At 63.6% G+C, this 100,552-nt stretch carries 104 protein-coding genes, 2 tRNA genes and 3 pseudogenes (1 of these 109 cut by a window edge); 66 read left to right on the forward strand and 43 right to left on the reverse strand.

Annotated elements, in window-relative coordinates; genetic code table 11:
- The 11 genes from C469_RS00290 to C469_RS17410 all read left to right on the forward strand — a co-directional run.
- Positions 1-39: the end of a CHY zinc finger protein gene (locus C469_RS00290; RefSeq protein ID WP_008002774.1), read on the forward strand. Its footprint begins 474 nt before the window's first position; only the last 39 of its 513 coding nucleotides appear in the window; its start codon lies beyond the left edge, outside the window; its stop codon occupies positions 37-39.
- A 93-nt stretch (positions 40-132) separates the two neighbouring features.
- A tRNA-Pro gene (locus C469_RS00295) sits at positions 133-205 on the forward strand.
- A gap of 166 nt (positions 206-371) precedes the next feature.
- Complete coding sequence (locus C469_RS00300; protein WP_008002775.1) at positions 372-713, forward strand: hypothetical protein; 342 nt, start codon at positions 372-374, stop codon at positions 711-713.
- Complete coding sequence (locus C469_RS00305; RefSeq protein ID WP_241429956.1) at positions 710-1,174, forward strand: hypothetical protein; 465 nt, start codon at positions 710-712, stop codon at positions 1,172-1,174. The genes C469_RS00300 and C469_RS00305 overlap by 4 nt, the downstream gene beginning before the upstream one ends.
- Positions 1,175-1,442: 268 nt before the next feature.
- On the forward strand, positions 1,443-2,039 hold the full coding sequence (locus C469_RS00310; RefSeq protein WP_008002777.1) for a J domain-containing protein: 597 nt from the start codon (positions 1,443-1,445) through the stop codon (positions 2,037-2,039).
- Positions 2,032-2,571 carry a hypothetical protein gene (locus tag C469_RS00315; RefSeq protein ID WP_008002778.1) on the forward strand — a complete coding sequence of 180 codons (540 nt, stop codon included), beginning with the start codon at positions 2,032-2,034 and terminating at the stop codon, positions 2,569-2,571. Before C469_RS00310 ends, C469_RS00315 begins: the two co-directional genes overlap by 8 nt.
- The gene (locus C469_RS00320; protein WP_008002779.1) at positions 2,561-2,788 is read left to right on the forward strand and encodes a hypothetical protein; all 228 of its coding nucleotides are present in this window, start codon (positions 2,561-2,563) and stop codon (positions 2,786-2,788) included. The genes C469_RS00315 and C469_RS00320 overlap by 11 nt, the downstream gene beginning before the upstream one ends.
- Positions 2,785-3,087 carry a hypothetical protein gene (locus C469_RS17405; RefSeq protein WP_008002780.1) on the forward strand — a complete coding sequence of 101 codons (303 nt, stop codon included), beginning with the start codon at positions 2,785-2,787 and terminating at the stop codon, positions 3,085-3,087. The genes C469_RS00320 and C469_RS17405 overlap by 4 nt, the downstream gene beginning before the upstream one ends.
- Positions 3,087-3,938: a hypothetical protein gene (locus C469_RS00330; protein WP_008002781.1), complete on the forward strand. Its 852-nt coding sequence runs from the start codon at positions 3,087-3,089 to the stop codon at positions 3,936-3,938. The genes C469_RS17405 and C469_RS00330 overlap by 1 nt, the downstream gene beginning before the upstream one ends.
- A gap of 7 nt (positions 3,939-3,945) precedes the next feature.
- Positions 3,946-4,467, forward strand: coding sequence for an HNH endonuclease (locus C469_RS00335; RefSeq protein WP_008002782.1), 522 nt, complete (start codon positions 3,946-3,948; stop codon positions 4,465-4,467).
- Positions 4,468-4,479: 12 nt separating this feature from the next.
- The gene (locus C469_RS17410; protein ID WP_008002783.1) at positions 4,480-5,034 is read left to right on the forward strand and encodes a hypothetical protein; all 555 of its coding nucleotides are present in this window, start codon (positions 4,480-4,482) and stop codon (positions 5,032-5,034) included.
- A gap of 245 nt (positions 5,035-5,279) precedes the next feature.
- Here the strand turns inward: C469_RS17410 and C469_RS16550 are convergent, their stop codons facing one another.
- The gene (locus tag C469_RS16550; RefSeq protein ID WP_160163052.1) at positions 5,280-6,674 is read right to left on the reverse strand and encodes a hypothetical protein; all 1,395 of its coding nucleotides are present in this window, start codon (positions 6,672-6,674) and stop codon (positions 5,280-5,282) included.
- Positions 6,675-6,989: 315 nt separating this feature from the next.
- On the opposite strand from C469_RS16550, the gene C469_RS17085 reads away from it, so the two are divergent.
- Together C469_RS17085 and C469_RS00345 are read left to right on the forward strand one after the other, a co-directional pair.
- Complete coding sequence (locus C469_RS17085; protein ID WP_008002786.1) at positions 6,990-7,142, forward strand: hypothetical protein; 153 nt, start codon at positions 6,990-6,992, stop codon at positions 7,140-7,142.
- A 103-nt stretch (positions 7,143-7,245) separates the two neighbouring features.
- On the forward strand, positions 7,246-7,839 hold the full coding sequence (locus C469_RS00345; RefSeq protein WP_241429958.1) for a resolvase: 594 nt from the start codon (positions 7,246-7,248) through the stop codon (positions 7,837-7,839).
- A gap of 275 nt (positions 7,840-8,114) precedes the next feature.
- On the opposite strand, the gene C469_RS16555 is transcribed toward C469_RS00345, so the two are convergent.
- Together C469_RS16555 and C469_RS17090 are read right to left on the reverse strand one after the other, a co-directional pair.
- Positions 8,115-8,927 carry a hypothetical protein gene (locus C469_RS16555; protein WP_147587209.1) on the reverse strand — a complete coding sequence of 271 codons (813 nt, stop codon included), beginning with the start codon at positions 8,925-8,927 and terminating at the stop codon, positions 8,115-8,117.
- Positions 8,928-9,573: 646 nt separating this feature from the next.
- Complete coding sequence (locus C469_RS17090) at positions 9,574-9,744, reverse strand: hypothetical protein (RefSeq protein ID WP_169330824.1); 171 nt, start codon at positions 9,742-9,744, stop codon at positions 9,574-9,576.
- A 415-nt stretch (positions 9,745-10,159) separates the two neighbouring features.
- Between C469_RS17090 and C469_RS00350 the strand changes: the two genes are divergently transcribed.
- The 14 genes from C469_RS00350 to C469_RS00415 all read left to right on the forward strand — a co-directional run bounded on the left by C469_RS00350 (position 10,160) and on the right by C469_RS00415 (position 21,781).
- Positions 10,160-10,687 carry a hypothetical protein gene (locus C469_RS00350; RefSeq protein ID WP_008002790.1) on the forward strand — a complete coding sequence of 176 codons (528 nt, stop codon included), beginning with the start codon at positions 10,160-10,162 and terminating at the stop codon, positions 10,685-10,687.
- A 1-nt stretch (position 10,688) separates the two neighbouring features.
- Positions 10,689-11,159: a hypothetical protein gene (locus C469_RS00355; RefSeq protein ID WP_008002792.1), complete on the forward strand. Its 471-nt coding sequence runs from the start codon at positions 10,689-10,691 to the stop codon at positions 11,157-11,159.
- Positions 11,160-11,206: 47 nt separating this feature from the next.
- Entirely contained in the window at positions 11,207-11,656 is a 450-nt protein-coding gene (locus C469_RS00360; protein ID WP_008002798.1) for a hypothetical protein, read from the forward strand.
- A 2-nt stretch (positions 11,657-11,658) separates the two neighbouring features.
- Positions 11,659-12,147, forward strand: a complete 489-nt coding sequence (locus C469_RS00365) for a hypothetical protein (protein ID WP_008002801.1) — start codon at positions 11,659-11,661, stop codon at positions 12,145-12,147.
- 2 nt (positions 12,148-12,149) lie between these two features.
- Positions 12,150-12,428: a hypothetical protein gene (locus C469_RS00370; RefSeq protein WP_008002803.1), complete on the forward strand. Its 279-nt coding sequence runs from the start codon at positions 12,150-12,152 to the stop codon at positions 12,426-12,428.
- 53 nt (positions 12,429-12,481) lie between these two features.
- Complete coding sequence (locus C469_RS00375; RefSeq protein WP_241429960.1) at positions 12,482-12,859, forward strand: hypothetical protein; 378 nt, start codon at positions 12,482-12,484, stop codon at positions 12,857-12,859.
- Positions 12,859-13,122 carry a hypothetical protein gene (locus C469_RS00380; protein ID WP_008002807.1) on the forward strand — a complete coding sequence of 88 codons (264 nt, stop codon included), beginning with the start codon at positions 12,859-12,861 and terminating at the stop codon, positions 13,120-13,122. The genes C469_RS00375 and C469_RS00380 overlap by 1 nt, the downstream gene beginning before the upstream one ends.
- The gene (locus C469_RS17095) at positions 13,119-13,538 is read left to right on the forward strand and encodes a hypothetical protein (protein WP_049910851.1); all 420 of its coding nucleotides are present in this window, start codon (positions 13,119-13,121) and stop codon (positions 13,536-13,538) included. The genes C469_RS00380 and C469_RS17095 overlap by 4 nt, the downstream gene beginning before the upstream one ends.
- Positions 13,535-15,373: a hypothetical protein gene (locus tag C469_RS00390; RefSeq protein ID WP_008002810.1), complete on the forward strand. Its 1,839-nt coding sequence runs from the start codon at positions 13,535-13,537 to the stop codon at positions 15,371-15,373. Before C469_RS17095 ends, C469_RS00390 begins: the two co-directional genes overlap by 4 nt.
- A 40-nt stretch (positions 15,374-15,413) precedes the next feature.
- The gene (locus C469_RS00395) at positions 15,414-16,181 is read left to right on the forward strand and encodes a hypothetical protein (RefSeq protein ID WP_008002812.1); all 768 of its coding nucleotides are present in this window, start codon (positions 15,414-15,416) and stop codon (positions 16,179-16,181) included.
- A complete protein-coding gene (locus tag C469_RS00400; RefSeq protein ID WP_008002814.1) occupies positions 16,178-17,587 on the forward strand; it encodes a hypothetical protein in 1,410 nt (469 codons plus the stop codon). The genes C469_RS00395 and C469_RS00400 overlap by 4 nt, the downstream gene beginning before the upstream one ends.
- A gap of 1,636 nt (positions 17,588-19,223) precedes the next feature.
- On the forward strand, positions 19,224-20,888 hold the full coding sequence (locus C469_RS00405; RefSeq protein ID WP_008002816.1) for a hypothetical protein: 1,665 nt from the start codon (positions 19,224-19,226) through the stop codon (positions 20,886-20,888).
- Complete coding sequence (locus tag C469_RS00410; RefSeq protein WP_008002818.1) at positions 20,888-21,211, forward strand: hypothetical protein; 324 nt, start codon at positions 20,888-20,890, stop codon at positions 21,209-21,211. Before C469_RS00405 ends, C469_RS00410 begins: the two co-directional genes overlap by 1 nt.
- A gap of 42 nt (positions 21,212-21,253) precedes the next feature.
- The gene (locus C469_RS00415) at positions 21,254-21,781 is read left to right on the forward strand and encodes a hypothetical protein (protein ID WP_008002820.1); all 528 of its coding nucleotides are present in this window, start codon (positions 21,254-21,256) and stop codon (positions 21,779-21,781) included.
- A 38-nt stretch (positions 21,782-21,819) separates the two neighbouring features.
- On the opposite strand, the gene C469_RS00420 is transcribed toward C469_RS00415, so the two are convergent.
- Positions 21,820-22,701: an HNH endonuclease gene (locus tag C469_RS00420; protein ID WP_008002822.1), complete on the reverse strand. Its 882-nt coding sequence runs from the start codon at positions 22,699-22,701 to the stop codon at positions 21,820-21,822.
- Positions 22,702-22,856: 155 nt separating this feature from the next.
- On the opposite strand from C469_RS00420, the gene C469_RS00425 reads away from it, so the two are divergent.
- Positions 22,857-23,465, forward strand: coding sequence for a hypothetical protein (locus C469_RS00425; protein WP_008002824.1), 609 nt, complete (start codon positions 22,857-22,859; stop codon positions 23,463-23,465).
- 11 nt (positions 23,466-23,476) lie between these two features.
- Here the strand turns inward: C469_RS00425 and C469_RS00430 are convergent, their stop codons facing one another.
- Complete coding sequence (locus C469_RS00430) at positions 23,477-25,807, reverse strand: HsdM family class I SAM-dependent methyltransferase (RefSeq protein ID WP_082230075.1); 2,331 nt, start codon at positions 25,805-25,807, stop codon at positions 23,477-23,479.
- Between the two features lie 259 nt (positions 25,808-26,066).
- Positions 26,067-28,544, reverse strand: a complete 2,478-nt coding sequence (locus tag C469_RS16130; RefSeq protein ID WP_147587210.1) for an ATP-binding protein — start codon at positions 28,542-28,544, stop codon at positions 26,067-26,069.
- Between the two features lie 98 nt (positions 28,545-28,642).
- On the opposite strand from C469_RS16130, the gene C469_RS16135 reads away from it, so the two are divergent.
- Positions 28,643-30,679 carry a KAP family P-loop NTPase fold protein gene (locus C469_RS16135; protein ID WP_008002830.1) on the forward strand — a complete coding sequence of 679 codons (2,037 nt, stop codon included), beginning with the start codon at positions 28,643-28,645 and terminating at the stop codon, positions 30,677-30,679.
- 39 nt (positions 30,680-30,718) lie between these two features.
- Here the strand turns inward: C469_RS16135 and C469_RS00435 are convergent, their stop codons facing one another.
- Positions 30,719-31,033, reverse strand: coding sequence for a repressor phrH2 (locus tag C469_RS00435; protein ID WP_147587211.1), 315 nt, complete (start codon positions 31,031-31,033; stop codon positions 30,719-30,721).
- 21 nt (positions 31,034-31,054) lie between these two features.
- Complete coding sequence (locus C469_RS00440) at positions 31,055-31,387, reverse strand: hypothetical protein (protein WP_008002833.1); 333 nt, start codon at positions 31,385-31,387, stop codon at positions 31,055-31,057.
- A gap of 375 nt (positions 31,388-31,762) precedes the next feature.
- Between C469_RS00440 and C469_RS00445 the strand changes: the two genes are divergently transcribed.
- The 9 genes from C469_RS00445 to C469_RS16565 all read left to right on the forward strand — a co-directional run bounded on the left by C469_RS00445 (position 31,763) and on the right by C469_RS16565 (position 36,723).
- The gene (locus tag C469_RS00445) at positions 31,763-32,002 is read left to right on the forward strand and encodes a hypothetical protein (RefSeq protein ID WP_008002834.1); all 240 of its coding nucleotides are present in this window, start codon (positions 31,763-31,765) and stop codon (positions 32,000-32,002) included.
- Complete coding sequence (locus C469_RS00450) at positions 31,999-32,304, forward strand: helix-turn-helix transcriptional regulator (RefSeq protein WP_008002835.1); 306 nt, start codon at positions 31,999-32,001, stop codon at positions 32,302-32,304. Before C469_RS00445 ends, C469_RS00450 begins: the two co-directional genes overlap by 4 nt.
- Positions 32,301-32,567 carry a hypothetical protein gene (locus tag C469_RS00455; RefSeq protein ID WP_008002836.1) on the forward strand — a complete coding sequence of 89 codons (267 nt, stop codon included), beginning with the start codon at positions 32,301-32,303 and terminating at the stop codon, positions 32,565-32,567. Before C469_RS00450 ends, C469_RS00455 begins: the two co-directional genes overlap by 4 nt.
- Entirely contained in the window at positions 32,564-32,725 is a 162-nt protein-coding gene (locus tag C469_RS16980; protein WP_160163053.1) for a hypothetical protein, read from the forward strand. The genes C469_RS00455 and C469_RS16980 overlap by 4 nt, the downstream gene beginning before the upstream one ends.
- A complete protein-coding gene (locus tag C469_RS17595) occupies positions 32,722-32,850 on the forward strand; it encodes a hypothetical protein (RefSeq protein WP_261797445.1) in 129 nt (42 codons plus the stop codon). The genes C469_RS16980 and C469_RS17595 overlap by 4 nt, the downstream gene beginning before the upstream one ends.
- Positions 32,847-33,935, forward strand: coding sequence for a tyrosine-type recombinase/integrase (locus C469_RS00460; protein ID WP_008002837.1), 1,089 nt, complete (start codon positions 32,847-32,849; stop codon positions 33,933-33,935). Before C469_RS17595 ends, C469_RS00460 begins: the two co-directional genes overlap by 4 nt.
- A gap of 310 nt (positions 33,936-34,245) precedes the next feature.
- On the forward strand, positions 34,246-35,703 hold the full coding sequence (locus C469_RS00465) for a lamin tail domain-containing protein (protein ID WP_187127434.1): 1,458 nt from the start codon (positions 34,246-34,248) through the stop codon (positions 35,701-35,703).
- Positions 35,700-35,996: a DUF3006 family protein gene (locus C469_RS00470; RefSeq protein WP_008002843.1), complete on the forward strand. Its 297-nt coding sequence runs from the start codon at positions 35,700-35,702 to the stop codon at positions 35,994-35,996. The genes C469_RS00465 and C469_RS00470 overlap by 4 nt, the downstream gene beginning before the upstream one ends.
- Positions 35,997-36,354: 358 nt before the next feature.
- A complete protein-coding gene (locus C469_RS16565; protein WP_147587212.1) occupies positions 36,355-36,723 on the forward strand; it encodes a hypothetical protein in 369 nt (122 codons plus the stop codon).
- A 262-nt stretch (positions 36,724-36,985) separates the two neighbouring features.
- Here C469_RS16565 and C469_RS00475 read toward each other — a convergent pair whose 3' ends face one another.
- Positions 36,986-37,978 (reverse strand): phosphoribosyltransferase family protein, encoded by a 993-nt coding sequence (locus tag C469_RS00475; RefSeq protein WP_008002844.1) that lies wholly within the window; start codon positions 37,976-37,978, stop codon positions 36,986-36,988.
- Positions 37,979-38,280: 302 nt separating this feature from the next.
- On the opposite strand from C469_RS00475, the gene C469_RS00480 reads away from it, so the two are divergent.
- Positions 38,281-38,982 (forward strand): TVP38/TMEM64 family protein, encoded by a 702-nt coding sequence (locus C469_RS00480; protein ID WP_008002846.1) that lies wholly within the window; start codon positions 38,281-38,283, stop codon positions 38,980-38,982.
- 42 nt (positions 38,983-39,024) lie between these two features.
- Here the strand turns inward: C469_RS00480 and C469_RS00485 are convergent, their stop codons facing one another.
- On the reverse strand, positions 39,025-39,447 hold the full coding sequence (locus C469_RS00485; protein WP_008002847.1) for a GtrA family protein: 423 nt from the start codon (positions 39,445-39,447) through the stop codon (positions 39,025-39,027).
- On the reverse strand, positions 39,447-40,937 hold the full coding sequence (locus C469_RS00490; RefSeq protein WP_008002849.1) for a sulfatase: 1,491 nt from the start codon (positions 40,935-40,937) through the stop codon (positions 39,447-39,449). The genes C469_RS00485 and C469_RS00490 overlap by 1 nt, the downstream gene beginning before the upstream one ends.
- Positions 40,938-41,212: 275 nt before the next feature.
- Here C469_RS00490 and C469_RS00495 point away from each other — a divergent pair, with 275 nt between their 5' ends.
- Genes C469_RS00495 through C469_RS00505 form a run of 3 tightly spaced genes read left to right on the forward strand, consistent with a single transcriptional unit; the run spans position 41,213 to position 42,995 of the window.
- The gene (locus C469_RS00495; protein WP_008002851.1) at positions 41,213-42,199 is read left to right on the forward strand and encodes an alpha/beta fold hydrolase; all 987 of its coding nucleotides are present in this window, start codon (positions 41,213-41,215) and stop codon (positions 42,197-42,199) included.
- Positions 42,200-42,240: 41 nt separating this feature from the next.
- Positions 42,241-42,567, forward strand: a complete 327-nt coding sequence (locus C469_RS00500) for a cupin domain-containing protein (RefSeq protein ID WP_008002854.1) — start codon at positions 42,241-42,243, stop codon at positions 42,565-42,567.
- Positions 42,567-42,995 (forward strand): rhodanese-like domain-containing protein, encoded by a 429-nt coding sequence (locus tag C469_RS00505; protein WP_008002856.1) that lies wholly within the window; start codon positions 42,567-42,569, stop codon positions 42,993-42,995. The genes C469_RS00500 and C469_RS00505 overlap by 1 nt, the downstream gene beginning before the upstream one ends.
- Positions 42,996-43,015: 20 nt before the next feature.
- Here C469_RS00505 and C469_RS00510 read toward each other — a convergent pair whose 3' ends face one another.
- The 5 genes from C469_RS00510 to C469_RS00530 form a co-directional block, all read right to left on the reverse strand.
- A complete protein-coding gene (locus C469_RS00510) occupies positions 43,016-45,157 on the reverse strand; it encodes a hypothetical protein (RefSeq protein WP_008002858.1) in 2,142 nt (713 codons plus the stop codon).
- A 221-nt stretch (positions 45,158-45,378) separates the two neighbouring features.
- Positions 45,379-46,290, reverse strand: coding sequence for a Vms1/Ankzf1 family peptidyl-tRNA hydrolase (locus C469_RS00515; protein ID WP_008002859.1), 912 nt, complete (start codon positions 46,288-46,290; stop codon positions 45,379-45,381).
- Between the two features lie 416 nt (positions 46,291-46,706).
- Positions 46,707-47,051, reverse strand: coding sequence for a DUF5802 family protein (locus C469_RS00520; protein ID WP_008002861.1), 345 nt, complete (start codon positions 47,049-47,051; stop codon positions 46,707-46,709).
- A gap of 97 nt (positions 47,052-47,148) precedes the next feature.
- Positions 47,149-48,069, reverse strand: a complete 921-nt coding sequence (locus C469_RS00525; RefSeq protein WP_008002863.1) for a decarboxylating 6-phosphogluconate dehydrogenase — start codon at positions 48,067-48,069, stop codon at positions 47,149-47,151.
- Positions 48,070-48,150: 81 nt separating this feature from the next.
- Positions 48,151-49,425, reverse strand: a complete 1,275-nt coding sequence (locus C469_RS00530) for a threonine synthase (RefSeq protein WP_008002865.1) — start codon at positions 49,423-49,425, stop codon at positions 48,151-48,153.
- Positions 49,426-49,641: 216 nt separating this feature from the next.
- Between C469_RS00530 and C469_RS00535 the strand changes: the two genes are divergently transcribed.
- Together C469_RS00535 and C469_RS00540 are read left to right on the forward strand one after the other, a co-directional pair.
- The gene (locus C469_RS00535; protein WP_008002866.1) at positions 49,642-50,367 is read left to right on the forward strand and encodes a helix-turn-helix domain-containing protein; all 726 of its coding nucleotides are present in this window, start codon (positions 49,642-49,644) and stop codon (positions 50,365-50,367) included.
- Positions 50,368-50,571: 204 nt separating this feature from the next.
- Positions 50,572-50,874 (forward strand): hypothetical protein, encoded by a 303-nt coding sequence (locus C469_RS00540; RefSeq protein ID WP_008002868.1) that lies wholly within the window; start codon positions 50,572-50,574, stop codon positions 50,872-50,874.
- 40 nt (positions 50,875-50,914) lie between these two features.
- Here the strand turns inward: C469_RS00540 and gcvPB are convergent, their stop codons facing one another.
- The 4 genes from gcvPB to fen all read right to left on the reverse strand — a co-directional run bounded on the left by gcvPB (position 50,915) and on the right by fen (position 55,219).
- Positions 50,915-52,345: an aminomethyl-transferring glycine dehydrogenase subunit GcvPB gene (gene gcvPB, locus C469_RS00545; RefSeq protein ID WP_008002870.1), complete on the reverse strand. Its 1,431-nt coding sequence runs from the start codon at positions 52,343-52,345 to the stop codon at positions 50,915-50,917.
- Positions 52,346-53,536 carry an aminomethyl-transferring glycine dehydrogenase subunit GcvPA gene (gene gcvPA / locus C469_RS00550; RefSeq protein ID WP_008002871.1) on the reverse strand — a complete coding sequence of 397 codons (1,191 nt, stop codon included), beginning with the start codon at positions 53,534-53,536 and terminating at the stop codon, positions 52,346-52,348.
- A gap of 109 nt (positions 53,537-53,645) precedes the next feature.
- On the reverse strand, positions 53,646-54,029 hold the full coding sequence (gene gcvH / locus C469_RS00555) for a glycine cleavage system protein GcvH (protein WP_008002873.1): 384 nt from the start codon (positions 54,027-54,029) through the stop codon (positions 53,646-53,648).
- A gap of 212 nt (positions 54,030-54,241) precedes the next feature.
- A complete protein-coding gene (gene fen, locus C469_RS00560) occupies positions 54,242-55,219 on the reverse strand; it encodes a flap endonuclease-1 (protein WP_008002875.1) in 978 nt (325 codons plus the stop codon).
- A gap of 148 nt (positions 55,220-55,367) precedes the next feature.
- Between fen and fer the strand changes: the two genes are divergently transcribed.
- Entirely contained in the window at positions 55,368-56,024 is a 657-nt protein-coding gene (gene fer, locus C469_RS00565; RefSeq protein WP_008002877.1) for a ferredoxin Fer, read from the forward strand.
- A gap of 44 nt (positions 56,025-56,068) precedes the next feature.
- Here the strand turns inward: fer and C469_RS00570 are convergent, their stop codons facing one another.
- Positions 56,069-58,276, reverse strand: coding sequence for a DHH family phosphoesterase (locus C469_RS00570; RefSeq protein WP_008002879.1), 2,208 nt, complete (start codon positions 58,274-58,276; stop codon positions 56,069-56,071).
- A gap of 82 nt (positions 58,277-58,358) precedes the next feature.
- Positions 58,359-58,973, reverse strand: coding sequence for a YIP1 family protein (locus C469_RS00575; protein WP_008002881.1), 615 nt, complete (start codon positions 58,971-58,973; stop codon positions 58,359-58,361).
- A 138-nt stretch (positions 58,974-59,111) separates the two neighbouring features.
- Between C469_RS00575 and C469_RS00580 the strand changes: the two genes are divergently transcribed.
- A complete protein-coding gene (locus C469_RS00580; RefSeq protein ID WP_008002883.1) occupies positions 59,112-59,567 on the forward strand; it encodes a type IV pilin in 456 nt (151 codons plus the stop codon).
- Positions 59,568-59,588: 21 nt separating this feature from the next.
- Here C469_RS00580 and C469_RS00585 read toward each other — a convergent pair whose 3' ends face one another.
- Positions 59,589-60,713 carry a Gfo/Idh/MocA family protein gene (locus C469_RS00585; protein ID WP_008002885.1) on the reverse strand — a complete coding sequence of 375 codons (1,125 nt, stop codon included), beginning with the start codon at positions 60,711-60,713 and terminating at the stop codon, positions 59,589-59,591.
- An 89-nt stretch (positions 60,714-60,802) separates the two neighbouring features.
- Here C469_RS00585 and C469_RS00590 point away from each other — a divergent pair, with 89 nt between their 5' ends.
- Positions 60,803-61,252: an NUDIX domain-containing protein gene (locus C469_RS00590; RefSeq protein ID WP_241429962.1), complete on the forward strand. Its 450-nt coding sequence runs from the start codon at positions 60,803-60,805 to the stop codon at positions 61,250-61,252.
- Here C469_RS00590 and C469_RS00595 read toward each other — a convergent pair.
- Entirely contained in the window at positions 61,237-62,208 is a 972-nt protein-coding gene (locus C469_RS00595) for a sugar phosphate isomerase/epimerase family protein (protein ID WP_008002889.1), read from the reverse strand. The genes C469_RS00590 and C469_RS00595 overlap by 16 nt on opposite strands.
- 176 nt (positions 62,209-62,384) lie before the next feature.
- Between C469_RS00595 and C469_RS00600 the strand changes: the two genes are divergently transcribed.
- Complete coding sequence (locus C469_RS00600) at positions 62,385-63,269, forward strand: PspA/IM30 family protein (RefSeq protein WP_008002890.1); 885 nt, start codon at positions 62,385-62,387, stop codon at positions 63,267-63,269.
- 49 nt (positions 63,270-63,318) lie between these two features.
- Here C469_RS00600 and C469_RS00605 read toward each other — a convergent pair whose 3' ends face one another.
- The 4 genes from C469_RS00605 to C469_RS00620 form a co-directional block, all read right to left on the reverse strand.
- Entirely contained in the window at positions 63,319-64,365 is a 1,047-nt protein-coding gene (locus tag C469_RS00605; RefSeq protein ID WP_008002891.1) for a dipeptide epimerase, read from the reverse strand.
- On the reverse strand, positions 64,362-65,420 hold the full coding sequence (locus C469_RS00610) for a DUF1611 domain-containing protein (protein ID WP_008002892.1): 1,059 nt from the start codon (positions 65,418-65,420) through the stop codon (positions 64,362-64,364). Before C469_RS00610 ends, C469_RS00605 begins: the two co-directional genes overlap by 4 nt.
- Before the next feature lie 164 nt (positions 65,421-65,584).
- A complete protein-coding gene (locus C469_RS00615; protein ID WP_008002893.1) occupies positions 65,585-66,511 on the reverse strand; it encodes a bifunctional methylenetetrahydrofolate dehydrogenase/methenyltetrahydrofolate cyclohydrolase in 927 nt (308 codons plus the stop codon).
- A 102-nt stretch (positions 66,512-66,613) separates the two neighbouring features.
- Positions 66,614-67,378, reverse strand: coding sequence for an aldo/keto reductase (locus C469_RS00620; RefSeq protein ID WP_008002894.1), 765 nt, complete (start codon positions 67,376-67,378; stop codon positions 66,614-66,616).
- 145 nt (positions 67,379-67,523) lie between these two features.
- On the opposite strand from C469_RS00620, the gene C469_RS00625 reads away from it, so the two are divergent.
- Positions 67,524-68,087, forward strand: a complete 564-nt coding sequence (locus tag C469_RS00625; RefSeq protein ID WP_008002895.1) for a hypothetical protein — start codon at positions 67,524-67,526, stop codon at positions 68,085-68,087.
- 59 nt (positions 68,088-68,146) lie between these two features.
- Here C469_RS00625 and C469_RS00630 read toward each other — a convergent pair whose 3' ends face one another.
- The 3 genes from C469_RS00630 to C469_RS17100 all read right to left on the reverse strand — a co-directional run bounded on the left by C469_RS00630 (position 68,147) and on the right by C469_RS17100 (position 71,168).
- Positions 68,147-68,836, reverse strand: a complete 690-nt coding sequence (locus C469_RS00630; protein WP_008002897.1) for an HAD family hydrolase — start codon at positions 68,834-68,836, stop codon at positions 68,147-68,149.
- Between the two features lie 142 nt (positions 68,837-68,978).
- Positions 68,979-70,916, reverse strand: coding sequence for an ABC transporter ATP-binding protein (locus C469_RS00635; RefSeq protein ID WP_008002898.1), 1,938 nt, complete (start codon positions 70,914-70,916; stop codon positions 68,979-68,981).
- 111 nt (positions 70,917-71,027) lie between these two features.
- Entirely contained in the window at positions 71,028-71,168 is a 141-nt protein-coding gene (locus C469_RS17100; RefSeq protein WP_169330825.1) for a hypothetical protein, read from the reverse strand.
- A gap of 124 nt (positions 71,169-71,292) precedes the next feature.
- Here C469_RS17100 and C469_RS00640 point away from each other — a divergent pair, with 124 nt between their 5' ends.
- Positions 71,293-72,432: a CBS domain-containing protein gene (locus C469_RS00640; RefSeq protein ID WP_049910861.1), complete on the forward strand. Its 1,140-nt coding sequence runs from the start codon at positions 71,293-71,295 to the stop codon at positions 72,430-72,432.
- Between the two features lie 134 nt (positions 72,433-72,566).
- On the opposite strand, the gene radB is transcribed toward C469_RS00640, so the two are convergent.
- The gene (radB, locus tag C469_RS00645) at positions 72,567-73,262 is read right to left on the reverse strand and encodes a DNA repair and recombination protein RadB (protein WP_008002902.1); all 696 of its coding nucleotides are present in this window, start codon (positions 73,260-73,262) and stop codon (positions 72,567-72,569) included.
- A gap of 223 nt (positions 73,263-73,485) precedes the next feature.
- Positions 73,486-73,692: a cold-shock protein gene (locus C469_RS00650; protein ID WP_004595330.1), complete on the reverse strand. Its 207-nt coding sequence runs from the start codon at positions 73,690-73,692 to the stop codon at positions 73,486-73,488.
- Between the two features lie 197 nt (positions 73,693-73,889).
- Between C469_RS00650 and C469_RS00655 the strand changes: the two genes are divergently transcribed.
- From C469_RS00655 to C469_RS00680, 6 genes are all read left to right on the forward strand, one after another.
- Positions 73,890-74,585 (forward strand): SCO family protein, encoded by a 696-nt coding sequence (locus tag C469_RS00655; RefSeq protein ID WP_008002904.1) that lies wholly within the window; start codon positions 73,890-73,892, stop codon positions 74,583-74,585.
- Positions 74,582-75,109, forward strand: a complete 528-nt coding sequence (locus tag C469_RS00660; protein WP_008002906.1) for a TlpA family protein disulfide reductase — start codon at positions 74,582-74,584, stop codon at positions 75,107-75,109. The genes C469_RS00655 and C469_RS00660 overlap by 4 nt, the downstream gene beginning before the upstream one ends.
- A gap of 16 nt (positions 75,110-75,125) precedes the next feature.
- Positions 75,126-75,791, forward strand: coding sequence for a cytochrome c biogenesis protein CcdA (locus C469_RS00665; RefSeq protein WP_008002908.1), 666 nt, complete (start codon positions 75,126-75,128; stop codon positions 75,789-75,791).
- Between the two features lie 113 nt (positions 75,792-75,904).
- Positions 75,905-76,507, forward strand: a complete 603-nt coding sequence (locus C469_RS00670; protein WP_008002910.1) for a hypothetical protein — start codon at positions 75,905-75,907, stop codon at positions 76,505-76,507.
- Positions 76,508-76,616: 109 nt separating this feature from the next.
- A complete protein-coding gene (locus C469_RS00675) occupies positions 76,617-77,273 on the forward strand; it encodes an AIM24 family protein (RefSeq protein WP_008002912.1) in 657 nt (218 codons plus the stop codon).
- Positions 77,274-77,381: 108 nt separating this feature from the next.
- Positions 77,382-78,770, forward strand: a complete 1,389-nt coding sequence (locus tag C469_RS00680) for an NAD(P)/FAD-dependent oxidoreductase (RefSeq protein ID WP_008002914.1) — start codon at positions 77,382-77,384, stop codon at positions 78,768-78,770.
- A 35-nt stretch (positions 78,771-78,805) separates the two neighbouring features.
- Here C469_RS00680 and C469_RS00685 read toward each other — a convergent pair whose 3' ends face one another.
- Entirely contained in the window at positions 78,806-79,927 is a 1,122-nt protein-coding gene (locus tag C469_RS00685; RefSeq protein WP_008002916.1) for a M24 family metallopeptidase, read from the reverse strand.
- A 169-nt stretch (positions 79,928-80,096) separates the two neighbouring features.
- Between C469_RS00685 and C469_RS00690 the strand changes: the two genes are divergently transcribed.
- Together C469_RS00690 and C469_RS17415 are read left to right on the forward strand one after the other, a co-directional pair.
- Positions 80,097-80,171: transfer RNA gene (locus C469_RS00690), tRNA-Val, on the forward strand.
- A gap of 191 nt (positions 80,172-80,362) precedes the next feature.
- On the forward strand, positions 80,363-83,923 hold the full coding sequence (locus tag C469_RS17415) for an HTH domain-containing protein (protein ID WP_241429964.1): 3,561 nt from the start codon (positions 80,363-80,365) through the stop codon (positions 83,921-83,923).
- A 243-nt stretch (positions 83,924-84,166) separates the two neighbouring features.
- Here the strand turns inward: C469_RS17415 and C469_RS16570 are convergent, their stop codons facing one another.
- A complete protein-coding gene (locus tag C469_RS16570; protein WP_147587213.1) occupies positions 84,167-84,544 on the reverse strand; it encodes a hypothetical protein in 378 nt (125 codons plus the stop codon).
- A 495-nt stretch (positions 84,545-85,039) separates the two neighbouring features.
- Here C469_RS16570 and C469_RS16575 point away from each other — a divergent pair, with 495 nt between their 5' ends.
- Positions 85,040-86,062: a hypothetical protein gene (locus C469_RS16575; protein WP_147587214.1), complete on the forward strand. Its 1,023-nt coding sequence runs from the start codon at positions 85,040-85,042 to the stop codon at positions 86,060-86,062.
- A 62-nt stretch (positions 86,063-86,124) separates the two neighbouring features.
- The gene (locus tag C469_RS17335; protein WP_008002924.1) at positions 86,125-87,372 is read left to right on the forward strand and encodes a YgjP-like metallopeptidase domain-containing protein; all 1,248 of its coding nucleotides are present in this window, start codon (positions 86,125-86,127) and stop codon (positions 87,370-87,372) included.
- 136 nt (positions 87,373-87,508) lie between these two features.
- On the opposite strand, the gene C469_RS16150 is transcribed toward C469_RS17335, so the two are convergent.
- Complete coding sequence (locus C469_RS16150; RefSeq protein ID WP_082230079.1) at positions 87,509-88,702, reverse strand: HNH endonuclease; 1,194 nt, start codon at positions 88,700-88,702, stop codon at positions 87,509-87,511.
- Between the two features lie 156 nt (positions 88,703-88,858).
- Between C469_RS16150 and C469_RS00715 the strand changes: the two genes are divergently transcribed.
- Entirely contained in the window at positions 88,859-89,476 is a 618-nt protein-coding gene (locus tag C469_RS00715; RefSeq protein ID WP_049910864.1) for a tyrosine-type recombinase/integrase, read from the forward strand.
- A 40-nt stretch (positions 89,477-89,516) separates the two neighbouring features.
- Here the strand turns inward: C469_RS00715 and C469_RS00720 are convergent, their stop codons facing one another.
- Positions 89,517-90,941, reverse strand: coding sequence for a hypothetical protein (locus tag C469_RS00720; protein ID WP_008002930.1), 1,425 nt, complete (start codon positions 90,939-90,941; stop codon positions 89,517-89,519).
- On the reverse strand, positions 90,941-93,766 hold the full coding sequence (locus tag C469_RS00725) for an AAA family ATPase (RefSeq protein WP_008002933.1): 2,826 nt from the start codon (positions 93,764-93,766) through the stop codon (positions 90,941-90,943). The genes C469_RS00720 and C469_RS00725 overlap by 1 nt, the downstream gene beginning before the upstream one ends.
- Before the next feature lie 230 nt (positions 93,767-93,996).
- On the opposite strand from C469_RS00725, the pseudogene C469_RS17710 reads away from it, so the two are divergent.
- Positions 93,997-94,116: pseudogene (locus C469_RS17710) on the forward strand (ribbon-helix-helix protein, CopG family); the annotation flags it as partial.
- 117 nt (positions 94,117-94,233) lie between these two features.
- On the forward strand, positions 94,234-94,677 hold the full coding sequence (locus C469_RS16155; RefSeq protein WP_241429966.1) for a hypothetical protein: 444 nt from the start codon (positions 94,234-94,236) through the stop codon (positions 94,675-94,677).
- A gap of 60 nt (positions 94,678-94,737) precedes the next feature.
- Here the strand turns inward: C469_RS16155 and C469_RS16580 are convergent, their stop codons facing one another.
- Positions 94,738-95,901, reverse strand: coding sequence for a hypothetical protein (locus C469_RS16580; RefSeq protein WP_147587215.1), 1,164 nt, complete (start codon positions 95,899-95,901; stop codon positions 94,738-94,740).
- A 764-nt stretch (positions 95,902-96,665) separates the two neighbouring features.
- On the opposite strand from C469_RS16580, the gene C469_RS00735 reads away from it, so the two are divergent.
- From C469_RS00735 to C469_RS00745, 3 genes are all read left to right on the forward strand, one after another.
- Positions 96,666-97,772 carry a tyrosine-type recombinase/integrase gene (locus C469_RS00735; protein WP_082230082.1) on the forward strand — a complete coding sequence of 369 codons (1,107 nt, stop codon included), beginning with the start codon at positions 96,666-96,668 and terminating at the stop codon, positions 97,770-97,772.
- Positions 97,773-97,918: 146 nt separating this feature from the next.
- Positions 97,919-98,266 carry a 4a-hydroxytetrahydrobiopterin dehydratase gene (locus C469_RS00740; RefSeq protein ID WP_008002939.1) on the forward strand — a complete coding sequence of 116 codons (348 nt, stop codon included), beginning with the start codon at positions 97,919-97,921 and terminating at the stop codon, positions 98,264-98,266.
- Between the two features lie 73 nt (positions 98,267-98,339).
- Positions 98,340-98,822 carry a hypothetical protein gene (locus tag C469_RS00745; protein WP_008002940.1) on the forward strand — a complete coding sequence of 161 codons (483 nt, stop codon included), beginning with the start codon at positions 98,340-98,342 and terminating at the stop codon, positions 98,820-98,822.
- 35 nt (positions 98,823-98,857) lie between these two features.
- On the opposite strand, the gene C469_RS00750 is transcribed toward C469_RS00745, so the two are convergent.
- The 4 genes and pseudogenes from C469_RS00750 to sod all read right to left on the reverse strand — a co-directional run.
- Positions 98,858-99,763, reverse strand: a complete 906-nt coding sequence (locus C469_RS00750) for a hypothetical protein (protein WP_008002942.1) — start codon at positions 99,761-99,763, stop codon at positions 98,858-98,860.
- Positions 99,760-100,089: a DUF5827 family protein gene (locus tag C469_RS00755; protein ID WP_008002943.1), complete on the reverse strand. Its 330-nt coding sequence runs from the start codon at positions 100,087-100,089 to the stop codon at positions 99,760-99,762. The genes C469_RS00750 and C469_RS00755 overlap by 4 nt, the downstream gene beginning before the upstream one ends.
- Positions 100,090-100,240: 151 nt before the next feature.
- Positions 100,241-100,327: pseudogene (locus C469_RS17800) on the reverse strand (superoxide dismutase); the annotation flags it as partial.
- Between the two features lie 3 nt (positions 100,328-100,330).
- Positions 100,331-100,552 (reverse strand): annotated as a pseudogene (sod, locus tag C469_RS00760) (superoxide dismutase [Mn]); the annotation flags it as partial.

Raw genomic sequence — 100,552 nt, forward strand, 5'->3', positions numbered from 1 at the left:
GGCTGCCGGGCGCACCGCGACCGGTACTTCGAGGTGTGAGGCGGGCGCGTCGGGCGGTCCGTCACGGAGCGGGACCCGACCGCCCCCGATTTTCGGAAAGGTTAAAAGAACGAGCGGCCTTCCTGTGAATGCGGGCCGGTGGGGTAGCTTGGTATCCTTCGGCCTTCGGGTGGCCGTAACCACGATTCAAATTCGTGCCGGCCCATAGGATACATATACCTTTTCCACCTTTTTCTTACACTTAGAGGCACTCTCGCGTCGGTTCACGAGGTGGGGTTATGAGCNTCGTGCCGGCCCATAGGATACATATACCTTTTCCACCTTTTTCTTACACTTAGAGGCACTCTCGCGTCGGTTCACGAGGTGGGGTTATGAGCAGTGTCGAGCGGCAGATCGATGTCGATCTCGACGCTGACGGAAACGCGGCGCGCGCCGTCGTCGAAGAGCGGCGCGAGCTAGAGATCGCGGAGCTGTTCAACGATAACGGAGAGCTGCGGCTCTGGCAGGACGGTGCCGGCTGGAACGGCTACGTCCGTGAGGTCGTCGACGGTGAGACCCGCTACTACGCGGTGAACACGCGGTTCGACGAGGACGAGTGGATATCGAAGATCCGCTGTGGCGAGAGAGCGGTCCACGACGCGATCCGGAAGCACATCAAGGACAGGCACGCGGGTGGCGTCGGAAACTTCGTCAAGAGGTGTTCGCCGCCATGAGCGCCGAGACCTCCGTCGAGGCTCACCGCGAGCAGATCGCGAACCGACTGGGCGAGCCGGATCGGCTTCGCTTCCCGACCGGATGGACGATGTCCTCCAGCTGGCAGCGCGCTCAGGCGGCGCCGTCGAAGGTCGGCGCCGCGAATCCGGCCGAGTTCGACGTGCTACTCGGCTACGTCGACGACGACGGCCTCGCGAAACACCGCGTGCTGTTCGCGCTCTACGAGGGCAACCTCGTCGCTGAGTGCGAGTGCGACGGCTACCGCTTCCGCGGGTGGTGCGCTCACGTCGCGCTGCTCTGGTGGAAGTGGAGCCGCGAGGATCTCGCTGTGACCGACCTCGATGCGGGTCGGACCCACCTGTCGCCGCCGTGGTGGCTCTCGGTCGACGACGCCGAGCGAGATCGCGTCGGCGCCGAGCCCGACCACCCGGTCGCAGCTGACGGAGGTGTCGAGCAGTGACCTCCGTTTCGACTGTTTCACGTGGAACAACTGGAACGTACGAGTCGTACGGATCTACGACCCCGTCGTACGACACCGATTCGCCGTCTATCGAAGCCTTCGACAGCTCTACCTCTGAATCTCCGAAGTCGTACGAAGGTACGGGGGTGTGTGAGAAACGGCGCCCTCGTAGCGCACACGAGTGTGTGAGCGCGAACTTAGCGCGGCGCGCGCGCTGCCGCGCATTATGCGGCCGTGGCCGTGCTCGCAGGCGTAGCGGGGTGGCGGCATGAGCCGTCTCGACTGGCCGGCGGGCTTCGAGCGGACGCCGGAGTCGGAGCGCGAGCGGAACCGGAGCTTCGAGGCGACGCTCGGATCGACGACGTCGGAGCTCGAGACCGAGATGGACCGGATGGGCGTCGACCACTGGCGAGCGTCGATCGGGAACGCTCACACGAAGTCGAACGGGCTCCCGCTCCACAACGCGAACCCGGACGACCCCGGCTTCGTGCTGCGGTGGACCGACGACGAGGAGCAGTTCGCGGTGGCGTGCGACGCGTCGCCGAAGCTGCGAGACAACGTCCGATACGTGCTCAAGTGGGTCAACGAGACGCGGATGCGGAGCCAACGGCCGGTGAAGACGGGCGACTCGGAGTTCGCTGCAGCGCGGCTCCCGCCGGGAGACGAACCCCACGGAGACGCCGTCGCGACGAGCAGCGTGGCAGAACCAGCCTACAAGGTGCTCGGCGTCACGTCCGACGCCTCGGAAGGAGAGATCCGAGTCGCGTACCGCGAGCGGTTGATGGAGGTCCACCCCGACCACGGCGGTTCGGAGGAGGAGTTGAGCCGCGTTCGCGAGGCGAAGGAGGTGATGCTCGATGAGTGACTCGCGAGTCGCAAAGGCGGAGATCAGCGACGCGGAGCTGCTCGCGGCGCTCGAAGAGGCGGAGGAGGAGTACGGGTCGATGGCGGAAGCGCTCCGGAACGCGGTCAAGACGGCCTATGCCGGCGATGACGACGACGTCGACGGCGAGCGACTCAACGACGAGAACGACCTGCCGGTGAAAGCCCGCGAAGGGTACCACAAGCTGGTCGAGTGGGCCGAGGTCGGCGGTCGGCTCGAACTCGACACGGCGACTTCGATCCTCGCGAACCACCTGAACATCCCAAAGAAGGGCGTGGAAGGGCGGATCATCAAGCCGCTGGTGGGCGCGAACGTGCTCTGGAAGGACTGGTCGTATGAGAACGTGTGGGTCGTCGTCGGAACGCTCGACGGCGAGCCGCTCGGGACGGAGACAGCGCCCGATCCGTCCGAAACGGAACCGACCGAGGCCGAGATCGCGACGGACGGTGGCGGGGTTCGCGAGCGGCTCGACGAGCTGGCCGCGGCCGGCGCGGAGGTGGCCGATGGCGAGTAGAGAGCGCGTTGTCGGCGCCGCCGAGAACGTCGACAAGCGCGGTCCGTCCGACCTGGATCCCTACGAGGTCGACACAGACGAGCGGCGGGTCGTGTCGGCGTACTGCTGTACGTGCGAGGAGACGGCGACGCTGCTGCTTGAGGTGGGCGACGACTCGCCGTGGGAGCACGACAAGAAGCACGCGAGCCACACGGTCGAGTACTGGAGGGAAGCATGAGCGTCGACGAGACGCCGACGGAGGCGGCGCAGGAGCAGCCGACCGTCCTCGATGTCGACGTGGTCGGCGACCGAGCGCTGGCGACAGCAGAGCGCGGCGACGTCTCGGTCGTCGTGGAGGCGCCGGCGGGGATCTCCGCCGAGGAGTTGGAGCAGACGTTGTCGGGGGTGCCGGAGAGTATCGAGCGGACGACTGAGCGGTTTGCGAAGACGACGACCATGAGTGCCAACACCACCGAAATCGATGGGGGTACCGACGCCGAGGACGCGACTGACGACGACCTCGGAGGTGGTGCCTGATGGCAGCTGCTGACGCGGAAGCGACAGACGACGAGAGCGCTGAGGAGCCGGAATCTGGAACGGAATCGGCCGAGGGGATGACGGTGATCGTTCGGGCGGAAGTGCTGCAGCAGGTGGTTGACCAGCTACTGACGGTCGTCGACGAGGCGATCTTCCGGATCGGCTACGACGGGCTCGCGGTCGCGGCGGTCGATCCGGCGAACGTGGGTATGGTCGATCTCGACGTGGAGTCCGGAGCGTTCGAGTCGGTCGGCGACGGGATGTTCCCGATCGGGCTGAATCTGCAGCGGCTCGATGACTACATCGACGGTGCGAGCGGGGCGGACCCGGTGACGCTGTCGTACCGGCCGGAGATGCGGTCGATCTGCATCGAGCACACGAACGTCGAGGTGGAGATGGCCGGGATCGATCCGGACGCGATCCGCGGTGAGCCCGACATCCCGGACCTCGATCCCAGCGTGGAGTTCACGACCGACGCGGGAGTGTTCAGGGACGCGGTCGAGAGCGCGGAACTCGTCAGCGACTACGTCGAGCTCGAGGCGGTCGTCGACGACCAGGAGCTGGTCGTGAGCGGTATCGGCGACACCGACAAGATCGAGACGGTTCTCGGCCCCGACGAGCTCCCGGAAGCGAGCTTCGAGTCGGACGCGGTGTCGATGTACTCGGTCGCCTATCTGGTCGGCGGATCCACAGGGGGGAGCAAGTACAAGGGCCTCCTGAAACCGCTAGACAAGGGAACGGACCTCCGTGTCGAGTTCTCCCAAGAACATCCCGTGAAGATGCACTACGACTTCGCGGACGGCTTCGGGCACGTGACCGTGATGCTGGCGCCGCGGATTCAGAACAGGTGATGACGGTGTGGAGACCTATCACCTCAGAGAGAACCGCGTGCAGCCGTTCGCGCGGTTCGAACACGCGAAGCCCGGTCACGGGAGCGGCGCCGGCTACGAGCGCTGGCGGTCGACCGAACACCGCCCGCACACGGCGAGCACCGGTCGCGAAGACGTCTACGTCGCGCACCACCGGCTGCTCGCTGTCGTCGAGTGCTACTCGCTCGACGAGCCGATCGAGTCGGTGCTCGACGATCTCGCAAAGAAGGACGTGCACCACCGGAACGGCGTCAAGTGGGACAACCGTCCGGAGAACATCGAGCCGGTCGAGCACGCTCGGCACGCGTCGATCACGCAGGAGCAGGTTCGAGCGTGGGCGGAAGACGAGAAGCGAGAGCAGCGCCAGCGTGCAGCTGGCGTCTCGGACGGCGATCTCTGCGACGGGTGCGGCGAGCCGGCGGAACCGCTCGCGACATCGCCAGGATTCGCCGGTGAGCGGTGTCTGGAGTGCGCGAAACAGGAGTCGGATGGTGAGCCGATCGAAGTCTAACGGAGGTCACCAATGAGCGAATCCAGACTACACAGCGACGGAGATGACGAACCGCACCCGGAAGAGCGAGACGAGACGCGGGCGGCGCTGCTCGAGGCCGTCGAAGAGCACGAGACCGACGAAATACCGGGGGGTGCTCAAGTCGGCGCAGTGCTCACGACGGCGACCGAGAACGTGGAGTACAGGCTGACGTTCGTGATCGAGACGCTCCTGCAGCTGATGGCTGAGGGCGCGCTCTACGAGTCTGCCGACGGTCAGCTGAGGCCAACTACCCCGGAGCTCGTCACGGACGGCGGGGACCGGGACGAAGACCTGGAGCGGATGTCGAAGTCGATGGAGCGGGTCGCAGAGGCGATGGAGCTACAGAACGCGTTGCTTCTGCAGCTGGTGCAGGACCAGCGGCGCGAAGCAGACCGGGATCACCACGAGGAGCGGTCGAGGTCGGACCGTGCGACGGCGACGGCGGTTGCTGACTCGTACGGGGACCTGTACGGCGGGTCGATCGGCTCGTGGGAGTTCAAGCCGGTCGCTGAGCAGGTGGAGCAGATGGGTGATTACGATGGGTAACTCCGAGATCGTCCTTCGGAACATGGACCGGGAGGAGGAGAAGCGACTGATCGCGGATCTGACCGAGATCGGCTACAAGCGCGAGGTGATCCGCGTGGAGCGCTGAGCGCAAATAGCGTGAGTGCGAAACGTCGTTACGATTCTGACCCAATTATGTCTGCCCCGTTTCGTGATGTCGTCTTGTTGATTGAGGCTGTTACTTCGAAATACAGAGTCACAGGGATTGCTTTTTGTGACGATTGTACCTAGGCAGCACCGGAGCCATAGCTTCCAGTCCGAGTGGTAACATCATCTTCCAGTAACCGTTCAACATGTGCCCAGTCGTTGTGACCGCTCCCCGATGAATACGTATAGCATTCCGGATTATAATCGGCGCATTCAAAATTGTAATTCATAACGCTTGGATATTCATCCTTTGATATCGACCTGGAATCAACGCCATCATAGATGGCAGATGATAACCCGAGTGCATGGCCAAGTTCATGCATTGTAGCGTGTCCAGATGACCATATCCCGGAGCCTTGGATCACATATCCTCCACGAGTAGCTGTTCCACCAACGTCAGATCCAGTCACATCCTCTATATATAATGAATTGTGAGTTCCATCATCGACATCAGCAGTGTGTTGGTAATAGTCACTCTCTATGTACTCTCTGCGGGACATTTTATTTGGGACGTCCACAGAACCATCGATATAGAAGTGCAGACGGATTCCGGTGCCGTCGTCAACAGGGCTCTCTGCGAACGCATCTTGAACATAGAGCATCGCCGCAGTATCTGGTGCGTATCCTTCTAGCCAGTTAACCCTCACAATTATATCCTTAGTGTCGGCAGACAGATTCTCATTGTTGCTTTCCATTCTATCGGGAAATCCATCTCCATCAGAGTCTTTCCCCTGGAAATTCGTTGAGTCAAGTGGATTAGAGAGATGGAGACGGTCACCCGGCTCGGAAAGTCCTTCCATTGTGTCTGATGAGAGATTTGAAACAGGAGTCACAGCATAATAATCCGAATATTGGTCACTATATGTGTTGTAATCCATCGGATCAGATCGTATCTCTATCTCTTTAGAATCAATTAATCCGTCTTCATCAGTATCTGCAGAGTTCGGATCGGTATCGTATTCGCTTATTTCCTCAGAATCGGAAAGTCCGTCTCCATCAGTATCTTTGTCAGTTGGGTCGGTGTTATGGAAGTTGATCTCTGCAAAATCAGCTACTCCATCTCCATCGGTATCCGAAGAAAGTGGGTCAGTATCGTGCTCGTTGATTTCTTCGTAATCATATAGTCCGTCTCCATCACTGTCTGCCTCCTTCGGATAGATCTCTGCATAATCAGAGAACCCGTCCCCATCACTATCCTTAGTTAACGGGTCCGTGTCATACTCATTGATCTCTTCAGAATCGGAGAGTCCATCGCCGTCTGTGTCCCTGTCAGACGGATCAGTACCATACTCATTCATCTCCTCAGAATCGGAGAGACCGTCTCCGTCCGTATCTTCATCAAACGGGTCGGTATCGTAAATAAAGTATTCGTCGTAGTCAGAGACACCGTCGTTATCGGTGTCAACTAGATCGTTAGACAAAACCTGGGGACTTTGGGTAACAACGTAGGCTGTAGAAGAAACAGCGACGATCATCAAGACAACAAAAAAGATCAGCATTTGTGAGCTAAGTATACCGCGTTGATCGGAACCTATTGAATCGGATGACATTATTGAGTGAGAGTATTATAAAATAAGTCAACTTAAAGATTCTTAGAGCCTATCAGAAGTGGTAGTTAGCTGTTATTGAAATCGGATATCTGGGTTCCCAGAGTGTACCTTCGGTATCTGGTTTTTGCACGCCTCTGTTCCCATTCTGCTACCTCGAGATATTTGGCGTACAGAATACGGGGGTTATCTGAACACCTACATTAGAACTAAGTTTAGGCCTAACTATAGGCCTATACAGACATGGCGAAAACGAGAGTCAGTCAGGGGGCGAACGGGCAGTACAAAGTGACGGTTCCGAAGGGGCTCGCCGAGGCGATGGACCTCGATGGAAAGAGGCTCGAGTGGAAGGTCAAATCGGGAAGCTCTCTAGAGGTGACAGTCGTCGATGAGTAAAGCACTCGCGTGGATCCGGAAGTCGAAGGGTGACGATGACGACGTCGGGCTCGAAGACCAGCGTGAACTGGTCCGAAGTCTCGCAGAGGAGGTCGCCGACGAGGTGGAGGTTCTCGATATCGGTATCCATACCGGCTTCTCGTCGATGACCCGAGACGATCCGGCGGGCCTCCTCGACCAGAACGAGCGCGTTCAGGAATGCGTCGGCGAGCTCGAAGCCGGCGAGTATTCGCACCTCGTGGCGTGGGACGATCGCCGGATCTGCCGCGACGAGTACTTTTCTGTGGTTCAGTATGCAGCCACGCAGGGCGACGCCGAGATCGTCTACGTCGGCGACGTGAACGAGGACGATCTCACCTTCGATCTGAAGCGACGTATCGAGCGGGACACCAAAGAAGAGGAGATCGAGAAGTCCCGGCGAGCGATCGATCGACGGAAAGAGCAAGGCTACGACCACGGGCGACCGCGGTTCGGGATGACCTACGACGACGCCGGGCACTACCAGGTGCCTGGCGAAGACTTCGACACAGTCCTCGAGATATTTCGCCACGATCGAAACGGGAAGAGTCGACGGGAGATCGCGGAAGAGGTCGAGATCCCGCTCGGGACAGTACAGAATGTACTCGACTGCCGTGACTGGTACGTTGAGCGCGAAAAGATAGCCGAAAATGGTTCTGTTAGTATCCCTAGTAAGTGATACGTTCTCACGACCGTGCTGAATACACAGCGCGAGTCTCGTACTGAGCCCCTCGCGGATTCGGTCACGCCGGATCGCTCAGTACAGGCAGCTCACATACTGACACACAGTACGGATCTACCTACATTGTGTCAGGAACCCTGTGCGAGATACAGAGATTGTCGTCAGCAGATGACCGTTGTTCGCTTCGGATCGTCAGCGACAAAATTGTCGTTGGGCGCGTCTATGAGTCTTGTTGGAACAGGTATTCCAATCGAATATCTAATCGTTATCCCTCAATCATACCAAACTATCCGTTCTCCGTCAACTCTGCCTAAATGCGGAATCGGCACGTACCAATCATACGGCCCAGAGGAAGGAAAGTCTGATCGTGAGTACGCCACCATCCACACAGCACCGGTGTCAAAATCACCTTTATATTGGGCCCGCATCTGTGTTTCTTGATCATCCACTTCAGCATTTATTACACAACGACCACTATCCGGTAAAATAACATTTAATTCTGATACATTTTGGTCAGTATATATTGTTGATGCGTTGCGATTTTCAGGTGATTCTTGATTTAAATAATCTTCATACCACTCAATAGAAACGGAGTCAACAGTTATTAATGGAAGTTCACCACGAGAAATTATTTCAGAAAAGTTTCTTGGTGGGGCAGCAAGTTCACCGTACTTACCATGAGAATCATCAGCATCAATAATATCTGACCACATTTCATCTTCACCATCAAAAAAGAAAACATTAAACTTCGTACCTGCAAATTTTGTCTGTTTGGCTAAATCTAAATGATTTTTATCATCACGCTTTCCAGACCCTATACTTTGCTTCGCTTTATTATATGTAATATCGATGAAACTTACTACACGATCTGCAATGAATGCCTCAGCAGTCCATTTTCCAATATTTCGGGGAGTTAGGTAATCTGATGGAGACGACGCGGATTGATCCGGAGTTTTGTTTGGTTCGTCTTCCTCTTGATCCGGAGTTTTGTTTGGTTCGTCTTCCTCTTGATCCGGTTGTGAGTCCGCGTCAGAACCGACTGTTTTTTCGCTTTTGTTATTCGTATTTTGATTTTTCTTAACCATATATCTAGATATTGGAGTAGTGTTGGATATTCAATTACTTAAAACGATTCCACCCAGAACTTGATCCTCGGAGATCAGTGACCGATACGCGCTTTGTATCTCGCACGACTATCGGGACACCTCTTTGAGCTGGTAGCAACCTCGACGCTCAATACGCACGCTCGTTCTATCAGCTGATTCAGGATCTATTTGAAGAAAATAACGCAGTTCCCGTGCTGACTACACCCTCTGTATCTTGCACGCCGTTTCTATCAGATTTGGACGATTTCATCAAATCTACTACGGTGTAGCCAATGTTCGCCGCGGCTACAACAGATTATGAAGAACTCCGTATTTGGTAACTGAGAATCGGCTTCTCAAACGAATGTTGTAGCCGAATACCGGATTCGCGTGCATCTCTATCGAAGCTGAAACGAGCCGGAGAGATGGATTTAACAGAATCCGTAGAAGACACCGCTTTAGGATGAAGGTCGACAGTGCCAATGACTGCCTCCGGAAGGCATTGAATACGGACGACCCAACCGAGAAGAACTACTATATGCGGCAAGCGATGCAGCATCTCACAACAGAGTAGTTGGACCCGTAGCGCACAGCTACGACGCGTTCTGGTTCTACTTCGCTACTAAAAACTCCAGATCGAGCCGAACTACTGAACGGGCTCGACCGTCACCGCATCGTCTGTATCATCGACGCGGAGGTACGCGTCGGCCAACTCGTCGTCGTCATCAATGAGACCCCACTCGCGGAGTGTGTCTTTTGGGATCGCAACACCTCCACTCCCGCCGAGGTCTCGCAGCTTCCGAATCTCGCTAGACATCACCTAAGACTCACGCTGAAGCGACTTGAAACCTTGTACTTAATGTGTGTATTGGGTTTATTACCCCACATTCTCGGGGTTATAGAACTCCGACACTCCGATTTCTAGGCGCACCATGCACCTGGTGTTTAACGCTGGAGGTGACGCCTGCGCGTGAGCGGCGTCTCTGACAGTACCGACGGCGCGGAGGATCAGTGGCGGAAGGGCTGGCGAACGGTTTTTCAGAGGGCTGACTCGTGAGCGACGGACCGCGAGGTCTCGTCGTCAGCGATCGGTTCAAATCGTATCTCCAGAGCTTTCGCGAGCGGTACCCGCTAGACAGAGATCTGGCGGAGAAGTACGGTCTGCCCACCGACACCGGGCGTTTTCGAAATCCAATGACACAGAACCGTAACAGCGGCTTCGGAGGCAGTGCATGAACATCAAAAAGACGGGACTCGCGGCGCTACTCGCGCTCGCAGTCCTTACGTCGATGGCGGTGCCGGCGGTCGCACAGTCTGGCGACGAGCTCGCGGACAAGTCGGTGACGGTCGACGGTGACACCGAGAGCGTCTACCTCGAGGTCACCAACACCTCGGGAGACAACCTCAACTACACCGTCTACGGTATCTCGGACGGTCTCTCGGACGAGGTCGACTCCGGGACGATCTCTTCAGCGGACGAGAACGACACCACTCGTCAGGAGTTCGTCGCGAACAGCGAGGAGTACGACGAGTACCGAGTCGTCGTCACCGAGGACGCGAGCGACTCCGACGAGGAGTCAGCTGACAACATCGAGATCGGGACGACGATCAACCAGTCGGGCGGGGGCGGAGGCGTCTTCGCCGGAGTCGGCGGCGGTGGCCTGTTCACGCTGACGAACGGGATCATCGCGTTCGCCGTGTTCGGCGTGGCGTACGTCGCCGGGTTCCTCGACCCGATCAAGAACGCGCTGGGGCAGTAACATGCCCACCTTATCGCTCGGGGACGGCGGCGGTGTGGACACCCTCAACGGCATCGCGACCTACCTCTCAGATGGGGGTAAGGCGACGACGGTGCTCACCTCGTCGATCGTCGGCCTGCTGGCGTCGCCGGTGGTTGCGACGATCGACATCATCAACGCGATCGCGGACTTCACCACGGCGCCGTTCGAAGGGGCCGGCGAGTCTATCGCGACGCTGTTCGACGGACTCCTCACTGGCCCGGCAGCGCTGATTCAGGCCGGCTCGGACATCTCTGAGACGGCGATACGCTCCGTGTTCGGAGAGACGCTCGCGGGGATCCTCGCGCTGCCGCTGACGGTCGCGCTCGCACTGGCGAGTCTCTACCTTCTCGCCACGTTCCTGAACGAGGAAGAGACGGGTAACCTGTTCCCTGGACTCCCGTTCGACGTCCCGTACATCGGCGCCGACGAGGAGCCTGTGGATGACATGTAGGTCAGCATGAGACGACACTCGCCGCAGTCCCTCGGAGGTGAACGCCGGTGAGTAGCAGCGGTGACGGCCTCACGACGTTCATCAACGGCGACACATCCGGCGACATCCCGATTCTGAGCGTCGCGAATCCGGTGAATTGGGGCCGACTAGGCCAGACGATCGGTACGTCGATCATCGCGACTCTCGTAGTGGGGGTAACAAATGTCATCGACACTATGGGAGACGTGTATTCCCGCATATTCGGCGGGTTAGAGGCCTTCATCGAGGGGAGTACAGAACCCCTCGGTGCCGGCGGATACCCGACAAGAGAGGGGCCGGGGTTAATCGACGTGACGCTCGGGACCGTTGCATCGGCGTACGGTGATGCGTTCAGCTACAGTGCGGCGAATTACGGCGTGCTCTCGCTTCCGATCAACGTCGCGATCGTCCTCGTGACAGTGTATATCACCTCGGTCGGCCTGCAAGCAGCGGCCTCGAGGTTTTTCGGAGGTGGATAGACGTGCCAACATCTCCTACCGACCGGCAAGACAACCCCGACGGCGGATACACGCTCCCCGAGACGCTGACACGGTTCGCGAAGTCGCCGCAGGGGTTCATTCTCGGTGCGATCCTCTCGCCGCTACTGGAGGGCCTCAACGACGCAGTCGTCCAGTTGCTGGACCTCATTACGTTCGTCTTCGTCGGCGACGGACCGGGACTCGTCGGCACGCTCGGGATAGCGGATATCCCGCTGTTTATGGGCGGCCTGGTGATCGACATCGGGTCGAGGATCGGCGGGTCCGCGGTCGAGGGGACCGGCCTCCTCGGCATCGTCGATCGACTCGTCCAGGCGGGTGTCGACGTCGCAACGATCGGTGGGCCGCTCGCGCCGATCATCCTCGCTGGAGAGACCGTCTTCGTCGTGTGGGTCCTCGCAGTGTTAGCGCGGCGGACAATCCTCGTCATCGCTGACGCGGTGCCGGGGCTCGCAGGGGTGATCGGAACCTAACCATGTCACTACTCAAGAATCCAGCAACGATAGTTAGCGGCCTGTTCGCGGCGGTTGCGGCGCTGTTCAACATACCGTTCGTCGACGGGATCGCGCTCTGGCTGTGGAGCAACGCCAACCAGTTGTTCCTCATGTCATCCATCGGGGTGACGGTCAGCGAACAGCTCCCGTTCCCGGAGAAGTACGCGATTCAGGCGCTCATCGCGACGGGCGTCATCCTACTCGCGAAGCTTCTCCTGGACGCCGGAAACGACCTCGAAGACTCAATCGACGACTCATGACTCACACAACCACGATCGACAGTCGACCAGTGCGGAAAACGGAGGGCGCGTAGATGCCTGCTGCAATGTCCACCGAGGCGATTCTCGGATGGGTCATCATCGCCGGCTTCGGGTACATCGTCGGCGAGTACACCGACCTGTTCGCCTACCTCATCATGTACCCGAAGAAGGCAGCCAGAAAGATATTCGGTGCAGCGACGACCGACCGGCTACTCGGCGCCGGCGGGCTCGTCGGGGGTCTCTGGTTCGGCCCGGTCCTTTGGGAGATCGGGGCGACCGCGCTCGCCGGCTTCGCCGGCGGCGCCGCCGGAGTGATCGCGATCGACAGCCTCGGCTTCGAGCTCACCAGCGGCGAGCTCCTGGCTGTCGGAGCCGTCGCGGTCGTCGCATGGGTGTTCGCCTCGGCGTCGGCAACGGAGGACGACGACTGATGTCGACCGTCATGCCCTTCGAACTGCCAAGAGCGGAGAACTCTCGGACGCGTCTCACCGCCATGTGGGCCGCAAACATCGCCGGTGCTCTACTCGGAACGGGCGCCGCTGGTGTACTGTTCCCGATCGGCGACAGTGTTTTTCAGGGTGCTCTAGTCGGCGCCGCGCTCGGCCTCGCGATGATCGGGTTCGTCGTCGCGTACGTCGTCAGTGACCGCATGGACTCGCTCGATGAGCGGGAAGCCAGCGAGGTGAGCGGATGAAGCTCACAACCCGTCGAACGGTCCGACAGTGGTTCCTCGATACACCGCGAGGTACGGTCTACGCGTTCTACGCCGCGGCTATCGGACTCACAGCGCTCGGTATCTCCGCAGATACTGACAGCGTGGTCCTTGCTGGCGTCGTCGCTGGCGCGGGTTTGTACGCCGTCCGCGAAATCGTCCAGTTCGACGCCTGTCCGACCTGTAACTCCAAGGTCGCAGCGACGTCTGAACGATTCTGTTCGACGTGCGGCGCGCGGCTCGACGCGCTCGAGGCGGCGCCGCCGATCGACGATCGCGTCGACGAGCGGTTCCGGCCGGTCGGGCTCGAGGAGTTAGAGCGGCGAGAGCCGCCCGAGCGTGAGCCGAACCCGGTCGCGGACGGTGGTGAGCGCGAGGAGCACAAGGAGGATCGATGAGACACGCGTGGGTCGTCGCGACCGCCGCGTTTCTCGTCGCGAGTGCACTCGTGCCGGTGGGCGCTGCCGCCGTGGGTACTCAGACGGACGCCACGGCGGCCGTGGAGGCCCACGGACTCGCACAGACGGAGGCAAACGCGACGTGGAACGAACCGGGGCCGTTCAGCCTCGAGGAGCTGCGGCGAGGCGGGACACAGCCGCCGAGTACCGCCGAGGCCGTGACGATCGAATCCGAGCGGAGCCTCGGGACGGGCGGCGCGTTCGTCAAATACCCCTCGCTCTCGCTCATCAACTCACAAGAGAAAGAGCTGACTCCGTCGACGCGGGTCGAGACGAACTCGCTCACGTTCGAGACCAGCGCATACGTCGACGCGGTCGGCGAGTACGAAGTCGTGCTCGTCTACTGGACCGAAGAGAAGACGACCGGACCGAACGGTCAAGAGCGGACCTACGCGGCCGGTCAGGAGGTGCAGCGGGTCGGCATCGATGTCGACAAGGGCCGAGACGCGTCCCGAATCGGGCTCCAGCCGCACTTTGACGAGCCGGTCCAGGTAAGCATGTGGCTCGAACGCGACGGCGAGCTCGTCGACGGAGCTCGCTGGCGCTTCGAACACCAGAGCAACCCGCTCGCACAGTCGCCGGCGTTCTCGGTCGACTCGGAGGGCGACCTGTTCCGGTGGGGCGGCATCAACATCCTCCTCCCGGCGCTGGTCTCGCTGTTCGTCGGCCGGAAGATCGCGGACCACGTGTTCGACCGGATCGTCATCGGCGCGCAGAAGGGGCTCGGCTTCTGGCTCATCCTCTCGGGGCTGATATTCGTCGCGACCGCCGGATTCGCAACGTTCGCGACGGCGGCGGTGCTCGCGAACGCGCCCGCCGTTGTGGGGGTGGTCGTCGGCCTCATCGGGCTCATCCTGATGCTCGGGCTTCGAGACGCTGACGCGGAGAAAGCGGGGTTCTTCCAGCGACGTCTCGACGACGACGCGGTCACACCGACCGGAGACGACGCGGCCTCGAGCCGTCTCGTCCCGAACCGAATCAAAACGGTGGTCAACCGTGGCGGCACGCTATACGCGCCTGCGAAGGGGCTCACCCCGATGATCGCTCGTTACTGGGCCGACCCGGCGGCAGTCCCTCGCAGCGACTTGAGCACCGTCGACGAGGGCGACGCCGACTCCGACCTCGAACGGATGTACGAGGTGGATCCGACGAGCGATGAGGTGCTCACCCACTCGCCGGCGACGCTCTCGTTCGCTCCCTCGTTGACAGTGGACGTCGACGAAGCGGAGCTGGCAGAGCCGCCGGAGGGTGAGGGTATCGCCTCGCTTCCGGGGTCGATCGCGGCGAGCTTGTCGAACTTCTCGACGAGGCTCAACTGGTCGTTCCTCGCGGTCGCGGTCGGCGGCGGGGCGCTCGGTTACTTCGCCGGAATGGCGGTATTCGGTGCGCAACTGGTCGGTGTCGCGCTCGCGATCGTGCCGGTGCTCGTCGCCGGGACGGTCGCCGTCGACGGCCGCATGTCCGTCGAGCCGGCACCGTACCACTACTCTGACGTTCGCGCGACCGTCGCGACCGAGCGACAGGAGTACGTCGCCCGCCGGACGTTCGAGGACCTTCACAGCCAGATTCAGGATATGGACTGGCAGGCGCTCGACCGGGCTCAGTCCACGGTCCAGACGCTCAGAAAGGAGATGGCGGAGAAGATGGACGACATGTTCGGTACGGACATGGCCGACGACGTCTCCGACTCCTCGAGCTCGGACGACGGCAACGGGGACGGCCCGGCGCCGTGGGATGTCGATTCGAACACGGATTCGGGGGTGGCGGACGATTAGCTCCGCCAGCTCACCCGACCCGCTCGGGTCGGTCATCTCGATGCAACGCGAGGATGACGATCGGAAAGCGGAGTCCGCTCACGTCCCCGCGCTCCCGACGCTGCGCGCACAGCAACGCGACATCCGGTCGCGGCTCCGAACCGGATTCCAGTCTCGACACGAGCTCCTCGTGTGGTCGCACGTCGCGGCCGCGATCTCGGTCGGGCGCGTCCCGGACGGGTGGTTCTCCGACCTCATCAACGACCAGTGGACGGTCGCGGCGTGTCTCGACTCGCACGCGAAGCGAGAGCGACTGTGTGGCGACACGGCGCCGTCACCGTCGGAGGCGCGCACGGAACGGACGCGTATCATCCAGGACGTGCTCTCGCCGGCGTTCCAGAAGGCCGTCGACGTGATCCGCGCACAGTCGAACGACTTTACCGACGACCAAGACGGGGTTCGGCACACCGACCGCCAGCGGTTCATCGCGATGCGCCCCCGCCTCCACCAGCGGGTTGTGGACCAACATCGAGCGCTCAGAACGCCGTTCGGCGAAGGCGTGCGTTCGCAGGCGGACGCGGTGGAATGGGCGGACGAGGTCGCGTACGCGGCCTCTGGCCACCTCCCCCGCGACTTCACCTCTCGCGTCTGCAACCCGATGAGCCAGTGGTGGACGGCCCTCGCGAACGAGCAAACGACCGTGCTCGACTCGATGCTCGCCGAGGACGTGCTCCCGGCGTGGAACAGTGCGCTCCGCACGGCCTCCTCGAACGCCGAGGAGCTCCCGAGCGGACGAGTCGCATCCTCTTCAGGAGGCAACATCTCGTGAGCAACTCAGCGAACATCCCTGACGACATCCCGGTCACGTCGACGGACTCGATGCTCGAGGTCGTGCAGGACCCGGAGTACCTGTACGAGTGGCTGGCGGGCCTCGAGGCGACGAGTATCGACCAGACGCGGGAGGTCAAAAACGACAAGCGACGGCACAGCATCGGCGAGAACCTCGTCCGTCACATGGAAATGACGCCGTTCCCGGACCTCCTCGAGCGCCTGGAACGGACGCCGGACCCGGTAGAGGGGACGCCGCCACACAGTGCACTCCGGCACCCGAGAGCGATGCTCGACGCGATCGTCCACACCTCGGATATGGACGGGTTCCGGCTCGACTTCGAGGACTTCAGCGGCCTCTCCGACGCCCGGAGGGGAGTCTTCGAGTACCTCACCGACCCGGAGACGTCCGTCGACGACAGCGACCTCGAGACGACCGGCGGCTCGGACGCGCTCATTCACGGCCCGATGGGCCGCGGGAAGACGACCTCGGTCTCGACGTTCATCGCTCGATGGATGGAAGTCAACGGCGAGGCGGTCGTGTGGCGTGGAACCCCGCAGCGGACCGAGTGGCTCCCGTTCGCCCCCTGGGCCGTTGTCTGCCTACCCGAGGGAATCGAGTACAAAGTGCAACTCGCGCCGCCGGAGGACGGCTCCGGCTTCGCAGACACGGACTTCGAGCCGATCGAAGTCGACCTCGAGGACATCGTCTGGCGCGTCGAGCGCTACAGCGACCTGGACGACCTGAACAACAACGTCCTCATGTCGGGTGCGTTCCACGTCGTCTATCCCGACCCGAAGTTCCGGGGGTGCGAACGGATCACTCGAGAAGCATCCGAGTGTCCGCCTCTCGAGTACACCTCCGTTTGGGAGTCGGAGCGTCGTCGCCACGATCCCGAGCTCGACGACGAGGAAGCGACCCCGACGAGTCACTGGTGGTTCAGCTGGCTGGTCCACCACAACGTCAACGAACAGCGGTCGATGCGGACGACGTGGGTTTGCGACGAGGCGAGTAACCTGTTCAAACACCACGCATCGAACGATAACGGCGGTCTATCGACCAAAATCGACGCCGTCAGTCAGCAGTACGTCGACTTCCGGCGGAACGGCCTGTCGTTCGTGCTGCTCACACAGAAGCCGAGAGAGATCTCTTGGATGATCCGAAAGAAAATGCGCTGGGGAGTCACCCTCTCCGGCACCGACAACCCGACCGGTAGTGACGAAATCATCGGCGTTCGGCCGCCGATGAGCACAGAGATGACTTCGACGTGGAAGCTCGGTCGCGGCCTGTTCTGGACGAGCGGTCAATATACTGAGTTCGGCTGGGACGATCTCCCTCGTCGATACAAGGTTCCGGGGAAGCTCCGCATCATCTCGCCGGAAGTTCGGAGGGTGAGCGCCAAATGAAACCGATTTTAACCACTCGGCGAAATCGGGGCGAACCCCGCCGAGCCAGGGATTACGCGCTCGCGCGTGCGCCAGCCCCCCACCCCCCCACGGGATGGAGGTCGGCATGAGTGTCGAGAATCCGCTCGACGACGAGCAACTGAAAGTGGTTGGCCTCATCGGTGTCGTCGTCCTCGCCATGGTCGCCGCGCCGATGCTGCTGGCGCCGTCAGACGAGCCCGAGCTCGAGGCGAACAACGGCACAGTCACCACGCCCGATCAGACGTCGGTCGAACAGACACAGAGCGTCGATCGGGAGTCGCTCGGCAACCTGAACGCGATCCCGGCGTCACACCTTCAAGACGACACGGGGCCGGAGGTCTCGGCGTCGACCGGCGCCCAGACGATGAGCGTCGAGACGACGACCGTCAACGGCGAGCCGGCGCTGAACCTCTCGGACGAGCGGACACACGAGGGTCGGTGGGTCTCGGTCCCGACTCAGTGGTTCGAAAGGACTCACGGCGAAGTGCCGAACGTCGCACGCATCGCTCACGAGAGCAACGGGAGTTATACCGAGCCGATTCAGGTGCGTGGAGAGTCGGCGGCCTTCTACGTCCGCGGATTCAGTACGAATACGGTCACATTCGGCGGCGACCTCGTCATTCGGGACGAGCCGGCGATCGACGGTACTCGTCACTCCTATGAGCTCGACTCGATGGACGAGGTCGACCAGGTATCGATCAATGTGACGGGCGTAGAGAACACCGAACCGAAGTCCACAAGCGGGACGTACGCAGATGCGGATACGACGTCCATTGATATTGGTGGGACGACGGGTCCGAACTCCGCTGAGGTGACTCTAACGGGTCTCGGGGAAAAAACAGGATCCATATCCGGCAGCGTGTCCGACGGTAGTGACACAATATCGACGGAAGGAAGTAACACTGTGGAAGGCGGGTCTGGGACAATTACAGTCGACACGCTGAAAAACGGAGGTATGGTCACCTCTGAGGAGTCATGGCATATTGGCGGTGATGATTACCCTACTGAGGAGACAGTCACAGTCGACACGTCTTCGATCAGATATATCGAAGAGTTGTATGTTCAGATTTCTGGGAATAAGTACATCGCCTTCGAGGTAGATGGAGAACAGTTCGGGCAAAACGAGTATGATGCTGGAAACAGTCCGATTACTGCGACGGATGATCCGGTGAAAGTGGATGACACGACCGAGATAACCTACATTTACACAAGACCGGGGAGTTACGGTTACGATGATCTGAGTGGGTCTTATACTGAGCTACGCGAACCGGGTACTGACTCTGTTACTTTTGAGTCGTCTCGGGATTCGACGACCATTACTGCGGAGGGTTCGCCGACTTCTTTTTCGATGCAGGACGGCGACACGATCACAACCAGTGCAGCAGGTGCCGGCGCAGATTATACGATCGACTGGACTGAACGCCCGAAAACGGAGGATCCGTCGGTAACTGTAGGCGGGCAAACCGTATCTCACTCTGGTGTACTTGGCGACGGAGAGACTGTTACGGAGTCGGTCGACCTCACAACCGGTTCGAACACGATGGACGTGTCGACAGTTGGTAAGGTGGGAGTCGATATATCCTGGACAGAGATTACTCAAACGCGCGATCCGGTCGTGGAAATTAACGGCGAGACAACCGGCTACTCCGGCTCCCTCAACGACGGCGAAACGATCTCTCTGAACGCGAGCTCGTCGTGGCTCCGTGAGGGGACGAACAACGTCACCATTGGCGTCGGCGACGAGTCGTACACCGGCGCCGGTCCGGAGCCGCAGGTGGACGTCGAGTACCGTCACGACCTCGAGTCTCCGCGGACGGTGACGTACGAGAGCGAGGCCTTCAGCGAGCGATACAACATCTCGAAGACGTACACGACGGCGCGAGAAGACGCGACGCTAACAGTCCCGCACGCCCGGACCGTGGTCTCGATGCGTAATCTCGAGTATCGACTCAACGAGAGCGGCAGCTGGTCGAGCATCCCGCAGTCGACCGCGAACCTCTCCGAGACGACGCTCACCGTCGACGTGTCGGACCTCGCTGGAAACCCGGTGCCGGAGGGAACGACCGTCGAAGTGCGGTCGACCGGCTCCCGGTTGAAGCCGCACAACGCGGAGATCTCTGTCGTGCAGGCGACGCCGGTCGGATTCGACCTCGACTCGCGAGTCAGACTCGACTCGTGGAGCTCGGATAGCTATCTCGGCGTCGACGAGACGCCACAGGGGAGCCTCGTCCATTACGCAGAGAACGAGAGTTACTCCGCCGAGAGCGACTACGTCGAGCTGTACGGCGACGGGCGACAGCGGTTCTACGCGCCGAACGCCTCGTCCGGCTCGAAGATGACGCTGAACACGCTTCCCGTCCGCGCAGCGCCCGAACAGAACAACATGCGCGTTCGCGTCCCCGAGAACACGAACACCTCTGACCCGCAGTTCGTCGTCGAACCGGCCAGCGTCGTCGGAGACTCGTGGACCGCTGAGTACGTCGCTGGCACCGACGAGACCTGGTACGCGATCGTCGACGAGACCGGCGACGAGCTCGCCACGGCACAGCAACCAGACTCGCTCAGGGTGAGCCGCGACGACGTCGGCTTGGTATCGATCGAACCGACCGACGCGCCGAGCGCGTCGACGGACTCGGTCGGCGGCGGCGTCTTCGCGACTGCGACGACCGGGAACCTCCCGAGCCTCGTCATCCTGTTCGGGAGCGTCGCGATGCTGTTCGTCGCCGGAACGCGCCCGGCGAGCTCGCGAGACGCAGTCGCCGGCATCGCCGCCGGCGCCGACTCCGCGATCTCCCGCATCCCGCGCGTCGGCGGACCGCTCGGGTCCGCTGTCGAGGCGGCCGTGTCGGGCGCTGGCAGCGCGCTGGTGAGCGTCGGGGAGAACAGACTCCTCACGGGCGCCGTCGGCGCCGCGGTCGCCGTGGCGGCCGCTGAGGCCGGCCTGTTCACGATCGGATCGGAGACGGGCGCGATCCTCGCCGTCGCCGGTATCGCCGTCGGCTCGCTGTGGCTCCTGCGCGAGTCCGGCGAGTTCACGACGGCGCGGTGGATCGCGATCGTCGGCATCGCCGGCGTCGTCGCGCTCCAGGGGCTCGGCGAGGCCGACCTCCTCACCGAGCTCGTCAACTCGGACGCGTTCCTCATCCTGGTGCTCATCGGCGGCTACGCGCTCATCCAGTTGGTGCGCGAGTACCGCGCGAACAACGGACCGAACGACGACCGGCCGCAGGTAGTGATCGGTGGCCGGTTCGACTCCGGCGACGACGAGGGGTCGAACTGATGAGCTGGCTCCTCGAGGCGCTCGCCGCGCTCGGTGCGGGTCAGCGCCTCATGATGGGCGCGATGTTCCTCGCCGGGGCGCTCTACCTGTTCAAGGCGGTCAAAATCGGTCGTCTCATCGGGAACGTCCTCTCGTCGGGCGCGGCCTACGGCATCGTCGTCTTGGTCGGCGCCGGCGTCGCGATCGCGCTCGGGTGGATCGACCCGAACGTCGGTCGGATGACCTCGCAGCTCGCGACGTTCGTCGATACGGTGTGGAACGCGATCGGCGAGTGGGTCATCGACGCGACGATCGGGCGGATCGACGACGTCGCCGCGAAATAGATTCCCTGCAGATTCTTACATTTGGCCGACAAGGGCGGAGTCATGTCCGACATTCGGTACTGCTACTACCCGCGGACTCGCGCTCCACCAGACTTCGTCGAGGAGGTCGTCACGGCTTTCCAGGCGAATGAGGACGCGATCTCGACCGTCGAGAGCGACAACGGGCTCAAAAGCGACGACGTGCTCGACGTCGTTCGCGACGACATGGAGGCGATCGGGTTCGAGATCGAGGAAGGAAAATCGAAGGACGAGAAGATCTTCCGACCAGTACTGTTCGGCGAAAACGGCGAGCCGGACCTCCAGTACGAGGTCGACGGGTATCACGAGGGCGAGCGGTACGGGCTAGAGGTGGAGGCGTCGAGAGCCGTGTTAGGGAACGCGCTGTATCGCGACCTGATTCAGGCGGCGGTGATGGTCCAGGTTGATACGCTGGTGCTCGTGGTTCCGAACGTCTACCGGTATAGCAGCGGTGAGAGCAACGCCTACGCCAAGTGCAACGACGTTGTCGACACCGTCTACGCCTCGGGACGGATCGAGTTACCCTTCGAGACGTTGTTGATCGGGTACTGAGCTGGTCAAACCCGAAGAATCACGGTAGCAATTTTCACTCAGTTGGAGGGGGATTTTCGCTGCTCCGCCTTCTGTATCAGCTCTTCATTGAACGCGTCCCCGTCTTCGCCCTCGTGAACACGCCGGTGGCAGTTCGCACAGAGCGCGATCACATTCTCGGGGTCGTCAGCGCCGCCGTCAGCTCGCCGATAGAGGTGGTGAACTTCGAGGTACGGGTCGCCGCTCTTGGTGATGAACGGTGCGTCTTCCTCGCAACCCTGGCAGACGCCGTCAGCGTGCGCCAGTGCGTAGTCTCGAACGGCTTGCGACCGTGAGTACCTATTCCGCGTCGACGTCGATGAGCCGCCAGAGCTGCCGCCGGAGCTACCGCCGGAATCGGACTGCGGGCTGCTCGCTTTCGCGCGTTCGTAGAGGGACTGGAGATCGTCCCCGTCGGTGTCGTCGAGTTCGACCTCTTCGCCGCCCACCGGCTCAAGCTCGAACCGGAACGCGTCGCGGTACTCGTCGTTTTTGTCTTTGAGTCGGGCCTCCCGAACGCCGGTGCGTTCGAACTCGCCGACGTAGGTGACGACCCACGCTTCGTCGGTGTTCTCGAACAGGTGGAGCGACGTCCCGGTCTGCTTGTGGGAGTTGATTGCCGCGTTGCCCTCGTTCATCGTCATGTCGCCTTCGGTTCCCTCACCGGTGTAGAGGAAGGTCCCGTCGTCGAGGAACTCGTCTTCGTAGCCGTACGTCTCGCCCGAATCACCGGTGAAGAGGAACACGGCCGAATACTCGGCGGGCGTGGCGATCCCGCGGTAGCGCTGTCCACCGTAGATATCGTGGAGGGCTTTTCGATCGTACCGCTGACCCGGTGTGAAGTCGAGATCGTCGTCGAGGTCGTCGTTGCTGAGAGGGTCGAGTTTCGATGCCGAGGGCATGTGCTCACCCCATCTCAACAACTCCTTAATTTACTTACTACTTTATCGAGACAGAATTCTTTCGTGACGTAGCTCACTGCCTATCCCTGGCAGTATCTCTTGTGCTGATCACGCATCGGCAATAATTATCTTGGAGGTGACAAACGACTCTCGTAATGACCAGCGAGAACGCGCTGACACGGCTGGCAGACGACATCGCGACCGTCATCCCGACTGTTGATCGAAACACCGAGGGACAGTACGGAGACGGGATCGGTTCGGAGGACGAGCCCCGGCAGGTGGAACTGCTCGTCGACGAGCTACAGCGACACAGCTCGGTGTATGAAGACACGCGGTTGGAGGTCCCGTATCCGGATAGCGCCGAGAGTTGCGATCTCGTTCTCCCGGACGGGATCCCGGTCGAGTGCAAGCTGCTCCGCTACTGGCGGGCGAACGGCGATCCGGAGGATTCGATGCCGATGCGCGTGTTCAGTCCGTTTCACGAGCACACGCTGCTGAGTGACGCCCAGAAGCTGCGCGAGTCAGGGTTCGATCGCGACGGGGGACTGCTCGGGCTGTTCTACAAGCGGTCGGATGACGACCCGAGAACCGTCGCGAATCTCCCCGAACAGTTTACGGCGGAGCGGTTGGCCGACAAGACGGCTCGCGATATCGAGTACTGGTTCGATATCGATGTCGACGTGTGTGGGGTTGCGGAGTTCGACGGCCTGCAGCATCCGGTGCAGGCGCAAGGGGCGGCGATCACGTGGGAGATCAAATCGTGAACTTTGATGATCTACGTCGATTTCCGCTCGTCTAGTTCAAGGAGAGGCTTCAGTTCCTGATCGATCTGCTCAATGAACGTGTGTCCATCATTTCCGGACTGACGAGACCTTCGGAGATCATTAAATAGATTCGCTAACCGAGTTCGCTTCTCCGGATCAATTTCACGAGGATCTAGTACAGGTGCCCCATTTAGCTGACTGATTTCGAGCTTTTGCAAGCCGCTGTAGTTGTGACTCTCTTTGCTCAGAACTCGCTCCATAACTGTGCTGTTGAGATAGGCCAATAGTGCATCTCGGTACATCTCGTATTCGTCGTCATCTTCGTCGAAATCCAAGTAGATCGCATGGATATTATTCAGGGTCCGGAGTTCTGCATCGTTTCGCATGAACAGGAACCCTGTTCTATTCATGTACTTCCCGAGGATCGGAGCGGGCTCCTGTGGCTCGACACGGTACCACGTACTCCGATTTGAGACGATGTATCGATCGACTGTTTCGGAGTCCTCGCCTTCGCTGAGATATCTGCGGAGCCCATCGCTCTCGAGATCGTCCTTCTCTATTGCCGCACCCGAGTCCAAGCAATAGAGCAACCATACCGACTCACCATCATCTCGCCACGATTCCCAGTTCTCCTCGGTCAAATTGACCAAATCAAGCCCGTGAGCGCTTCTGATTATTTTCACACGGTACCGCTCGGGGATATCGTACTCTTCTACCACGTCCTGCGTGAGACAAAAATAATCGTTGTCGCCCGTTGCAATACCCCGGTGAGGAGTTGCGATCTCATCAAACTCAGTGAGTTCGGGGAAATCTCGGACATCGGTCTCGTCGAGGTAGTACGACCAGCGCTCTGCTGGGGACAGCAGCCGTTGAGCGATTACCGTCGATCCTGAGACACCAGTGATCTCCTCGGGATCCGTGTCTAGAAGCGTTTCAGCATCGAAATTACCAGCCCACGAAGATACTCTCATAAATCGCGTTTGGTGAGACTCTGGCGCTGTACCTTTCTCTAGTAAGAGTACACTAGGGCGTGTTCTAATACCCTCGAACACATCGATCTCGTCCCCAAACTGCACGATTCCGTGAATCGTGAATTCATTTAGGAGATACCGCTTCAAGTCCCGACCGAACTCGGTATCAAGGAACTTCGAGGGGACGATCGCAGCGATCCGACCTCCCGATCTGAGGAACTGGGCGGCGTGAACGAGGAAGTATCCATACAGTGGCGTTCGCTGTGAGAAATCGTACGTGCTCTCACGAGCGATGATCTGCTCGAGATCCTCCTTCATCTGGGAGTCGAGCGCCTGATGTCGTGAGTAGGGAGGATTAGCTATCACGGCATCATACGCTTCCGTTTGGATACCCTCCCGCTCGAAGCTCCGGGGGCTATGCTGTATGAAGTCGCTCTGGATGAGATTACTCTTCCCAGCTCCGTCGACGAGCTTCAGGGAGACCGACGCCATAGCTATTGCCACTTCATCGATGTCGATGCCAGTGATATCCGCAAGCGGATTGGTGGCACCGAGTTCGATCTTCCTAGAGAGGGCATGAGAAGCGAGTGGGCCCGCCCCAATTCCGGGGTCCATGATCGTATCTTCGCCCCTCTGAACGGCCCATGATGCCATGAACGTGCTAACGAACGAGGGCGTCGCGAATTGACCGAGATCGCGCCGTGCGGCTTGGGGAGTCAGAGTTTCATAGACCTCGGCCAAGAGAGTTGCTGGGTCGTCGACGTGGGCGATCGGATGACGGAGTGCCAGCAACAGTTCATCGATGCTTTCTGTCTTTTGTGGGATGAGCTGATCTACAACAGAGGATTCGAATGCAGTTGCATCGGTTTGCTCATCTGCTCTTTGGAAGGCTTGTTTCCAGTCATCTGTAGGAGCAAGAGGCTCAAGTGACGGATGTTCTGGCTGGTGTAGCGAGTAGAGCGTTCCCCGTAGATATCGACGGAAAACGGCTATTCGAAACGCATATTCCGTAGTGGAGAGGGTATCTGGAACACCGCGATCAGAAACCCACTGCTCAATTTGCGGCGGGATGTCGTCAATAGATTGCTCAAGTTTCTCACTGATATTTTTGAGCAGCTCACTCAGCAGTCTAGAAACCTCAGCTGACGGTGACTCCTCCGGTTTTATTGGTAACAGCTCTTTATCAGAAAGAGACCAAAGGTATGCGTTGCCCACTTTTGTTTTGGAAAGAACACCGAGTTTGTTGAGGTCATGAAGCTTGTTAAGGACGGTCTTGTGACTACATTCGTGCTGTTCACGGATATCTACTGTCTCCTCTAAACCGTCGAATGCAACAGTAGACAGGATATCTGATAGGGCGTATCTACTCATGTTAACAACCAGTCTCCGAAGCCCACCATACCATCACAGGTAACGATTACAAGTACTTGTAAATGGATTTTTTGGTACTGGATAAAGTCGGTGTGTGCCCAGATAGCCGATTTACATCTATCGTTGCTAAGACACAATAAATTCTTGTCCCAGCTAATTTATTAGCAAAATAGAGTAGTATGTGAAGATCTCGATACTGATCCTAGAGGGGAATAACTCCGATTTGCCCAGCAGAAACGTCTAAACAGGCCCAAATAGACTAATTTCCCTGGAAATCAGATAATGCATGATTCGAACTCTGTAATCCATCAATTCCTGTGATATTGCTCAATTCTTCTAAGATATCATCTGGTGGGGAATTAAGATAGAACTCATCGTTATTGCTATCGATATTTACACGGCTGGTTAATGTAGAGAGGGCTTCAACTGTCTCTTGGATGTCTGAACGCTCATATTCTTCAAACCCATCAAGAACAGTGTAAGCACCGATCGAGGGTGTTGTGCCTCCCTCTTGGATGTCGTGTGCTTTGAATAATACCTTCTTGATCAGTTGCTCTTCGGGTGTTCTACTCCAAACCTCTTCAACGTGAGCTGGCATTTCAGTCGGATTTTCAGGATAACTCAGGAGATCCAGAGTTTGTGAATAAGTAAATCTGCGCTCAAGATGGCATTCTATGATTTTGAGTATCCCTTCAATTGTTGCTAATGAAACATTATCAGGCGTGTTTTCGAGAATATCCTCTCTTTCAGTTGCGTCTTCACCGTACTCTTGAGCTACACAGAAGGTACGGTCATACCCGTTATCTGGCTCTAAACTGTCCAGATTGTCTTCTATCCTGACTTTCCCCTTTGTACCGATTGTTTTGATCTGTATTCTAGGAGCGTCCTCGTTTGAAAGTGGTATCTTCACGTACCTCTCTTCGCCTCCCTTAGCTCGATTTACATCGCCAAATCGTAGGTGTTGGAACGTGTCTGCGACGGCGTTAACGAGGGACCGGTTTTTGTCAATCGCTGCCGCCTCAATTTCAGACATAAGATAATCCGATTGAGGTCTGAAATTGTCGGCGGCACTACGAAGCGCATAGTCGAGGAATTCCTCAGCCTCATCAATAACTTCACTTTCTTCAAGATTGAAGTGCAAATATCCAAGTAGTAGCAGGTTACCGACGTAGATCTCTTTGAAGGTGTCTGTGACATTCGGCCCGATATCCTCCTGCTCAACAAAGAGTTTGAATAGGGGGTGCTCCTCGTTGATCGCAATTTCTCCGTCTTCACTGTCAAACTCGAACGGATAATCTGAGTTCCCCTGAGTTCTCTGTACCACTTCTACTGAATCAGGGTCGACCCTATCATCGCCTCGCGAAAGTCCCGAGATGGCCTCATAAGTTTGTCCTGGGCTCTTTGAGTTAACCCGTTGAACGATAGGCTTAGGATCATAGTCCGCCTCCGAACTACCACTGTCGATCGATTCTAGTTTATCTCGTTCTCTACGAGCGCTGTTGTACACTGCGTGTGCGACCGCTCTCGCAATTTCCGGCTCTCTGCGGTCTCTCTTAGTGGAGTCACGCTGAACAAGTAGTGTTTCGTCAAGGCCGGGAATCTCCAACTCGGCGATAAACTGCTTCCACCATTTATATCCAATCTCGTCGATATCCCACTTTGGATTATGGCGATTTAGCAGCTTGCCTCTCACACGAATCTTGAATCCATGATCGTCGAAGCCGCGGTCACTCTGACTTTTAGTGTTCAGCTTCGATTCGTAGATTTCTGCGTGACCTGAAACAGGACCCAGCCCAGGAACATCAATTCCAGTAATCGTTTCGGTTGTGTCAGTCGGGTTTCTGAACTTAATGACTCTACACACGTACTTCGATTCTGGGACATCCTCCTTTGAGTCGTATTCCGGGCTGTTCTCTTGCCAATAACTACGGAGTTTGTTTTGAATATTTTCTAGTGTATCCTGATCCTCAACATTGGTCTCAACGATGGGGTCATCATCTCGTTCCTTCTTAGTGATTTCTTCACCGTTAAGAGAGACTTTGAATCGTGAGGAAACCGGGATTGACGAATTTATCATCCGTTTCAACAGCCACGGCATCAATTCGTTTCCCGTGTGTTCTGGAGGAATATCCTCAACTAGTGCTAGTGTCCAGGTCTCCCATCCCTCTTCCCATGGGTTCTGAACTTCGTCAAAGAGATGTCCAAAGGTCTCCTCTGCCTCCGAACTGTCCATTTCATACACAGGAAAACGAGGGGCATCGGATGCAGTTTGATCCTTCAACTCGTTTTGATCGACCGAAATTACCCTTGTTTTCCCGTTTTTTGTGGCTAAATATGTTAGTCGTTCTCCAAGAGCGAAAGCAGCTAATTTGCCAACTCCGAATTTTCCTATTTGTTGTCTATTGTGTTCTTCCCTGCTGTGGGTCCCAGCTTTTCGACTTTCGGCAACCCTCCAAAGCCACTTGATGCCCTCCATATCCATCGATTCACCATTGTCGAGAACAAACAACCGGTCAGAGGAGTCTGTCGGAGTAGAAATATAACATTCTTCTGCACCTGCATCATAACTATTACACACTAATTCTTCAATCGCTCTGCGAGGATTATCGTAGAGTTGTGAGGAGAACTGATCGATAATTCGAAAGTTAATGTCTATATTTATATCTTCAACATCGGTATGGACCTCTTGGGCAGCTTCCTCGATCTCGCCCGTAGGTTCTCGGTCCGTGTCAGCCATGATCCAGTAGAAAGTGGTTATCAACTTGAATGTTGCTTCCACTCTTCGACAAGTGATGTGCGAATGAATTATAGAGTTTGATTAGATACGTAGAAATAATGAGTGATGACAGTGATGACGACTCTTTCCCCAAATTTGGATTAAATAGTGACACATCATCTTACGAAGATTACCTAGGGTTTGAGCCGTATGTTATAGCTGTCAAAGAGTTCATTACATCAGGCCAGACAAAACCTCCGCTAACGATCTCAATAGAGGGTGATTGGGGAAGTGGAAAAACTACTTTCTTGAATCTACTTGAGGAATCACTGGGAGATGAGTATACAAGTGTTAGGTTCAATCCTTGGCGACATGAAGACAAAGAAGCGGTGTGGGCTACATTTGCGCTCCAATTGGTGAGGGCTCTGAAGCAAGATGCTAATCTCTGTGAGAGAGCCAAATTTAGTTTACAACTTGCATGGAGGCGTTATATTTCAAATACAACCTGGTGGGAAAGAACAAAATCAGTCGCTGTCGGTATTTCCCTAGCTACCCCGCTGCTAGTTTTTACTGCTCTGTGGGTCCATTTCGGTTGGGAGTTGACATTCAGCTACCTGAATCTATCTGATGGACCGATGGGAATTATCAACTATACATTCGGAACTGGTGGATTTATTGCTGTTGTTGTCGGGTACCTCGAATTTATTAACAGACTTGGAATCGGAGTGGGATCTTCAATAGAAAAAAACCTAGTTGCATATGCTGCGGATCCTAACTACAATAAAAAGAGTGAATTCATTACTGAATTTCAGCAGGACTTCTCAGATATACTAGATATTTACCTCGAAGAGGGCGAGCGAGTATTCGTTTTTATTGACGATCTTGACAGATGTTCTGTTCCCCGTGCTGCTGATCTGATGGAGGCCATCAATCTGCTTCTCTCCGATGATGATCAGATGGTATTTATAATGGGTCTAGATCGAGAACGGGTCGCTGCGGGTGTGGCAGCAAAACATTCTGAGGTTCTATCGTACCTTGATCAAAACCAAGCAAATGGTGACCTAGATTACGGTTACCAATATTTAGAGAAGTTCATTCAGATTCCATTCCTCGTGCCAGAACCCAAGGAAGAAGATATTGAGAATCTCATTCGAAGTGTAAATAATAGGGAGAGTATTGACGAATCTCATATGACTAAGCAGTGGAACGATATTGAATCAGAACTAGAAGGTAATCTTAATGAGATTTTCAACATGGCCGCACCTGCACTGCAAGGCAATCCACGTCAGGTAAAACGGTTTGGTAACCTCTTTCAATTGAGAGCAATTCTGGCTCACACAGAGGATGTGTTAGTAATAAATGATGTGGAAGATGTCCCAGATACAATCACGCTCTTTCAATTAGCGAAGTTTGTTATTATAAGTATTCAGTGGCCGCAACTCATCACAAAAATCTATAATGATATAGATGCTCTTGATACTCTTATCGAAGTTGCAAGTAATGATAATAAGGTAGCTCCAGCTGACCTTGAGCGATGGGCAAATGACCGAGAGTTACTAGAGTTGCTAACATACCAAAATGATGATAGCAGGTATGACATTCGTAACAAACAGATTGGGACGTTATTGAAGATCTCTCCGAGGGCTGACCGCCCCACAAAAAGCGACAGCACCGATAATTCAATAGCTAGAAAGATAGACATCTCCATATTTTCTAGTAACCAGAACCGTGGACAGTTGGAGAATATTTTCGCACAAATAATGAGAGATTATTCTGAGGTTGAGATCGATATCCTACCTGATTACTATGATATCAATTCGAATGAAAAATCTGTTCTCTCTAGAGCTTTCCATGGCCCTATTTGGATTGTCGAAGAACAAATTGCCACACAACCAGCATTCAAGGAAATAGTAGAGTCTGTGCCAGATAGTAGCTTGATTATTGTGCTAGAGAGAGACAATCTGCTATCTATCGAAGAAATTGAAAATATTGCTAACAGCCTACCCTGTAAGAATTCCATAGCAGTAAGTTCAGAAGGCGAACTGGCAGATATCCTTTCAAATAGAATCGATAGCTTGGTACAGAACCAGTCAGAGTGGGAAAATTGGCGTAAGGAAGCTACTGCAGCGCGAAATGACTACGTACATGGATTCTAATGATTCCAGACATGCTATCGAATCAAATAGGAGTCATTCCTAAAAACCTGCCCACCAACTCGGCCTCGTCGCGTAACTCGGCCGCGGGCTCGGCACGGGGACGTCGAGACTCGGGTCGACATCGCCGGCGAGGAACTGCTCGCCCCATGTAGTGATCGACCAGTAGGTCTCGAAGCGGCCGTCGACGACTTCTCGTTCGTGTCGATCGACGAGCTCGGCGTCGAGTAACACCTTACAGCGCTCAGTGACACGGCTGGGACTCACGGTACCAGTGAGGTCGAAGCCGATCTCCCAAGCGTCGGCGTCACCCTCCTCGGCGAGATGTTCGAGGATGCGATCGTCGAGCTGGACCATCCAAAAGGGTAAAGACCGCATTCAGGTTGCGCCCCCGTTGGACTCTCCAGGAACGTCACCGCTGTCGGTGGCGGTGACATCGCCGGCGTCTTCGTCGATGTAGCGCCACTCCTGGGTGTCGAGACGACCGTCTAGATAGGCCTCTCCGTCATCTGTGATGACGTAGACTCCATTACCGAAATGTTTGGTTAGACCCTCCTCAGTTAGCCGTTTACAACGTTTGTCAATGTACTGTCGAGAGTAGTTGATTGGTCCCTCACGCTTCATTTCTGCAGGGGAACCAGATTCGTGTTCAGATAAATATTCGAGAACCCTGTCATCGACAAGGGTCATCCAGTCTCCGGAATGTCTCATAAAAGGCGTCTAGTTGCCCTCCGCTGTATTATGACCGGATAGCAACTCATATTGATAGTAGCAGTATGAAGACTATCCAGCAATTATAAATGCTTTCAGCATAGAGTAATGCTCACGGAGCCCGAGTGACGAACCCTCGGCTAGTGAGAAAGTGTAGGAATCCCGGCCGCGGTGCTGGAACACCCGACCGGGTCGGGTTCTGTGCTGAGACCACAGAACCATGCTGATGATGGCAACTGCGGGGCTTAAGCCCTGCGCGACGACCGACGAACCGAGCGAAAACACCGACGGCGGCTGCGCGTTCTGCCCAGCGCCGGCTGACGGCTTCGACGCTGAGCGCGGCGTCGCCGTCTGTCGCGACTGCGCGGAGGAAGAATGACGGACGACGACCTCCGCGAGGCCGTCGAGTCGCTGCCCGACGCCGACCCCGACAGCCTCGTGCAGCTCGACAGCGGCCGCGGCCACTTCGTGTTCAACGCCGACGCCGACGATCAGGATGTCGACGAGATCGATGACGTGCTCGAAGACACCGGCTACGAGCGCGACGGCCACCTCCCGGTTCCGGGAATGGTGCAGCAGAACTTCCGCCCGATCGAGGAGGAGGACGGCGAATGAGCGCGAGCTCTGCCGCCGAGGCCGACACCCTCGCCGATCTCACCGCCTTCCAGCGCGATCTCCTCTGGGCGCTCTCCCACGACGACGCCCGCAAGGGACTCTCGCTGAAGGCGGAACTCGCCGAATACTACGGCGAGGAACTCAACCACAGCCGCCTCTACCAGAACCTCGACAAGATCGTCGATCGCGACCTCGTCGCCAAGCAGGCGCGCGACAAGCGCACCAACGAGTACCGCCTCACCGAGTCGGCCCGCCGCGCCCTCGAAGCCCGCAAAGCGTGGCAGGCGGGAGGTGACGAATGAGGTTCACCCGCATCGCGGACGGCGAGGTGACCGGCTACACAGTCGGCGTCGAGCGCCTCGACCCCGACGACGATCCGGAGCTGGAGCCCGCGGGCTACCACTCCCCGCAACTGCTCTACGCGGTGATGACGCCCGGCGCGGTCGTCACGGACTACGATGTCCACCGGCTCGCCCGGAATCTGCCGGGTGACGCGGGCTGGGTCGTCGACGCGCTCCGCGATCTCGACTACGACGAGCTCGACGCCCCGGAGCCGAATCCGTGACCCGAGCCGTCATGGTCGAGTTGCGCTGGTCGGAGGGGCGCCGCGTCGAGACGGTCGAGGTCGGTCCCCTCGCGACGGACGCAGCGGCGATCGACATGGCGCGCCGGCAGGCCGGGATCTCGGGCACCGAGTTCCGCACCGGGGTGGTCGTCGCGTGACCGGTCGGCTGTGGCACTGTCGCACCTGCGACCGGCTCGTCAACCGGTTCGTGAACGGGGCGACCTGTCCGGACTGCGGCGGAAGCCCGTCGGACGGGATGCTCTCGACGGAGCGCGGGCCATGACGAGGCGGCAGGCGCCCGGAGAGCTGTCGGTCCGCGCGGCCGCACAGCGGTATCTCCGCCGCCGCCGCGCCGACGCCACGGAGGCGTCGGTGAAGTCGTGGAAGTACCGACTGAAGCTCTTCGTCGAGTGGTGCGACGGCATCGGCCTCGACAGCGTCGACGAGCTCCGCGGCTACGACATCGACGAGTACTACGAGCTCCGCAGCGCGAACGTCGCGCCGGCGACGCTCGAAGGCGAGATGTGGACGCTGCGGATGTTCGCTGAGTACCTCGAGCAGATCGACGCGGTCGAGGAGGGTCTCTCGGACTCCGTGCGGATCCCGGACATCAACCCGGAGGACCGCGCCGACGAGACGCAGCTCTCGACGCCGGCGGCGATGCGCCTGATCGAGTACTACCGCTCGTCGGACGACGACCGCGCCAGCCGCGCCCACGCCTTCCTCGAGCTCGCGTGGTTCACCGGCGCGCGCCAGAGCGGGCTCCGGGCGCTCGACGTGCGCGACCTGAACGCCCGCGTCGACGAGGGCGAGCAGAGCTGGGTGGAGTTCCGACACCGACCGGACACGGACACCCCGCTGAAGAACAACCGGCGCGGCGAGCGACCGGTCGGGATCCCCGACGAGGTGGCTCGCGTCGTCACCGAGTACGTCCGGGAGAACCGCTTCGACACGCGGGACGATCACGGCCGCAAGCCGCTCATAGCGAGCGCGAAGGGGCGGCCGACGGAGAACACCGTCCGGGTGTGGAGCTACGGCGCCACGCAGCCGTGCGTCGCCGGAGGCTGCCCGCACGACAAGGACCCGGACAACTGCGAGTGGACGCAGTACGCTCACCTGAGCAAGTGTCCGTCGTCGAGGTCTCCCCATCCGATACGGACGGGGTCGATCACGTGGCAATTGAACCAGGGGATCCCGCCGGAGGTCGTCGCGGAGCGGGTCGACGCGACGGTGAAGACGATCGAGAACCACTACGACTGGGCCTCGCAGGAGGACCGGTGGCGGCGCTACCGAGACCGGATGGAACAGCGGCAGGACTACGTCGATCAGCTGACGAAAAACGGAGATTCAGAGCATGAACGCAACTGAGCGAAACGACGGAGGAGAACAGTGCGAGCCGGTTACGAACACGGATAGATGTACATCGTGCCGGCCCANTCAGAGCATGAACGCAACTGAGCGAAACGACGGAGGAGAACAGTGCGAGCCGGTTACGAACACGGATAGATGTACATCGTGCCGGCCCACTTCTCCCGCATTTCGATCTATTCAGTCCGTGAGAGTGCTCTATCGTGCGATCGCAAGACGGAGAACGGCTCGACGACGCGGTCACGAGCTGCTCGAACGGAGTGCGTTACCGGACCCGCATCTCTTTATCTGTGTAGAATACCAATAGAATATGAAACGAACGGGAGGTGAGTTACGGATCCTCCTGATAGTGGGAATCATCTTCCTCGCGGGCTGTGCGGGCGCGGTCCCCGGTGATCAGGGTTCGACGGACCCGGACACGACCGACGAATCGACGGTCGACACGGCGAACGGCACCGTCGAGGTCCACTACATCAACGTCGGCCAGTCGGTCAGTACGCTCGTCGTCGGTCCGGAGGGGGAGACGATGCTCGTCGACACGGGCCACTACAACGACGACGGCGAGCACGTGTTGGAGTACCTCCGGCGGCACGACGTCACTCGGATCGATCACCTCGTCACCTCGCACAACGACGCGGATCACATCGGCGGCAACGCGGCGATCATCGACCACTACGAGACGGACGCGGGCGGAATCGGCGCGATATATGATCCGGGCATCGCCGCGAGCACGCAGACCTACGACGAGTACCTCGACGCCGTCGAGGAACACGACGTGACGCTGTACGAGACGCGGGAGGGCGACGCGATCTCGTTCGGCGACGTCGACGTCGACGTGCTCGGACCGCCCGAACCGTACCTCGAGAACGAGGCGCGAAACGAGAACAGCATCGTGCTCAAGCTCACGCACGGCGAGACGAGCTTCATGCTGTCGGGCGACGCGGAAGACGACCAAGAGGAGTACCTGATCGACGCGTACGGCGGGGATCTGGAGTCGACCGTGCTGAAGGCTGGCCACCACGGCTCGTCGAGCTCGTCGAGCGAGCCGTTCCTCGACGCGGTGCGGCCGCGGGCGGTCGTCGTATCGAGCGCGTACGACTCGCAGTACGGCCACCCGCACGACGAGGTCCTCCGGCGGCTGTCGAACCGATCGATCCCGACGTATTGGACCGCGACGCACGGCGATATCGTGCTCGCCAGCGACGGGAGCGGCGTCTCCGTCCGGACGCAACGCGAGGCGCCCACGGACCCGCTCGCGCTCCGCGAGGGCGAGCCGGTCGAACCGGGTGCGGGCGGCGACCCCGTCGAACGCGCTCGACTCGGCGGCGATCCGGTCGGCGGCGAGACCGCCGGCGACGGCGGCGATTCCGCGGCCGACGGCGACGGGACGGACGACACCGACGAGGGGGACGAGACGACGGCGACCGATCCGGGCGCGGCGCTGGAGGTCGCCGCGATCAACGCGGACGCCGAGGGCGACGACCGCGAGAACCTCACCGACGAGTACGTCGTCTTCGAGAACACGGGCGACGAGCCGATCGACCTGTCCGGGTGGACCGTCGAGGACGAGGCGGCCCGGAGCTACGAGTTCCCGGACGGGTTCACGCTCGACGCGGGCGCGACGGTGACGCTTCGGAGCGGAAGCGGCGCGGACACCGACACCGAGCTGTACTGGGGGTCGGGCTCGCCGGTCTGGAACAACGACGGCGACACGGTTATACTTACGACGGACGACGGTGAACGCGTCCTCGAGGTGAGCTACGAGTGACCGATATCGAACTCCCGGACGGCGAGTACACCGCGGTCGTCGACGCCGTCGAAGACGGGCTCGCGACCGTGTTCTTCGAACGCGACGGCGAGGAGGTCGGGAACGCGGTGCTGGAGGCCGCACGGCTCCCGTCGGACGCGCGGCACGCCGACGCCGTCCTCTCGGTGATGCTCAGCGGCGGGCGCATCGAGGCCGCCTCCTACGAGCCCGAGGAGACGGCGACCCGAGCCGAGGCGGCACAGGACCGGTTCGACCGGCTCTCGAAGCGACCGCCGTCCGACGAGGACGCGTAGCGGCGGCGCGCATCGCGGTCCGGTCTCTGCGTCGACCTCTTCCGACTGCAAGCCGTCGAACTCGAAATCCATACGCTCGAGGCCGACGGAGAACCCTCTCGCGCCTGAAACTGATCGACGTAAGTCAGGGCCTGCTGGCTCGTCTACGGAGGCATCCGCTCAACATCGAATCGTCGTACCAGCACGCCATAACAAATAGCCCGCATAGAACGTATCGAAACCACAACTGTGGCACGAGTCGCGTTAACACGCAGGAAACGCACACAATTAAAATTAGTCTGAATTAGAGAAAAATAAATTGCTATATCTAATGTAATCGTGGTTGTATATTTTATACATTGGCAATCTTGGATTTCTCATGGATTTCGATCCCTATGATCCGGTCGATCCGCTAGGACAGAACGCTCCGTTTGAGTTGCAGGATCATAGTCACAATTTGATCCATCCAGAGGACCTAAAACTGGCTTCTGACCAGGTTCTCCGCCGAGCGCAAGAACAGGCAGCAATGACCTCACCGGTGAATCATAACATGATTTCCGAAGAGTTGAACAGACGGAAAATGACCGATCTTCAGGATGAACCCGTAGAATTGTCTGAAAATCTAGATAGTGCTACTGAAGAATTCCTCTCCGATTCAGAGTCGGGCTCAAGTGACACCTCGCCGAGTGATGAAGATGGTTACGTCGAGAATTACATCGAATCGTACGTGTCCGGCTACAGAGAATAATGCCTATTAAAAAAGCTGCTTGTCCCAACTGCGGCGGAATCGCAAACATCACCGTGAACTCCAAAGACGACGATATCAAGAAGATATCGTCAACAGGCAGTCCAACCGGTGTGTCTCGGAGCAATAATTATGAATCAGCGTGTATCGACTGCGGCGAAACGATCTATTACTGGCTTAAATAGGGTCGCTGATGCTGACGAGCCAGCGTCTCCGAATCGACGCCGACGGAGCTCTTTAAATCGCACGGCCGTTCGCGCGCGCCTCAGCGGTTCCTCGCTCGCTTCGACCGCAACAACCGGTGGTAACACCGGCGAGAGAACTGATAGGCGGCTCGTGCCGGACCCATCACGGGCTCCGCTCTGATCGCGGACGCGCCCTCGGTAACGCGCCGTTGCGACCGCCCGACGATCCCCGGATTCAGCATCTCGTTCGTCTCGTAGCAGAACACCGGCCGGTTCGTTCGGCGACGGATCTCCGCCGCCTGTTTCGGGTCGCTTTCGATGAACAGGTCGGCGTCGGTCGACTCGTACACGTCCGCCTTGTACTGACCGTAGTTGCCCAGCTTCCGCCGGGTCTCCATGTCAGGGACGTCCATCATGACGAGCCGGTCGTACCGGAACCCGTTCTCGGCCAGCCAGCGCTCCGTCTCGGGGCGGTACCGCTCCAGCCTCGACGTCACCAGACACCCGATGCGTTGCTTCGGGACGAAGTTCGGTTCGACCGTCGTGAGGAACTCGCGGTAGTCGTCGCCGTCGTCGTTCTCTGCGGGCGTCGGGTCGCGACAGAGAACGCCGTCGATGTCCACGCAGAAGTCCGAGAGTCTCGTGTGGTGGAGAATGTTCCACTCGAAGATCCGCGGCGTGCGCACGACCTCGCCCCAGTAGTCGACGTGTCGGTGTCCCTCCGGAGAGATGTACACCGCGCCGTACGTGATGTCGAACGGGAGATCGCGCTGCGCGAGCCGGTCGCGAGTCTCCGTCATCTGTCCGCCCGTCAACACGGAGTCGTCGACGACGAGCACCGAATCGAACTCGTCGAGCGAGTCGCGGCGGTCGAATCTGGACCCGGTGTCGAACAGCCGTCCCTCACAGAGCCCGTCGATATCGACCATCGGAACGTCGAGGTGGAGACACAGGAGATTCGCGGCTAACAGTCCGCTTCGAGGGATTCCGGCCACCAGATCGATATCGCGCGGGAGGCTCGCTGCGAGACGACGGGCGTCCGCGTTCAGGTCCTCGACGGATTTGTAATTCATGTGACCGAGATAGTTCGGAATGGAGTATTATTATGCGGGCGGTAACCGCCGCGTCAGGGAGCCGTTGAAACGGGGTTAGAGCCCCCACTAGTACGGATCCGCGTTCGAAGCGGCGACCAAGGCAATCCCTCGCGGGGCCGTCGATACCGGCCCGACGATTGCGATCCCGACGGCGGTCGCGACGCTCGCCGTGACGCGCGGCACGCCGGTCGCGAGCGACCAGAAAGGCCGATGACGATATCCGCGACCGCGACTGCGACTTTGGCAAGGTTCAAGTCCGCTGCTTGCCGGGTGTAACACGAATGAGACTCTTCGCCTCGGCGTCGGACCGCCGGCGAGGGATCCTCGCGCTCGTCGCCGTCGCGGTCGCGTTCGCCGGCCTCTACCTCTTCGTCCGAGAGTACGCCGCGTTCATCATGGACGTCGAGGCCCTGCGGGCGTGGCTCCGGCAGTTCGGCGTCCTCGCCCCGCTCGTGTTCGTCGCCATTCAGGCCCTCCAGGTCATCGTCGCCCCGATCCCCGGACAGGTCGTCGCGCTCGTCGCGGGCTACCTCTTCGGCCCGTTCTGGGGCACGATATACAGCCTCACGGGCGTCCTGATCGGGAGCGCGATCGCGTTCTCGCTCGCGAAGCGGTACGGTCGCTCGTTCGTCGAGGACGTGATCCACGAGGACGTGATCGCGCGGTTCGACGGCTTCGTCGACACGGTCGGGATCCCGGGACTGTTCGCGTTCGTGATCATCCCGGGGCTCCCGGACGACGCGATCTGCTTTTTAAGCGGTCTGACGAAGTGGAAGCTCCCGACGTTTATCGCCGTGATCAGCGTCGGCCGGCTGCCGGCGTACGTGTTCACCGTGTACGCCGGCGGCGAACTGGCGAGCGGGCGGTTCCTCTCCGGAATCGCGCTCATCCTCCTCGTCGTCCTCGCCCCCGTGGTCGGCTACTACAAACAGGAGGCGGTCAGGGACCTCGTCGCTCGCATCGAGCCGCGGCTCCCCTTTTAAATAGCGGGTCGCGCCTCGGCGTCGCACGCGACCGCCGCCGGGTCATCCCCACGTCCACTGCGAGTCGAGGACGAACCGGTAGAGCCCGCTGAGAAAGATGGCGACCGCGTTAGCGGCGAGATACATGACGCTCGCCCACTCCACGAGCGCGTAGAGGACGCCGAGCTGGATCGGGATCGCCGTTCCGCGGACGAGGTTCGTCTTGAGCAGCCCGCCGAGGTACTCGATCGTCCCGGTGTTCTGACTCGCTTCGAACGTCCACGCGTTGTTGAACACGTACGAGAGGACGATCGTGATCTCGATCGCGACCGTCGCGCCGATCAGGTAGTTCAACTCGGCCAGGTCGACGAACAGCCAGAGTAGTCCCATCTGAATGCCCGCGGTTATCGCGCCGACGACGACGAACCGACGCATCTGCACCGCGATCGGCCCGCTCGTGAGGTTCCTGAGAACGGCGCGTATCATCACCGGTAGCCGAGCGCTTCGAGGCGGGCCTCGAGGTCTTCGTCGACCTCGTCCCCCGCTCCGTCGTCGCCGGCCGCCTCCGCGTCGGCCTGTCTGTCGCGGAGCTCCGCGACGTGATCGGCGGCGATCGGCGCGAACCGCTCGACGACCGCGAGTGCCTCGTCCGACGGGTCCGCCGAGAGGTCCTCCTGCTGGGTCGGGTCCGACGGCCGGTGGTACAGCTCCGTCTCGTCCGTGTCCGCGTTCTCGATGTACGTCCACTCGTCGTCGCGGACGCTCACGAGGAGGTCGCCGTCGGACAGCGACCGCGGGATCGGCTGTTCGGTCACCTCTTCGCCCCGAACGGTGACCGAGACGACGGGCTCCTGGTCGGGCGACTCGCCGTCGCCGACCGCGGGCGCGAGGGACTCGCCGCGCCACTCCGGGGGCGACTCGACGCCGAGCAGGTCGGCGACGGTCGGGGGGATCGCGTCGAGCCCGACGTGCTCTGACACGCGACGGCCGCCGTCCTCGCCGGGGACGTTCACGATGAGCGGCACCCGGATCAGCTCGTCGTACAGCTTCGGGTAGTGCGCGAGGTGGCCGTGCTCCTGGAACTCCTCGCCGTGGTCGCCGGCGACGACGATCGCGGTCTCGTCGGCGATCCCGGCCGCCTCGAGCGTATCGAGCAGTCGCCCGACGCTGGCGTCGACCTGTCGCACCGTCGCCTGATACAGCGTCCGGAGCTCGTTGAGGGTCCGCTCGCCGACCTCCCAGCCGAGGCTCGTTCGGGTGTGGGCGTGGAGCATCCGGTGAGTGCCGACCAGCCCGTCGGACACCTCGCGGATGTACCGCGGCGCGGGGACGTACGGGGTGTGGGTGTCCATGTAGTGGACCCACAGGAAGAACGGCTCGTCGGTGTCGTCGACGAAGTCGGTGGCGGCGTCCTCGACGTCGAACATCCGCGAGGCGTCGAGGAAGGGCCGATCGTCGCCCGTTCCCCGGAGCTTGGAGCCGAGACGGCGGAACGGCGACGTGGCGAGCTGGATCCACGCCTCGACCGTCGGATGGGCCGCGAGGTACCGGCTGTAGCGGCTCGATCCCACGCTCGTGACGAACGGCTCGAACTCGTCGAACCCCTCGGGGTACCCCCAGTGGGAGGTGAGAAAGCCGTTCGCGGCGTTGAAGCCGCCGGTCGCGATGCCGTCCTCGGAGAGCACCGACGCGAGCGTGCGAGCGCCCTTCACGCCGATGTCGCCGTTCCGGGTGAAGACGGGCTCGGAGGCGAGGATAGCGGGGAACGAGAAGGGGGTCCAGTTGCCGGTCGCGAACGACCGGTCGAAGACGGTCCCGTCGGCGGCCAGCTCCGAGAGCACCGGCGAGTGCCGGTCGTCGTCGTAGGGACCGATCGCGTCCGCTCGAAGCGAGTCGATCGTGACGAGGAGGACGTTGGATACCGTTCCGTCTGAGGTCGATGCAGTTGCGTCCGAGTTCGACGTGTCCGAGGCCATATTATGCGAAAGCGGTTTCTGACGTCGCCGAACCGCGGCCCGGCCCGACCGGTCGTGTCGGAGCCCCCGCCCGAACGAACCGGGGCGCGGGTCTCCGTCGAGTCGAGGGCCCGGTGAGGGCCCACCGGCTCGTCGGGCCGAACGTCAGGATCACTAGTATACCCGACAGCGGTCTGCCAGCGGCTTGAGGATTTCGATCGCGGAGGCAACGGGAGACGGGACGGCCCCGTCCGACGGAACGTAGCTATTTGACGCTCGCGACCCGAGCGTCACGTATGAGCGACGCGCCGACCGAAGCGAGCCGCGAGGGAGAGCCGGCCGCCCCCCGACGCCTCGGGGTCGAGGCGCTCGACGAGGCCGTGCCGCCGGACGAGATTCCCGAGGAGGTGCCCGGCGAGTCGCGGGCGGTCGACACCGGCGACGTTCGGCTCCACGTCGTCGAGGCCGGGCCCGAAGACGGGAAGCTCCTGGTCTTACTCCACGGCTTCCCGGAGTTCTGGTACGGCTGGCACGAGGCGATCGCGCCGCTCGCCAACGCGGGCTACCGCGTCGTCGTCCCCGACCAGCGCGGCTACAACTGCTCCGAGAAGCCGCCCGCCGTGCGCGACTACCGGATCGACGCGCTGGCGCGGGACGTGGTCGGGTTGATCGACGCGTACGACCGCGAGACCGCCGCCGTCGCGGGCCACGACTGGGGCGCCGCGGTGGGGTGGTGGCTCGCGCTCCACCACGCCGACCGGGTCTCGGAGTTCGTCGCGGTCAACGTGCCGCACCCGACCGTCTTCGAGCGCGCCCTCCGGACCTCGTGGGACCAGCGGCTCAAGAGCTGGTACGTGCTCGCGTTCCAGCTCCCGAAGCTCCCCGAGGCGGTCGCCAGCGCCGGGAACTGGCGCCTCGCCGTGCGGGGGCTCCGAGACTCCAGCGATCCGGGGACGTTCGGCGACGAGGACTTCAGGCGCTACCGCCGGGCGTGGAACCGCGAGGGCGCGTTCGAGGCGATGGTGAACTGGTACCGGGCGATCGTCCGCGACCGTCCGACCCCGGCGACGGAGACGGTCGAGGTCCCGACGCTCGTGATCTGGGGCGCGAAAGACCGGTTCCTCTCCAGGCGGCTGGCCGGCGAGAGCGTCGAGCGCTGCGCCGACGGCCGGCTCCTCACCCTCGACGCGGCGACCCACTGGGTCGTCCACGAGGAGCCGCACCGCGTCGCCGAGGCGATCGCCGACCACGCCGACCCGCTCCCGCCGGGCGCGCGGGAGTAGCCCGCCAAACGCTTTTATATCGACGACCGCGACGAGACGGTATGACGCTCGATCGATACGCCGACGCCGTCGACGACCTCGCGCCCGACGCCGGGGAGGTCGAGACGGCGGAGCTGGCCGTCACCGACGACGTGCTCGTCAAGGCGTTCGCGCTCGGCCCGGGCGCGACCGTCGACCCGCACGAGCACGGCGACGCCACCAACGTCTTCCACGTCCTCGAGGGGGAGCCCACCGTGATCCGCGGGGACGAGGAGGAGTCGCTCGCGGCCCCCGCCGTCGTCCTGAACGAGCGCGGGACCGTCCACGGCGCCCGCAACGACACCGACGAGCGCGCCGTGCTCACCGCCAGCCTCTGCCCGCTCCCCTGATGGACGGCGAGATCGACCCCGACGAGCTGGCGGCGCTGCTCGACGACGCCGAGACCGACCCGGACGGCGGGAAACCGGCGGATAACGCCCTCCGGATCGTCGACATCCGCGACCGGCGCGCCTTCGACCGCGGCCACGTCCCGGGCAGCGAGTGTATCCCCTTCCCGGAGCTGACGACCCGGGTCGCGGAGCTCGAGGGCGCCGAGCGGATCGTCACCGTCTGTCCCCACGGAGTCGCCAGCAAACAGGCGGCCCAGCTGATCGGGAGCTACGCGGGCACGCGAGACGCTCGCGTCGAAAGCCTCCGAGGCGGCATCGAGGGGTGGGGACGCGGGACCGGCGAGTTGGTCCCGACGGCGGCCGGCGGAGCCGACGGCGGAGCGGATCCGGGCGAGATCGCCGACGAGGGACCCGACGCGCCTTTTTAAACGCTCATCTCCCCGCCCGGCTACTCTCCCGGTCGACCGCGCCGGGCGAGGGTCGCGCCGGCGACGACCACCGAGACGAGGGCGACCGCCGGCCCGAACCCGGGCGCGCCGTCGACCGAGACCGGACCGCCGCCCTCGACGGCCACCGTCGTCGACGCCTCGTCGACCGGGCCGACGACGCTCACGGTCACGTTCTCGGAGCCGACGCCGAGCGACCCCCCGTCGCCGTCGACGGTGATATCGCGAGCGACCGTCGCCTCTTCGCCGGCGTCCAACCGCACCGGGGCGGTCGCGACCGCCTCGCCGTCCACGCGGAACTCGATCTCCCCGCCCGCGGGCACGCTCGCGTCGTTACCGACGGTCGCGGTCGCGACGACCGGCTCGCCGGCGGACGCGCGGTCGCGGTCGGTCGAGACGCCGCGGACGCTCGGCCGCGCGGGCTCGGTGACGGAGACAGTCAGGCGCTCGCTGCCGATCCGGACCTCGTACTCCCCGGCGGCGTCGAAGCGGTGCTCGAAGCGCTCGACCGTCTCCTCGCCGGCGGCGAGCGTTCCCGACCGGTTCGCGACCGACTCGCCGTCGACCGAGAGCGACAGGTCGTATCCCCCCGACGCGCCGCCCGTGTTGGACGCGACGACCGCCGCTTCGAGCGACTCGCCGCCGACCAGCTCGACCGGATCGCGGGCGACGGTCCGGTTCCGGTACTCGCCGGTCGCCCGGATCCCGTCGTCCGCGAGCCCGTATCCGACCTGCGCGGGGGTCTCGCCGAACGCCGCCGCGTGGGCGTCCCGGTCCCACGTCTCGGCGGTCGCCCGCGTCGTCGTCAGGCGCTCGGCCTCGGCGCGGATCTCGGCCGCGGTCGCGTCGTCGGCGCCCTCGGCGGCCGCCGCCTCGATCGCGTCGAGGATGTCCTCGTTGGACACCGGTTCACCGGCCTCGTTGAGATCGCGGACGACCGTCGCGAGCGACGCGGCGCCGTCAGTCTCGGTCCGGAGTCGGCGGTCGATCTCGCCGGCGACGAGCGCTCCCTTCGTGTAGTCGGGGCGTCGCTCCCACGTGTCCGGGTCGGAGAGCACCGCCGAGGCGTCGGGCTCGCGCTCGCCGCGGGCTAACGTGGCCTCGAACTCGTCGAAGTCGGCGGCGCCGCGGTCGAGCGCGAACAGCGCGGCGTAGTGGGTCGCGCTCGCCTCCGTGATCCACCGGCCGCTCGCCTCGGTGCGGTACGCTTGCCGGGTGTGGACGTACTCGTGGGTCCAGACGTCGGCGGCCGTCCCGGCGGGCTCCGAGTCCCGGACCCACAGGTCGGCGTCGCCGGACTGGAGCCCGCGGACGGCCCACGACACCTCGCCCGTGGGGGCCGCGAACGCGACCACTTCCCCGTCGCGGGCCCCGACCTGCAGCGCCGTCGACGCCTCGGCGAAGACCCCGAACACCTCGTCGGGGGACGCGACCGGGTCCGCGGCGTCGGGGACGATCAGCCGGAACCGCTGGCCCGCGACCTCGCGGACGGTCTCCTCGTGCGGACCGAGGAACGCCATCGACTGCGACGCGACGCCCTCGCCCGCGACGACCGTCTCGCGGTCGAGTCGGACCTGCCCCTCGTACTGCCCGGTGTAGGACCACCCGGCGCGGACGCGGGGCGTCCGGACGAGCGCCCACTCGCCCGCGTCGACGAAGCGGTAGGTACCGTCGGTCGCCAGCGGCCCCTCCCCTTCGACCGTGTCGTTCGCGTCGATCCCGTAGGTGAGCGAGGGCTCGGCGGTCTGGCCGTCCCACTTCCAGACCGACCCGGCGGTCCCGGAGCCGCCGACCCGCGTGAACCCGTCGGCCTCGATGTCTGCGTCGTCGCCGGCGCTGAGCAGGGTCAGGTTGAGCTCCGTGACTCGGTCGGGGAGCTCCGCCCGCGTCGTGACCCCGACCGTCCCGCGCTCGTCGGTCCGGGACAGCTCGTTTCGCAGCCGGATCACGTCCGCGTCGTCTCCGGCGGCCTGTGCCGCCGGCTCCGCGTCGGCGCTCCCCGAGAACGACTCGACGACGGGCGCCGCCTCGCCGGTGGCTACCGAAGCGCTCCCGACCGCGGTGAGGGAGACGAGAAGGAGCGCGATGAGCGAGAACGCGACGACGGCGGCTCGGACCCCGGAGAACGGCTCGGTTCGGCTCATGGGTATCGTACCGCTCGCCCCGGGTTTAGGGCTGTCCGTGGACGCGTTGACACGAACCGGCCGCCGTCGGGACCGCCGCGGATGCGACGCCGAACGGAGAATGAGGGGGGAGGGAGCGTGTGACGGGTCCCTCCGTGTGACGGGTCTCGAAGCGAGGGGTTAGTTATACACTGCTTGAAAGTCACCGTTTCCGACGCGAATCCCCTCTGCGACCCCGCGTCTCAGATCGCGCGGATCCGCGTCGTCCAGAAGTCGCGGAAGGCGTCGTCGAGCGCCTCTTGCGGCTTCCCGGTCGCGTCGGAGACGTCGGTGACGTCGGCGTGTTTCCGGACCTCGCCGAGCACGCCGCGCTCGCCGACGGCTATCGTCCGGTCGACCGGGGCGTCCCGGTCGGCGAGCCCGGCCAGCGCCGCGGTCGCCTTTTTAAGATGGTCGTCGATCTGGCCCTCGCGTCGGCGTTCGAAGCGTCCCTGCGAGAAGCCGCCCTTCGAGTGGGCCTCCTTCACGTCCGAGGTGAACCCCTCGAAGTCGACCCGCTCGTCGCCCTCGTAGACGCCGAGCGCGAAGACGTCCGACCGGACGAGCGCGAAGGCGAACCGCCCGGTGGGGCGGAACCACGCGTCGTCGAGCCGGAACTCGTCGCTCCATCGGTCGAACGGCGCCGGCTCGATCGGGGGCGTTAGCGCCGCGCTTACCGCCCCGGTGTCGTCGGCGACGACGACCGCGGGGGCGGCCCGTCGGACGAGTCGGCTCCGGTCGCCGAACCACTCCGCGACGCTCGACGGGACCGCGTCGCCGTCGGGGACGAACGCGGTGAGGAGCCCTTCGGGGTCGGCGCTCTCGACCGCCCGGAAGCGGCCGAGCGCGTCGGCCAGCCGCGGGCCGCGGGCGTCGCTGACGCGGCGGAACTCGACCGATTCCTCCGTCCCCCGGGCGCGGTCGAGGCGCTCCTCCAGCGACTCGATCCGGTGTTCGAGCTCGTTGACGCGCTCCTCGGCGCGCTGGCGGTCGGCGACGGCGTCGGACCGGCGCTCCTCCTCGGCCTCGGCGCGGCGTTCGAGGTGGCGCTTCTCCTCCTCCAGCTCCTCGATCCGCTCTTTCAGCCCGGCGCGCCCGAGCAGCCTGTCGATCATACCCGAACGGCGACCCCCGGCGACCTAAAAGGTGCGTCTGTAGCCGCTTCCTAACAGATTCACTTATAAATGACGGGCGGTGGCGCGCGCCTGTGAGCGCCCTTTGGGCGCGAACAGCGCCGCGCGAGGTCGCCGGCACTGTGCGCCGACGAGGTTGGGGAGGCGTGAGGTGCGGTTGCGGTCGCAGGTGGGTGGGACTCAAAGGGGCAGCCGGAAGGACTCGCGCGGCTCGTTGCGCGCTTCAGTCGCTCGCTCCGCTCGCTCCTTCCAGTGCTTACGTCACCGTGCTTCGTCCTCCCGGCTGGGGCTTTGGAGGTGTTCACCGCCGATCCACTGTCATCGATTTATAAGCGATTGGCTGGGGCGGCGGAGAAGATCACGGTGCGACTCGGGGTAACAGAGCCAAAATCGCAGTATCACGCGTTCACGTGCGGCTCCCAGCCCTCCCAGCGCAACAGCGTCTCTGCCCGATCGGCGTCCGCCAGCAACACGTTGCGTCGGTCCGGGAGGGTCTCGTCCGCGATCTCCTGAGGGATCGCGAGCGTCCCGCTCGGCACGTCGTCGTCGCCGCCGACCGGAATGTGGCCGCCGCCCACCTTCATCACGAGGGGGGCGTCGAGTCGCTCGACCCCCTCGCCGTCGGCGTATAGCTGCTCGTTGACGTGCTCGTGGTCGACCCGCTGGATGACGGCGCGCTCGCCGTCGTGGGGTTCCACGTACAGTTCCCCCAGGTAGTAGCCGCTTGAGAATCGCTCGAACATGCTGTGCGTGTTACTCTCTGTCACGACTAGGTATAAGTGTTTCTCGGACGGGATTAACCGTGATAATCGGAGGAATCGACCGGGTCTCCGCCCGACCTCACTCCCCGTCGGAGCGCCGCGCGACCTCGTGGCGGCCGAACCCGTACCGCAGCCGGTTCGCGAGCCGCCGCGAGAAGCGCCCCTCGTTCCGGGAGTCGAACCGCTCGGCGAGCGCCTGGTAGATGAGCGGGACGGGGACCTCCTGTTCGAGCGCCTCCCGAACCGTCCAGGTTCCCGTCGAGCCGCCCGCGACGTGGTCCGCCACGTCGCCCAGGTCCGACCCCTCCTCGCGGAACGCCTCCTCGCACAGCTCTAAGAGCCACGACCGGATCACGGCGCCGTTGTTCCACGTGCGCGCGACCGACTCCATGTCGAGGTCGTAGCGCCCCTCGGTGAGCAGCTCGAACCCCTCGCCGTACGCCTGCATCAGCGCGTACTCCACGCCGTTGTGGACCATCTTCACGTAGTGGCCCGAGCCCGACTCGCCCATGCGGTCGTGGCCGTCCGGCCCGGTCGCCACCGCGTCGAAGACGGGAACGAACGCCTCGTAGGCCCACTCGGGGCCGCCGACCATCAGCGAGAACCCCTCCTCCGCGCTGGCGGGGCCGCCCGACGTGCCGCAGTCGAGGTACGCGGCGTCCGTCTCCTCGGCGCGCCGTACCGACGCCTGGAACTGCGAGTTCCCGCCGTCGACGACCGCGTCGTCGGCGTCGAGGTGCGGCTCCAGGTCGGCGAGCGTGGCGTCGACCGGCTCGCCCGCGGGGACCATGAGCCAGATGCGCTTGCCGTCGCCCTCGTCCGACCCGTCGAGCCGGTCGCAGAGGTCGGCGACCGAGTCGGCGGGCTCCGCGCCTGCCTCCGCCGCGGTCGCCGTCGCCTCCGCGGAGAGGTCGAACGCGACCACGTCGTGGCCCGCGTCGAGCGAGCGATTCACCACGATCTGCCCCATCCGCCCGAGTCCGATGACGCCGAGTTCCATGCGCGAGCGGTGGCGACCCCCCGCCGTAGTGGTTCCGGTTCGGCGGCCGCTCGCCGCCGCCCGGGTCAAGTCGCTCCGGGCTCACTCGATGCCGCCGGCAGGTCCGTCCGCTCCGTCTCCGCGCTCGCCCGCGGCCTCGCGCTCCGCATCGCGCTCGCCGAGATGCGCGCGCAGGGCGTCGACGTCCTTGTTGCCCGCGCCGGTGTTGAGGAGGACGACCGTGTCGTCCGGGCCGAACTCGCCCGACGCCGCCAGCGCGAACGCCCCCGAGACGCAGGCCGCGCAGGTCGCGCCGACCTCCAGCCCCTCGGCCCGGGCGACCTCGATCGCGGCGTCGAGGATCTCGCGGTCGGTCGTCGCCACCGCACCCCCGTCCGACTCGCGGATCGCGTCGAGGATGAGCGGGCTCGCGCCCGGGTCCGGGATCGCGATCCCGTTACAGGCCGTGTCGATCCGGTCGTCCGGGACGGGTTCGTGGCGGTCGGCGCCCGCCTCGTAGGCGTCGACGACGGGCGCACATCCCGCCGCCTGCGCGGCGTACATCGGGACGAGCTCGTCGGTCCAGCCCAACTGTCGAACTTCGCGGGCGGCCTTGTGCATCCCCACGAGGCCGACGCCGCCGCCGGTCGGGTAGACGACGCCGTCGGGCGCCTCCCAGTCGAGCTGTTCGAGCAGCTCGAGGGCCATGGTCTTCTTGCCCTCGTGGCGGTACGGGGTGACGAACGTCTTCGCCGAGTACCAGTCGGGGTGCTCCTCCATCGCCTCGGCGTAGGCCTTCCCGGCGTCGCCGATCTGCGAGTTCCCGTCGATCGGGTCGGTCACGGTCAGGTCGGCGCCGTGGACCTCGGTCATCGCCTTCTGGGTGAACCCCGCCCGCGAGGGGAGGTACACGTGCGCGTCCAGGTCCGCGCGGGCCGCGTACGCGGCCGCCGCCTGTCCCGCGTTGCCGGCGCTGTTCAGCGCCACGTCGGCGGCGCCGTGCTCGCGGGCGGCCGTCATCGCCAGCGACTGCCCCCGGTCTTTGAACGTCCCCGTCGGGTTCGCTCCCTCGTCTTTCAGGAGGACCCGCCCCACGCCCATCGCGTCCGCGAGCGCCGGACACTCGACGAGCGGCGTCGCGCCCTCCCCCAGCGACACCGCCGCGCCAGGCACGAACGGCAGCAGCTCCGCGTACCGCCACATCGACTCGAACGGCCGCCCCGCGAGGTTCTCGGGCGAGAGGTCGATCCGATCGAGGTCGTACGCCGGGTCGAGGATCCCGCCGCAGTCGGAGCACCGGTGGGTCGTCGTCTCCGGATCGAACGTCTCGCCGCAGTCGACACACGAGAGGCCGATGAACGCGTCCGTCGTTTCCATACGTCGCGATCACGCGCCCTCGACTTTGGTCCATCGGCCGCGGGGCCGGGTTCCGGTTCCGCCGCTCGGACCTCCGTCTCCCCCGCCGGGGCCTCCGTCCCTGTTGCCGGGACCTCCGTCCCTACCGCCGAGGCCTCCGTCACCACCGCCCGACCTATTTAAATCTGAAACGTATGAAGGGGCAGCGAGAGGGACGGGCGGGTCCTCTCTCCGAGCATGACCAGACTGACGCTGCGGCTCGACTTCCCGAGCGGCTCGTGGCTCGGCGACGTGTCGGGGACTCACCCCGACGCGACCCTCCGTGCGACCGAGACGGTCGCCGCGACCGAGGGCGAGGTCACGGCGCTCGCCGTCGCCGGTGCCGACCGCGCGGCGACGGTGGAGTCGCTTCGCGCTCACGACCGCGTTGACCGGGTCGATACCGTCGACCGGAGCGGCCCGGCGACGCGGCTCCGAGTCGTCGCGCCCGCCCCGCCGCCGCACGTCGCGGCCGCGCGAGAGGTCGGGCTTCCGATCGAGGAGCCGGTCGCCGTGACGGACGGGCGCGCGACGCTCGACGTCGTCGGCGAGCGCTCCCGACTCACCGCATTCGGGCGACGGCTCGCGGGCGAGGGCGTCACCGTGGGGATCGAGGCGAGCGACGCCGACGAGGAGCCGGTCCTCACCGACGCCCAGCGCGACCTCGTCCTCGCCGCCGTCGCGGCCGGGTACTACGACACCCCGCGGGAGTGCACGCTCACGGAGCTCGCCGAGGCGCGCGGCCTCGCCAAGTCGACGTGCAGCGAGACGCTCCACCGCGCCGAGGGGCGGGTGTTACGCCGCTTCGTGGACGGCGAGTTCGACGGCGGCGACCACGCCGAAAGCGGCGAGAACGCGATCGTCGACGACCCCGATCCGGACCGCGATAGCCGACGACCCCGGTCCGGAACGCGAGCGCGATAGCGCGGAGTCGGTCGGGACCGCCGTCTCGGAACCGCGACGCCGACCGTTATTTAAAAACGAACGCGTCTCTACGTCTCTGTGGCTCTGCGTCTCTGTGGCTCTGCGCCTCTGTGGCTCTGCGCCTCTGTGGCTCTGTCGCGACCATCTCGCCACACCCGTTTCACGGGACAACGTTCATCTCCGACACCCCGTTATGAAGCGAACGTGAAGCGAGCGACTCTCCTCGGCGTCGGTTTACTCGTCGTCGGAGTGAGCATCGCCTTCGCGCTGTTGCTGTCGTTTCCCGCCATGGTGTTCGGGGGGTGCACGGATGTCGGCGTCCCGGAGGGTGAAGAGCGGGGAGTCGCGGTGATCGGCGTGGAAGACGGGAACTTCCTGTACACGCCCGACGGGGCGAACGAATGCAGTATCCCGCTTCCGGCGGTCCTCGCTCCGGTCGGATTCGTCGTCATCGGAACCGGCTTGGTCTTGTCCCGGAGGGCGACGAAGAACGGGGTCGGTGAGTAGCGAGGCCGACGAGTAGCGAGGTCAGCGAGTCCCGAGACCGCTACTCCCCGTCGAGCGCCTGCCACGAGAGGCGCGGGTCACGCGCGGCGCCGACCTGATCGATCCGACCCGCGGCGGTGCGGCTCGGTGCGGCGTCGAGCGCATCGTCGGTGTCGGCGTACGCGAGGTTGAAGGCCTCCGCGAGGTCGTCGAGCGACGACTGTCCCTCGATCTCGGTCGGCTCAGTGAGCATCGCCTCGGGCACCATCTCCGGCCACTTCGTCGTCGGCGGGTGGACGCCGAAGTCGAGCATGCGCTTCGCCACGTCGGCGGCGTCGCGGTCGCCCGCCGTCGCCGCGAACTCGTGGTGGAAGGGGTCGTACGGCACGTCGAGGTCGATCCGCTCGGCGAGGTAGTTCGCGTTGAGCACCGCCTTCGCGGCCGCGTCCGCGAGCCCCTCGTCGCCGAGGCGAGCGATGTACGCGTACGTCTTGACGAGGACGAGCCAGTTGCCGCCGAAGCCGTGGACCTTCCCGATCGTGTTGGCCGGCTCGAACGGCTCGTAACCGCTTCCCTCCTCCGTCTCCCGGACCCGCGGGGCGGGGAGGAACTCGGCGAGCTCGTCGACGACGCCGACCGGGCCGGCGCCCGGCCCGCCGCCGCCGTGCGGGGTCGCGAACGTCTTGTGGACGTTGTAATGCATCACGTCGAACCCCATGTCGCCGGGGCGGCCGCGGCCGAGCAGGGCATTGAGGTTCGCGCCGTCGTAGTAGAGCAGCCCGCCCGCGTCGTGGACGATCTCGGCGATCTCCGTGATGTCGCGCTCGAAGAGCCCGACCGTGTTCGGGTTGGTCAACATGAGCGCGGCGGTGTCGTCGCCGACGGCCGCCTCCAGCGCCTCCACGTCGACTCGCCCGTCGTCGCCCGAGGGGAGTTCGACCACGTCGTAGCCGGCCATCGCGGCGGTCGCGAAGTTCGTCCCGTGCGCTGAGGCGGGGATCACGACCTCGGACCGGTCGTTGCCGTGGTGCTCGTGGTACGCCTTCGCGACCGCGATGCCGGTGAACTCGCCGGCGGCGCCCGCTGGGGGCTGGAGCGTGACCGCGTCCATCCCGCCGATCTCGCCGAGGAACTCCTGCAGGCGGTACTGGAGCTCGAGGTTCCCCTGCGCGGCCCGCGCCGAGCGGTCCGGGTGGATCGCCGCGTTCGGATCGGCGGCCACGTCCTCGGTGAACTTCGGGTTGTACTTCATCGTGCAGCTCCCGAGCGGGTACGGCCCCGAGTCGATCGCCCAGTTCATCTGCGAGAGCCGGGTGTAGTGGCGAGCGATCTCCGGCTCCGAGGGGGCCGGCAGCGTGAGCTCCTCGCGCGTCAGGTCGTCCGGAAGCGGCGACGCCTCGCGCACGTCGACGGTCGTCTCGTCCTTCTCGGAGAGCAGCGGCTCGTGAACGTCCTCGCCCTCGCGCGCGTAGTCGGCCTGGTCGTGGATCACTCAGATCACCTCCTCGAAGGCGGCGACGAGGCCGTCGGTCCGGCCCGCGTTCAGGTCGGTCACGCACACCTGCAGCAGGTGTTCGCCGATCGCGTGGACCGCGAACCCCTCCGCCTCCAAATCTCCCGCGATGGCCGCCGCGGGCTGGTCGACGCGCACGGCGAACTCCCGGACGTGGTGCCGGTCGTGGACCGGCGCGGCCGCGCCCTTCACCTCGTCGAGCCGGTCGGCGAGCGCGGCCGCCTCCCTCACGCAGTCGTTCGCGAGGTCGACGAGGCCGTCGGGGCCGAGCGTCGCCGCGTGGATCGCGGCGCGGAGCGCGACCCACGCCTGATTCGTACAGATGTTCGAGGTCGCCCGCTCCTTCCGGATGTGCTGTTCGCGCGTCTGCAGCGTGAGCGTGAACGCCCGGTCGCCCGCGGCGTCCTCGCCGGCGCCGACGAGCCGCCCCGGAACCTGTCGGAGGAAGTCGTCGCGGCAGGCGAAGAGGCCGAGCCCCATGCCGTAGGCGGTCGGAAGCCCCAGCGCCCCCGCCTCGCCGACGACCACGTCGGCGCCGACGCTCGCTGGCTCCTGAAGCACCGACAGCGACACCGGATCCGACCCGAGGACGAACAGCGCGTCGGCGTCGGCCGCGAGGTCGCCGACCGCCGCGAGCCGCTCCTCGATACAGCCGCGGACGGTCGGGTTCTCGGCGTACACCATGACGGTATCGTCGCCGGCGCGGTCGGCGAGCGCGTCGATGTCGGCGTTTCCGTCGGCCATCGGGTACGTCTCGACGGAAAGGTCGGCGCCCGCGCAGTAGTTCTCCAACACCGCGCGCTTCCCCTCGCGGAGCTGCTCCGGAACGAGGGCGACATCGCCCGAGGTCGATCGGACGCGGTCGGCGAGCGTCGCCGCCTCGCCGAGCGCGGTGGCGGCGTCGTACATCGAGCAGTTCGCGACCGGGAGCCCCGTCAGCTCCACGAGCATCGACTGGTACTCGAACAGCGCCTGGAGGAACCCCTGCGAGATCTCCGGCTGGTACTGGGTGTAGCTCGTGAGGAACTCCGCGCGGTCCGCGAGGTGGTCGACGACGCTCGGCACGTAGTGGCCGTAGTGCCCCCGACCGAGGAACTCGACGAGGTCGTCGTTGCGCGCGAAGATCCGCGAACACTCCGCGCGGATGTCCCGCTCCTGTCTCTTATACACATCTCTGAGCGGGNGTCGCTCTGTCGTCCGGTACCGGGTCGTCGATCGAAGGGTGACGTGGTCATGGTCGTGTGTCCGCTGTCGGGTCGCGCGGTCGATGCCCGCGCAGTCAAGCGATCTGGTCGTCGTACTCGTCGGGGTCGAGCAGCCCGTCGGCGTCGCCGGCCTCGACGGGGTCGACTTCGAGCATCCACCCGTCCCCGTACGGGTCCTCGTTGACGAGCTCGGGGCGGTCGAACAGCGCCTCGTTGACGGCGACGACCTCGCCGGAGACCGGCGCGTACAGGTCCGAGACGGCCTTGATCGATTCGACGACGCCGAACGCCTCGCCGGCGGAAATCTCGTCGCCGGCCTCGGGCAGCTCGACGAACACCACGTCGCCGAGCTCGTCCTGCGCGAAGTCGGAGACGCCGATCCGGACGGTGTCGCCGCCGGTCGTCGTCCACTCGTGCGATTCCAGGTACCGCCTGTCGTCGGGTACTTCGAAGCTCATTGGTCAGGTGTCGTCGCGGTCCGCTCGGATCCCGAGCGGTCGTCCGCCGGAGCCGGAATCGGGTCGGCGTCGGATCCGACTCGTCGGCCGGTTACGGGCGGGATTCGAGGTCGAAACACGGTCCGCGACACGCGTACGTCACCCTTCTGACGACGAGGAAATAAAAGGTGTGTTCGCGGCGGTCCTCCGCTCGCAGCGGTCTTCCGGCCGCCTCACGTCCACCGGTCGAGCCCGGTCTGGACCTGCGACTCCGCGATGCGCTCGAACCCGCGTTCCACCTCGTCGGCGGCGACGCCCCACTCGTCGACGACGTACTCGCGGGCGGCGTCCACGTCGGGGTTCACCGCGGTGTCGACGTCGACGTCCGTCGCCGGCGGGTCCATGAACAGCTCGCGGATCGCCTCGGCGTTCGGGATCTCGACGCCGCGCGCGTCGAGGACACCCCACAGGTCGCCGTGTTCCCGAACCGCCTTCACCGCCGTCTTCGGCCCGATCCCGCGGACGCCCTCGTTGAAGTCGGTGCCGCAGAGCATCGCGGCGTCGACGAGCCCCTGCCGGTCGAAGCCGAGGTCGTCGAGCGTCGCCGCGAGATCCATCAGCTCCGGGTCGCCCTTGCTCGTGAGCTGTCGGAGGGTCGTCGGCGCGCCGAACAGCAGCGTGTCGTAGTCCTCGCTGCCGGCGTGGTCCACGCTCCCCGTCGCCGCCATGTGCGCGCACTGGGCCTCGCCCTCGGCCGGCGCCTCGACGATCGGCACGTCGAGCAGGCGGAGCAGCTCGCGGGTCGTCTCCTGGATCGCGTCGGTGAGCCGCTGCGTGCGGGCCTCCAGCCGCGCGGCCTCGACGGCGTCGCCGCGCTCCTCGGCGGCCGCCCGGCGCTCCTCGGCCGCCTCGCGCTTCTCGCGGCGGTCGGCGACCTCGTCGGCCTTGAGCTCCGTCACCGCCCCGTCGAACACCATCACGGGGATCAGGTCGTGCTCGAAGAACTTCGGGAGCCCCTGCACCACCCCGATCAGGTTGGCGACCTCGACGCCGTCGGCCGTGGTGTACGCCTCGTCGCTCGTCCACTTCACCGTCGTCGTGAGGTACCGGTACAGCCAGTTGTGCGCGTCGACGGCGACGACGCTCCCCTCGATCTCGTCGAAGGCGACGTCGCGGATCGCCGCGAGATCGCGCAGGTCCGCGTTTCCCATCACCGATCGGTCGTCGCCGCGGCTCTTAAATGATCGATTCGCGGCGTCGACCCGCCGCGGACGCGGCGTCCGCGGGCCGCCGACCGCAGCCCCGCCTGCCGGCTTGTGGAGCGTTTATGTGTCTGAGCCGACTACCGATCGGCACCGAATGGTCTCGCCGTTCGATGTGTTGGACGTCGATGAGGACGCCGACGAGGCGACCATCGAACGGGCCTACCGCGACCGCGTGAAGGAGGCCCACCCGGACCAGGGCGGGACCGTCGAGGAGTTCCAGCTCGTCAGGCGCGCCTACCGCGAACTCGACGAGCGGGACCGGAACGGCGGGGCCGGCGACGAGACCGACCCCGCCGACATCGACCTCACCGACGACGACGGCGAGGCCGACGCGGTGCAGCCGGTCCGCGTCGAGTTCCTCGACTACGAGGCGATCGACGACTACGGCTGGTCGCTCGACGACGACGACCTGTTCCGGAAGGCGTCGCACGCCGACCTCGACGAGTCGGCGCACGGCCGGCTGCTGGTCCAGCCCGACGAGAGCCTGCTCGAAGCGGCCGAGAACCGCGGGTTCACGTGGCCGTTCTCGTGTCGCGGCGGCGCGTGCGCGAACTGCGCCGTCTTCCTCGTGGAGGGCGAGCTCTCGCAGCCGACCGACCACATCATGCCGGAGGAGCTGGCGGAGCGGGGGTTCCGCCTCTCCTGTAACGGCTACCCGCTGAGCGACGAGCTGAAGGTCGTGTTCAACGTCAAACAGCTCGCGGAGCTCGACGATCTCATCCTCCCGCCCGGGCCGTTCACACGGCGGTGACTCCCGGGAGCGGTCCGACTCTCAAAAAAACGCTCTGACCGCCCTCAGAACGACTCGGCGACGGCCGCGACCACCGCGTCCTCGACCGCGTCGCGCTCGCCGGAGAGGAACTCGATTTTGCCCTCGCGGAGGCCGGCCGTGGCGACGTCGGCGTTGGGCGCCAGCTCGGCCGCGCGCTCGGCCACGTCGCGGACGGACACGTCCGCGGTCGTCCGAACGTACAGCTCGTCGGTGCCGATCCCGACCGTCGCGTACGCCTCGCCGTTCGCGTTGCGACGGTGGAGGTCGTCGAGCAGGAGCGGCGTCGGCGGGAAGTCGTAGCGGTGGGTGTAGCCGTCGGTGTCGAGCACGGAGAACTCGACGCCGTCGACCGCCTCGGTGACGACGTTCTCGGTCGCGGTCTTGACCTCCGTCTCCAGCTTCTCGCGGAACTGCTCGGAGACGTGGGCCGCGAGGTTGCCGCCGTCCTCGAAGAGGAGGTCGGCGACGAGCTCGCGTTTGTCCTGGTACGACTGGTAGTACGCCTCGAGGGCGATCGCCTCGCGGAGCTCCGCGACGCGCTCGGCGTCGTACCCCGCGTCGCGGGCGAGTTCGACGTAGCGGTCGGGGGTCTCCGCCCAGTAGCTCACCGCCGGCAGGTGCCGGAGGTCCGCGCGGACCTCGTCGTTGACCGCGGAGGCCAGCGAGGCGGCCAGCGCGCCCGTCGAGAGGTCCGCGTCGACGCCGTCGAGCTCGGGCGAGACGAGGGTGTCGACCGCGTCGCGCGTCTCGGGGTCGGCGACCTCGGCGTCGACGACGACCGCGTCGACGCCGTAGACGGAGAGCAGGTCGATTCCGTCGGCCGACTCGGTCGTGGAACCGGTGCCGACCAGCAGGAACAGCGGGAGCTGCTCGTCGTGGCGGTCGCGGTCCTGGAGCATGCGGGTCGCGTCGTTCGTCGCCGCGTCCATCCCGTACACCGGGTCGTCGAGCGGTCGGCGGGTGAAGTAGTGGTACTCAGCGTCGCTCTTCGCGTGCTCCTCGCGGATCAGCGGGAGCACGGCGCGCTCGACCGCGGCGCCGGCGACGTAGCCGTCGGCGGTGGCCGGGTGGCGCACGACGATCGGGCGCGATTCGAGGACCGCGCGGCGGACGGCCTCCGCGGCGTCGAGCAGCCCGTCGGCGAGCGCCGCGACGGCCTCGTCGCCCGCGAGCGGCTGGAGCCCCTCCGGACGGGCCTCGGCCGTGAGCGCCTCGGCGAGCCGGCGGCGGACGGCCTCGGCCTCCTCGCCCTCCAAGAGGACGAGCGCCTCGGACTCGACCTGCACGTCGCCTCGGTGGCTCTCGACGTCGCCGTCGAGCCGCACCGCGTCGCCGACCTCGACGTCCGGGTACGCGCGGACGCCCGGCTCGACGAACGCGGCCACGTCGACGACCCCCGTCTCGTCGCGGACCTCGAAGACGGTCGGGCCGCCGGTCTGCCGGACGCTGACGACCTCTCCGTCGAGTCGCACCGCGTCGCCGACGGCGTCCGAGAGGGTGCCGATCTCGACGCGCTCGCGGTCGCCGTCGAGGTCGGTATCGCCCTCGCCGGCGTCCTCGTCGGACTCGTCGCCAGCGTTGTCCGCGTTCTCGGCTTCGGTGGCGTTCTCGGCCTCGGCTCCGGCTTCGTCGGCGTCTTCCGCGTCGTCGGCGTCGGACTCGTCCGCGTCGTCCGCGTCGTCCGCGTTGTTGGCCTCGATCGACTCCTCGGACTCGAGAGCATCTTCGACGACCGCCGGTTCACGGTCGCTTTCCCCTGTCGGTTCGTCGTCGTCCGCGTCGTCGGACCCGTCCGGCTCGGCGTCAGTTCCCGCGTCCGGCCCGTCGTCGTCTCCCTCTGCGTCTTCCTCGGGGAGGTGTTCGGTGTCGCCGTCCTGGACGAGCACGCCGCGGAACTCGCGGTCGGCCTGGCGGATCGACCACGCGAGGTCGATGTTCCCGTTGTCGCGGACGCCCTTCACCTGCACGAACACCTCGTCGCCCGGCTCCCAGTCGAGGCTGTCCAGTCGTCGGTCGAGCTCCGACCGGTGGAGGAGTCCGGTCACGCCGGGCGAGAGGTCGATGAACACGCCGAACTCGGCGTAGCCGTCGACGACGCCGCGGTAGAATCGGCTCGGGACGAGCTGGTTCGGGGAGTCGCCTCGGAAGTCGAACACGACGTCCTCTTGGTGCGGATCGCAGATGCGACCGCCACCGTCGACGTCGACGCCACAAATGATACAGGATCCCATTTGAGTACACCGAGAGTCTCGGGCTTAAAACGGTTGTCGAAAGCCTCGCGGGAGCGAACGGCCGAATACGGGAGAGCGGCAGTCACCCGATCAGGGATCGAACCGCGGCGACGACCCGGTAGCCCACGCCGTACCCGAGGAGCGCGGGCGGGAGGCCCGCGACGAGCGTGCGAAGCGGGGTCGTCCCGTGGACGGTGCGGAAGCCGATCAACAGCAGCACCGCCGCGTACGCGCCGCAGACCACGCGGAGGGCAGGTATCGGTGGTCCGGCGAGCGCCATCGGCGAACTGGCGTACGCGACCACCTGCACCGTCTCGCTGACGCCGCCCCGGTCGCGCAGTGCAAGTCCGCCGTCGTACTCGACGCTGGCGAGGATCACCGACAGCGTCGCGACCGCCGCGGTCAGGTGGAGCCCCACCGGCGCGGCCAGCACGACCACCAGCAGGACCAGGATCGCCGCCGAGACGGGCACGGAGACGACGATCCCGGGAACGGCTCCCGGGTCCGCGACGAGCCAGCCGACCGTGTAGGCGGCGGCGACGGCGACGGCGAACGTCAGCGCCGGCGCCTGATCGCCGGGTCCCACGCCGTTCGCGAAGAGGCGACGCGGCCGGACGAGGGCCTCGATCCACGCCCGAGCGAGCGCGCGAGGCCCGCGCGCCCGTCCGCCCTCCGGATCCTCGATCCACGATGTCACGGGCGCCTTTCGGGCGGGTGGGATAACGGGGTTCCGGTTCGCGTCGGTCCGTCGCGAGGCCAGGCCGCACCCAACCGTTATCTCGTCTGATAGCCGGCCCGCAAAGGCTTATACCGTCCCTCGCGGAGGAAAACGCGAATGCGCGCGTTCCGGAACGACGAACGGGGGTTCACCCCGATAGCCGGCTCGGGGATGCTCGTCGGCATCGTCGTCGTGCTGTTGGCGCTCGTCGGCGCCGCGGTGTTCGGGCTGATCGACGGCGTCGCGCCGCCGGACGCGGAGTTCGAGGTCGAGACGGAGGGGACCGACCTCGTGATCGTCGCGGCCGGTCCCGAACCGGTCCCGGCCGAGGAGCTGTACGTCCGCGGCGAGGACCCGGACGAGGAGGTCCGGTTCGGCGCGTGGCCCGGCGGCGGAGTCGTGCAGCCGGGCGATCGGGTGACCGTTCCCAACGCCACCGGGAACGAGAACGTCGAGGTCGTCTGGGAGCCCCTCGCCTTCGACACGCACGAGACGCTCGGCACGTACGAGGGCGAGGACTCGGCGATCGAAGGCAGCGCCGAACGGGACCCGCTCGGCGCGACCGGCGTTTAACTATTTCAAATCCGACCGGGGCTACTCCACCGACACCCACTCGCCGCGCTCGTCGGCGCGTTCGACCGCGTCGAGGAGTTTCTGCACCGCGTACCCCTGCTCGAACGACGGCTCGAACGCGCCGCCCTCGGCGACCGCAGAGAGGAACTCGTAATTCTCGTGAACGAAGGTGTGCTCCCAGCCGATGACGTGGCCCGGCGGCCACCAGTGGTCGACGTACGGGTCGGTCTCGTCGGTGACGAGCACCGTCTGGTACCCGCGGTCGCCCTCGCGGAGCACCTCCAGCTCGTTGAGCCGCTCTAGGGAGAACTTCAGGCTCCCCGTCGAGCCGTGCACCTCGATCGCGTGGTCGTTCTTGTGGCCCGCCGCGAACCGGGTCGCCTCGAAGGTGCCCATCGCGCCCGACTCGTAGGCGACCTGCGCGGTGTAGGCGTCGTCGACGGTCACGTCGCGGTGCTCCTCGACGCTCCCGTCGTCGGCGTAGACCGGGCGCTCGTCGACGAACGTCTGCAGGTGGCCGGAGACGCGATCGACCCCGCCGACCTCGTCGCCGACGAGGAAGTCCGCGAGGTCGAACGTGTGCGCGCCGAGGTCGCCGAGCGCGCCGGAGCCGGCCATGTCGGCGTCCATCCGCCACGCCCACGGCGCCTCGGGGTCGACGAGCCAGTCCTGCAGGTAGCGCCCGCGGACCTGCCGTATCTCGCCGAGTTCGCCGTCCTCGATCAGCCCCTTCGCGTAGCGGATCGCCGGGACGAACCGGTAGTTGAACGCGGTGCCCGCGGGCACGTCGGCGTCGGCCGCGGCGTCGCGCATGGTTTCCGCCTCGTCGAGCGTCGGCGCGAGCGGCTTCTCGCAGAGGACGGGGACGCCGGCCTCGAGGGCCGCGATCGACGGCTCCGCGTGAACGTGGTTCGGTCCGAGGTTGTAGAAGACATCTACCTCGTCGATGGCGTCTTCCCAGTCAGTCGCGGTGTGCGCGAATCCGAACCGCTCCGCGGCGTCCGCGAGCGCCTCCTCGTCGCGTCCGACGAGGGTGTGTCGCTCGATCTCGGGCGCGTCCGGGAAGAACATCGGCAGCCGCGCGAGCGCGTTCGCGTGCGCCTTGCCCATGAATCGATACCCCAGTACGCCGATGTTGAGCGTCATGGGTCGGTGTACTCGATACCGAGTCTTGAGTGTGGGTGGTTCTCAGTCCGGACCGGTACGGTTTTGGTTCGATGCTGCGACCCGAGTCCGTGAGCGAGATACGCGTCGTCGCTCTCGGTTCGATCCGGCGAGGCGAGGAGCTGCTGGTCCAAGAGATCGAGGCCAACGACGCGGGCGGACGAAACTACCGGCTGCTCGGGGGCGGCGTGGAGTTCGGCGAGCACAGCCGCGAGGCGCTGCACCGCGAGTTCGACGAGGAGCTCGGCGTCACTCTCGACGACGTCTCACCGGTGGGGACCTACGAGCGGGTCTTCGACCACGAGGGGAGGCGACAACACGAGGTCTGGCGGGTCTACGAGGCGGCCATCGTCGAGGACTGGCCCTACGAGCGAGCGGAGTTCTCGTTCGTCGAGCCCGATCTCGGCGTCGAGCTACGCGCGACGTGGAAACGGCCCCGAGAGCTCCGGTCGGGACCGGACCGCCTCTACGGCGAGACGCTCCTCGACGATCTCGGGTCCGAGCCTCACTCCGCCCAGTAGGCGTCGCCCGGCCGCGTCTCGAAGACGGCGCGGTCGAGCACGTCGACCGCCTTCTCCAACCCCTCCCGCGAGGAGGTGAGCGAGTCCTCGTGTTCGATCGACAGCGCGCCCTCGTACCCGACCATCCGGAGCGTCGAGACCACGTCCTTCCAGTGGCTCTCGTCGTGGCCGTAGCCGATCGAGCGGAACAGCCACGAGCGGTCGGACTCCTCGGTGTAGCCCGTCGTGTCGAGCACGCCCTTCACGCGCGCGTTCGCGTCGTACACCTTCGTGTCCTTCGCGTGGAAATGGTGGATCGCGTCGCGCTCGCCCAAAAAGCGGATGGCCTCGGTCACGTCGATCCCCTGCCAGTAGAGGTGCGAGGGGTCGAAGTTGGCGCCGATCCGCTCGTTCGTCGCCTCCCGAAGCGCGAGCAGCCCGGTCGGCTCGTAGACGAGCATGTTCGGGTGCATCTCGATGGCCACGTCCACCCCGTGACCTGCGGCGTGTTCCGCCAGGTCCCGCCAGTAGGGGACCGCGACCTCGTCCCACTGGTAGTCGAGCGCGTCGGCGTGTTCGGTCGGCCACGGCGCCGTGATCCAGTTCGGCGTCGAGTCGCCCGGCGCGCCGCCGGGGAGCCCGGAGAAGCAGGTGACCGTGCCGACGTCGAGCTGGTCGGCCAGTTCGATCGCCTCGCGGAGCTCGCGGTCGGCCTCCGCGGCCCGCTCCTCGTCGGGGTGGAGGGGGTTGTTGTGGGTCGCGAGCGCGGAGACCCGGAGCCCGTGGTCGTCGAGCAGTCCCGTGAGCTCCGCCTGCGCCGCGTCGTCGTCGAGGAGCGCCTCGCGGTCGACGTGGGCCTCGCCGGGCCACCCGCCGACGCCGAGTTCGACGGCGTCGACGCCGATCTCGTCGAGGTACGCGACCGCGTCGTCGATCGATTCGCCGCCCAGGGGAACGGTGAGTACACCGATGTCCATGGGCGGCGATAGTACAAGACCCCGAATAAACCTTCAGGAAGCGCCACCCGGAGCGGTGGGGCTCGAACTCGCGGGCGGTCCGGGACGGCCCGACACCGGCTCCTCGCCCCGTCTCGCCCGCCGAGCGGGGCCGCGAACCACATGAGGTTTTAACGGGTGGAGCGCGTACGGCGGGTATGGGAATCCTCTCGCGCGCCTCCTACGTCATCCGCTCGAAGCTGAACGCCCTCCTCAACCGGGCGGAGGACCCGACGGAGTCGCTCGACTACTCGTACGAACAGATGCGCGACGAGCTTCAGGACGTGAAACAGGGGATCGCCGACCTGACGACCCAGAAGAAGCGACTGGAGATCCAGAAGCGAAAGCTGGAGGAGAACGTCGAGAAGCACAACCGGCAGGCCCGCGAGGCGGTCCAGCAGGACCGCGACGACCTCGCGCGGAAGGCCCTCGAGAAGAAGAAGTCGAAGATGGCCCAGATCGAGGAGCTCGAGGGGCAGATCGCGAAGCTGAACGACACGCAGGAGCAGCTCGTCGAGAAGAAGAACAAGCTCCAGAACCGCATCGAGGAGTTCCGCACGAAGAAGGAGACGATGAAGGCCCGCTACGAGGCCGCTGAGGCGTCCACTCGCGTCTCGGAAGCGATGACCGGCGTCGGCGACGAGATGGAAGACGTGAGCCGCTCGATCGAGCGCGCCGAGGAGCGCACCGAGGAGATGGAGGCGCGCTCGGAGGCGATGGACGAGCTGGAGGACTCCGGCGCCTTCGAGGACGCGCTCTCCGACAAGGACAGCATCGACCGCGAGCTCGAGGGGCTCTCGACGAACAGCGAGGTCGACGCCGAGCTGGAGACGCTGAAAGGCGAGCTCGGCAAGGGAGAGCCCGCGAGCGACGACGGCGAGGCGAGTTCCGACGAGGAGATCGAAGACGAGCTGGCGGACATCGAGTCGGAGATCGACAGCGACGACCTGGAAGCGGACCTCGACGGGGACGCCGACGTGGACGAGGAGGTCGACGTGGAGCTCGAGGAGTCCGAGGTCGACGCCGACGAGCAGCGGAACTGACAGAGGCGCAATCCGACCGGTCGGCCTCCGCGACGCCCGTTTTTCCCCGCTACTCCGACAGCGGCCGCGCCCCTGTCCCCGCGCGGTCGCGGTCGCCGAGCCTGATCTCGCCGCCGGAGAGGCTCACGCCGTCGTACGGGTCCTCGGCGAGCAGCAGCGAGCCGTCGAGGTCGGCGTAGTCGAGTAAGGGCGCGAGCTGCGCGGCCGCGGCGATCGACGCGTTCGACTCGATCATGCAGCCGCACATCACTTCCAGTCCGTGAGCGCGCGCGGCGGCGATCATCCGCCTCGCCTCCAGCAGCCCGCCGGTCTTCATCAGCTTCAGGTTCGCGATGTCACAGCGGTCGGCGATCGCGGGAATGTCCGAGAGGGTGACGCACGACTCGTCGGCGGCGATCGGGAGCGCGGACCGCTCGTAGACGAACCGGAGCCCCTCGGGGTCCTCGGCGGGCACCGGCTGCTCGACGAACTCGACGTCGCGCTCGGCGAGCCACTCGCTCTTTTCGACCGCCTCGCGGGGGGTCCACGCCTCGTTGGCGTCGACGCGGAGCCGGGCGTCGGGCGCGGCCTCGCGGACCGCGTCGATCAGCTCGCGGTCGCGGTCGGTGCCGAGCTTGATCTTGAGGACCGGATACCCGGCCTCGACCGCGGCGGCGGCCTTCTCCCGGACGCGCTCCGTCTCGTCGAGCCCGATCGTGTAGGAAGTCGCGGGCGCGGCCCCGGGGTCGAGCCCCCAGAGGCGGTGGAGGGGGACGCCGAGCCGCTTCGCGGCGAGGTCGTGGACCGCGATCGAGACGGCGGCTCGCGCCGCCGGATTGTCGTTGACGACGCCCGCCAGTTCGGTCTCGATCTCGTGGAGAGCGTGGGGGTCGCCGACGCGCTCGACGGCGTCGAGCAGGGCCGGGAGCACGGCCTCGACCGTGTCGGCGGTCTCCCCGTAGTGCGCGGAGGGGGCCGCGCCGCCGACGCCGGTCATCCCGCCCTCGTCCGAGATCCGGACGATCACGTTTTCGGCCTCGGTCTGCGTCCCTCGCGAGATGGTGAACGGGTTCTCTAAGGGGAGCGAGACCCGCTCGAACTCGGTCTCGAGGGTCATTCGCCGCCGAGCCCCGCGTCGACGATCCCGTCCACGATCCGGTCCGCGCCGTCCCGGACCGGGTCTGCGGCCGGGGCCCCGACCCCGTCGCCGAAGTCGGCGACCGCGTCCGCGGCGGCCGCGTCGTCGTCCACGTCCTTCGTGTTGAGCGCGCCGGCGACGACGCTCGCCTCGTTGACGGGCGCCGCGAGCCCCTCGTAGAGGTCGACGTAGTCGGAAAGCGGCGGGAGCGAGAACGACTCGTAGCCGTGGATCGCCTCGCGGCCCGCGGCGTGACAGAGCACGAGCCCGTCCGCCATCGAGCCGTGGAGGATGCCGCAGGTGACCGCCGAGTAGGCGGGGTGAACGATGCTCCCCTGCCCCTCGACGACGAGGAGGTCGCGGTCGTCCCCGATCTCGACGAGCATCTCCTCGACCGCGCCGGCGGCGAAGTCGGCGACGACGCGGTCGATCGGGTTCCCCCAGCCCGCGATCATGATCCCGGTCTGGCCGGTCGGGACGAACGCGGCGTCGATCCCGCGCTCGCGGGCGGCCGCGACGATCTCGAGCGAGGCCGTCATCTTCCCGACCGAGCAGTCGGTGCCGACCGTACACACCACGTCGGCGTCCACGTCGCCGGAGGCGCCCGTCGCCACCGTCAGGTCGTCGTCGGGCTCGCGCACGTCGACGAGATCGACGCCGTGCTCGTCGGCCAGCGCGGCGAGCGCCTCGTCCTCGTTGAGGAAGTAGTGGAGCCCGCTGACCACGTCGCAGCCCGCTTCGATCGCGGCCTCCACGTCCGACCGCCACGACTCGTCGAAGCCGCCGCCGATCGGGGCGATGCCGATATATAAGGCGTCCACGTCGCCGTCTGCGGCCGCGTACGCCTCGTCGAACGACCCGACGATGGGCGCGTCCGAGATGTCCGGCACGTGGTCGGTGACGCGGTCGCCGGCGCGGTCGCGGTCGAGCACCGCGCGCACGTCCTGGTCGCCGTAGCGCATCACGCCGAGGGCGGTCTTCGCGCGGTCGGGGAACTTCTCGTGGGCGAGGATGACGATCCGTTCGTCGCTCATGGTGGCTCGCTCGCTCCGGGCGGGCTTAAAAGGGTCGAGCCGCGTCCGGGTCGACGGCTCGCGGGGACCGGTCGTCGAGCCGCCGCGTCGGCGACGGACCCGTCTCAGCATAATACAAGGTGGAGCCGCCGACCTCAAGGAGCGAGCGAGTAGGGCGGGGTAGTTTACTCGAGGTCGATCGACACGTCCGACTGCAGCCCGGCCGCCTTCACCGTGTTATACAGGAGCATCGCGCGCGTCATCGGCCCGACGCCGCCGGGGACGGGCGTGACCGCGCCGGCGACCTCCTTCGCCGACTCGTACGCCACGTCGCCGACGAGCTCGTACCCCTTCTCGGTGTCCGCGTCGACCCGGTTGATCCCCACGTCGATGACGGTCGCGCCCTCCTTGAGCGTCGAGCCGTCGACGAACTCCGGGACCCCGACGGCGGCGATCACGATGTCGGCGGTCGACAGCTTCCCCTCCAGGTCCTCCGTCCGCGAGTGACAGACGGTCGTGGTCGCGTTGCCGACCGGCCCCTTCTGGATCAGGAGGTTCGCCATCGGCTTCCCGACGATGTCCGACCGGCCGACGACGACCGCGTCGGCGCCCTCGGTCTCCACGTCGTACGCCGCGAGGAGCTTCTGGACGCCGTGGGGCGTGCAGGGTTTAAATCGGGCGTCGCCGGCGACGAGCCGCCCGACGTTCTCCGGGTGGAACCCGTCCACGTCCTTTTCGGGAGCGATCTGCCGAAGGACGCTCCGCTTGTCGACGTGGTCGGGGACCGGGAGTTGCACCAAGATCCCGTGCACGTCCTCGCGCTCGTTGAGGTCGTCGATGGTGTCGTACAGCTCCTCGGCGGGGGCGTCGGCGTCGATCTCGACGTGCACGCTCTCGATGCCGACCTCCTCGCAGTCGCGCTGTTTCATCGAGACGTACGTCTCGCTCGCGGGGTCGTCGCTCATCAACACGGTGGCGAGTCCCGGCGTCACGCCCGCCGCTTCCAGGGTCTCGACGTGCGCGGCCACGTCGTCGCGCACGTCGGCGGCGACCGCCTCGCCGTCGATGATCTGCGTCGCGTCGGCGGCGTCCCCACCGCTGCTCTCGGTCATACCGAATCCGAGGGCGAGGCGATATAAAAACGACGCGGGATCGTGTCTATCTCTTCGCCGGGACGAAGTTAGATACCCAGAAACGTGGATCAGATTCGTCGTTCACTCCGGGAACAGCTCCGTCTCGCGTTCGACGGCGTCGATGGCCGCGATCTCGTCGGGCGTCAGGTCGAGGTCGGCGGCCGCCAGGTTGGCGCGGAGGTGCCGCTCGCTCGACGCCTTCGGGATCGTCACCACGGGCTCTTTCGCGGTCGCCCACGCGATGGCGACCGTCTCGGGCGCCACGTCGTGGGCCTCTGCGACCTCGACCACGGCGTCGATCTCGCTCACGCGCCCGCCCGCCAGCGGCGAGTAGGCGACCACGGTGTACCCGTGTTCGCGGGCGTGCTCCAGGAGTTCCGGCCGGTAGAACAGGGGGTGTAGCTCCGTCTGATGGGCCGCGAGCGGCGCGTCGAGAGCGTCGATCGCGCGGTCGAGCTGGTCGGGCTCGAAGTTGGAGACGCCGACCTCGCGCACGACCCCCTCGTCGACGAGTCGATCGAGCGCCGGGAGGGTCGTCTCCGGGTCGTACGCCCCTCGCGGGCGGTGGACGTACAGGAGGTCGAGCGCCTCCACGCCGAGCAGCTCGGCGCTCTCGCGGGCGGTCGGGCCCGCGTCCTCGGCGCCGAGGTCGTCGACCCACAGCTTCGTGGCGACCGTGACCGCGTCGCGGTCCGCGTCGCTCGCGGCGAGCCCGTCGCCGACGACCGCCTCGTTGCCGTAGATCCGAGCGGTGTCGAGGTGGCGGTAGCCGAGCGAGAGCGCGGTTTCGACCGCGTCCGGGTCGTCGATCCCCATCGTTCCGAGGCCGACGGGCGGGAGGTTCATGCCCGCGTTCGGGGCGACCGACGCAAAAACAGATCGGTGAGTCGGCGCCCCTTTTTAATACGACGGCCTGCAAACGAACGGCGTATCCCTCCATGTCGCTGCCAGCCGCGACGCGTTCGAGAGCCGCGTCCCCGACGCCGAACCGATGACGCGGGAGAGACACGCGGGCGCGTGGTCGTTCCCCACGGCCCGCGGGTCAGTCCGCGTCGCTCCCGGCGAGCTCCGGATCCGCCGCGGCGTCCTCAGAACCGTCGCCGAAGCGGGGAGATCCCTCGCCGCCGGGCGCCTCCCGTCGGCGCTCCGGGACGTCGGCTGGACCGGGATCCTGGCCGTCACGGCGATCGCCCCCTCTGCGGTCGAGTGGCTCCTCGCGGGCGGCGGAAGCGCGCAGACGGCGTTCGGCGTGCTCGGCCTTCTCACTGCGGTCAGCGGCGTCGCCGTGTCCGTCGCCCGCGAGCGAACGGCGACCGTTCCCCACCGCGACATCGAGCACGTCGCCTTCGACGACGGCGAGCTCCGGATCGTCCACCGGAACGGGGAGGGAGACGACGAGCGCGAAACGGAGACCGTTCGCCCCCTCGACGACGCGGCGCGGGCCGACGCCGCGCTCGCGCTCCGCCTCCGCGGCGTCGACCTCCGCGGCGTCGAGGACGACGACGCCGTCTCTCGAACGGTCGTCGACGCCCCGAAGACCGAGCTTATCGCGTGACTCTCGCACTCTCGTGAGGCCGGTGGATTGGTCGCGAGCGATACGTCGCGGTCGGCGACCTAGGCCCGGTCGTCCGCGTCCGGGTTCACGGGCGCCCGCCCGCAGATGCTCACGAGGTCGTGGAGGTCGTCGATCTCGTAGGTGGGCTGACAGGAGAGCTCGGTCGACCGCCGGTGCGGGCGCCGGACGAACGCGGAGTCGATGCCGGCGTTGTCGGCGGCGCGCACGTCCGACTCGTTGTCGCCGACGAAGACGGCGGTCTCGGCGCCGAGGTCCTCGAGGGCGCGCTCGATGTAGTACGGCGACGGCTTCTTCCGCGAGAGGCTGGCGATCGAGGGCTCGCGACCGTACGCGACCTCGAACCGCCCGGCGAGCCCGAAGTGGTCGAGGACCGCGTCGACGGTCGCCTGCTGGTTCGAGGAGACGACTCCGAGCGAGGCGTCGAGGTGACGGAGCGCGTCGACGTCGTCGTACGGCGTTTTGCGGCCGCTCCGCGCCGCGTCGACTTGGGCGTCCGCGGCGGTCTCGTCGCGGACCCGCCAGAACTCGACGGGGTCCAGCCCGTAGCGCTCGCAGATGTCCGCCAGGGTGGCGGGGTCGACGCCGACGGCGACGTCGTCGACGTGGGCGAGGTCCGGATCCTCGACGCCGAGGCTCACGAAGGCGTCCCAGGCGGCCTCCCTGAGGGTGTCGAACGGGGTTCGACCGATCAAGACCCCGTCCTTATCGAGGACGACGGCGTCGTACACGACCCCCTCTCCGTCGGTAACCGGCAAAAGCCTTTCACCGGTCGCCTCCGCTCGACGGGGCGTCCGTCGCGGAGGCAGAACCGGGACTACGTCGGGGTCACGGAGAGAGATCCGGGGGCTGCGTCGGGGTCGCGGGGGACGGTCAGTTCGATCGCTGTTCGCTCCCGTCCTCGTCGAGGTCGACGACCGCTTGTCGCCGGAGCGCGCGCTCGAGGAACGCCCGCGGGAGCGACGCGATGTCGCCGGTCTGTACCCGCCAGAAGTTCGCGTACAGCCCGTCGGTCCCCAGCAGGTCCTCGTGCGTGCCGTCCTCGACCACCGCCCCGTCGTCGAGGACGAGGATCCGGTCCGCCGTGCGAACGGTCGACAACCGGTGCGCGATGACGAAGGTCGTCCGGTCGGCGGCGAACTCGGCGATCCGGTCCTGAATTATCGCCTCCGTCTCGGTGTCCACCGCCGAAGTCGCCTCGTCTAACACCAAGATCGCGGGGTCCTTGAGCATCGTCCGCGCGAGCGCCAACCGCTGGCGCTGGCCGCCGGAGAGTTTCACCCCGCGTTCGCCCACGAGCGTGTCGTAGCCGTCCGGCAGGTTCTCGATGAACTCGTGCGCCTGCGCCCGCCGGGCGGCCCGCTCGACGTCGTCATCGCCCGCGTCGAAGGTCCCGTACCGGACGTTCTCAGCGACGGTCCCGTAGAAGAGGAACGGCTCCTGGCTGACGTAGCCGATCGACCGCCGGAGGCTCCGCAGCGTCACGTCTCGAACGTCCTGTCCGTCGATCCGAACCGCGCCGGCGTCGGCGTCGTACAGCCGCGGCAGGAGCTTCAGAAGCGTCGACTTGCCCGCTCCGGTCGGTCCGACCACCCCCACTGTCGTTCCGCCTTCGACTGCGAAATCAGCGTCTGTGATCACTGTCTCTCCGGAATAAGCGAACCGAACGCCGTCGTAGGTCACGTCCCCTCGATCGATCTCCAGCGGGCGAGCGTCGGGCCGGTCTCCGATCGCAGGCTCCCGAGAGAGCACGCCCTGCACCCTGCTCCCGGCGGCCTTGGCCCGCTCGTAGTCGTCGACGACGTCGCCCAGCCTGATGATCGGCCAGAGGAACTGCTGGGCGTAGATGACGAAGGTGACGAACGCACCCGGCGTGAGCGCGCTCGTCAGACCGAACACCGGGCGTCCGAGCACCCACAGGCCCCCGACGAGGAACGTGACCGCGAAGCCGACACCGGAGATGACGGTCAGCCCCGGGAAGTACGTGATCCTGACCTTGATCGCCGAGAGGTTGGCGGTCAGGTACTCGTCGGAGGCCTCGGCCACCCGCTCGCTCTCGAACCGCTCGGCTCCCTCGCTCTTGATGACCTCGATCCCGCTGACGTTGTTCTCCAGCCGGGAGTTCAGGTCGCCGATCTCCTCGCGGATCGAGAGGTACCGCGGCTCTATCAGCCGAGTGAACAGCAGTGTGAACGCCGCGAGCAGCGGGATCGGAAGCAGGGTCACCGCCGTCAGCGGCGGGTTCAGCCCGACGAGGATCAGCCCGATACCGCCGACGGTGGCGAGGATCCACAGCGTCGCGCTCAGCCCGTCCTCGAGGAACGTCTCGAGGGCGTTCACGTCGTTGTTGAGGATGCTCATCAGGTCGCCCGTGCGATTGCCGGTGAAGTAGGCGAGCTCGAGGTCCTGCAGGCGTTCGTAGGCGTCGACCCGGAGGTTCCGCTGGACGCGTTGAGCGAAGACGCTCCACCCCCAGTCCTCGATCCACGAGGCGACCGCGCCGGCCACGGTCGCCGCCGCGAGGATCGCGATCGAGAAGTACAGCTTCCCGACGTCGGTGCCCGGCACGAGCCCGTCCGGCACCAGTGGGAGCGCGTACGGGCGCTCGGCGAGGAATATCGCGTCCACCGCCAGCCCGATGACGAAGGCGGGGACCAACGCGAACGCCCGGCCGACGACCGTGGCGACGGCCCCGAGAACGGCGTACCGGCGGCCGGTGGCGTACTCGGTGTACAGCCGCCAAACGGGGTTCTCCGACCACGACCCGGGCGTCTCCGAGCGCTCGGTGAGCGAGTCGGGGGTTCCCTCCATACCCCTACACTGCCCCGCGCGGGTTAAGAGCCTCCGGGGGAGGCGCTTTCGACTCCCCCGAACCGTGTCGAGAGCGCGGCGGGGACCTCCGCAGCTCGATCTTCGAGCGGCTCACACACCCAGCAGCCTGAGGACGAGCCCGACGAGCAGGAGGATCGTTCCGACGAAGAGGCCGATGAACGGGATCGGGACCGGCAGCGGGATCACGATGAGCAGGATCCCGATGACGATCAGCGCGGTGGAGAGTCGCATACCCCCTCTCTCGTTGCCCGAACGGAAAGGTGTTGAGGCGCTCGGCGTCGGGGGAACCGATCTCACTGTCGGGCACGCCTCCCGCACTTTCAATACCCGGCGCGTCCAACCTGCATATTGGACCATGAATATTGTTGATATCGCGGTGCCGGAGTACGTCGAGGTCGACGTCAGCGAACGACTCGCCAAGGTTCGGTCCATCTTCGAGCGCGAGAACCCGAAGGGGATCGTCGTCACCGAAGACGGCGAGTACGCGGGCGTGGTGGGCGAGAAACAGCTCATGCGCTCCCGGATGGAGGACGACACCAAGGTGTCGGCCGTGATGAAGTCGGCCCCGTCGGTCGACCGTCACGAGGACCTCCGCGAGACCGCCCGCCTCCTCGTCGAGGGCGACGTGAAGATCGCGCCGGTGTACGAGGGCGAGAAGCTCTACGGGATCGTCACCGTCGACCAGATCCTCGAGGCGGTCCTCGACAGCCTCGACGCGATCACGGTCGGCCAGATCGCCACCGACGACGTCATCGGAATCAACGAGAAGGACAGCGTCGGCAGCGCGATCAACCGCCTCCGGGAGAACGGAATCTCCCGGCTGCCCGTCCTCGACGAGGACGGCCAGCTGGTCGGCGTCGTCACCACCAACGACATCGTCGAGTTCGTCGTTCGCGACCACGAACGGCAGGGCAGCGGCGACCGCGCCGGCGACATCGACCGGATGCTCGACATCCCAGTCTACGACATCATGTCGAGCCCCGTCGTCACCGCGACCGCCGACGAGACCGCGGAGGCCGTCGTTCAGCGCATGTTCGACAACGACGTCTCCGGGCTGGTCGTCACTCCCGACGACTTCGACACCGTCGCCGGTATGGTGACGAAGACCGACGTGTTGCGCGCGCTCACGTTCACCGAGCAGGACTCGATGGACGTGCAGATCACCAACGTCGAGCTGCTCGACACGACCTCGCGCGAGCACATCGTCGAGTCCATCGAACAGGTCGCGAACAAGTACGCGGACATGCACGTCATCCACGCGCACGTCCGGCTCCACGCCCACAAGGAGAAGCTCCGCGGCACCCCCCTGATCCAGTGTCAGATCCGCCTCCGCACCAACGAGGGGCAGGTCGGCGGCTCCGGCGAGGGGTACGGCGCCGAACACGCCTTCCACGTCGCGCTGGACAAACTCGAACGGAACGTCCTCGAGATCAAGGGCGTCAACGCCGACGAGGAGTACCGCGGCCAGCTCCTCCGCAAGCTCGGCGAGCTGTGAGTCGGTAGGCGCTTCGCGCGACCGGATCTCGCATCGTCGCCGTCGACCGTTCCGCCGCGGCGGTTCCCGTTTCCTCCCGTTTCGCGTTCACTTCGCCTTCGACGCCGTTAGCTCCGGCTCGTCCCGCGCGGCGCTTACGCGTCTGCGCCTTCGGCGAGCCCGTCGGCGACGATCCGGAAGGTGGCGGTGTCGCCCGCGGGCTTCGAGCGGTGTTTCTCGAGCGTCGCCCGGCGGTTTCCGCCGCGGAACCGGTCGACGCGGAGGATCGCCCCGGTCCAGTGGTTGAGGGTGTTGCCGCCGAGCGCGCGGTCGCGGTCGCTGTCGGGGTCGGTGAACACCTGGTTGGTGATGACGACCGCGACGTCGTGTCGCCGGGCCAGAGACAGGAGGTGCGTCACCTGTTTGGCGACCTTGCGGAGCGACTGGCCGCCCTCGGTGTCGCCGGCGCGCTCCAGTCGGTAGAAGCCCGTCGCGGAGTCCAACACGATCAGCTCGACCTCCTCGGCGAGCTCCTCGGCGTCGCGGACGGCCTCCCGCTGGTCATCGAAGTCGTACGCCTCCGAGATCACCAGCCGCGAGGCGATCTGCTCGACCGTCTCGTGGTCGGCCCGCCCGGCGGCCATCTGCTCGAACCGGTCGATCGAGAGCCCCTCGGTGTCGATGTAGAGGGCGCGCTCGCCGCCGGCCGCGACCTCGACGGCCGCGGCCAGCGCGAGGTTCGTCTTGCCGGCCGCCGGCGGGCCGTACACCTGCGTGACGACCCCGCGCTCGAACCCCCCGCCCAACAGGTCGTCGACCGGCCGACAGCCGGTCGGGATCGGATCGCTCACTGTGGAGGGCTTCGCCCGCGCTCGTATTTAAACGGTCGATCGCGGTGGAGACGGACGGATAGCCGTATCGCGGTGGGGACGAACGGATAGTCGTCGGCGACGGGCGAGACGCGTCGCTCGTCGAGTGTCGATAAGTGTGAAAGAAACGGAGATGGCGTCGGTCGCGCCGACCGACGGCCGAGATCCGATATTGCGTGCGGACGCGCCGTCCGCGACTCGGGGGTTAGTTGCGGACGAGGTTCGTCGCGCGGGGTCCCTTGGGGGACGATTCGATGTCGAATTCCACTTCCTGACCCTCCTCGAGGTCCGGGCCGCCGACGTCTTCCATGTGGAAGAACACGTCTTCGTCGTCGTCGAGGTCGCCGTCGTCAGTCGAGATGAAACCGTAGCCGCCAGTGTCGTTGAAGAAATCAACCTTACCGTTTGCCATTGCAAACAAACGTATGGCCCATTTGGGGATAACCCTTGCGAGGGTCACGGTACCACGACCGTCTCGAGGTGGATTCACACCATCACGACTCTCTCGGAGACGGACTCACATCCGCTCGGAGACGGATCGCCTGTGTTCAGCGCGTGCCATCAGTCGCGGGGTTCATTTACGAGCGACCACGTAGGTGGGGTAACGACATGGATCGCCGCCACTTCCTCCGCTCGCTCGCCGCCACCGGCGTCGCCGCCGGCACGACCGCCACGGCCGGCTGTGCCGGGGTCCTCGGCGGCTCCGGCGCCGAGGGGACGATCCTCGGCCCGCCGGAAACGGACCTGAGCGAGGCGTCCCACCCGAGCTACGGCGACGAGATGCCCGAGTTCACCGTCCCCGACCCGATCGCGGGCGAAGACGTGTCGGTGGCCGACTTCGAGGGCGAGCGCGCCGTCCTGTGGACCTCCTTCTACACGAACTGCCCCGACGGGGTCTGTCCGGCGCTGATCCTCCGGCTCCGGCGCGCACAGGAGTACGCCGCCGAGCAGGGATACGGCGACAGGGCGGCGTTCCTCCCGATCACCTTCGACCCGGAACGCGACACGGCCGAGGCCCTCCGCGAGTACGCCGGTCAACGGAGCGTCGACCTCGACGCCGGCAACTGGCACTTCCTCCGGCCGGAGAGCTACGAGCGCGCCCAAGAGCTACACGACGAACACTTCGGGCTCGTGATCGAGAAGCAGCCGGCCGACGACCTCGAGAATCTGGAGTACCGGTTCCCGCACTACGGGCTCATCATCCTCGCGAACAAGCAGGGAATCGTCGAGCGGGCGTACCCGAGAGGCCCGCAGACGGACATCGAGACGCTCGTGGACGACTTCGAGCGGGTGGTCACCGCGTGAGGCGCCGCCACCTCCTCGCCGGACTGGCCAGCGTCGGTGCCCTGGGTGGAGCCGGCGTCGTCGCGTCCGACGGAGTGCCGGACGCCCTCGGCGGCGGTGACGCGTCGGAGCCGATCGAACCGGTGACGCTCGACACGGTCGAGGCCCCCGGAAGTCGCGACGGGGAGGTGACGCTCCCGGCCGCCGACCGCCCGACGTTTATCGACTTCTTCGGGACGTGGTGTGCCCCCTGCGTCGAGCAGATGCCGGACCTCGCGGAGGCGCACGACCGGCTCGGCGACGAGGTGCTGTTCGTCTCGGTGACGACCGAGGACGTCGGCGGCGCGGTCAGCGAGGAGGCGGTCGCCGACTGGTGGCGCGAGAACGACGGCGACTGGCTCGTCGCCGCGGACGTGACCGCCGAGCTCGCGGCCCGCCTCAACGTCGGCGGCTACCCGAGCGCGCGCGCCGTCGACGCCTCCGGGCGCGTCNGAGATGTGTATAAGAGACAGGTCGAGGGGATCGAGAGCGCGCTCGACCGATGACGGAGCGATTCGACCGATGACCGACGTCTCGCTCGCGACGAACCTCCCGTTCGCCGTGACCGCGGGGGTCGCGACGTTCTTCTCGCCGTGCGCGTACCCGCTTTTACCCGGGTACGTCGGCTTTTACGTGAACTCCGTCGAGGCCGACGAGGCCTCGGTGACCGGGGCCGGAGTCCGCGGCGTCGCGGCCGCGATCGGCGTGCTGGCGACGTTCGCGCTCCTCGCGGGCGCGACCGTGCGAGTCGGGCAGTCGACGCTGTCGAACATCACCGTCTTCGAGACGCTCGTCGGGGGGCTCCTCGTCGTCTTCGGGCTGCTCGTGGTCGCCGGGCGGGCGCCCTCGCTCTCCGTCTCGCTGCCGAAGCGGCGGTCGAGCGTCTTCGGGTTCGGGCTGTTCGGCGCGGGGTACGCGCTCGCCGGCGCCGGCTGCGTCGCGCCGATCTTCCTCGCGGTGGTCGCCCGCGCCATCGCGCTTCCCGGTGACGCCGCGCTTCTCATCCTCTCGGTGTACGCCGGCACCGTCGCCGTCCTGATGGCCGCGACCACCGTCGCGACCGGCGTCGGACTCGTCAGCAACGCCAACCGGGTGATGGCCCACGCCGGGACCCTGAAGCGGGTCGCGGGCGCCGTGATGGTCGTCGCGGGGGTCGGACAGCTGTACCTCTCGCTCGTCGTCTACTGACCGGATCGGAGCCGGCGAACACCGATGTGGAACCTTCGCGCCTTTCCGCACTGCTGTCACTCGGATCGTGAACGGCAGACAGGGATATCCGTGTCGGCGTTCTGGACGGACCCATGACTCCCACGCGACGGCGGTGTCTCCGACGTATCGGCGGCGGATCGGCGCTCCTCGTCGGCGGCGCCGGGTGTCTCGGTCGCGGCTCGTCGGGCGGCGACGCCGGCGGAACGCGCCCGTCGGGAACGGGCGGTCCCGGCGTCACTGTCGTCTCGGTCGACGGCACCGACGACCTCCCCGTCGTTCCCTCAGTCGAGGTCGTTCGCGAGGCCGCGACGGAGGAGTCGCCGCCGCGGCTCCGGACGGTCCTCGAGAACACCGGCGACGAGCGCGTCACCGTCGGCGAGGGGCGGGCGGTCCACCTCGAGTACGTGAGCGACGGCTCCGACGCGCTCGTGTTCCTCCCGAGCGACGGCGAGTACCCGGCCGAGCCCGGCTGTTGGCGACTCACGGACGGCGTGGCCGTCACCGCGGAGTACCGCACGTTCGAGATCGACGCCGGCGCGTCGAGCGGCCGGTCCGTCGACCTCTACGCGACGCCCGGCGAGGACGCCTGCCTCCCGGTCGGGGAGTACCGGTTCGAGACCCCCGTCTCGATCGGCGGGCCCGACTCGGAAGGGGGCCCGTCTGGTCAGTGGGGCCTCACGCTCCTCCTGGAGTGAGCGGGCTGCCGGCGCCGGGGGATCGCCTCGACGGCCGTCGAGCACCAAGATTCATATTCGAGAGCGGGGAAATGGCCCGTAGCCGAACCGACCGGTTCGGTCCCCGCACATGAATCTCGATCAATTCACCGCCGAAAACGCACCGACAGCGAGCGACGAACCGTTCCAGCGCGAGAACAGCTACACCTTAGACGTCGCCGTCGACGACACCGCGATGGCGAAGGCCGGGTCGATGGTCGCGTACACCGGCGACCTCTCGTTCACCGGGAAGGCGTCGGCCGAGGGAGGGATCAAGGGCTTCCTCAAGGAGGCGACGACGGGCGAGGGGACGCCGATCATGTCCATCGAGGGGCAGGGCCACGCGTACCTCGCCGACGACGGGAAGAAGGTTCAGGTCGTCGAACTCGGCGCCGACGACTCGATCACGGTCAACGGCGAAGACGTGCTCGCGTTCCAGTCGTCGCTCTCCTACGAGATCAGCACGATCGACAGCCTCGCCGGCGCGCTCGCCGGGGGGTTCAGCAACGTCTTCCTCGAAGGACCGGGGTACGCCGCGCTCACCACCCACGGCGACCCGATCGTGCTCGAACCGCCGGTCGCGACCGACCCGAGCGCGACCGTCGCGTGGGGCGGGACCTCGCCCGATATCGAGGTGAACCGGAGCCTCTCCGACATGATCGGACAGGAGTCGGGCGAGCGCTACCAGATGCGGTTCGACGGACCGGACGGGTTCGTCGTCGTCCAGCCGTACGAGGAGCACGTTTGATCGCGCGGGCCGCGCCGAGTTTCGAGCCGCGACCGACGAGCGAGCGCCGCGAACGCGACGCTCGTCGGGGACCGTGAATTTAATAGCCGGACGGCGACCTCACGGGGTATGGAACGCGTAGACGTCGCGATCGTGGGTGGCGGTCCGGCCGGCGCCGCCGCAGCGCACGCGGCCGCGACCGGCGGCGCCGACGCGCTCGTGCTGGAAAAGGGGGTTCCCCGCGCCGACCGCGACCGGCTCGGGCCCGACTCGACCGACGCCGCGGGCATCCTCGACTACTGGGTCGACATCATGGGGATCCACCCCGACGAGTTCGACGACGGGGTCGTCCAGCGGGAGCTGAACCGCGCGGAGTTCCGCGGGCCGGACGAGTCGGCCACGCTCACGTCGACCGGGATCGAGTCGTCGTACGACAAGTTCGGCTACACCTTCCAGCGCGCGCGCTTCGACGACTGGCTCCGCGACCGCGCCGAGGACGCCGGCGCCGAGTACCGGGCCGGCGAGTCGGTCCGCGGCGTCGACACCGACCCCGCGATCTCTCCCGGGAGCGGCGAGCCGCGACACCGCGTCGAACTCGCCTCCGGCGAGACCGTCGGCGCGGAGTTCGTCGTGCTCGCCGACGGCCCCCAGCGCACGGTGACGAACAAGGTGCTCGACGAGTACCTCCCCGCGGACGCGGCCGCCTCCGATCGGCTCGCCTCCCGGACGGCAAACCACATCGCGTACCAGGAGTACCGTCGCGTCCCGGAGGACGTGTACGAGGAGGTGAACGACGCGCTCGTCTTCTGGTGGGGCGTGATGCCCGGCGAGACCGCGTACCCGTGGATCTTCCCGAACGCCGACCGGGTCTGTCGGATCGGGCTCACGATGCCGATCGGGCTCGACATCGACGACTTCGACCGCGACGCGTACGCGCTGCTCGAGTCCGACGACGAGTCGATCCCCCAGGGCGGCGAGTACATTCGCCGCCTCTTGGAGTGGCAGTACGGCGACGAGTACGACATCGAGGAGGACTTCCCGCTCGTCGAGGACGCGGGCAAGCGGAACGGCACCGAGACGTACCCCATCTCCTCGACGCGCCCGATCGACTCGCCGACCGAAGTCGGGATCGCGGTCGCCGGCGGCGCGATGGGAACCACCTCGGCCTTCCACGAGGGCGGCGACCACGTCGCGGTCCGCACGGGCGCACTCGCGGGCGAGCTCGCCGCCGCGGGCGACATGGCCCCGTACAACCGGCGGTGGAAGGAGGCGATCGGCGACGAGATCGTCCGCAACGTGACGATGGCGGACATGGTCGCCGACTACGACCCCGACGACTGGAACCGGATCATCGGCGCCGCCGACGCGATGCTCGCCGCGGAGACCGGCGACGGGCTCCTCTCCCAGCCGTACCGCTCCGGCTGGGAGTCGGCGAAGCTGCTGCTCGGCTACAAGTGGAACAAGCACCGCGTGAAGAAGAAGTACGTCGGCATCGACGAGAGCGAGTACGTCTACTGACGCGGCGCGACCGTCTTCTGCGGGTACCGACGAAGCTACCTGATGACCGGCGCGGACAGCTCTCGCGGCTCCGTCGCGATCCCCTCGACGTCGACCGGCTCCACCTCGTGTGTCGGCCACTGTCCCGTCTTCGTCAGCGTCTCGGTCAGGTCCGGGGAGACGAGGTGGGTGTCCTCGCTCTTCGCGCCCTGCACGGTCGGGTTCCACGCGTAGCCCATCGGCCACCGCACCGGCTCGTCGCTCTCGGGGGTCGCGATCCACTCGCGGCCCGAGAACCCCGCCGCGCCGCCCTGGTGGTGCTCGCGCCACTCCTCCGCGAAACCGACGGCGTCGTACGCCTCCCGGATCGCGTCGAACACGTCGCCGGCGGCGTCCGCGCCGTCGGAGCCCGTTAGCTCCCCGGCGGCGGCGGCCTCGGTCGCGGCGAGCGCGGTCGCCTCGACGCGGGCGGCCGCGCGGTGGCGCTCCTCCAGCCAGTCGGGGGCGTCGAACGCGACGGTGCGCGTGAGCGAGGCGTACAGCCCGGCGCGCTCGGCGGTGACGGACACGAGCGCGTAGTCGCCGAGCGTCGCGTCGCTCGGGGTGTAGTGGCGGTACGCCTGCGCGCGCTCCGCGCCGCCGACGAGCACGACGGGAGTGTCGACGTCGCGGGAGGCGAGCGAGATGTCGATGCCGGCGGCGACCTCGTACTCCGGGTCCTCCGGTTCGAGGTTGCGGCAGACGGTCTCGACGGCGGCGGCGGCCTCCCGGCCGAGTTCCCGGTAGCGCTCGACGTCGTCGTCGGTGAGCGGCTGGCGCAGGCGGCTCCCGTCGACGCGCTCGAAGCCCGACACGTCGAAGTCGGCGGCCGCGGGCGCGGGGGAGCGCTCCGCGACGGCCTCGGCCAGCGAGCTCGCGTGCCACGGGAACGACTCGACGGCGACGGCGTCGGGGAGCTCCTCGTCCGCGAGCCGGCCCGCCTCGATGTCGTCGGTGATCACCCGGAGGTCGCCGTCGTAGCCGGCGGCGGCGACGCCGACGTCGGCGTCGGCGTCGACGACGTTGTCGCCGCCGGTGAGCCATGCAAACCCGTTCGGCTTGGCGAACCAGACCGCTTCGAGCCCGCGCTCGTCGAGGTACGCGTCGAGCCTCTCGGTGCGGGCGGCGAGATCGACCATATCCGACGACTCTCGCCGAGCCAGTAAAACCGGTCGGAACCGCTTCGGTCCGCGAGAAATCGGGAGGCGGGACCGGAGAATCGACCGACCGCACCCCCGCGCCGGCGACCGAAACGAAAGGTTCAATTACGTCCCCCGGATACGAGGAGATGCGTCAGTAAGCCCCTGCGGGTTGGTAGTCTAGTCCGGTTATGACACCTCCTTGACATGGAGGAGGCCGGCAGTTCAAATCTGCCCCAACCCATCCCTTTATAACAGTTTCAGCTTGCATAGTCGGTTCTTTATTTAGAGACCTGTCACCACTTCTGGGTATTTGGAGGTGGTCGCAGTGAGTCGGGTCATCGAAATCGAGCCGCCAATCTGTGAGTTCTGCGGCTGCTACATCCTGCGGGACGATCAGCCATGTCCCGCGCTCGACGATGGATGGTGTTACCCATGAGCCGGGGTGTCCCACGGCTCGACTGGGAGGGTCTCCTATGGGAAGCCAGAGGGTATCTCGGCCTTGGAGCCGACGCCCCAGTTCCACTCGATGAGCTCCGTGAGACGGCCGAAGCAAACGGGTGGTCAGAACGTGAGTTCCGCGAGGCGCACCTCAACGGCGATCAGTTGGTAAACGTCGGGACACTCGAGGAACCACAGGTCGTTCTCGGCGATACGGCTGGCGATATCGACGACGAGGACCCCGATACCCAAGACGATACTCCAAGGGTCGACAGCGAGAATCCGGCCTCGAATAGGGACGACAATGGCGAGATACGCCTAAACGTCGAACTCGACACGGAACCCGAAATCGAGCAAGGCGTATTCCCCCATGACCTGGAAGATGTCGCGCAGTGGCTGACGTGGAAAGCCACCGAGGACGGGAGGAAGGTCCCCCGCGCACCGTACGAGCACCCAGACTGGCCCGACAAGTTCGTGTCGGCCCAAGATCCTGAAGTATGGCGCGATTTCGACACCGCCGCCGATTGGTCCGACAAACTCGGCGGATACGGCCTCGCGTTTACCATCCGAAACCGTGAGGACTACCCGGACGAGCAGTTCGTGCTCGTCGACTACGACGACGCCCGAGACCCCGATACCGGCGAAGTACATCCGATCGTTCGCGAGCATATCGAACGAGCAGGCTCGTATACCGACGTCTCGACATCGGGAACGGGCGTTCACATCTTCTGCCGAGGTGAACTTCCCGAGGGCGTGAAAGCTATCGGGGCCGAACTCCCCGCCGACGAGCGCTTCCCCGGCGCAGAGATCGAGGTGTACGACTCAGGGCGCTACTCGGCGATGACCGGCGATCACATCGTCGGTACCCCCCAGGACACCCGGGAGTGCCAGTCGTTCATCGACGATCTCGCCGACGAGTTCGCGACCGTCGCCGAGGGGACACCCGACCAGTTGCTGTGCGAACCCGAGAAGTCGAAAGACGAACTCGCCGACGTCGAGACGACCAACGACATCCAAGATGTATTCGACACGATACAGCACACTGGCCCGCGAGACATCCGACTTCGGTCGACCGTGACCCACGAACGAGGCGACGGTACGAAGTCGCTCGACCCGTCGTGGGCGCAGTCGAAGTCGGGGACCCGACTCGCACAAGTCGGTGACGGCTGGGTATACCGAAAGGGGATGCACGGCCTCGGCGCTCTGCAGATGGTTGCGCTCGAAGAGCGTATCATCACTCGTGTCGACGAGTATCCGACTGGTGAGGATTTCTGGGAGGCCGTCGACGCTCTCCGGCAACGCGGGGCACATATTCCTGAGTACGAGCCCGAGGAAGGCGAACCCGTTTCGGCGCTCCCTCTCGCCCGACTCATGGCGCTCGGCCCGTCCGAGCGCAGGCGGGCTGCGCGAAAGCGTGGTCTCGTCTGGCCTACGACCAACGAGGCTCGCGACCGCCTCCGAAACCGCATCTTCCAGGCAATGCGTCACGGGGAGGACGTTGTCATCGACGCGCCGACCGCCCTCGGCAAGACGTACACAGTCGCCACCGAATCGTGGTTGAACCACAGCGACGTCACCGACGACTCTCCGGTCGTGCACTTCTCGGAGACTCGAGAATCCCGCGACGACGCCGCAGCGAGTAGCCGTAACGTGCCGGGAGTTACGGCAGCGACACTGAAGGGACGCAAGGAACGGTGCCCTGTCGCCCGTGGCGACCACGACCCAGCCAATAACGACGACGAGGAGGACCCGGACGTTGTCATTACGATGGACGGAACCCCCGCTTCGGCGTGGTTCGATGCGGTGTGTGACGGACGTGGTGTCCCGTTCTCGACAGCGCACGCCTACCTCGCTGAGCGGAACGACCAGGGCATCGAGCCGCCGTGCTGTGAGGGCGACGCTGAGTGTCCGGCCAAGAGTCAATGGAACGGCGTGCCTCGCGACGACGACAGTGGTGAGACGGCCGTCGACGTCGTCCACGCGACTCACCAGTTTGCCAACGTCCCGAGCCTCGTGCGCAACTGCAACGTCGTCTTGGACGAGCGACCCGACTTCACGCTCGACATCTCGAACGACCGGATTCAGCGCGGCGTGACGGCGTTTCTGAAGGCAGCAGGTGCCCCCATTCGGACGTGGGAGGCGTTCGTCCAGATCGCCCAGCACTCGGGGACGGGAACCGACGCGGCGAACGAACGCGATGCAACCCAAGGGAAACTCGACTACCAACCGAGTCGGGAGTGGTACCTGGAGAACGCCGACGCTCACACCGTCGCGCCAGCTCTCGCTCGGGCAATCTGGTACGCGCTTCGCGACGACCCAGACGCGAACGGCCGGCGGTCGGTCACTGTTCCACACAGTCCTCCGCGTCTCGACGGGAGTGTACACGAGAACAGCGGCTGGAACCGCGTGTGGGTGACTGTGGTCGTCGACGGGGACAACCGTATGCGTACTGTCCGTGCCGCGCCGGACCTCTCGCTCGCCCGGTGTGTGATTGGCCTCGATGCCCACCCCAGTGCCCCGCTGTGGCAGCGAAACACGAGACCCGGTATCACTACCGAGCCACTACTCGACGCCGACGAGCGGCGTCTGTGGCGGCGCTTCGAGCGCGGGTTGACGGTCGTTCAGGTCGGTGACGCCACGCGCCCCCTCGCGTCGGGCGAGTACTTCGACGAGGATGGGACGCGTGCTATGCTCGAACACCTGCACGAGACGTACGACGACGCGTTCCGCACCGTGATCACCGCGTCGAGTGTCGAGAGTCGCACCAAGCAGTTGCTGCGGGACGTCGGCGTCAAGGACGCCGAGACGATGCATTACGGCGAAGAAAAGAGTCGTAACGACTTCGGCGACGAGACGGTCGGTCTCGTCAATGGAAGCATCGATCCCGGCGACGACTACGTGCTCGACCTGCTGGCCGAGTGCGGCCTCGACGCCGAGCCCAAAATTGTCGAGAACGAGATGGGAGAGGTGCGGCGTGCCCACGGTCGGGAGTTCGTCGGGAACGACGCTGAGACCGCCCGTGAAATACTCGCCAGTGTTCGCGAGAACCATGTCGCCCAGGCATCCGGGCGATACGCTCGGAACGCGGACGACCCAGCGAATACGGCGACCGTGTTCGTCCGCACCGATGCCGTTCCTGACGGCTTCACTGACCTCCAGGTTCCAGGCGTCGAGTGGGTCGCGACCGACACCCAGCGCCGCGTCCTCGAGACGCTACGAGAGCGCCGTGAGGTGACCGCACGAGAGCTCGCTGATGCAACGGGGGTCAGCAAGCGTCACGTCGCCAAGACACTCGCACGGCTTCTTGACGGTGGGAGCGTCGAGTGTCGCGAGGGTGTCGGGGAATACGGTGCTGACGTGTATAGCGCCGATACCGCACCCTCGGGTGTGGTCGACATCGGGAGTGACGAGATTGCGAACGGCGGCGTATGGGATACCTATACGTGGTCGTTCGCGATACGACCAACGATGAGCTGTGAACCAAGTCACCCAGTTCCACCAACAGATGCGGATGGAGCTGAGGAAGCTTCTGGGTGGGGAAAGTCGCCTGGATGACGGTGACCTAACGACGAGGGTTTGGGTCAGCAAGGGCGAACACACCCCTTGCAAATAGATGTATCTGAGCGCCTCAAGCGCAAATAAAGGGATGACCGGGGGGCTATCTCATGATCGCAACGGCGATCCCAGCACCAACAGCAGCGCCGAATAGTGCCCCAACTGCCACAGCTGTTCCTCCGGTAATCGTAAGCGTTCCAACGGATCCAATTAGTGCAACTTCCTTTATCATTGTAGTCGACCTCAAATGATCTCCCGGGCTTCCGGGGAGCAGTGCGGGCAAGCGTTCGTGAATACGATCTCGTGGACACCGCCGCAGCCGGAACACGTCTTAAGTGTCGACGGCGCCAGGTCGGTCTCGCTCGTCGGTCGCACGGTTTTCACTCGACCGTTTTCGACGAGGAAGAGAACCGGGTGATCCATCTTACCCGACTTGTACATACGGACCTCGTCGGCATCGGGATACGCATCCTTTCCGCCCGGTCGGGTGATCTCAACCACCGGTGCAAGCCCGAAGGCATCGAAGAATTCACGGCCGTCTCCGCGTTCTTCCCAGCGGTCTCTCGGATGCCCTACCGCTATTGGACAGACCGGTGTACTGCTCTCCGGTTGGACGCTCATAGGTCCCTCTCAGACGCCTCATCAGGTGCAGTCTCGGACGGTGCACACCTCTGTGAGAGCCGTTCGCTGTATCGGCCTCTCTCTTCGAACAACGAGGCGAAACCATCGCAGTTCGGGCGGGCCTTGCTTCGCTCTTCCCATCGCTCCTGTGCGTGCGACCCCAGTCGATGAGGCGACCACGCCGATGGCTGGTTCTCGGTTCCCCTGTCGATGGAGCCTGCCAGTGCGAGACAGACCCCGACAGGTAGCGTTACCACTAACTTTGTCGGGCAGGTACTTGATCTTGGCATCTTCTGATGTCCGGTCGTGGGCTGCTGGATCAGCACGCGACCATCCTTTCTTGGGGACACCACTGACTGACGTCCCAAGAGCATTGTCTCAAGCATTAGTATTAAACATTTTGGTGGCCAACACAGTAGTAATATGCTGTATTCTACCTTCTGAGGGCCGAATGATTCAATACAGTCCAAACCTAAGTTTGTGGCACGTGCCACAATGCCCACGCCAAGCATCCGTCTAACCGACGACCTATATCACGCCGCGAAGCACAGCGACACGAGTATAAGCAAAATGGCCCGCCAGGGCATCGAGAGAGAGATAATCGGGGAGTTAGTGGGTGTATGCTGGTTCTGTGGGTCGGGGATCATGGCAAAAGAGCGCCAGGATACGGGCGATTATACTCGATTAGATCAATCAGTCCAGGTCTGTAGTCGGTGTTTGGATGACTTCGAGTCGATAGACCGTGGGGAAATGCACGTAAGCGAGCTCGAAGAGCCATACCTCGAACGTGCATACGATAGTGGGAACACCTACGAGATCGCCTCGTCTCGTCTCCCCGAAATCGGGGTTGCATATGGTGTTGAGTCGACGGCAGTCTGGGACGCCAACTACTATCGACACGCCGCTGGTGACGACGATGGAAGCTACTGGGCTGCTAAGTCCCGACACGAGGCGATTCTCCAAGAAGACAGGATTCCGTTGGTCGAGATTGCTCTGAGAAGCCACGCGTTCTCGTTGGCTGTAGGTCGACCCACGCTGCCTGTCTTCGCAGACCGGTTAGGAAGAGCAACCAAGCGTGCAGGTGACTGGAGGAACTCTCCCTATAATTCCGGGCCTCCGGGAACGGCTTTTTCATACGACGATTTACTTGAGGAGGGTATCAACGAGTCAAAATTCGCGGTTCTTCTCGACCCAGAATCCTATTGCCCCGCATGTGGCGTCGCGAGCGGTGATGGAACCGACGAATGCGAGGTCTGTTTCCACCGATGGGAAAAGTGCCCGGACCATCACCCAAATCCGTTGAAGAGCCAATGCAGCGGCGACATCCTCTATGAGATCGAAACAGATCGCAGAGACGACGACGATTGGTTGTCGCGAAGATGTTCCGACTGTGGCAAGTACCGTGAAGTCGTGACCGATGAGTACGTCAAAGAAGAGTTTAGTCGACGGTATCGGCGGGTCTTCGAGGAGATTGAGGACGAACATCCGGCGATAGACCCACGTCTCATCCCTGAATGAATTCTACCAGCTCACCGCCGCTGTGGGAAAGACAATTAACGGTCTAAGGACAGTACCGTAGTGTGACTGACGAAAACCAGCAGACGCTCTCCGGTGCCGGCGTCGACGAGCAGGACACGCTCGACCTCGACACGCTGGAGAGCCACCTCTGGGAGGCAGCCGATATTCTACGCGGCAGTATCGACGCGGCGGACTACAAGAACTACATTTTCGGGCTGCTCTTTCTCAAGCGGATCAACGACCGGTTCGACGAGGAGACCGAGGAAATCGCCGAGGAGTACGACCTCGACGAGGAGACCGTTCGGGACGAGCGCGACCTCCACGAAGAGTTCTGGGTGCCCGACCGCGCCCGCTGGGACCACATCACCTCACAGACGGACAACATCGGTGAGGCGCTGGACAAGGCGCTCATCGCCGTCGAGGATGAGAACGACGTCATCGCCGACCGAGTGCTCTCGACTGTCGACTACAACGACAAGGACCGGCTGAGCGACGCGACGCTCGACGAGCTCGTCACGCACTTCTCGAAACACCGCTACCGGAACATCGACCTCGAAGACCCCGATATCTTCGGGCGAGCCTACGAGTACCTCATCCGGCAATTCGCCGACGACGCCGGGAAGAAGGGTGGCGAGTTCTACACACCCCGCGAGGTCGTGCAGTTGCTCGTCGAGTGTGTCGACCCCGAACCAGGCAACCGTGTCTACGACCCGTGCTGTGGCTCCGGTGGGATGCTCATCTACTCGGCCGAGCACATCCGCGACGAGGGTGGCGACATGGACGACGTCTCGGAGCAGGAAGACCCGCCGCTCGACAAGGAGTTTCTAAGCGGCGAGAAACTGCTCTACAACGGTCGAAGGCACCGGCTTCGAGTGACCGAGAGCGAGTATCCCGGGCCCGAGATGCAGTTCGACGGCAGCCAATTCATCCTCTCGGTGCCCGAGGATAGAGACGTCAGCACCAGACGAAAGCGCCAGGCGGTCGTCGATTGGTACTACAGAACCGCGGAACACGAACTTCCCAACCGTGCTGTCGACTACATTGCGAAGCTCGGATTGAGGGATGTTGACATCGACGTTCGCGAACTACCCAGTCGATGGGGTGAGTATCGATATGGTGGCATCGTCCTCAATTGGCGGTTAATCCTCGCCCCACGCAAGATACAAGATTACGTGGTCGCTCACGAGCTCGCCCACTCTAAGCACGGTGACCACTCGGATTCGTTCTGGAACACGGTCGGTACACTGGTGCCCGACTATCGAGAACGCCGAGAGTGGCTGCGAGTCCACGGAAGCACACTCTCGGTGTAAGCGAAGATCAGGTGACACTCGAAAAGTATTGTAAACATGGTTGCACCTGTCAGAGATGGTGTCACTGGCCATTTTAGGCCCTTTTAGTACTTGGAACACCCGTTTGAAAACGGGTTATTGTACCACATCGAACCTACTACCCTGTCCACACATGTTCACGGTGGAATGTCACATAATGGCGTGCTGGCCATAGTGACTGGTCATTGGGGAGGTACAACTGTTGTCCTTCGTACGGCGCCATAGCCTCGTAACCCTCCAACGAAGGATCGTCTTTGACCGATATGGTGTAGTCGTCATTGATTGTGAACCAGCCGTGGTCAAAGGCCCAATGATGCGTTCGACAGAGAGCCATTCCATTCTTTACCGAGTCTGGTCCCCCCTCAAGTGGATCATCCTCACTGACGCCAGAGACGGGGTAGATGTGTGCTGCCTCAACCTCGAAGTGACCATTATCATCCTTCCATCGCTGACCACAAACTGCACAGGTATGGTCGTAAGCTCGATGTACACGCTTACTGAACGACGAGTTCCGACGTTGCACGGGCCTAACGATTCTTCCCGAAATAGAACGTTCTGGCTTGTCACCTCTACCGAGTTGTTGTTGAAGCTCTGTTGAGCGAGCGAGGGCAATCTCGGTGACTTTTGGCTCCCAGGTGTCTCGGTATCCATCTATTGTAGCGTTTGTCGAGAGACAGTATGCGAATTGATCATCAAGGAGAACTGAATCAACGTGGTCACCAAGTGCCTCGTCTCGAACTGGACCAACGTTGATACGATGACCGATGTACGACTCGACTATCCCATTTCCATTATGGGTTTTATGTGATATCGGTGCTCGAAACGTTTCTCCCACCTCTGGGAGCCGTCCTCGAAGTGAGACCGAGGAGACGCCAGTTGCTACGAGTCTTGACGGCTCGACTCTCAGGATCTTGACCGGGATGGTTTCTCCTGGTTGGGTCCCCTGTGGGGCATTTTTGACACGAACAGGAATTCCGTTGTACGATGCAGGACAATGGCCTGCTGAATTGGTGCCACTTATTTCGACTTCGACAGTATCGCCGATTCCGGGACACTCGTCAGGGGGATTGTCAATGAGTTGTCCTGTCTGGGCTCGTATCGCGCTGTCGTAATACTCGGTTCGAGCTGCCCCTGTGAGGCAAAATGCGTGGTGTTCGTCGTACACGACTGCGTCAACCTGGGTGCCGACGGCGTCCTCCCGAATTGGACCTATCGAAATTTCCCCCGTTCCGTAGTCGAGAATGCCATTACCATTCTTTGAGATCCGAGCGATCTCACCGTGAATGATATCTGAAGGGGATAATTCGCTCATGTGTTAATTATCGTTCACGGTGTATATAAATTACAGTCGTCATTTACGACTGTCCTTCGTCCTGCCATCATCCAAACTGAACTTAGTAGTCTCCATGTAGAGTCCCAAGTTCGAAGTGCCTGTTCCTCATTTTGTTTATAAAGAGGCTATCCTGAAATGCCCGAAAATACAAACTCCAAAGTTCGTGCCAAAGTGTGGCTGACACCCGACCAGGTCGACGCGCTCCGCACTGCGTGCTACGAGGCCGGAGCACCCTACCTTCAGCAGCGTAACGAGACGATGATCGCACTCACATATGATACTGGTCTCCGTGTGGGTGAACTCGTCGACGTCGACGTCGAGATGTTACGCGAGGGAAACAGTGAGTTGTACCTGCCTGGGCACATTCAGAAAGACTACCCGAACGACAACAGCCCGGGCCCGGTGACGATGGAACTGTCAACAGACGTCTCCCGGCTCATCTCGTCGTACCTGAACAGTCGGTGGAAGGAGTCACCCGCGCTATTCCCGGCTCGGTCGTCCGAACGGATTTCCACACAAGGTGTACGCAATATGCTGCACAAGGTCGCTGAGACCGCGAATGTTCGGCCCTATCTCGTCGACGGATCGCGGGGCGATGCCGAGGACGTGTCGCCACACGCACTCCGTCACAGCGTGGCCTATCGGATGATGAACGCTGAGGACGGGAATACGCTATACGATGTCCGCAATCGGTTACGGCATCGTTCGATCCAGACGACTGAACGGGTATACGATCATCTGATCAAGGTATGAGCAGCCGACTTTTGAACTGGGAAGCGTGAGGGGTAGACGTTCACTCGGCTCTGCTGTCCCCAGGAAGAATCTGAGCTAACTCATCCGCCAGGTCCGCCCGTTGAACGATTTGGTTCCGTGGCCTTAGTGGTTGATGCCGGATTGTGTACGCCTGCATTTCGACGTCGAACCCGCTAACCTGCTTCGCTGGATAGAGGAAGGCACTCCCAACTGGTCCCTCGAGGTCGAGATAATCAAGGAGGTAGGTGTTGAACCGCTGGTAGTCTGACAATCTTAACGGCTGGTATCCTTTCTCCTTTCCCTGTTTATATTTAGCATCCCCGATCCACCGAATTGAGTCGTCAACAGCGATGGTGAAGTCTGGACGTCCACCACGAGTCGGCAGAACACGATCCTCGTAGAAGTATTGGCTGTAGTCGTTCAGCGACCTCTTTGCGTCGTAATGCAGACGTACCCGATCGCCGAACGTGTAGCATTCCTTGATTTCGCTACGCTCGGGATCAACATCAGTCAACTCTGCCAGCAGCTCCAGCAACACGCCCAAGCACCACAACTCGTAGGTCTTTCCCATCGGCTTGACCATCGTGTCAAAGTTCTCACGCAAGCCTGCTTCTAACGCTCGTTCGCGCTTGAAAGATTCCCAGAGATCGATAACTGTTTGCATCGCTGGCGACGCACCCGCTCGAATCTCCGACAGCACTCGTGGGTCTGAGAACTCCGACTCGACAGCCGGGCCCACCAGCCGGTCGAACGGTGTACGCGAGAGCAGGCGCTGGTGGTAGATGATCCGGTCGCCAAAGACGTGCTCGTAGTACTCGTAGGCCTCGGACAATCGATGCATCTCCCGAGCGAGGGCTACGTGAAACCGGACCAGCAATCGTGCAGCCGGAGTGTTCTGGGTAAACGATACCTGCGTAGAGACGACTTGGGCAGTTCCCGTTGCCTGCAACTCCATTGTCCCTCGAGCATCGATCTGTCCACGAACAGCCTGCCCGCGCTCGCGTCGACGTTGGACGGCCGTAGGTGGGCGCCCGGCCAGGATGGTTTCGGTCTGCTCGATGAGGAGTCGACTGTACGTCCCGATGCGGGCGTCCGGATCGATTAATCGCTCCGTGGAGACAGGCATTTGGCTCCCAATAGTATTGGCACCAATAAGCTCAACCCAGCCTTGGACGTCCTTCACTAGAGAATTAAATTCGTCTCGATCGAGTTTGTAAGGCCAGACCTCGACACCCTCGGTGAACTGGCCAACCCATCCGTTGGGACGGAAGCCTCTGTCGCTGATGGCTGGCTTGTCTTCCTCGATATCCTCGAGATCAGCACGGTGCTGTTCCGAATCCTCGAGAGCATCCCGAAGCATCCGCACGTAGTCGGTCAACTCTGTCCAGTCAGCGCCCACGGCCTCGATTTCTTCCCGTGGGATCGGGTCTTTGGTATGGGGTTGGAAGCCGCCGTCGTCGGTCATTAGCCGAGGAACTGTTCGTTGTGTTTGGCCGTCTGCAGTGCCGCAGCGGTTCCATCGAGACCAAGCCCACAACAGAGCCTGATCAGGTTTTGATATCTCGATCCGGCATTGCTATTCCCACCGAGTGTCTCTTCACGCCGGATCGTTGCCAGGAAGTCCTCAACCTGCGGGACGAAATACGACGTTGCCGCCCGATCAACTGTCCCTATATCAACGTCATCCTGATACAGTAATCCGTAAGCGATGACGAACCGTGAAGCGTCCATCACCAAAGAATGACCCACCTCGACAATCTCCTCGTTGGTGATATAACTGGCGAGTGCAACCAGTAGCTCAAACGACGAGGCCTCGAGATTCGCGGGAGCAAGGTCCTGAGCCTGGAGGTGATCAACTACTTCCTGAACACGATCAGACTGAGCAATTCCAGGGAAGATGGCTGCAGGATCGGCGTACTCGACACCGTCGTTGGACGTATCCATTGAGCCCTTCGCTTTGTCAATCACGAACGCTAACATGTCGTCTGCCTCATTGTCAACGGCGTCGAGTGCTGCCTGAGCCGCAACCGTGTCAGCTTCAGGGAGGTCTGTCGTTGTTGTCGACGATCGGAGCAGCGACGGGACTTCCACGAAGCCAAAGCGACGCCGAAACGCATAGCCGAGCGAGAACAGTTGGGCCTGATCCTGGGAATTCATCGTCGCCAAGATGCGGAATGCGAAGGGCAGATACGCTTCGTCGTCACCGTAAGTAATCGGCTCACGGTCTCGGTAATCGATATCCAGGAGTGTAAACACCTCACCAAAGGCCTGATCCAAGTTTGCGCGGTTCAATTCGTCGATGATAAGCCACGAAGGCGTACCTGTCAATTCAAGAGAGTCTTGGCACGCCATCGCGGCCTCAGCGAGGACTCCAGGTTTAGATTGCCAGGCAAGATTGCTCGTCGGCTCGGCATCGTCAGTCCCGACCTTTTCGTCCGAGTTTGCGGACTGTTTCGGCGCATACCCTCCTGCCACCTCATAGTTGGACCATTCGGCGTTGGCTGTTCGCAACAGCACGTCGTCTTCACCAGTGCCACAGATAACTTCGGACAATTTTCGTGCAGCTCGGGTTTTTCCTGTTCCTGGTGGGCCAAAGAAGACGAGATTTCGCCCGGCAACGAGGTGAGCCAGGGCCTCCTTGTACAGGGGGTGGTCGTACCGCGAATCCTCATCGAGAGCGGCGACGCTGGAGGCGGTGTCTGTGACTGCGAGGTTCGGGCCCCCGGATCTTGGCTCGGCCGTCGAGATATGTTCATAATCTTCGCGTTCGATTTTGATGATCCCCTGGCCGCGGCCAGTGTCAACTGACAAATCGTCGACCATGTCGCGAGGGATGGGTGTGAGCTCTGTGTAGTTCTCGATACGGGCTTCGAGCAGTGGATCACCGTCTTCTTCACCGACCTCAACAACGTCGCTGATGCGACCTGCCCCCCGATATAGGCCGTTCTTTCCTTGGGTCAGATCCAGATGAATGATGACTGCATCTTCTCCGGCATCACGTACTTGCTTGGAGCCAGCAATCCCTTTGCGGAACGGATAGGCCCGGTAGCGATCGTGGTAATGATTGTTTTGCGAGGTTATGAATATAAAGAAGTCGTCGTCCTCACGGATCTCCGGCAAATCGTTGATGGGCCAGGCCGGGAGGTCATCTGTGGGGGCACTGTTTGTGAGCACCTCGCCGAGAAACGCCGTCGAAGATTCAAGCTGTGTATAGTGTTCTGTAGGCAGGTGTGCAAAATAGTCGAACCCTGAGAGGTAGTCCGGGTCGTCTTCTCCCAGTGCTTCTAAGACCGATTCGAGGTCATCGACGGTCGCCGAGACCATAACAACTGGCGTCGTTGATAGCCAGATATTCCGAAAGCCTGAAGCACCGTGTAGTAGCTCCCCGAGGTCCTCTCGAAGCTCTATCGAGAAATTCGACAACGGGTAGTCGACTCGCTGGATTGCGACAATGTCCTGCTGTCCAGGTCGATCGAGCGTGTGGAAAACCCAGTCGCCGCTATCGAGGCCTTGGTACTTCTCATTGTGCTTCTTTGGGACTGCCCACATAGTGACGTCAAACTGCTCAAAAGTGTTCGCTTTTGGATGTGGCTCGTCGTGGGCTTCGAAACACTCGGTGATCTCACCAATTGTGTCGTCGTCGAGAGGGTTCATAACCGTCTTCTCGAGATTTTTTGCGAAGCTGTCATTCTTTCCACGCGTTCCGTAGATCTCGGCGTATGGTTCGGTCTCAGGGTGTGGACCAACGGCGTAGAGGGTTGCGAGGGATTCTACTGTTTGAAGAGCGGACCGCGTCGTCGCATCGTCAAAGTCTGTGAGGATATCGTCGACATAGCTGCTGTAAGGTTCAGCTTTGAACGGGCCTGTCCCGATATTGTGGCGGGATGCTTTGTCGACCGTGACTGGAGCCTGGAGCGTAAGATCCGAATCTGTGCTCCTGTCTCTGTTCTCGAAATCAAGGAGCCATTTGATTTCCCTAACGTGCGTATCGTTTTTATCGCCGACCTGTGGAGGGTCTTCGTACTGGTACTCGCTCGTGACAACGCCCATGCCGAGCAATTTATCGCGCTTACGCGTGGCAATGATTATGTCGCCTATCTCGAGATCATTGACGAAACGGTTGAGGTAGCCGAATCGCTTCTGATTCTCGTCGTCCTCTGCTACGTCACAGGTCGCAACGACCTCGTCTCGTGAGCCTGCATCAGTGAGGTCCGCATGCGTGTTGCCATAGCCGATGAAAACACGGCCAGTTCTGAGGTAGGTGTCCCACATTCCCTGGTTGTCCTTCATATGATAGACACTCCAAGGTCGGGATCCCCGTGGTTGTCCGGGGTTGGGGCAGTCGAAGGTCATTATGTGTCTCACACAGGATTGTGTGAAATACCTGTGGGCCGATACTTGGGTCGTCTCCAGTATATTGGCCGAAGTGAGTCAAACTGCGATACTCGCTTTCGACGAGGTGTCACCGGAAATATGGTCCAAAGGACTAATACAACCGAATAGTATTACTCATTAATACTATGGCGACGTGCCAAGGAAACATCCCGTTAACGACCAAAGTCGACGAATCGACTCGAGATCTCGTAGACGAACTGGCGGACGACACAGGCGTCAGCCGATCCGAGGTCCTGCGACGGCTACTTGAGGTATACCACCATTCCTCGGAAGGGAAACTGGAGTGTCCCTCATGTAAACAGTCGACGCGTATTCGTGTCGACGATGTCGGACTATCTAACGTCGAATCGGGCGAGGTAGCTATGACAGACAGGAGCACCGACAGTGAATGCCGCGATGACGGTGTACCAGATGAGGAAACAGACACGGAGACTGGTACTAATTCTCCCGGCGGCGGGTCACGGATAACGAAGCTTGAGTCAATCGTCGAAGACCAACAACAAGAACTCGAATTCCTGCGGAGTAAGATGATCGCACAAGAAGAGGATCTCGCAAATCTGTCCGAGGGCAGTGTACCGTTACAACGTATCGACCAGCTGGAAGAGCGGATCGGGTGGCTTGGTGATGAAGTGCGTAATGCGATCCCGCGTATTGCGGCATTGACCGAGGTATCAGATCTTTCCGACTCAGGTGTCTGCCCGAGATGCGATGGCGAACTCACCGTGAGAACGTCATTTACCGATGTCAGCAGCCCGTCAGCCATCGAATGTCCGGATTGTGATCTGGTAGTTGGTCACCGGATGTAATGGGTATCAACGTACGACACGTTAGGAATCTACGGCTTAATCTAAGGCCGCAATAAACTGTCAGTCCTCCCCTAACCACCAGATAATAACGTCTTCACCATCTTCGTTCACTACTGAGCGCCGGTTTACTTTTCTATCCTCATGTAGACCAGTTAGTGCTTGTCGAGCCGCACCCAGACTACACCCACACGCAGCAGCTATCTCGACAGTGCTAACGAATGGTTCACGAATCGTTTCTAAAACCTCGACAACAGACTCCGAGGTGACAGGGCCACCGTGGTCCTCTGTACTTCGTCGTTCCACAGCAAAGTCGTGTATTGATGGCGGTCCGGAATCCGCGTTTGCCATCACCTTGTCTATCACGGAGCCTACTATCGACTCGTCTTCACTCGAGCTAATTTCTTTGTCACTCTGTCGGAATTCCCGTTTCTGGCGCATCCCTTCCAATCGCATAGCATCATCAACCTCGTAATCGGTTGGTGAGCGATAATTTTCGATTTCGCGTGGCCTGGGGCGAGCATCCCCAGATCTGGCCACTGCGTTCGTTCGTCCACCTTCTTCTTCGTCTAATCTAATCCGTGCTTGTGCGTCCTTCACCTCGACCTCGACGCCCAAGTATTCGGAAAACATTGTCTCGAGCACGGCCTTCTCGCCTTTTGGATACGAGGATTGGAACCAGACTCGCACCGTCTCCAGTTCCGAAGTGTTGATTGGTACTCCAGAAGACATTTCCAGCAAATCGTAAAGCCGATTTGCCTGAACTGGCCCACCCTTTTCGATGGCCGAGATGATCTCCTTGAGGTCGTCCGATCGCGTTACATCAACGTCGAATTGGACGGAGACGTCGATACTCTTTCCCGAGTACTTTCTCGAGAATTCCTTTTCAGCTTCCTCTACAGCCTCCGTGAGGAGACCGTCGAAATCGTAATTTTGCTCTTTAAGTCCAAAGTATACCCAATACAGCATTGCACGGATGCTTTCGTGAAACTGGGCTTCCTCGACACCAGCCGCTTCGGCCGGGTTTGTGAAGATTCGCTTTCGGTCCTTGTCCTGGAGTAGATACTGTATACTGCTAAAATCGAGAATTCCATTCGCAATGCGTCTCCGAATGGTCCGGCGCCGGTCAGAATACTGTTGTTTGTATTTGTAGTCGGTATCTCCAATCAGGAGGTCCCGGTCACTTGGTGTTAGAATCCCACGGGGACGTCCTTCGGGTTCCGACATAGTAAAGTCGAATCGGCTTTACTGCTCACCACTAATATATTTACCGTATCGTCCCATTGCTGTCAATGTTGCGAGTGAACGAGTGCTCGCACGAACCCATGAAAGCCACAAGTCGCATTCCCGTAACCACGAAAACGCGGGACCTCGTAAAAGCCCAGAAGGTCGGCGGTCAAACCTACGATGAGCTCCTTCGTGAGATGGTCGAACAGTTTGATCGCACGAAGAGCTAAACAGGATGGGCATGATGTGACTATGAAAGAGGAATCAGCCGATGTCGCGGGAGGCGTGTCAACCTGTCCCGGACATCGAAGCAGCTGCAACCGGAGCGAACCATCGAATGGTGCTCCGTATGTTCATCTTTGTGGGCATACGGTAAATGCGTTTTCCACCATTACTGATGGGTTGTTGTTCCGGAATTCGTTGGATTGCGGTCCAAAAGCGACATCCGAAAATGAAACTGCAACTCACCCAGAAACACAGCCGAATCGATTACCACTGCCCACACCAGAACGCACCCACCGGGATCGAGCAGCAGTGCCAACCATTGGCGGTTCACGACCTCGCGGTGCCTTGTGAGGCATCCTCATGAGCTCAGACCCCACGCGCGGTGCGACTATTACCCCGAGTCCGGGTAGCGCTGCCTGCGGAGTCACGGGGTGTAATGAAAACGAGTTACTCGCGTGCGTCGAGCCCGACGGTAGCGAAGATGCACGAACGTTGTGTCCTCGCCACCGTGTCGAGTTCCTTCGCGAGGTGTAAAGCCAATGAGCCAATCAACCGAAACTCCGCCCAGTAGCTATCGTATTCGAATCGCGCCAACCGCCGACGGTGGAAGCCGAGTCCCTGATCTGTCGCCGCGAGAGGCGGCAGAGCGGTGGCTGAATAAGATTCGAGCTTCAAAAAGAGACTCGACCGTCTCAGCGTATCACTACCAGCTAAAGCACTTCGTCGAGTTCTGTGAGGAGAGTGGTATCGGTTCGCTCTCCAACGTGAGCGGTTGGGACCTCGAAACTTACGAGACTCGGCGTCGCCAGCAGGACGTCAAGACCATCTCGCTGAACAAAGAGCTCGGAACGCTCCAGAGCTTCCTTCGATACGGCGCTCGTATCGAACAGGTCGATGAGGAGCTTCCGGAGAAGATCGTCCCGCCACCGGTCCCGAAAGAGGAGCGCGTCAATGATATGAGGCTCTCGTCGAGTCGTGCGAAGGCCCTGCTTGAGTACCTCGATACTCACGAGTACGGATCGCGTGCTCACGCGTTACTCGCACTCGTCTGGTTCACCGGCGCCCGACTCGGAGGTGTTCGCTCTCTCGATATTGGCGACTACGATTCCGATGAGGAGTTCGTCGACTTCCACCACCGGCCAGACAAGGACACACCGCTGAAGAACGGCCTCGACGGTGAGCGCATGGTCGGTCTCCCAAGAGACGTGTGCGATGTCCTCGACGCCTATGTCGAGGAAAGCCGGCACGACGTTCACGACGACTTCGGACGCTCCCCACTGCTTACGAGTTCGGTGGGACGACCGGTAAGGAACACCGTTCGCGCTTGGATGTACCTCGCGACAGAGCCCTGTCTCCACACGGGTTGCCCCCACGGGAACGATCGGGACACCTGCGAGTACACCATTCAGACGAAAGCGAGCCAGTGTCCGTCCTCGCGAGCGCCACATCACGTTAGGACGGGGTCGATTACCTGGCAGCTCAACCGTGGCGTCCCAATCGAGACGGTCGCGAAGCGAGTGAACACCTCGGTCCGAATCTTGGAGGACCACTACGACCAGCCGACCAAGCGTGAGGAGCTCGAGGAGCGCCGCCGGAAACATCTCGGCCGTCTCGGATTCACCGACGACGGAGGTGACGAGGAATGAGTCACACCAATTCTGCCCCAACCCACTTCTGCTTCAGTTTCAATTCGTTAGCGGCCGGCATCCGCGCCGAGCGCCGCGAGACACGCGTTCGTTCTCGCAAGCCGACCCGCGGAAGGTACAAGCCCCTCGTCGCCCAACGGTGTGGTATGTCATCGCCGCTCGCGGACGAGCCGGTCGAGTCGGCCGACGAGGAAGCAGAGCCGCTGACCGACGACGAGTACGCCGAGTACCTCGACGAGCTCGGTTCGGCGTGGGAGGTCGTCGACGACCACCACCTCGAAGCGACCTACGAGTTCGACGACTTCGCGGACGCACTGGCGTTCACGAACGAGATCGGCGAACTCGCCGAGGAGGAGTGGCACCACCCCGACATCCACCTCTCGTGGGGCGAGGTCGGCGTCGAGATGTGGAGCCACGAGGTCGGCGGGCTCCACGAGTCCGACTTCGTGATGGCCGCGCGGATGGATCGGCTCTACGACGGGAGCGGCGACTGAGCCGGGTGGCGGTCGCCGACAGAGCGCCCCGGCAACGAACGGGTTTAAACCCCTCCCGGCGGAAGTGGGAGTAATGAGCGCGAACGTCTTCCTGGTCCCGATAGACCCGGAGAACTTCGATCGAACGGTCCGGTCAGCGGTCGACCTCACCGAGTACGACGGCCGTCCCGGCCCCCTCGCCGACCTCGACGAGGCCCGCCTGTGGGCCGTCGACGACGACAGCGGGAACGGTTCGACGTTCGAGCGGATGGAAGAAGGCGACCTCCTCCTCTTCTACCACGACGGCGAGTACCTCGCCACCGGTCGAGTCGGAGCGACCTTCGAAGACGAGGACCGCTGGACCAGCAGCACGTTCTGGACCGCGTTCCCGACGACGCGCGTGTACACGGTCACCGACTTCACGGCCGTCTCCGCGCCGAAGCGCGCGGTCAACGCGCTCTTCGACTACTCCAAGTCGTACACGCCCGGGTTCATGCGCGTCGCCGACAGCCGGGTGAACGCCGAGCTCTCTTCGATCGAGTCGGCCATCGAGCACTACACGAAGCGGAACGCCTGAGCACGCCGCCGGTTTTTTCAGTCGCCCGTCTCCCGCTAGACTGTGTCGAGTACCGCCTCGTAGGCGTGATCGTAGCGCTCCGCGATGCGATTCGGGTCGCCCCGCTCGTCGCCCGAAAGCGCCGGGAGGGCGACGGTCTCCAGCGGCTCGATCATCTCGGTGACGGTTCCGGTGTGCTCCTCCATCGTCCCCTCGCGCGGGCTGCCGGAGGCGACCGCGCGCGCCTTCGCGTACCGGTCGCCGGCGTAGACCCGCGCGCGACCGGGGTCGACGACCGCCACCGCGTCCGGCTCGACCGGTCCGTCGCGCGGGAGCGGTCCGGCGACGTCCGCGTACGACTCGACGACGACGGGCACCGGCGCCGCCGCGACCCGCGCCGCGAGGCGGTCGAACGACGGGAGGTAGTCGGCCGCCATCGCGTCGTTGAACGCCGCCACATCGTCGACGCGGGTCGCCCCCCCGAGCGAGAGCCGGTCGGCGAGGCCGTCGGGGAGGAGCCCCGCCGCCTCGGCCGCCCCGTTGACGATGAACCGGGAGCCGTCCTCGGTCGTCACGCGGTCGCAGAGGAACGTCCGATCCGCGTCGCCCAGCATGCCGGTCCGGCCGGGAGTCGGTCGCCAGAGGCGGTGGACGGGGTTGATCGACTCCGGGGTGACCGCCTCGGGAGGGCTCCGATCGCCGACGGCCGGGAGCGGTCGCGTGCCGGCGGCCGCGAGGCGCCTCGCGTCCTTCCCGTAGAGCCGGCCCGCGTCGCTCGCGATCCGGTAGTCGTCGTGGTCGTACCAGTAGTCGTTGCCGGCGCGGGGTTTGACACCGACCGCGTCGCCGGCGCGGGTGGCGAGGCTCGCCACCAGTCCCGTCGAGAACGTCGTCTTGCCGGCGTCGACGCGGGCGCCGCCGGCGACGAGGACCACCGGCGCGTCGGATCGGTCCCGGTTCACGCTCCGTTGTGCGGGTCGGCGTCGTCGCTCTCTCCGTCTCCCGCTTCCCCGCCGATCGCGTGCGGGGCGACCCCGTAGTAACCGGGGCCGTCCTCCGTCAGCGGCTCCGCGATCACGAGGTCCTCGGCGTGGGCCATCACCCACGGGATCGCCCAGTCGATCAGCACGGCCTCGGTGTCGGGGTCGACCTCGGCGTCCGGCTCCAGCTCCTGCAGGAGCCGGGCGATCTCCGGGATCGTGTACATCTGGTCCGGCTCGAACAGCTCCGCGGGCTCGTAGAAGTCACACGGATACGTCGCGTCGAACGTCGACTTCGGCTCGGGCATGAGCGTCGCTACGGCGGCGCGTCCGTAAACGCTGCCGATACGGCCGAGCGCTCACGGAGGCAGAGCGCGACGACGCGGCTCTCGGCGGGCGGCGGGTCGAAAAAACATCGGGGTTCCGACGCGCGGTCGCGGCGCGTCCGGGCGTGAGCCGTTACTCGAAGAGCTCGACGGCCTGCTCGTAGCGGGTCGCGGGCTCGCTCCAGTCGACGACCTCGAAGAAGTTGTCGACGAACTCGCCNCGTTACTCGAAGAGCTCGACGGCCTGCTCGTAGCGGGTCGCGGGCTCGCTCCAGTCGACGACCTCGAAGAAGTTGTCGACGAACTCGCCGCGGGCCGGGCCGTAGTCGTGGTAGTAGGAGTGCTCCCACACGTCCAGCGCTAAGATTGGGTGGCCGCCCCAGATCGCGCCCTGGTCGTGCTTGTCGACCACGACGTTCCGCAGCTGGTTCGAGAACGTGTCGTA

The sequence above is a fragment of the Halorubrum lipolyticum DSM 21995 genome (genome assembly GCF_000337375.1).
GTDB classification, from domain to species: Archaea; Halobacteriota; Halobacteria; order Halobacteriales; family Haloferacaceae; genus Halorubrum; species Halorubrum lipolyticum.

What these genes read in the sequence shown, in the direction of transcription:
- C469_RS00300 (WP_008002775.1), top strand. Translation starts at nt 372, where the DNA reads ATGAGCAGTGTCGAGCGGCAGATCGATGTCGATCTCGACGCTGACGGA.
- C469_RS00305 (WP_241429956.1), top strand. Translation starts at nt 710, where the DNA reads ATGAGCGCCGAGACCTCCGTCGAGGCTCACCGCGAGCAGATCGCGAAC.
- C469_RS00310 (WP_008002777.1), top strand. Translation starts at nt 1,443, where the DNA reads ATGAGCCGTCTCGACTGGCCGGCGGGCTTCGAGCGGACGCCGGAGTCG.
- C469_RS00315 (WP_008002778.1), top strand. Translation starts at nt 2,032, where the DNA reads ATGAGTGACTCGCGAGTCGCAAAGGCGGAGATCAGCGACGCGGAGCTG.
- C469_RS00320 (WP_008002779.1), top strand. Translation starts at nt 2,561, where the DNA reads ATGGCGAGTAGAGAGCGCGTTGTCGGCGCCGCCGAGAACGTCGACAAG.
- C469_RS17405 (WP_008002780.1), top strand. Translation starts at nt 2,785, where the DNA reads ATGAGCGTCGACGAGACGCCGACGGAGGCGGCGCAGGAGCAGCCGACC.
- C469_RS00330 (WP_008002781.1), top strand. Translation starts at nt 3,087, where the DNA reads ATGGCAGCTGCTGACGCGGAAGCGACAGACGACGAGAGCGCTGAGGAG.
- C469_RS17410 (WP_008002783.1), top strand. Translation starts at nt 4,480, where the DNA reads ATGAGCGAATCCAGACTACACAGCGACGGAGATGACGAACCGCACCCG.
- C469_RS16550 (WP_160163052.1), bottom strand. Translation starts at nt 6,674, where the DNA reads ATGATCGTCGCTGTTTCTTCTACAGCCTACGTTGTTACCCAAAGTCCC.
- C469_RS17085 (WP_008002786.1), top strand. Translation starts at nt 6,990, where the DNA reads ATGGCGAAAACGAGAGTCAGTCAGGGGGCGAACGGGCAGTACAAAGTG.
- C469_RS16555 (WP_147587209.1), bottom strand. Translation starts at nt 8,927, where the DNA reads ATGGTTAAGAAAAATCAAAATACGAATAACAAAAGCGAAAAAACAGTC.
- C469_RS17090 (WP_169330824.1), bottom strand. Translation starts at nt 9,744, where the DNA reads ATGTCTAGCGAGATTCGGAAGCTGCGAGACCTCGGCGGGAGTGGAGGT.
- C469_RS00350 (WP_008002790.1), top strand. Translation starts at nt 10,160, where the DNA reads ATGAACATCAAAAAGACGGGACTCGCGGCGCTACTCGCGCTCGCAGTC.
- C469_RS00355 (WP_008002792.1), top strand. Translation starts at nt 10,689, where the DNA reads ATGCCCACCTTATCGCTCGGGGACGGCGGCGGTGTGGACACCCTCAAC.
- C469_RS00370 (WP_008002803.1), top strand. Translation starts at nt 12,150, where the DNA reads ATGTCACTACTCAAGAATCCAGCAACGATAGTTAGCGGCCTGTTCGCG.
- C469_RS00375 (WP_241429960.1), top strand. Translation starts at nt 12,482, where the DNA reads ATGCCTGCTGCAATGTCCACCGAGGCGATTCTCGGATGGGTCATCATC.
- C469_RS00380 (WP_008002807.1), top strand. Translation starts at nt 12,859, where the DNA reads ATGTCGACCGTCATGCCCTTCGAACTGCCAAGAGCGGAGAACTCTCGG.
- C469_RS17095 (WP_049910851.1), top strand. Translation starts at nt 13,119, where the DNA reads ATGAAGCTCACAACCCGTCGAACGGTCCGACAGTGGTTCCTCGATACA.
- C469_RS00390 (WP_008002810.1), top strand. Translation starts at nt 13,535, where the DNA reads ATGAGACACGCGTGGGTCGTCGCGACCGCCGCGTTTCTCGTCGCGAGT.
- C469_RS00395 (WP_008002812.1), top strand. Translation starts at nt 15,414, where the DNA reads ATGCAACGCGAGGATGACGATCGGAAAGCGGAGTCCGCTCACGTCCCC.
- C469_RS00410 (WP_008002818.1), top strand. Translation starts at nt 20,888, where the DNA reads ATGAGCTGGCTCCTCGAGGCGCTCGCCGCGCTCGGTGCGGGTCAGCGC.
- C469_RS00415 (WP_008002820.1), top strand. Translation starts at nt 21,254, where the DNA reads ATGTCCGACATTCGGTACTGCTACTACCCGCGGACTCGCGCTCCACCA.
- C469_RS00420 (WP_008002822.1), bottom strand. Translation starts at nt 22,701, where the DNA reads ATGCCCTCGGCATCGAAACTCGACCCTCTCAGCAACGACGACCTCGAC.
- C469_RS00425 (WP_008002824.1), top strand. Translation starts at nt 22,857, where the DNA reads ATGACCAGCGAGAACGCGCTGACACGGCTGGCAGACGACATCGCGACC.
- C469_RS00430 (WP_082230075.1), bottom strand. Translation starts at nt 25,807, where the DNA reads ATGAGTAGATACGCCCTATCAGATATCCTGTCTACTGTTGCATTCGAC.
- C469_RS16130 (WP_147587210.1), bottom strand. Translation starts at nt 28,544, where the DNA reads ATGGCTGACACGGACCGAGAACCTACGGGCGAGATCGAGGAAGCTGCC.
- C469_RS16135 (WP_008002830.1), top strand. Translation starts at nt 28,643, where the DNA reads ATGAGTGATGACAGTGATGACGACTCTTTCCCCAAATTTGGATTAAAT.
- C469_RS00435 (WP_147587211.1), bottom strand. Translation starts at nt 31,033, where the DNA reads ATGGTCCAGCTCGACGATCGCATCCTCGAACATCTCGCCGAGGAGGGT.
- C469_RS00440 (WP_008002833.1), bottom strand. Translation starts at nt 31,387, where the DNA reads ATGAGACATTCCGGAGACTGGATGACCCTTGTCGATGACAGGGTTCTC.
- C469_RS00445 (WP_008002834.1), top strand. Translation starts at nt 31,763, where the DNA reads ATGACGGACGACGACCTCCGCGAGGCCGTCGAGTCGCTGCCCGACGCC.
- C469_RS00450 (WP_008002835.1), top strand. Translation starts at nt 31,999, where the DNA reads ATGAGCGCGAGCTCTGCCGCCGAGGCCGACACCCTCGCCGATCTCACC.
- C469_RS00455 (WP_008002836.1), top strand. Translation starts at nt 32,301, where the DNA reads ATGAGGTTCACCCGCATCGCGGACGGCGAGGTGACCGGCTACACAGTC.
- C469_RS00460 (WP_008002837.1), top strand. Translation starts at nt 32,847, where the DNA reads ATGACGAGGCGGCAGGCGCCCGGAGAGCTGTCGGTCCGCGCGGCCGCA.
- C469_RS00465 (WP_187127434.1), top strand. Translation starts at nt 34,246, where the DNA reads ATGAAACGAACGGGAGGTGAGTTACGGATCCTCCTGATAGTGGGAATC.
- C469_RS16565 (WP_147587212.1), top strand. Translation starts at nt 36,355, where the DNA reads ATGGATTTCGATCCCTATGATCCGGTCGATCCGCTAGGACAGAACGCT.
- C469_RS00475 (WP_008002844.1), bottom strand. Translation starts at nt 37,978, where the DNA reads ATGAATTACAAATCCGTCGAGGACCTGAACGCGGACGCCCGTCGTCTC.
- C469_RS00480 (WP_008002846.1), top strand. Translation starts at nt 38,281, where the DNA reads ATGAGACTCTTCGCCTCGGCGTCGGACCGCCGGCGAGGGATCCTCGCG.
- C469_RS00485 (WP_008002847.1), bottom strand. Translation starts at nt 39,447, where the DNA reads ATGATACGCGCCGTTCTCAGGAACCTCACGAGCGGGCCGATCGCGGTG.
- C469_RS00490 (WP_008002849.1), bottom strand. Translation starts at nt 40,937, where the DNA reads ATGGCCTCGGACACGTCGAACTCGGACGCAACTGCATCGACCTCAGAC.
- C469_RS00495 (WP_008002851.1), top strand. Translation starts at nt 41,213, where the DNA reads ATGAGCGACGCGCCGACCGAAGCGAGCCGCGAGGGAGAGCCGGCCGCC.
- C469_RS00500 (WP_008002854.1), top strand. Translation starts at nt 42,241, where the DNA reads ATGACGCTCGATCGATACGCCGACGCCGTCGACGACCTCGCGCCCGAC.
- C469_RS00505 (WP_008002856.1), top strand. Translation starts at nt 42,567, where the DNA reads ATGGACGGCGAGATCGACCCCGACGAGCTGGCGGCGCTGCTCGACGAC.
- C469_RS00510 (WP_008002858.1), bottom strand. Translation starts at nt 45,157, where the DNA reads ATGAGCCGAACCGAGCCGTTCTCCGGGGTCCGAGCCGCCGTCGTCGCG.
- C469_RS00515 (WP_008002859.1), bottom strand. Translation starts at nt 46,290, where the DNA reads ATGATCGACAGGCTGCTCGGGCGCGCCGGGCTGAAAGAGCGGATCGAG.
- C469_RS00520 (WP_008002861.1), bottom strand. Translation starts at nt 47,051, where the DNA reads ATGTTCGAGCGATTCTCAAGCGGCTACTACCTGGGGGAACTGTACGTG.
- C469_RS00525 (WP_008002863.1), bottom strand. Translation starts at nt 48,069, where the DNA reads ATGGAACTCGGCGTCATCGGACTCGGGCGGATGGGGCAGATCGTGGTG.
- C469_RS00530 (WP_008002865.1), bottom strand. Translation starts at nt 49,425, where the DNA reads ATGGAAACGACGGACGCGTTCATCGGCCTCTCGTGTGTCGACTGCGGC.
- C469_RS00535 (WP_008002866.1), top strand. Translation starts at nt 49,642, where the DNA reads ATGACCAGACTGACGCTGCGGCTCGACTTCCCGAGCGGCTCGTGGCTC.
- gcvH (WP_008002873.1), bottom strand. Translation starts at nt 54,029, where the DNA reads ATGAGCTTCGAAGTACCCGACGACAGGCGGTACCTGGAATCGCACGAG.
- fen (WP_008002875.1), bottom strand. Translation starts at nt 55,219, where the DNA reads ATGGGAAACGCGGACCTGCGCGATCTCGCGGCGATCCGCGACGTCGCC.
- fer (WP_008002877.1), top strand. Translation starts at nt 55,368, where the DNA reads ATGGTCTCGCCGTTCGATGTGTTGGACGTCGATGAGGACGCCGACGAG.
- C469_RS00570 (WP_008002879.1), bottom strand. Translation starts at nt 58,276, where the DNA reads ATGGGATCCTGTATCATTTGTGGCGTCGACGTCGACGGTGGCGGTCGC.
- C469_RS00580 (WP_008002883.1), top strand. Translation starts at nt 59,112, where the DNA reads ATGCGCGCGTTCCGGAACGACGAACGGGGGTTCACCCCGATAGCCGGC.
- C469_RS00585 (WP_008002885.1), bottom strand. Translation starts at nt 60,713, where the DNA reads ATGACGCTCAACATCGGCGTACTGGGGTATCGATTCATGGGCAAGGCG.
- C469_RS00595 (WP_008002889.1), bottom strand. Translation starts at nt 62,208, where the DNA reads ATGGACATCGGTGTACTCACCGTTCCCCTGGGCGGCGAATCGATCGAC.
- C469_RS00600 (WP_008002890.1), top strand. Translation starts at nt 62,385, where the DNA reads ATGGGAATCCTCTCGCGCGCCTCCTACGTCATCCGCTCGAAGCTGAAC.
- C469_RS00605 (WP_008002891.1), bottom strand. Translation starts at nt 64,365, where the DNA reads ATGACCCTCGAGACCGAGTTCGAGCGGGTCTCGCTCCCCTTAGAGAAC.
- C469_RS00610 (WP_008002892.1), bottom strand. Translation starts at nt 65,420, where the DNA reads ATGAGCGACGAACGGATCGTCATCCTCGCCCACGAGAAGTTCCCCGAC.
- C469_RS00615 (WP_008002893.1), bottom strand. Translation starts at nt 66,511, where the DNA reads ATGACCGAGAGCAGCGGTGGGGACGCCGCCGACGCGACGCAGATCATC.
- C469_RS00620 (WP_008002894.1), bottom strand. Translation starts at nt 67,378, where the DNA reads ATGAACCTCCCGCCCGTCGGCCTCGGAACGATGGGGATCGACGACCCG.
- C469_RS00625 (WP_008002895.1), top strand. Translation starts at nt 67,524, where the DNA reads ATGACGCGGGAGAGACACGCGGGCGCGTGGTCGTTCCCCACGGCCCGC.
- C469_RS00635 (WP_008002898.1), bottom strand. Translation starts at nt 70,916, where the DNA reads ATGGAGGGAACCCCCGACTCGCTCACCGAGCGCTCGGAGACGCCCGGG.
- C469_RS17100 (WP_169330825.1), bottom strand. Translation starts at nt 71,168, where the DNA reads ATGCGACTCTCCACCGCGCTGATCGTCATCGGGATCCTGCTCATCGTG.
- C469_RS00640 (WP_049910861.1), top strand. Translation starts at nt 71,293, where the DNA reads ATGAATATTGTTGATATCGCGGTGCCGGAGTACGTCGAGGTCGACGTC.
- C469_RS00650 (WP_004595330.1), bottom strand. Translation starts at nt 73,692, where the DNA reads ATGGCAAACGGTAAGGTTGATTTCTTCAACGACACTGGCGGCTACGGT.
- C469_RS00655 (WP_008002904.1), top strand. Translation starts at nt 73,890, where the DNA reads ATGGATCGCCGCCACTTCCTCCGCTCGCTCGCCGCCACCGGCGTCGCC.
- C469_RS00665 (WP_008002908.1), top strand. Translation starts at nt 75,126, where the DNA reads ATGACCGACGTCTCGCTCGCGACGAACCTCCCGTTCGCCGTGACCGCG.
- C469_RS00670 (WP_008002910.1), top strand. Translation starts at nt 75,905, where the DNA reads ATGACTCCCACGCGACGGCGGTGTCTCCGACGTATCGGCGGCGGATCG.
- C469_RS00675 (WP_008002912.1), top strand. Translation starts at nt 76,617, where the DNA reads ATGAATCTCGATCAATTCACCGCCGAAAACGCACCGACAGCGAGCGAC.
- C469_RS00680 (WP_008002914.1), top strand. Translation starts at nt 77,382, where the DNA reads ATGGAACGCGTAGACGTCGCGATCGTGGGTGGCGGTCCGGCCGGCGCC.
- C469_RS00685 (WP_008002916.1), bottom strand. Translation starts at nt 79,927, where the DNA reads ATGGTCGATCTCGCCGCCCGCACCGAGAGGCTCGACGCGTACCTCGAC.
- C469_RS17415 (WP_241429964.1), top strand. Translation starts at nt 80,363, where the DNA reads ATGAGCCGGGGTGTCCCACGGCTCGACTGGGAGGGTCTCCTATGGGAA.
- C469_RS16570 (WP_147587213.1), bottom strand. Translation starts at nt 84,544, where the DNA reads ATGAGCGTCCAACCGGAGAGCAGTACACCGGTCTGTCCAATAGCGGTA.
- C469_RS16575 (WP_147587214.1), top strand. Translation starts at nt 85,040, where the DNA reads ATGCCCACGCCAAGCATCCGTCTAACCGACGACCTATATCACGCCGCG.
- C469_RS16150 (WP_082230079.1), bottom strand. Translation starts at nt 88,702, where the DNA reads ATGAGCGAATTATCCCCTTCAGATATCATTCACGGTGAGATCGCTCGG.
- C469_RS00715 (WP_049910864.1), top strand. Translation starts at nt 88,859, where the DNA reads ATGCCCGAAAATACAAACTCCAAAGTTCGTGCCAAAGTGTGGCTGACA.
- C469_RS00720 (WP_008002930.1), bottom strand. Translation starts at nt 90,941, where the DNA reads ATGACCGACGACGGCGGCTTCCAACCCCATACCAAAGACCCGATCCCA.
- C469_RS00725 (WP_008002933.1), bottom strand. Translation starts at nt 93,766, where the DNA reads ATGAAGGACAACCAGGGAATGTGGGACACCTACCTCAGAACTGGCCGT.
- C469_RS16155 (WP_241429966.1), top strand. Translation starts at nt 94,234, where the DNA reads ATGACAGACAGGAGCACCGACAGTGAATGCCGCGATGACGGTGTACCA.
- C469_RS16580 (WP_147587215.1), bottom strand. Translation starts at nt 95,901, where the DNA reads ATGTCGGAACCCGAAGGACGTCCCCGTGGGATTCTAACACCAAGTGAC.
- C469_RS00735 (WP_082230082.1), top strand. Translation starts at nt 96,666, where the DNA reads ATGAGCCAATCAACCGAAACTCCGCCCAGTAGCTATCGTATTCGAATC.
- C469_RS00740 (WP_008002939.1), top strand. Translation starts at nt 97,919, where the DNA reads ATGTCATCGCCGCTCGCGGACGAGCCGGTCGAGTCGGCCGACGAGGAA.
- C469_RS00745 (WP_008002940.1), top strand. Translation starts at nt 98,340, where the DNA reads ATGAGCGCGAACGTCTTCCTGGTCCCGATAGACCCGGAGAACTTCGAT.
- C469_RS00755 (WP_008002943.1), bottom strand. Translation starts at nt 100,089, where the DNA reads ATGCCCGAGCCGAAGTCGACGTTCGACGCGACGTATCCGTGTGACTTC.